This window comes from Bacillus testis, from assembly GCF_001243895.1.
Classification (GTDB): Bacteria; Bacillota; Bacilli; order Bacillales; family DSM-1321; genus Bacillus_AD; species Bacillus_AD testis.
This window is the reverse complement of sequence record NZ_LN851186.1, coordinates 3,022,953-3,138,295: the sequence shown is the minus strand read 5'-3', so window position 1 is coordinate 3,138,295 and position 115,343 is coordinate 3,022,953. Positions and strand designations below refer to the sequence as shown.

Here is a 115,343-nt window from a genome sequence, read left to right as displayed (position 1 = left end):
TCCTTTTTTTCTTCATCGGTTGAATGGTTCCAAATGACCTCAAATAATACACCAAGGCCCGGCAACATTTTTTCTTCACCGCTCTGAATGGCATCCACGATTGTATTTTCCAGTTGTTCTTGAGAATTTCCTGAAACATTATGGATTACGGCATTTCGCAAGTTTAAACTCATAAGTTATCCTCCTCGTGTTTACTTCCTTATATTCAGTCCACATATTGGTTCAATAGACTGTCCAAGGGAACAGGATTCCAATAGACAGCCCATTTCCCTTTATTTTTTCTCAAAGCTGCATTTATTATGTATAATAGTTAGGCTATACTGGTTAAATCGGACGGAAGAAAAGGAGTGAATGAAAAGATGAAGTTCATTCAATCTGTACAGAATGATAAAGTGAAATCATGGAAGAAATTATTGAGTAAAAAAGGCCGCGATAAAGCGGGGCAATTCCTTGTCGAAGGCTATCATTTGGTCGAAGAAGCATTAAAACATGCAAATGTGACCGCTCTTATCAAAGATGAGGAAGCGGAATTGCCGGCAAAATGGAATGTTGATGGAATTGAGATATATAATACGGTGCCTGCAGTTGTAAAAGAATTGGCTGAAACAGAAACATCACAAGGAATATTTGCTGTCTGTGAAACGATTAAGTATGAACATCTTACATATCAAAAAGCATTATTGCTTGATGGCATCCAGGATCCAGGCAACATCGGCACACTGATCCGGACTGCTGATGCAGCCGGCATGGATTTAGTGGTATGCGGCCATGGATGCGTTGATGTTTATAATAGCAAGTCTTTGCGTTCCACGCAGGGTTCTATTTTCCATATCCCTGTCGTCAAAGCTGATTTGGCAACCTTTATACCACAATTGCAGGAACAGGGAATGACAGTTTACGGGACCTCGCTGCAGGATGCTGTCGATTACCGGGAAGCGACTGCATCCGATTCATTCGCCGTGGTAGTCGGTAATGAGGGCAATGGTGTTAGCGCTGAGGTTCTTGGCCTATGTGACCGCAATCTGTATATTCCTATTTATGGACAAGCAGAATCACTCAATGTAACAGTGGCAGCCGGCATTTTGTTGTACAGCCTGCAGAATGGGTGACAATATCGCACGGGTTGTTGCATATTGCGCAGAAATTCACTATAATATGAAGAGAAATGAATAATTGAAAAGCGTTGACAGAGAAAAGTAGCTCTTGCCGGATGTTACAGGGAGAAAATGCCGTGATTGAAAGCATTTTTACAAGGATGGAAGAGTGAAGTTCACCTCTCGAGCTGGCATCGGGACCGCAGAATTCTGCGTAAAGATGCACCCGGTTAAAAAACCGTTATTGCAATGAAGTAGTGTACAGATTATTTGTGCATCAACAAGGGTGGTACCGCGACGATTTACCTCGTCCCTTTTATGGGACGGGGTTTTTTTATGTTTTCGGACTTGTGCTTCTAACGCAATTACTATAAAGGGCAATGCCGGCAATCAGAAAATACCAACAACCGGCGGCAGCCGGATTAAAGGAGGAAAACATGATGCAGGAAACGTTGAAAAAACTGCAGGAAGAAGCGCTGCAAAAAATTGAAGTGGCTTCTGATCTTAAAGAATTGAATGATGTACGTGTTGCTTACCTTGGAAAAAAAGGGCCGATTACAGAGGTCCTTCGCGGTATGGGTAAATTATCGGCTGAGGAACGCCCTAAAATGGGGGCATTAGCCAATGAAGTGCGCGCAGCGATCGGTGGAAGCATCGAAAAGAAACAAGCACAGCTTGAAGAAGCGGCTGTCGCAGCCAAATTGGCCAAGGAAAAAATCGATGTTACATTGCCGGGTTATACAGTCAAAGCCGGCAATCCTCATCCGCTGACTAAAATCATTGAAGAGATTGAAGACCTGTTTATTGGAATGGGATATGAAGTGGCTGAAGGACCTGAAGTGGAGCAGGACTATTATAATTTTGAAGCATTGAACCTCCCTAAAGGACATCCGGCACGCGATATGCAGGACAGCTTCTATATTACTGAAGAAACATTGATGCGGACCCATACTTCTCCTGTACAAGTGAGAACCATGCTAAATCATGATGGCAAGGGCCCTGTTAAAATTATTTGCCCGGGAAAAGTGTACCGCCGCGATAACGATGATGCGACCCACTCACACCAATTCATGCAAATTGAAGGCCTTGTAGTAGATAAAAACATCGCCATGAGCGATTTGTCTGGCACACTTGAAGTGTTTGCGAAGAAAATGTTTGGGGAGGACCGTATGATTCGCCTGCGCCCAAGTTTCTTCCCGTTCACTGAGCCATCGGTCGAAGTGGATATTTCTTGTAAGATCTGTGCCGGAAAAGGCTGTAATGTATGTAAAGGCACCGGTTATATCGAAGTTCTTGGAGCGGGAATGGTGCATCCAAATGTATTGAAAATGGCTGGCTTCGATCCAGAGGTATATTCAGGTTTTGCTTTCGGAATGGGCGTAGAGCGCATTGCTATGTTGAAATACGGAATTGATGATATCAGACATTTCTACAGCAACGATATCCGATTCCTGAAACAATTCGACCGTTACGAAGGACAATAATCAGAGGAGGGAAAAGAAGATGTTTGTTTCATATAAATGGCTTCAACAATATGTTGATCTAGAAGGTATCTCTGCAAATGAATTGGCAGAGAAAATTACAAAGAGCGGCATCGAAGTAGAAGGTGTCGACAAGAAGAGTGAAGGCGTATCAGGCGTTGTGGTCGGACACGTACTGGAAAAAGTAAAACACCCGCAAGCGGATAAACTGAATATTTGCCAAGTGGACATCGGCGCAGAAGAACCCGTCCAAATTGTCTGCGGCGCGCCAAACGTCGATAAAGGCCAAAAGGTGGCAGTCGCAACTGTCGGAGCTGTTCTTCCTGGCAATTTCAAAATTAAAAAAGCAAAATTGCGCGGCGAAGCTTCCCATGGAATGATTTGTTCCCTGCAAGAGCTGGGCATTGAAAGCAAGCTGATTGCAAAAGAATACAGCACGGGCATTTTTGTTTTCCCTAATGATGTTGAAGTGGGCACGGATGCGCTTGAACAACTCGGACTGAATGATGAGATTCTTGAGCTGGGCTTGACGCCGAACCGCTCTGATTGCCTAAGTATGCTTGGTGTTGCCTATGAAGTGGGTGCCATCCTTGGTAAAGAGGTAAAATGGCCGGAGCACTCAGTATCTGAGGGAGATGAAAAAGCCGCTGATTACATCTCGGTTAAGGTTGAGGACAAAGAAGCAAATCCTTTGTATACGGCAAAAGTGATTAAAGACGTTAAAGTCGGACCATCGCCTTTATGGTTGCAGACAACGTTGATGGCCAGCGGCATCCGCCCACACAATAATATCGTCGACATCACCAATTATATCTTGCTTGAATACGGCCAACCGTTGCATGCTTTTGATTACGACAAAATCGGCTCAAAAGAAATCGTTGTCCGCACTGCGAAAGAAAACGAGACAATGGTTACATTGGATGATGCTGAACGTAAACTGCAGCCGCATCAATTGGTCATCACAAATGGCTCAGAACCGATTGCACTTGCCGGGGTAATGGGTGGAGCAAATTCAGAAGTGAGCGATTCCACAACAACTGTGTTGCTTGAATCTGCCTATTTCTCTGCTGCTTCTGTACGCAGAACATCAAAAGACCATGCCCTTCGCAGCGAAGCAAGTGCCCGTTATGAAAAAGGTGTTGATCCAGAGCGTGTACGTGCGGCTGCTGAACGTGCAGCAGCGCTTATGGAACAATATGCAGGGGGAACAGTTCTGGAAGGAACAGTGGAAGTGGATACGCTTGTTGTGGAACCGGCTGTTGTTTCCATCACAATTGAGAAAATCAATACCTTATTAGGCACTGATTTATCAATGGAACAAGTGCAGGACATCTTCTCTGCCTTAAAATTTGAAAGCACAGTGGAAGGCAGCACTATAACAGTGACCGTTCCTACTCGCCGAGGCGATATTACAATCGAAGAGGATTTAGTGGAAGAAGTGGCCCGTCTGTATGGCTATGACAACATTCCTAAAACACTTCCTGCAGCATCAGGAACTGCTGGAAAACTGTCTCCATACCAAGCGAAACGCCGAATCGTCCGCCGCTTCCTTGAAGGAGCAGGGTTATACCAAGCAGTGTCCTATGCGTTAACATCAGCAACAAAAGCGACTGCCTTTGCCATTGAAAAAGGCGATACCGTCAAATTGGCGATGCCAATGAGTGAAGAACGCAGCGTCCTTCGCCAAAGTATCGTACCGCAATTGCTTGAAGCGTTGCAATATAATGTTGCCAGACAGAATGATTCTGTTGCTTTATACGAGACAGGAACTGTTTTCCTTCAAACAGAAGGCGAAGCATTGCCGGAAGAAAGAGAGCATGTAGCCGGTGCAATCACTGGTGTATGGCATACTCAGCTGTGGCAAGGCGAGAAGAAACAATTGGATTTCTTCGTTGCTAAAGGAATCCTTGAAGGCTTGTTCAAAAAATTGGGCGTAGCTGGCCGAATTACATTTGCTGCAACCGAAGTAGAAGGCATGCACCCGGGCCGAACAGCAGCTGTCTCCTTGGATGGCAAGTATATCGGTTATGTAGGCCAAGTTCACCCTACGGTTGAACAACAGCATGATATTAAAGAAACATATGTATTTGAATTGTCGCTTGAAGCATTGCTGAATGCGGATGTAGCGCCGATCGCATACGAAAGCATTCCTCGTTTCCCGTCTATCACACGAGATATCGCACTTGTGCTGGATAAAGAAACAATTGCCGGTGATATAAAAAATATCATCATTGAAGCGGGAGGAAAGCTTTTAAAAGATGTGGCTGTCTTCGACCTATACGAAGGGGACCGCATGGAAGAAGGCAAGAAGTCCATTGCATTCTCTTTAAAATATTTCGACCCTGCCAAAACATTGACAGATGAAGAAGTAACAAAGGCACATGAAAAAGTATTAAAAGCCGTTAAAGAAAAAGCCGGAGCAGAACTGCGCGGGTAAAAATAAAAGCGGAAAGCGCCGAACAGCCCCGACAAGCTTAAGGGGGTCATGACCAAAGGCCATTTTTTGCCTTAGGACATGACCAACTTAAGACCTCGAGGGGCTGGCGCTTGCAGCTGGATAAAATAAAAGCGGAAAGCGCCGAACAGCCCCGACAAGCTTAAGAGGCTGGCGCTCTGAATAAAACAGAAAAAGATCAGGCAGCATGTTGCGGCCTGATCTTTTTTTATCTTTTTCTATTCAGAATTTTCTTCGCTTTTTCCGTATTAGCGAAGTGCAACTTGGTGAACGAATCAAGGCTGCCCAATCCTTTACGTTCGATTAATTTAGCTGCGGCTGTATCGACAGCTGGGCCAGCCCCTTTAGGGATGGCAAAGCCCGCTCGATCGCTGAGCTCCTCAAATTTTTTGACGAAAGCAGCACGGGCAAGGATGGAAGCTGCAGCTACACTCACATGTACACTTTCGGCCCCTGTGCTTAGAAAAATATTTTTGCACTCGAACATTTCTTGGTCCTTTAAATAATTGAAGAAAACATCAGGCTGTGCAAACTGGTCAATCAGAACGGCTTCCGCTTCCTCAGGCTTTATTTTTTCGATTAATTTCTTAAGCGCCAAATTATGCAGGTAAGCTTTGATTTTCCCTTGCGACATCCCGCCAGCCTGGAGTTTATTGTATTTTTCATTATCCAGGACAAGCAGCGAAAAAGGAACCGCGTGCTTCAGTTGGGAGGCGATTTCCATTATTTGCGGGTCTTTGAGGTGCTTGGAATCCCGAACGCCCAATTCCTTCAGTAAAGGGATCTTATCGGCAGCCGCATAGACAGCCGCTACAGTAATCGGCCCGAAATAATCGCCTGTGCCGACTTCATCAGATCCTATGACACTCATATTGCCGATGGCCGGAGGAGGAGAATAGGAATGGTGCTTCACTGTATTTTTACGGGAAGGAACGGTAGAAGCGGGCTTATTTAATTGTCTGCTTTGCCATTTGTTCGCTTCTGTTTCAGCGTTGGCCCCTTGAAAAAGGACTTTGCCTGATTTATACGCTGTCACCGTGCAGCCTGGAGGCTTAGCGGAAAAGATGGCTCCTTGGGGCATCTTCGCTCCAATTGAAGATTGATAATATGTATTCATCTCTGAGATGGTGGCCGTGTTCATTTGTAAAACGACATTCGCCATTTGATCACTCCTTTTTAGGGACTTCTATCATTATAGACTAGATCATTCTATTTTAACTCATTTTTACCGAAGCTAAAACGTTTGCCTAATCCGAGGATGGCTGAAGCCCCTGCCAAAGGAAAGAGAAGGTGATTCTGATTATCTGTGCCTATATGCCTATATGCCCCTTTTGCGGGTGATCTTACCTGGGAGTTAACCTGATCCTGACAGCCAGGAGGCGGATGCAAATTTCCCATACGAACATTAGGCCCAACTTTGGCTTTAATACTTTCAAGGTCCTTCTGTTCATGTTATTATAGAGATTAGGATTCTGTGGAATAGGGGGGATATGACCTTGTCTAGTGAGAAAAAAAGTAAAATAACCGTTGATATTTATGGGCAGCAGTATACGATCGTCGGCACGGAATCTTCGAGTCATATCCGGCTGGTTGCCTCGATGGTCGATGATCGAATGCGTGAGATTAGTGCCAAGAATCCTAATCTGGACGTTAGTCGATTAGCCGTGCTGACTGCTATAAATGCCATTCATGATTATTTGAAGCTAAAAGACCGATTGGATTATCTTGAAATGGAACAATCGAAAGAAAAGGATTGAACTGAATGTTTGACATGATATTGATAGCGATGTTTTTGATCGGCGTCGCCGTAGGCTTAAGGCGCGGTCTAATACTTCAGCTTATACATATAACAGGTTTCCTCGTGGCATTCATCGCCGCTGTTAGTTTCTATGATGATTTGTCCCCTAAGTTGGAACTATGGATTCCGTTTCCATCGATGGGCGAATCGGGCAGCATGAATACGCTGTTCAACGGATTAGGCGTGGAGGCAGCCTATTATAACGCCATTGCTTTCATTGTGATCTTCTTCGCCGTCAAGATTCTGTGGCAAATATTTGGAAGTATGCTAGATTTTATTGCCCAATTCCCTATATTGAAACAACTAAACCGCTGGGGAGGAGGAATCTTCGGATTCATTGAAGTCTACCTGGTTGTATTTATTCTATTGTTCCTCGGAGCACTTCTACCGATTCCTTTTATTCAGGACCACATCCAGACATCCTTCATAGCGGAAAATATGGTAAAGCATACACCGCTGCTTTCCGAAAAGATCAAAGAACTTTGGTTCCATTATACGTCAATTTAAAGCTGATCCCAAAAAGCTGAATCGATCCGACAGCTCTTTTGGGTCAGCTTTTTATATGTCCAGGCGAAAGACACGGACAACCCGGATTGCTTCAGCTCTGTCCTTATGTTGACCGCTATGAATATGAATTTCTCTGTTCAATTCCCTTTTTAGGGACAATACTTGAGAATAAATGCATTCAAGGGTATCTTTATTTACAGGTACATAATCGGTGATCTAACTATATTATTTGGCACAAAACGGGAAATCAATATAAGAGGTGATGAACGTGAGCATTAATAAAAAGGATATCATTAAGCTATTGGAGAAAATAGCGATGTATATGGAATTGAAGGGCGAGAATCCTTTTAAAACATCCGCTTTCCGCAAAGCAGCTGCAGCGCTTGAAAATGACCAGCGCAGTCTGAAAGAAATAGATGATCTGACGGCATTGCCGGGAATCGGCAAAGGAACCGCTGCTGTCATAGAGGAATATAGAGAAACGGGGGAATCAGCGACGCTCAAAGAACTGCAGGCTGAAGTGCCTGAAGGCCTTATTCCTCTGTTGCGGATTGCCGGGCTTGGCGGAAAGAAAATCGCCAAGCTATATAAAGAGTTGCATATCACTAATAAAGACGAGCTGATGAAAGCCTGTGAAGAAAAAAAGGTGAGTGCCCTGGCTGGTTTCGGCGCCAAATCGGAAGAGAAAATCTTGAATGCGCTCAAGGAAGTGAACGACGGTCCTGACCGTTTTCCTTTATCGTTCGTCATGCCGATTGCCGATCAGATTGAGACGTATTTGGGCAAAATAGATGCCATCAAAAAATTTTCCCGGGCCGGCAGCCTGCGGCGGATGAAAGAAAGCGTCAAGGATCTTGATTTTATTATAGCGACTGATCGGCCGGAAGAAGTACGTGAACAATTGCTGCAGCTTCCCAATATTAAGGATGTAATCGGTGCGGGGGATACGAAAGTTTCTATTACACTTTCCTATGAATATGATATCAGCATTGATTTCCGCATGATTAAGCCGGAAGAATTCTATACGACCCTTCACCATTTCACAGGGTCGAAGGACCATAATGTGCGAATGCGCCAACTAGCAAAAGAACGGGGAGAAAAAATCAGTGAATATGGAGTGGAGAATGCCGAAACAGGGGAAGTATTGACTTTTCCGAGCGAAGAAGCGTTTTACCATCATTTCGATTTGCCTTTCATTCCTCCTCAATGCCGTGAAGACGGGACGGAAGTTGATTATTTCCCTGCTGATGAAATCGTCGGTCCGGACGATATAAAAGGCGATATCCATATGCACTCGACCTGGAGCGATGGAGCTTACTCAATTGAGGAAATGATAGAGGCTTGCAGGGCGAAAGGGTATTCCTATATGGCTATTACAGACCATTCGCAGTATTTAAAGGTTGCGAACGGCTTAACGCCGGAGCGGCTGAGAGAGCAGATTCAGCTTATAAAAGAGTATAATAGAAAATATGATGACATCGAAATCCTAGCAGGCATTGAAATGGATATCCTGCCCGATGGAACATTGGATTTCGATGATGAGCTGTTGAAAGAACTGGATCTTGTAATTGCCAGCATTCACTCCAGCTTTTCGCAAGACAGGGAACAAATTATGAAACGCTTGAAGACAGCCCTTGATAATCCCAATGTCGATATCATTGCACATCCAACAGGCCGTTTGATAGGCCGCCGCGATGGTTATGATGTGGATGTGGATCTTTTAATCCAATGGGCCAAGGAAACCAACACGGCGCTGGAGCTGAACGCTAACCCGAATCGGCTTGATCTGTCAGCCGAGCATCTGAAGAAAGCCCAGGCTGCCGGTGTCACAATTGCCATTAATACGGATGCCCATAGCATGGAGATGCTTGAGCATATGCCTATCGGGGTTTCCACTGCCATGAAAGCCCTGTTGAAAAAAGAGACAATATTGAATACGAAATCGGCAGATGAGCTGATTGCATTTCTGAAAAGAAATGACTAACACGAAAATGAGTACTGAGGGGGATTATTCTCCGTGAATAATAAATCATTAAAATCATTAGAATTCGACAAAATACGCGAGCAGCTATTGCACTTTGCTGCTTCATCACTAGGACAAAAGCGAGTGAAAGAACTTATGCCTTCCACTTCTTTCGCCGAGGTTGAAAGATGGCAGGCTGAGACGGATGAAGGAGCTACTGTTATCCGCCTGAAGGGCAAGGCTCCCCTTGACGGGATATTCGATATAGCGCCCCATGCTAAACGTGCAAAAATCGGCGGCATGCTCAGTCCCAACGAGTTGAAAGAAACAGCTTCGACATTGCGTGCAGGGCGCAGGCTTCAACGCTTTATCGAGGACATGGCTGATGATGATGTTTCATTGCCGCTGCTATCAGAACAGCTGCAGACGCTCTATGATCTTTTTGACATCGAAAAACTGATTACGAATGCCATTGGAGATCAAGGCGAGGTACTAGATTCTGCAAGCGAAAAGTTGCGTACCATCCGCCATCAGCTCCGGGCAAATGAAGCGCGTGTCAGAGAGAAGCTGGAGAGCATGATACGGTCTTCCAATGCCGCAACAACTCTGTCGGACAGCATTATTACGATCCGCAACGACCGTTTTGTCTTGCCTGTCAAACAGGAATACAAGGGTGTGTACGGAGGGATCATCCATGACCAGTCATCTTCCGGACAGACACTTTTCATTGAGCCGCAGGCAATTGTTGCTCTAAATAATGCTTTGCAGGAAGCGAAAGCAAGTGAGCAGCAGGAGATTGAACGGATTTTAATCCAGCTGTCCGTGACGGTGGGCGAATATGCTTCCGAACTTCTCCATAATGTTCATGTCCTTGGAGCGATGGATTTTGTTTTCGCCAAAGCGCGTTATTCGCACAGCATCAAGGCATCCAAGCCTACTCTTAATAATGAAGGTTACATGAAGCTCGTCAAAGCGAGACATCCATTGATTGACCGGAATCAGGTTGTTGCTAATGATATTATGCTCGGAAAGGATTACACGACGATTGTCATCACGGGGCCGAATACAGGCGGTAAAACCGTGGCGCTGAAGACGGTTGGGCTGAGTTGCCTGATGGCTCAGGCCGGGTTACAGATACCGGCATTGGACGGCTCGGAAATTTGCGTATTCGAGAAAATCTTTGCTGATATCGGCGATGAGCAGTCCATTGAGCAAAGCCTAAGTACATTCTCTTCCCATATGGTGAATATTGTGGAAATATTGGACGACGTTGATGAAAACACGCTCGTATTATTCGATGAGCTTGGCGCAGGGACCGATCCCCAGGAAGGAGCCGCCCTTGCTATCTCGATTCTGGATGAGGTCCACGCAAGAGGATCGCGCATCATAGCCACGACCCATTATCCAGAGTTGAAAGCTTACGGCTATAACCGGGAAGGAGTAATCAATGCGAGTGTCGAATTTAATGTCGATACATTAAGCCCGACGTATAGGCTGCTGATTGGCGTGCCGGGACGAAGCAATGCATTCGAGATTTCCAAGAAGCTCGGCTTGCAGCCATGGATCATCGAAAACGCTAAAGGCTATATAGGTGAAGATACCAATAAAGTAGAGAATATGATTGCTTCACTTGAAGAAAGCCGCCGCCAGGCTGAACAGGACAAGCATGAAGCCAGGGACTATTTGCGCACGGCGGAAAAATTGCATAACGACCTTCAGCGGGAAATGCAGCAATACTATGCTGAAAAAGATGCTGAATTGGAAGATGCCAAGCTGAAAGCGCAAAAAATCATTGAAAAGGCGAAAGAAGAAGCGGAAGAAATCATATCAGATCTCCGCAATCTCCGCCTGAATAAACAAGCGGAAGTCAAAGAGCATGAATTGATCGAAGCGCGCAAAAGACTGGAAGAAGCGGCTCCGAAGCTGAAGAAAAAGAAAAAAGTAGTTAGCAAACAAGACCACGAACTTCAGCCTGGCGATGAAGTGAAGGTACTGAGTTTGAATAGTAAAGGTGCGTTGATCGAACGAGTTTCGAATAAGGAATGGCTTGTCCAGATCGGTATTATGAAAATGAAAGTTAAGGAGCAGGACCTGCAATTTGTCAATGCTCCGAAGCCGGTGGAAACCAAGCCGCTTGCGACTGTGAAAGGGAAAGACTTCCACGTTAGCCTGGAGCTTGATCTTCGCGGAGAGCGATATGAAAATGCCCTTCTGCGGGTGGAAAAATATATTGATGATGCAGTGCTGGCAGGTTATCCGAGAGTCTCAATCATCCATGGCAAAGGAACGGGGGCACTTCGCCAAGGGGTGCAGGAGTACTTGAAAAACCATCGGTCTGTCAAAAGCATTCGCTTTGGGGAACAAGGCGAAGGCGGCAGCGGAGTGACCATCGTTGAGCTGAAATAAAGTAAACTACTTTGTGCGGTGGGGGCATTCATCACCCACTCATCTAGTTGGACTAACCTTAGTTCTTACTGAACCTTTACTTCTTCGTCTATACCCTTGGGTTGGAGGGGAGTTCTAATGCCAGTTAGAATGGGATAAATTGAGACAAAATAGGAGCAAGGAATATGGAAGCGTTTTGGTCTAATAATTATGTGTATATTGCAGCCTACTGCAGTGTGGCCCTTCTCTGTACGGTGATTTTTTTGGCAGTCTTTGAGCTTGTGACAAAATACCGCAACTGGGATGAAATCAAAAAAGGCAATGTGGCCGTCGCACTGGCGACAGGTGGGAAGATATTCGGCATCGCCAATATCTTCCGCCACTCCATTATGGAGCATGACAGCTTGATGGATATGATTTATTGGGGCATCTTTGGGTTTGTCTTGTTGGTTGCCGGATATTTTATTTTCGAATTTTTGACACCGGGCTTCAAAATAGATGAAGAAATCCAACGTGACAACCGAGCGGTAGGATTAATCGCTCTCATTATTTCTGTCGGGTTGTCCTACATTATCGGTGCAGGTATCAGCAGCATTTCGTAAGGATTGAGGGGAGATTGGGATGGAGACATTGGCAAAGGTATTGATTGCTGCTGCTGCGGCTTTCATGGTCATCGGAGTTGTCTATTTAATGATCAGCTGATCAAGTGAAACTTTAATCGGTGGAGGTTTTTGCTTATCTCCACCGATTATTAGTTGAACCAATCGACTTCTTGCTGTCGCTTGATCTCACACTTACACTTCTTTGTCTTCACTCCCCCTGTTGAAGTGGGAGTTTTAGCGACAGTTCGAATAAGATAAAACAGTAAAATCGCCAATTGATTGGCGATTTTTTTAATGCTTATCGGAAAGGTACAGGAGTCTTTGAGTAGCGGTTTGATTTTTCCTAATTGTCAGTTATCAATGGGTGCATTATGATATAATTGGATTACAAGTAAATATTTTCTAAAAGGGGGCCAAGAAATGGAAGAAAGAAATTGGCTGAATGAATATCCGAAGGAAATACCCGCTACGCTCGATTATGGAACTTTGCCGCTACAGTCCTATCTTAAGGATGCCGCTACACATTATCCATATAAATCGGCCATACACTTCATGGGCAAGGAAATAACCTTCTTGGAATTGTATGAGGATGCCCTTCGCTTCGCTAACTATCTGAAGGGGCTGGGTGTTGAAAAGGGCGATCGGATCGCCATTATGCTGCCCAATACGCCGCAATCCGTTATAGGCTATTTCGGTGCTTTATTTGCCGGCGGTGTTGTTGTCCAGACAAATCCACTGTATATGGAAAGAGAACTCGAATACCAAATGAAGGATTCGGGTACGAAAATCATCCTCACGATGGATGCTCTGTATCCAAGAGTTGCAACCATCCAAAGTAAAACAGATATTGAACATGTAATTGTAACCGCTATCAAAGATTACCTGCCATTCCCTAAGAACATCATTTACCCATATATCCAAAAGAGAGACCTGGGCATCTCTGTAAATGTCCGTCATGGAGGGCAAGTCCATTTGCTCACGGAGATCCTTAAAACAAGCAAACCCGTTGAAATACCTTTGGAAGTTGATATCGAAAAGGACCTTGCCTTGCTGCAATACACAGGAGGCACCACTGGTTTTCCTAAAGGCGTTATGCTGACACACAAAAATCTAGTGGCGAATACGAAAATGTGCAAAGCATGGATGTATAAATGCAAAAAAGGGGAAGAGTCAGTGCTGGGCATACTTCCTTTCTTCCATGTTTACGGCATGACTACCGTGCTCATTCTGGCTGTTATGGAAGCGTATAAAATGATCCTTCTTCCTAAGTTCGATATCCAGACTGTCCTCAAGACAATCGACAAACAGAAACCGACTCTTTTTCCCGGAGCGCCGACTATGTATATCGCGATCCTTAATAATAAGGATTTGCATAAATACGACCTATCCTCCATTCACTCCTGCATCAGCGGTTCCGCGCCTCTTCCTGTCGAAATCCAAGACCAATTCGAGAAAGTGACGAACGGCAAATTGGTTGAAGGGTACGGATTGACGGAAACTTCCCCAGTCGTCCATGCCAATTTCCTTTGGGACCGCCCTCGCATCAAAGGGAGCATAGGTGTTCCATGGCCGGATACGGATGCTGCCATTTTGTCCATGGATACAGGAGAACCGCTGCCTCCTAATGAAGTGGGGGAGATTGCCGTAAAAGGGCCGCAGGTGATGAAGGGATACTGGAATCGCCCGGATGAAACTGAGAATGTGTTCAAAAATGGTTGGCTGCTGACAGGGGATTTGGGCTATCAGGATGAGAAGGGCTATTTTTATATTGTAGACCGGAAAAAGGACATGATTATTGCCGGCGGTTACAATATTTACCCGCGGGAAGTGGAAGAAGTGCTATATGAACACAGGGATATTCAGGAAGCTGTCGTAGCGGGCGTTCCCGACCCATACAGGGGGGAAACAGTCAAGGCCTACATCGTTCTTAAAGAGGGCAAGGAAACCAGTGAAGAGGAACTGAATGCATTTGTCAGAAAGCATCTGGCTGCCTACAAAGTGCCGCGCTCTTATGAATTTAGAAAAGAATTGCCGAAGACAGCCGTAGGGAAAATTTTAAGAAGAAGCCTTGTAGAGGAAGAAAAAGAAAAAATCTCCCAAGATAAACGGGAAGCCTGACCGGAGAACCGATATAATGTTTAATCTGCCTGCTGGTTTGTGCTTTGGACAGCGTTTTTTAGGATGTGTATAATAGAAAGGTTCAATAGATTAGATGGAGCTTGATGACTCTCTCTTTTTTACTTGACATCCCAGAATAATCAATCTATTATAACATTATGAATGAATAGTCATTCATTTCTCTGAAAGGGGAAGAAAACGTGAAGCGTAACAAACCAAAGTACAAACAAATTATTGATGCCGCCGTTGGGGTCATAGCAGAACATGGCTATCATCAAGCGCAAGTCTCAAAGATTGCGAAACAAGCAGGTGTGGCCGATGGCACAATCTATCTCTATTTTAAAAATAAAGAAGATATCCTTATCTCACTGTTCCAGGAAAAGATGGGCGAATTCGTTGAGAGAATCAATGATGAAATCAATCTTAAGGAAACAGCGTCCGATAAGCTTTCCGTGCTCATTCAAAAGCATTTCGACATCATGTCGGAGGATCCTCATCTCGCTGTGGTGACCCAATTGGAATTGCGGCAGTCGAATAGCGAACTCCGCAGACAAATCAATGATGTGTTGAAAGGTTACTTGAACCTTGTTGACGGAATTCTGAAGGAAGGCATAGCGAATGGAGAATTCAAACAGGATTTGAATGATAAGCTTGCCCGCCAGATGATATTTGGCACTCTTGATGAGATTGTGACGAACTGGGTCATGAACGACCATAAATACAGCTTGCCGCATTTATCGGCGGATGTTCATAACTTATTTATTGCAGGTTTGGCTCACAGTGCAGCTGAATAAGGAAAAAAGGGCTTCATTACGGTGCAGCCCTTTTTTAAAAAAAATATAAGCTGTTAAATAGTTACTATTTTTAATAATATTGTATAATTAAGAAGGATATAGTAGCAAAGGGGGATTTGGATGTCATTCATTTCGTATCAAGTAGAAGAGCATATTGCTTTTGTCAAGCTTGATAAAGCTCCTGCAAACGCTTTATCATCTGCGGTTCTACAAGAGTTGTCATCTGTCCTGGATCAGCTTGAAGATAACCAGGAAACGCGCGTTATTGTGATACAAGGGGAAGGAAGATTTTTCTCAGCGGGAGCTGACATAAAAGAATTCACCACGATAGCAGATGGCCCGGAGTTTTCGAAGCTATCAGCCGCTGGACAACAATTATTTGAAAGAATTGAAACGTTTCCTAAGCCAGTTCTAGCCGCTATTCATGGGGCTGCGCTAGGCGGGGGGCTAGAGCTTGCCATGGCCTGCCATATTCGCTATGTCAGCGACACAGCCAAACTTGGATTGCCTGAATTGCAGCTTGGATTGGTTCCTGGCTTTGCCGGCACACAGCGATTGCCAAGATTAATAGGAATGGCGAAGGCAGCCGAAATGATGTTTTCCAGCGATCCCATTACAGGAAGAGAAGCGGTGTCTTGGGGACTGGCGAATGCTTCTTATCCCGAGGATGAACTGCCGGAAGCTGTTACCTCGCTGGCTCGCAAAATTGCAGCAAAAAGTCCAGTGGCCCTCAAGAAAGCAATTGAACTATTAAACTACTCCAAGCATGCACAATACCATGAGGGAGTAAAACAAGAAGCAGCTGCATTCGGAGACATATTCACTTCCCAGGATGCGAAGGAAGGGATTGCCGCTTTCATAGAGAAGCGAAAGCCCGTATTCTCAGGCAAATAAATAGAGTCAATATTCATAATCTTCATAATTAAATTGTAGCAGGAGGCTATCACATGAATATATACGTATTATTGAAAAGAACATTTGATACTGAAGAAAAAATCACTCTTTCCAACGGCAAGATCAATGAAGATGGCGCAGAGTTCATTATCAATCCTTATGATGAATACGCTGTCGAAGAGGCGATTAATGTCAGGGATGCTCATGGCGGTGAAGTCACAGTAGTGACTGTCGGCAGTGAAGAGGCTGAGAAGCAGCTGCGTACAGCCCTTGCAATGGGTGCAGATAAGGCAGTATTGATCAATATCGAAGACGATGTGGAAGACGGAGATCAATTCTCTACTTCGAAAATTCTTGGCGAATACCTGAAGGACAAAGAAGCCGATTTAATCATTGCAGGAAATGTTGCAATCGATAGCGGATCCGGCCAAGTGGGCCCTCGTGTAGCAGAGTTCCTTGATATTCCATACATCACTACAATCACTAAATTGACGATTGATGGAACAAATGTAAGCGTTATCCGCGACGTTGAAGGCGATTCAGAAGTGATTGAAACGAGCCTTCCTTTATTGGTTACGGCACAGCAAGGGTTGAACGAGCCACGCTATCCTTCTCTTCCTGGAATCATGAAAGCGAAGAAAAAGCCGCTTGAAGAACTAGAATTGGACGATCTTGATATCGATGAAGATGATGTGGAAGCAAAAACGAAGACAATTGAAATCTTTCTTCCTGCCAAGAAAGAAGCAGGAAAAGTATTGGACGGAGAATTGCAAGACCAAGTCAAAGAACTTGTCAATCTACTTCATACTGAAGCAAAAGTACTTTAATTCCAACATGATCGTAATAGGAGGCTAAATATATGTCCAGAAAAATGCTAGTATTAGGTGAAATTCGTGATGGTGCACTTCGTAATGTAACGTTTGAAGCAGTGGCTGCAGCCAAGATTGCTGCAGATGGCGGAGAGATTGTAGGCGTAGTGATCGGCGATGCTGTACAATCCCTTGGCAATGAATTCATTCATTATGGCGCAGACAAAGTGGTAGCGGTGGAAAATGCCCAATTGTCCCAGTATACGTCTGACGGTTACGCCCAGGCTTTATTGGCTGTCATCGAAGCAGAGAATCCAGAAGGAATCATCATGGGCCACACCGCATTAGGAAAAGACTTGGCGCCCCGTATCGCCGGGAAGCTAAAATCAGGTTTGGTTTCCGATGCGACTTCCGTGGAAGAAGAAGGAGGCAATACAGTCTTCACACGCCCAATTTACTCAGGGAAGGCATTCGAGAAGAAAATCATTACAGATGGAATGATCATTGCGACAATCCGTCCAAATAATATCAATCCTTTGGAAAAGGATGAATCCCGTTCAGGAGAAGTGACTTCACAAAGCGTGGAAATCAAAGACCTTCGTACGGTAATTAAAGAAGTAATCCGTAAAGCAACCGACGGTGTAGACCTTTCTGAAGCAAAAGTAGTTGTGGCCGGCGGCCGCGGCGTCAAAAGTGCCGATGGATTTGAACCGTTGAAGGAATTGGCGGATGTCCTTGGAGGGGCAGTTGGCGCTTCACGTGGAGCCTGCGATGCCGATTATTGCGATTATTCTTTGCAAATTGGACAAACAGGGAAGGTAGTAACGCCTGATCTGTATATTGCATGCGGTATCTCCGGAGCAATCCAGCATTTAGCCGGTATGTCCAATTCAAAGGTAATTGTCGCGATTAATAAAGATCCCGAAGCTAATATTTTCAAAGTGGCGGACTATGGCATTGTCGGCGATCTATTCGAAGTGGTGCCGATGCTGACTGAAGAATTCAAGAAACTTAAAGTAAACGCATAATACAAGTAAAGTGGTCCGTTGCATCAGCGGGCCGCTTTTCGCTTCGGGCTTTATAGGTCTTAACGCCTGTATACAAGAGCTGGACAACGAATGCATTGTTTACTTTTTGACCAAAAGGGTACATACTATACTACAAGCTGTTACCTACTATAACAGTTTTACCATCCTATGATTAAGAGTGTCCCACTAAGGGCATGCTATAGGTTGACGCATTAAACAAATCATTAGCTTCCCGCAGGATATCTCTGTTATACTGATAATAGGATTTTAGTAATAATTAGGAGGGCTTTCGTATGGCGATTGTCAATACTACTGATCAAACATTTTCTAGTGACACTTCTCAAGGTTTAGTACTTGTCGATTTTTGGGCTCCATGGTGCGGACCTTGTAAAATGATTGCTCCTGTTCTTCAAGAACTTGATAGCGAAATGAGCGATACAGTTAAGATTGTTAAAGTCGATGTTGATGAAAACCAAGAAACTGCCGGCAAATTTGGAGTTATGAGTATTCCAACACTTCTTGTTTTAAAAGACGGAGAAGTTGTCGATAAAGTAGTCGGTTTCCAACCAAAAGAAGCTTTAGCTGAATTGGTTAAAAAACACGCTTAACCTGATGATTAAAAAAGCCGCCCTTTGAAGGCGGCTTTTTTTTCGTGCAGCCTTTCCCAGTTGCTGTCCATTTATAGATAGGGCATAATCAGGTTAGTATGCGGAAAGATAACTCCATACTAATAATCAACCATTTCTAAGCAAGGCTAGAGATTGCCATTGCTTATAGTATATATAGAAAGCACAAAACAGAGGAGGCGAAAAGGATGAATGAAATCATTAAAGGCAAACTGGCTTTGCTCCCTGACCAGCCGGGCTGCTATTTAATGAAGGACCGTCAAGGGACGGTCATTTATGTGGGGAAAGCAAAGATCCTTAAGAACCGTGTCCGCTCTTATTTTACGGGTTCGCATGATGGGAAGACATTGCGGCTTGTTAATGAAATAGAAGATTTTGAATATATCATTACCTCTTCCAATATGGAAGCTTTGTTATTGGAACTTAATTTAATCAAGAAGTATGATCCAAAATATAATATTATGCTGAAAGATGATAAAAGTTATCCTTTTATCCATCTCACCAATGAAAAAAATCCTCGATTATTAATAACACGTAAAGTAAAGAGGGGGAAGGGAAAATATTTTGGGCCATACCCAAATGCAAGTGCCGCCAATGAGACAAAAAAGCTTTTGGACCGGATTTATCCATTACGCAAATGCACAACGCTCCCTGACAAAGTATGTCTGTATTACCATATTGGCCAGTGCCTGGCTCCATGTGTCCACCCTATAGAAGAGGAGAAATACAAAGAAATTACCACTGAAATCACTAAATTTCTTAATGGGGGCTATGAAGACATTAAGAAAGAATTGATAGAACGAATGGAAGCAGCAGCGGAAGAATTAGATTTTGAGCGGGCCAAAGAATACCGCGATAAAATTGCCCATATCGAAGCAACAATGGAGAAGCAGAAGATGATCATGAACGATTTCACTGATCGCGACATTTTCGGTTATGCAATCGACAAAGGCTGGATGTGTGTGCAGGTATTCTTTATTCGCCAAGGAAAACTGATCGAAAGGGATGTTTCCATGTTCCCTATCTACGGTGAGCCGGATGAGGAATTCCTTACTTTTTTGGGGCAGTTTTACGAAAAAGCGAATCATATCAAACCCAAAGAAGTTCTGCTGCCGGATTCAATCGACTTGGAAATGGCACAGCAGCTCCTTGAAGTTAAAACCCTTCAGCCACAGCGGGGGCAAAAGAAAGATTTGTTGAAATTGGCCAACAAAAATGCTAAAAATGCATTAAAAGAGAAATTTTTCCTAATTGAACGCGATGAAGAGCGTACAATCAAAGCTGTGGAAAACTTGGGAGAAATCCTTGGCATTTATACGCCGCACAGAATTGAAGCCTTTGATAATTCCAATATACAGGGAACCAATCCAGTATCGGCCATGGTCGTATTCATTGACGGCCGGGCTGACCGCAACCAATACCGAAAATATAAAATCAAATCCGTACAGGGCCCGGATGATTATGAATCAATGAGAGAGGTAGTACGGCGCCGTTATTCCCGGGCATTGAAAGAACAGCTGCCACTGCCGGATTTAATTATAGTGGATGGCGGCAAAGGCCATATCGAAGCGGTCAGGGATGTATTGGAGAATGAATTGGGTCTTGATATTCCGATTTCCGGTCTGGTGAAAGATGATAAACATAAGACATCCAATTTGCTGATGGGAAATCCCTTGGAGATTGTCCCTCTTGATCAGCGAAGCCAGGAATTTTATTTGTTGCAGCGAATTCAGGATGAGGTCCACCGTTTTGCCATTACGTTTCATCGGCAGGTACGGGGAAAAACGGCGTTCCAATCGATGTTGGATGAAATCCCAGGTATCGGGGCTAAAAGAAAGCAGCTGCTTCTGAAGCATTTTGGTTCTTTGAAAGCCATGAAGGGAGCAACGAAAGAAGAATTTCTGCAAATTGGTTTGCCGCATAATGTGGTGGATGAATTAATAACTAAGTTAAAAGAATAATATCAAAAAAACCAGCCCGGGAAAGGGCTGGTTTTTTGTCCATCAACATTCCTTAAATTAGGAACTATGTATTAAACTTCATCACGTATAATATCTTTTGTATCCCAGCGTACCAAGAAGTTTGCCTTGGCACCCCTTTTTTTTGTTTCAACAGCCGCTTCCGTAATCCGGCTTTTTTGCTGTTGTAATTGTTGTGCAAGAAATCCTGCTTCCAATTGGAATTCCGGCTCATCCGTTATTGCAAAACGGCGGGTGACGATTTCGCCGCTTAGGACGAATTCCGCCTGGTTCTTAGATTCCTTTTCTTTTTCCAACGTTCCCCATCCGGCGTTATCAAAGAAAGCTGCTACTTCCTCTAGGCTTTGCAATGGGAACTTTCTGGCCAGTTGCTTGCCGGACCAATAAAGGACTTGGGAATGGTCTTTTCCCAATAAGTCGGGCAACAGTATATCTCGTAATAATTCCTTACTGAATAAGGAAATAGTTGCGGTCTCGGATTGTTGCTGCTCTTCAGCAGCTTGTTCTGCTTGTTCTTTCGCCATTTATAACCCCTCTTTCCTACCTAACATTATATACAATTTTATAGCATACTAGAACAGGTATATAGAACTTTTCACAAAGAGAGATTGTTATTCTTATATAATTTTAGACAACTTTACATGGGTACTTTCCTATAAAAAGGGAGAAAAGAGAAAATGTCGATTTTTTTCTGCCTTTTGTTTACTTAAACAGGATTATGTCGTTTTTTTGCTTTTTGGAAGAGGGATCAACTTATTTTTCGCCAAATATTTTTCCTGTGTTGGAAAGTATCGTAAAAAGTGTTACTGTAAAGGGAATTGGAGAAAATGGATTACAATCCCATTTTTAAGTATGCGTTTTCTTGACGGTGCTACATTAAGAGAGTAAAATGAACTTGTCATATAATTGTTGGAAATTAAATGAATAAGAATAATTGTAATTTTCATTATATTCACTATGTTGAAAAAGGATTTCTTATGATTTTAATGTTTGACAATTATAGTTCAGGGCAAGTTTAATGGACTTTGGTAAAATTTACATCATTACCGGTAAGTGACAGCTTTACTTTTTTTATTTTCGAGGGGGGAACATGATGGCAGGAAACACAAGAGAGTTTGCAAGCCGCAAACTTCACTCGCTGTTAGGGGTAATTCCAGTGGGTTTGTTTTTGTTAGTGCATTTGACTGTAAACTATTTAGCGACCCGCGGAGCTGATTCATTCAATGCAGGCGCTGAATTTATGGAGAATCTTCCGTTTCTGATTTTCTTTGAGCTTTTATTTATCTACCTACCACTGCTGTACCACGGGATTTATGGTGTGTATATTGCATTCACAGGTACATTCAATGGCGGCAGATTCGGGTATTTTCGGAATTGGATGTACATCTTGCAGCGTGCAACTGGTATTATCACCTTTATTTTCCTGGTTTGGCATGTTTGGGAGACAAGAGTGCAGATCGCTCTTGGGAATGCCGAAGTCAATTATGATATGATGGTGGATATTTTATCCAATCCTTGGATGGTTGCGTTCTATTTTATAGGGGTAATCTCAGCTGTTTTCCATTTTTCAAACGGTCTGTGGTCATTTGCTGTAAGCTGGGGTATTACAGTAACACCGCGTTCACAACGCATTTCTTCATACGTAACCGGAGTGATTTTCATTCTGCTTACAATTGTAGCAGTAAGAGCGTTGTTGGCATTTATGTAAAATATCTAGCAATCTAGTTTAAATAGTATAGGTAATCTCGGTGATTACAAGGGAGTGAGTAAGGTTGAGTAAAGGTAAAATTATCGTAGTAGGCGGAGGCCTAGCGGGATTAATGGCTACCATCAAGGCTGCAGAGCAAGGCAAACAAGTAGAATTATTTTCGTTGGTTCCAGTTAAGCGCTCTCACTCAGTATGTGCTCAAGGTGGAATTAACGGAGCTGTTAATACAAAAGGTGAGGGAGATTCAACCTGGGAACATTTCGATGATACAGTATATGGCGGAGATTTTCTTGCCAACCAGCCACCAGTAAAGGCAATGTGTGATGCGGCTCCTTCTATTATACATATGTTCGACCGGATGGGTGTAATGTTCAACCGTACAGAAGAAGGCCTATTGGACTTCCGACGTTTTGGAGGAACACAATTCCACCGTACGGCATATGCGGGGGCCACAACGGGACAGCAACTTTTATATGCATTGGATGAGCAAGTGCGCCGTTATGAAGTGCAAGGATTTGTAAAGAAATTCGAAGGCTGGGAGCTATTGGGAATCGTTGTCGATGACGAAGGCGTTTGCCGGGGAATCACAGCGCAGAACCTGACATCAATGGAAATCCAGTCGTTTTCTTCAGACGCTGTCATTCTCGCTTCCGGTGGGCCGGGAATTATTTTCGGCAAGTCAACGAACTCCATCATCAATACAGGTTCAGCGGCATCTACCGTGTTCCAGCAAGGCGTCCATTATGCTAATGGAGAATTTATCCAAATCCATCCTACCGCTATTCCGGGAGATGATAAGCTTCGCTTGATGAGTGAATCAGCCCGTGGGGAAGGCGGAAGAATCTGGACATATAAAGATGGCAAGCCATGGTACTTCCTTGAAGAGAAGTATCCGGCATACGGAAATCTTGTTCCGCGTGATATTGCAACACGCGAAATTTTCGATGTGTGTGTAGCACAAAAATTGGGTATTAATGGCGAAAACATGGTTTACTTGGATCTATCACACAAGGATCCACATGAATTGGATGTTAAGCTTGGTGGAATCATTGAAATTTATGAGAAGTTTACTGGAGAAGACCCTCGTAAGCTTCCAATGAAAATCTTCCCTGCTGTCCATTACTCTATGGGCGGATTATGGGTTGATTTTGACCAAATGACTAATATTCCTGGTCTATTTGCTGCCGGAGAATGTGATTATTCACAGCATGGGGCAAACCGCCTTGGTGCGAACTCATTATTATCTGCTATCTACGGCGGAATGGTCGCTGGCCCGAATGCCGTCAAATATATTAATGGCTTAGAGAAGAGCAGTGATGCTATATCTTCCCAAGTGTATGACCGCGCTGTAAAAGAACAGCATGCAAAATGGGATCATATCATGAAAATGGACGGAACAGAGAATGCTTATGTCCTTCATAAAGAACTAGGTGAATGGATGACAGAACATGTTACCGTGGTCCGTTATAACGATAAATTATTAAAAACAGACGAAAAAATACAAGAATTGATTGAGCGTTATGACCGCATCAACATTAATGATACGGCAAAATGGAGCAACCAGGGGGCTGCGTTTACACGCCAGCTGCAAAACATGCTTCAGTTGGCCCGCGTCATCACACTCGGTGCCTACAATCGTAATGAAAGCCGTGGAGCGCACTATAAACCAGACTTCCCTGACCGTAATGATGAAGACTTCTTAAAAACAACGATTGCGAAATTTACAGGCCACAAATCAGCGCCGGACATTTCGTACCAAGAAGTGGACATTTCATTAATCAAACCGCGTAAACGCGATTATTCAAAACAAAAAGAGGAGAAATAAAAATGGCTGATAAAAAAACTGTACGTTTTATTGTCACTCGTCAGAATGATCCTGAGTCAGCCCCTTATGAAGAAGAATTTGTAGTTCCTTATACAACGAATATGAATGTCATTTCTGCATTGATGGAAATCAGAAGAAACCCGGTCAATGCTAAAGGGGAAAAGACAACACCGGTGACTTGGGATATGAACTGCCTAGAGGAAGTATGCGGAGCCTGTTCTATGGTAATCAACGGAAAACCGCGCCAATCCTGTACGGCTTTAGTAGATCAATTAGAGCAGCCGATCCGCTTGGCTCCGATGAAGACATTCCCGGTAATCCGCGATTTGCAGATTGATCGCAGCCGAATGTTTGATTCGTTGAAAAAAGTGAAGGCCTGGATTCCTATTGATGGCACATATGATTTGGGTCCAGGACCTCGTATGCCTGAGCAAAAACGCCAATGGGCATATGAGTTATCCAAATGTATGACATGTGGTGTCTGCCTGGAAGCCTGCCCGAATGTAAATAGCAAAACGAATTTTATCGGGCCTGCTCCGTTGTCACAAGTACGCCTTTTCAATGCTCATCCGACTGGTGAAATGCATAAGAAAGACCGTCTGGAAGCCATTATGGGAGACGGGGGGCTTTCGAATTGCAGTAACTCACAAAACTGTGTTCAATCGTGCCCGAAAGGAATACCTTTGACTACATCTATTGCGGCGCTTAACCGGGATACAACATTACAAGCATTTAAGAATTTCTTTGGAAGCGACCATATTTAATTTGAATAAACCCTCAGCCCTTGAGCTGAGGGTTTGCTTATCAGACTGTTTCTCAGGAAATAGTTGTTTTTTAATAAATAAAATGAATGATTGTTCATTCAAAGGAAGAAGGTATAATGGATGCCAAGAATTACTTATATTGAAGATATGAATAAATGGCGGGAAACGTTTCAGTTCTCCCACCCAGTTACAGTCAGATTTTCGGAAACAGATATGTTCGGCCACCTAAATAATACAGTTCCATTTACGTATTTTGAGCTGGCAAGAATCGAGTATTTCAAGGATTTGGGTTTCATGAAAAATTGGGTGGACCCAACCTTTGAGTCAATTCCGGTCGTGGCTGATCTCCAATGCGATTATATTAAACAAGTTTTCTATGATGATCATCTGCAAATCTTTGTGAAAGCCGTATCCATCGGTAATTCATCCGTTGATTTACATTATATGGCTGTAAAGAATGAAGAAGAAATCGTATTTACGGGGCGGGGGACAATCGTCCAAATTTCTAGGCATACAGGCAAGTCAATCCCATGGAATGAAGATATGAAAAAGCTTTTTAAGCAAACCAGCGGACTCACGGTGTAAAGATTTTCTACCATTCTAAATAGTGCTAATATGTCCGCTTCAACGCGGGAGATCAAGCGCCCGTAAGAATCCGATTGGTCCAACTAAGGATCGGTGGGGATGATTGCCCCCCATCGATTAAAGTATGTGTATGCCCGTGAACGACTAACCATAAAAGGGCGTTTCGCATATACTAAATAGGTAATGTTCTTGCTTTACTGGCTATTCGTTGCAGGCAGCCTTTTTAGGGCTAGATCAATTTTTTGGTAAATCGAAGGAGCTGATTTCTCCCTTTTTAAAGTGAAAAACAACTGCCTGGCAAAATGGCCAAAAACCATTTTGGATGTTTTACCCGCCTGGGCCGGTATGGGGAAATGGTTTTGCTATCGTTTTGATACTAGTACTGTAAGGTGTTGAATAGATTAATAAAAGGCTTAACATTTAGCCGTCACTTCCTTCGGCAACGCATCATATGATATGTTGACTAAATCTATACCCATTCCTAGGTTACAGCTGATCAAGGCAAGGAGGGTTACAGTACTTGAAGGAGAATGAATTCACTCATAAACCATTACTCACAAAAAGAGAAAAAGAAGTTTTTGAGTTATTAGTTCAGGATAAGACTACGAAGGAAATTGCCGGTGAATTGTTCATAAGCGAAAAAACGGTTCGGAACCATATTTCGAATGCCATGCAAAAGCTTGGCGTGAAAGGGCGTTCACAAGCGGTAGTAGAACTCCTTCGCATGGGGGAACTTCATTTATAGCATAGAATATTTGTCTGTTGTGACAGCCAGTTATGGGTTCATTCAGGGCAGGCACTCCATGGATAAAAAGCAGCCGGTATATTCTTGGTGGCATATTACTGCCAAGAAAAGCCGTGGCTGCTTTTTTTCGTGTATCCTTCTAATGGGCGTTAAAGCAGCAGATTCTATACGCAAGTAAATGGAGTAGGCAAGTAGTAATCCGATAAAATAGGCGGGGGACTAATGCCCCGCCACCTATTCGCTGTATAGATTATAGATCTATATTTTTATAGTGATTGGCAATTGCATCAGCGGCAACGATTGCGTTGTATACATCTTCAGGTGTAACAGGCAAAGGCATATTGCCCATTGTATCACCTTCAGCACAGGCATCCTTCGCCACTTGGCGCCATTCACTCTCTTTAAATTCGGTTAGGCCAAGGTCTTTAAGTGTCAAAGGAAGACCCACTTTTTTAATGAAAGAGATGACTGTTTCTAATTCTTCTTTTGGAACATCCTCTAGCACTAATTGTGCAAGCAACCCAAATACGACTTTCTCTCCATGCTGCACACCATGCAATTCAGGTACAGCAGTCATTCCGTTATGGATTGCATGGGCTGCAGCAAGCCCTCCGGCTTCCGCGCCAACTCCGCTTAAGTAAATGGTGGCCTCAATTGTTTTTTCGACTGCCGGTGTTACCATTCCTTGTTCTACAGCGAGGGCAGCTTGTTCCCCATATTGCAAGACTGTTTCGTAGCATAATTTTGCTAATCCCAGGCCTGTCCAAGATGGTTTCATCAAGACAAGGTTATCGCCGTTTGAACGGTAGCAGGCCCGTGCTTCAAAATAAGTTGCAAGGGCATCGCCGATTCCTGCCAGGAAGAAACGTTTAGGGGCTCCGGCAAGAATCGTTGTATCTGCTAATACGATATCCGGATTGGATGGCAGGAATAAATAACGGTCAAATGAACCATCTGTATTATAGATTACTGCTAAAGCCGTACACGGAGCATCCGTAGACGCAATGGTAGGAAAAATGACGACCGGCAGTTTTTCAAAGTATGCAGTAGATTTTGCTGTATCTAATGTTTTACCGCCGCCAACACCAACGATGATGTCAGCTTTCATATCAGTTGCTGCTTTTCTGTGTGTATCGATTTCTTCCTGTGTACATTCGCCTCCGAATTTAACGAATGTTGCTTCGTTTCCACCTTTATCGAAAGACGCGCCACCTTCTTCTTTAACCCGTTCCAAGATGAATTCGTCACAAATTACATAAGCTTTTTTCCCGTATACGGATGTATAGGTGTTTAAGTCGCTAAGTAGGCCTTTCCCGATAATGAATTTTCTAGGTGAAGTAACAGATTTAGCAGTATTCATATGCAAGAACCACCTTTTCTTTGGAGTTAATTTTTCACCCCTCTTAGTACCCTTAGCCGATAGGAATGAAACATTTTTTTGAACAAAAGATTAAAATCTCCCATTAAAATGATTGGTCATTCCTATGTGCTTATTTGTACAGGCTGGTTCCACTAACTTGAAATTTCTTTGCAATTGGGTGAAAATGATAGATAATAAAAGTAGAAAATATCCAGGGGTTGTGAATATGACTACAAATCAAAACTCACTAAGCGATGATTTAGTGGCTTCTATAGAAAAAGAATTAAGATTCATTTCGGCGATTGTGAAACAAAAGGGACGGGAGATGCTGAATGAATATTCCATTACACCCCCGCAGTTCATTGCTTTGCAATGGTTGAATGAAGATGGTGACATGACAATCGGCGAACTGTCGAATAAAATGTTCCTCGCCTGTAGCACAACCACTGATTTGGTGGACAGAATGGAGAAAAAGCAATTATTACAGCGCATAAAAGGAGAAAAAGACCGCCGCGTCATCCGCATTCATCTTCTTGAGGAAGGCAAACGGATTATAGATGACGTGATCGGCAAGCGCCAAGGATATCTCAAGGATATTTTTGTGGAGTACAGCGATGATGAAATTGTTTCACTCAATCGCTCTCTAATTAAATTACATCAAGAAATGAAAGAAAATTGAGGCGAGATATTGTGAAACAACCTATTGGTATAATAGATTCCGGCGTGGGCGGATTAACCGTGGCCAAGGAGATTATCCGCCAGTTGCCCAATGAGCAGATTATTTATTTGGGCGATAATGCCAGATGCCCGTACGGCCCCCGCACAAAAGAAGAAGTCCGGGCCTTTACATGGCAGCTGACTGAATTTTTACTGGCCAAAAAGATAAAAATGCTGATTATTGCCTGCAATACTGCCACAGCGGCAGCATTGGAAGATATTAAGAAGAATGTACCCATTCCTGTACTTGGTGTAATCCAACCAGGAGCAAGGGCAGCTATCAAGAACTCCAGCAATTTGAATATTGGTGTAATCGGCACAGTGGGTACCGTTAAAAGCGGTGCCTATCCGGATGCCTTAAAGTCCATCAATGACCAAGTTAGTGTCAAGAGTATCGCCTGCCCGAAATTTGTGCCGATTGTAGAGAGCGGTGAGTATTCCGGTGCTCTTGTCAAAAAAGTGGTGGCAGAGTCATTGGCTCCTTTCAAAGGTTCCGGCATCGATACGCTTATTCTTGGCTGCACCCATTACCCGCTTTTGGGCCCGCTTATTTCGTCCACTATGGGCAAAGGGGTCAAAGTCATTTCCTCCGGAGATGAAACAGCCCGTGAGACAAGTGCCATCCTTGAATATAAAGGGTTGTTGAATGACCAGAATGAGAAACCGGAACACTATTTTTATACAACCGGCTCCCGGGATATGTTCCACCGGATTGCTTCATCTTGGCTGCAAAAGGATTTGCAGCATGTATATTCTATTAAATTAAACTAGGATCCCCATTTCAGGGGGTCTTTTTTTCTTCCGCAAAGGTCTATTTATGGGGGAAGCTCGTATACATAATAGTACAAACCATGGTAGGAGGGAAAAAGATGTCTAAGAAAACGAGTGCGGCAATCGCTACAACCGTACTGGCTTCTTCAGTCATACTCGGGGGATGCGGGGTATTTAATATGAAGGACAAGGCGATCGATCCGCCCCAAAGAGAAGTAATAGTGAAGGACAGTGCAGCGCTTAATGATCATAGCACTAAACAAAAGAGTGCTGCGAAAGAGGATGCCACTAGCAAAACAGTCATGACCGAGCTCTATTTGATCGATAAGAATGGATATGTAGTACCTCAATCCATGGCTTTGCCGCACAGCCAGGGAGTTACGAAGCAGGCGTTGGAATATCTGGTGCAGGACGGTCCGGTCACTGATATGCTTCTATCCGGTTTTCGTGCGGTTCTGCCTGCCGATACCCAAGTGGACGTAGATGTGACGAAGGATGGAAAGGCAACTGTGGATTTTTCGAAGGAATTCGCAAACTATAAAAAAGAAGACGAATTAAGGATTCTTCAAGCTGTAACTTGGACAATGACCCAATTTGATTCTGTCAAAAGCGTCACGATTAAGATGAATGGCACAAAATTGAAAGAAATGCCGGTCAACCATACGCCAATCAGCAAGAATTTGACCAGGGCGAGCGGCATCAATATAGATACATCTGATATTGCAGATCTTACGCATACAAAACCACTGACTGTCTATTATTTAGGCGGAAAAGCAGATTACTATTATTACGTGCCGGTTACAAAACGGATTAGCTCCACTGAAAAAGATATGGCCGGTGCTGTCGTTGAACAACTCGCTGAAGTGCCTTCCGGGAAAAAGAATTTGGTTACGGAATTCATGCCGGAGCTGGCCTTGGTTGAAAAACCAAAGGTAAAGGATGGAGAAGTGACCCTTAATTTCACGGAAAGCATTTTTGGCAGTTTTGAAGAAAATACAGTTTCCCAGCGCCTCGTCAATGCACTTGTTCTATCATTGACTGAACAAAAAAATATCAAAAAAGTAGATATTCAGGTTAACGGGAAAGCGTCTTTGAAGACAGAGGATGGAAAAGAATTGAACGAACCTGTTTTGCGTCCGCAAAAAGTGAACAGTACTAGTTTGTAAACCGGATTTTTTTGTTATACTAAATAGGAACACATATAGAGGCAGCCTATATCTGTATAGCTGCCTCTTATTTATTGTGACGAAGGGCCGTCTGTATATAGAACGGCAAGTAATGAAGGAGGAATTAGTATGCGCCACGATGGCAGAAAAAATAACCAATTGCGGAATATACATATAGAAACAGGATATATCAAACACCCAGCCGGATCGGTTCTTATTACAGTAGGGGACACAAAAGTAATTTGTACGGCTACAATCGATGAACGTGTGCCACCTTTCATGCGCGGTGAGGGAAAAGGGTGGATCACGGCGGAATACAGCATGCTTCCGGCAGCGACTGCACAGCGTAATATCCGGGAATCGGCAAAAGGAAAAATCACAGGCCGTACCATGGAGATCCAGCGGTTGATCGGCCGCGCTTTGCGTGCGGTAGTTGATTTGGAAGCGATGGGAGAACGGACAGTTTGGGTGGACTGCGACGTCATCCAGGCCGACGGTGGAACACGCACGGCTTCCATAACAGGCGCTTTCGTTGCCATGGCATTGGCATTTGAAAAACTTGTTCAGGAAAAGAAGCTGTCTACATTCCCAATCAAAGACTATTTGGCTGCTACAAGTGTCGGTATTTCAGCTGAAGCAGGTGCTGTGTTAGACTTGGATTATGTAGAGGATTCCAGCGCCGAAGTGGATATGAATGTCGTGATGACCGGCAGCGGTGAGTTTGTTGAACTGCAAGGGACAGGCGAAGAAGCGACTTTCTCTTATGTTCAGCTGCAGCAATTGCTAGGCCTTGCCGATGAGGGAATCCGGGAATTAATCCAGATTCAGAAGGAAGCACTGGGAGAAACTGCTCAATTGATTTCCAGTAAGTGAGGGTGATAGATATGAAAAAAGTAATCATTGCCACAAAGAATAAAGGCAAAGCCAAAGAATTTAAAACATTGTTTGCCCCGCTTGGCTACGAGGTATGCACCTTGCTAGATGTTAAGGATGCGATGGATGTCGAAGAGACAGGCACAACGTTTGAGGAAAATGCTATTCTAAAGGCCGAGGCGCTCCGTGATCAATTCCAAACAATGGTCATCTCGGATGATTCCGGATTGATCATCGATGCTTTAGATGGACGCCCGGGTGTTTATTCGGCCAGATATGCCGGCGAACAAAAAGACGATGAAGCAAATATAGATAAAGTGCTTGCCGAGCTGAATGATGTTCCTGACAGGGAGCGGACGGCACGCTTTTATTGCGCATTGGCTGTTGCAATACCTGGACAGCAGACCGTTACATTCCGGGGGACGGTAGAAGGGCGCATCCTTCGTGAACGCACAGGCTCCAACGGCTTTGGATACGACCCAATCTTTTATGTAGAATCCCTCGGCAAAGCCATGGCAGAATTGTCCCCCGAAGAAAAGAACCAAATCAGCCATAGAGCCAATGCTTTACGCGAACTGCAAGCCTCCATCCAACAATTCTGACAGAAGGGAGCGGGTATGGTGAAAATCTTAATTGTAAGTGACAGTCATGGACAAACGGCCATTCTTCATAAATTGAAATCGGAATACGGAAGCGCAATGGATGCCATGATCCATTGCGGAGATTCGGAATTGGGCAGCAATGACGAGGCTATAGCCGGTTTTACATACGTGAAGGGAAATTGCGACTACGATTCGGCATTTCCTAAAGAAGTCACAAAGGACATCGCCGGCTATCGTTTCTTTGTTACACATGGACATTTGTATAACATTAAGATGACTCTTCAGCCGCTCGGGTATAAGGCGGAAGAAGAACAAGCCCAATTCGCTTGTTTCGGCCATTCCCATGTGGCCGGAAGTATGCAGGAAGAGGATGGCTTGATTTTTATCAATCCGGGCAGCATATCCCTTCCGAGAGGCAGAAAAGAAAAGACCTTCGTCATCTTGGAGCTTGAAGGAAAGCAGGCAAAAGTTAACTTTTATGATGATCATGGAAATTTTCTAAAAAATTTATCTGCTACTTACATTCTGAAATAATCTGGTGTATAATAAATAGCAGGGAAACGTTTCCCTGCTATTTATTTCTTACAAAAGAAAATAAAATATTCTATTGACTTTCTTTTGATATGGTACTATAATAATAAGTGTCCTTAAGAAATGAGATTATGTCCTGGTAGCTCAGCTGGATAGAGCAACGGCCTTCTAAGCCGTCGGTCGGGGGTTCGAATCCCTCCCAGGACGCTTGTAGAATGCGAAAACCCCTTGATTATTCAAGGGGTTTTGTTTGTCTTCCGAGAAAAAATGTCCATTTTTCCTTATCGTGATATAGGAATAGATGGCTTCACATTTCACTAAAGGACAAGAGACTGCCAATGGTTAGATGCTTCATTATCTTTGCTTAATCAAGCTAAAAAGAGATTCCAGCTTGTTCCTACAACTGTTGGTTGATCATTTCTTTCCAAGAAGTATATTTCATGTATAATTTGGTGTATGATTTTAAGGTATCACTAAACGATAGGAGTCCTAACATGAAAAAGAAAAAGATACTGGCAAGCTTCATTTTATCAGCTTTGATGGTAACAGGTGCGGCAGGCTGCAATGCACAAAAGGAGCCTGAGCAAAATCAAGGGCAGGCAGTCGACCTTTCCATTGCTGAATATAAAGAGGCGGTAACAAAATCCTATGGTCAAAACCTGTTTACTGAGAAGACAAGTGACGGGGAAAACAGCGGCGTAAAATATATGTCCTTCAAAAATGAGACTAAAAACTATTCTTTTAATTTCAATAGCAAAAAAGATCGTGTGACGTATGTCCAGTTTAATTTTGCCAAGGAAGATCAAGACAGCGATAAGGTGATGCAGATTCTTCTGCAAGAAATCGGCTATGATATTTCTGAAGCCAACCTCGCTAAGCTGAAAAAGAATTTACTTATGACCTATGATTTCAGCTGGGAAGAGGCCCTAAAAGGCAAACAGCCAGAGATAAAGGGGAAAATTAAACGGAAAGCGATCTTGGACGAGCAGTATATCCTGCAATATGCAAAATACAAAGGCGATAAAGATACCTTCGTGTTTAGCATTATTGATAAGAGCAATTTCGTGGATAAGAAAAAATAAGAAAGTGGAACATTGATCGTTGGGGGTTTTCCATGGACCATTCGTTGAACCAATCGATCCATACTGGCGCTCGAACCCTATTTTCACGCTCTCGTGGAAGCGGGAGTCTTAGCGCCAGTTAGAAGGGAATAAATGGCTGGCTGAAAGCCCTTGCGTTGCGCAAGGGCTTTGGTGTGCTTCTAACCTAACTTGGTGTTCATTGCATTTCGGATTGTTTCATATCTAGATGATAGAACATAGTCATCAAATGGGCCCTTGAAATAGGTTCTTGTGGTTTGAAAGATTCGTAGGTTGGTTCATCGCTATAGCCCTTGACGATTCCTTGGCTGAATAGCCATTTGACAGCATCTCTTTCCGATCGTTTCTTATGGGTGAATGCATCGGCTAATAGAACGGCCGCTTCCCCTCTGGTGAGAGCTGTAAACGGTTTATTTTTAACAGGGAGTTGTGCTTTAGCTGCTAAAGAATACATAGTACCCTTTGTTTGATCTTTTAAGTCGGACCCTAACGTATAGCGGAAGTAGACTTGTAGGTATTGCAATTCGGTCATTGGTTGATCGGGCTTAAGTTTCTTTTCTTCCCGATAGCCGACAATAATGCCTTTTGCTAATGCCCAGGCGAAGGCCTCTGACCAATAAAGGCCGGGTTTGTAATCACTGTATTGGTCAAGATCCACTTGAGGGGCGGCATCTATTTTTCCAGTAGTGATCCAAGTTGCTACATCTTTAATCATTTCTTCTGATACATTTCCAGGCGTCATGTACTCGGTGGCCAAATCCGGAGTTTCTGCATAGTTGCCTAATGTATGGAACATATCCTTATATGTCTTGTATTGGACGTTATTTCTTTCTTTTAAATGGTTTTTCCAGATGTCCAACTCGGTAGAAGGCACTTGGAGATCCTTGGTCCCTTGGATCAAAAGCATCGGTGTGGTTTGCTCCTTAGCAAGAGTGGAAGGGATATAGTCCCGGATATCGTACCACCAGTATGGGTCTCCAAGCATGAAGTTTTTGGGCAAATGTTCCGTCGTGTAAGATCGGTCGTTCAGCAGGTTGATTTGTTCCTTAAACTGAGTGATGGCGGTTTCCAATTGTTTCAATTGTTCAGCAGGGAGTTTATTTGCTTGGGCTCTTTTGAGTGCCTGCTCAAATTGCCATAAAAGTAAATCCTGAAATTTTTGGGCGGGTGCTGCTGCCCCGATAACCCCTTTGATATCTTTATGTTCATCGTTGGCAATAATAAGCGGAAGGGCATAGCCACCTTGGCTGTGGCCGAGGACAAAAAGCTGTTTAGCATCGATTTCAGGTTGCTCCTTCAGCAAAGCAACCGCTAGATTGGCATCAAGGACCGTCTCTTTCTGTATGCCGAAAGCAGGATCCTGTGCTGCCTTTAGATGATGGGCGTATGTCCTTTTGTCGTAACGCAGGACGGCAATTCCTCTACTTGCCAGTCCTACAGCTATATCGCGGAAAATTTTATAAGAAAACATAGATTCATCTTGATCATTAGGGCCTGATCCATGTACTAATACAACAGCTGGGAACGGTCCTTTTCCTTCAGGTATGGTCAATACAGCCGGCAATGCAAATTCTCCATCGCCGATCACCAGCGGCTTTTCTTTATACGTTTTGCTGTCATAGGTGGGCGTTTGATAGGAGTAAAGTGTACGATCGTTGGTAGTGAATAAATCATCAATCATGCCTTTGTCGTTAAATCTTATAATCAATTCGAATGGTCCGTTACCTGCAGTACATAACAGGGTAATGTTGGTATGAACGCCGTCATAATCCGTTTTGATCTTTTCGGTTTTATGTATGATTCCATAGGCGGCAGTCAATCTTTGCCACTGAACCGGCAATTGATCGACAGATACTTTTTTCTTTAAGGATTCACTAAAAAGTGCATACCCTTTTTCAAAGTTTGCTTCATGGACGGCCTGATAAAAACGGAGAGCTTTAGATTCATAATCTGGTTGTTGGGTTGCAGCCTCTGCTGCGGCTGCTTTCGTTTGAAATAAGCCCATACTTCCTGTAATAGAAGTGAATGTAAACGCTCCTGCCATGGCCCATGCTGTCATTTTTCCTTTTTTCATTAAATACCCCCTATTATTTATGTAAGGATAGTATATCATTTAAAAGGTTAATTTTTACATATGTTACAAAAAGAGTATTTACTTTTTGGTTAAAGTGGCATACATATAATCCCGCCGCCCCTTTCAAATGGATATTCTTCTATGGATTTTTCTGATAAAACATTCCCGGCTATCGCTCATATTCATTCCTAATTACACTATGTCCAGTTGATTGGAGAATAGATGATTGGTGCAATCGGTGGGCGACGAATGATCATTGCTGCTTGTTTTAATCATATTTTAAAAGGTTATAAATAAGGAGAATAGTAATTTTGGTGTTTGCTAGGAGGGAATGGGTATGCGGTACAAAAAAGGATTGTGGCTGTCGTTGGCAGTGAATATCATTTTGCTTTCAACGGCTATTTTTATATTTTTTAGGATTGGCGGCATTTCCTATGTAAAAGACCATCTGACGGCACAAAAGGAGTATCCCCCGCATGTTAAAATCAGGACAGATGCTCTTACGCTGGTTGGGAAACAACAGAAAGATATCGTCTTTTTTGGCGACAGCCATACTAATTACTTTGAGTGGGGAGAGTATATGGACTCCAATAAAGTAGCGAATCGGGGAGTAGCGAGCGATACGACAGGCAATATGCTTAAGCGGGTACATACAGTCAATCAACTCAAACCAAAGAAAGTCTTTATAATGGCAGGCATTAATGATATCCAATTGGACGTTCCGGTTGGGGATATTTTTCGTCATTACCAAGAGATCGTTAAGCGGATACGAAAGGCAAATCCTAACGTACATATCTATATCCAGAGCACGCTGCCGGTTAACCAGGCAAAATATAAAGCCCATTTCTATCATGGCAGCTATAAGCTTAATAAAGCTGTAAGATTATTAAATAATCAATTAAAAACAATGACTGGAAGCCAAGTAACATTTATTGATTTATATGCTGATTTAGCAAAGAAAGGGCAGTTGCCCCAAAAATGGACTGTCGATGGATTGCATTTGAATAAGGAAGGCTATGAAATATGGCTGGACCATTTAAAGCCATATCTGTAAAACATAAAGTGAAACTTTAATCGACGGGGGTTTTCATTCATCTCCCACCGATTTGTAGTTGAACCAATCGGATTCTCGCTGGCGTTTGATCTCACTTCTTCGTCTCACTCTTGTGTTGAATTGGGCGTCTTAGCGGCAGTTAGAATGGAAGTGAAAAAGAGGGAGCAAAGATATTAACCTAGGCAAAAAGGGTAAGAAGATGACAAACGGGTTACGATTAAAGAGAAACACAAAAAGCGATGATCAATTCATCGCTTTTTGTGTTTGCGGCTACTATAAACGGGTAGTTTATAGATAAATATGTTTAAGTGACGGCTTAGTTTAAGACTCTTGTAGCACTTGAGAATGCTGAAGGGTTATAAGAAGAAATCTTGATAACATCGCCCGTCTGAGGTGCGTGGATATATTGTCCGCCACCGATGTAAATGCCGACATGATAAGCAGGTTTGCCCATGAATACTAGGTCGCCAGGTTGTACGCTGCTAGTAGAGACTTGAGTTCCCACATTTTGTTGAGCTCTTGAAACACGTGGAAGGTTGATGCCTACCGTACGGAATACATAGCTTGTGAAACCGGAGCAGTCAAAGCCGCTTGGTGTTGTTCCGCCCCATACGTATGGGGTGCCAAGGTGCTTTTTAGCTTCCGCGATGACAGCAGCTGCACTGGCTGTGTTTACAGAGCCGACAGAGTTATTAGTCGATGGTTTTTTGCTGCTTGTATTGTTTGAATTGCTATTTTTGTCTTCATTTGAAGATTGTTGGTTTGAATGAGTATTGTTTGCAACAGGTGCAGTTGGTTCAGACACTGTTTGTGTTGTTTCCTGTGCAGTTGCTCGTGCAGCTGCGCTAGCTGCTGCTTCTTGCGCTCTGATTGCTGCTTGACGAGCCGCTTCAGCTTCTTGCTGTTTGCGCAGTTCTTCTGCACGGCGCTTCGCTTCTTCTTCAGCTTTCTTTTGGGCTTCCTGTACTTTTTTCAATTCAACTTGAATAGCTTGTTTTTGCTTTTCAATTGATTTTTTTTCTTCATTCGCTTGGATTTGCTTATTCGTGATGGAAGCCAAGTCTTTATCTAGTTCAGCTTTTTTAGCCTTTAACTCTTGATCTTTTTTCTCAAGTGTTTCTGATAATTGCTTATCGCTGTCCATAATGGTCATCACGGCATTTGTTTTTTTGAAGAAATCAGACAGGCCTTCTGAAGATAATAGAATTTCAACCACATTAGATGCAAGCGATCCGTTCGCTTGGATATTCTTAAGGCGTTCTTTAGATAATTCAAGAGTGCGTTTATATGAATCTTCTAAAACCACAATATCTTTTTTTGTTTTTTCAACGCGTGCCTGCGCTTTTTCCACTTGTTTTGTTAACTGGTCCACTTTATCGATGGATTCAATAATTTGATTGTCGTATTTTTGGATTTTTGTTTGTAACTCTTCAATTTTTTTGTTGTATGTATTTGGGTTAGCAGTTTCAATTGTAGTAGCCGGAGCTGCAAAGGTAGGAGTTACTTGAAAAAGTAGAGCAAGCGACAATCCAACTGCTGCCACTTTTTTCTTTGTCGAAGTTTGCATATCATAATTCTCCTTGTTTTTTAAAAAAGTTTTATATGTATATATACCGTTTCTTAATCCATTTACTAGTTTATTGTTATTTGATTGTAAACTCAACGAAATCTGAAGGTTGTAATGAAAACGTGTTCTATGTAACATAAATGTAATAAAACAGACTATTTTGTAATTAATTGTCTTTCCTTGTAGTTGTTTGAAAAAGGTTTTTAACGACGCTCATTAAAGAATGATGTATAGGAATATAGAAAAAGCGAGTGGGAAAATCCCGCTCGCTTTGATTACGATTGTCATAAACTTTGTTGCAGTTATTTTACATCGGCACCTAATGACGATCTAAAATGTTCTAAAGCCCATTCATGGCCAGTTGGATTAAAGCTGGCTGTTGCTTTTGAATGGATGGTTATTTTATAGCCTTTATTATAGGCGTCGACTGCGGTGTGGAGAACGCATATATCTGTGCAGACACCGACGATATGAACTTCGTTTATGGCTCTTTCCCTTAAACGGATGTCTAAGTCGGTACCCGCAAAAGCTGAATAACGGGTTTTATCCATCCAATAAATATTTTCTCCGTTTTTCAGCGCTTCCATATATATGTCATTCAACTCTCCATACAGGTCCCTTCCACGAGTTCCTTCAATATTATGTGGAGGGAATAATTTCGTTTCGGGATGGTAATGATCTGCTTTTTTATGTAGGTCGATGGCGAAAACGACATAATCTCCTTGGCTTATGAATTCCTTTGTGAGCTTGGCTATTTCAGCTTCAATCGCCTGGCCGGGCTTGCCGCAGGTCAATGCGCCGTCTTCTGCCACGAAGTCATTGGTATAATCGACGTTGATCAATGCTCTCTTCACATACTTCAACTCCCTTTATTTATTTTATAGTTCCTTCTATTATAATTCAGTATGCCGATGCTAGGGAAGTGCATTAGATGGGCTAATCATAGGATTTAAATAATATGTCCATCCTCGATGGTCCTGTAGAGTAGCAGGGAATCTTGTTTCCGGCCGTCCAGCAGCCAGAGTGTCTAGATTTTCCTTGTTTGTGGCTTCTAATAGCTTGGCGCTATAGGAACACAAATATTCCGGGTTAGTAAACAATGCTTTTCAATCGTATAAAATAAGGTTCAATAAAGTAATAATAGGAAAGAGAGAGCGTTTTTAAACCATTTTATTGTATGCGTTACCATTATTGATTTATATAGAGATGAGCGTATATTTTGCTGGTGAAAGAGAAATGGCAGTCTTGCATTTTTGGAATTTATCTGTTATTCTTAAAAAGAATTATTTTTGTTCGGTTTTAGATTGATAAGTCATAGTAGCTCGTCTATAGATTTGAGCAAGGATAGTATTAACATGTGTGGATACCACACTAGGAGGCAACAAACATGGAACAAGGTAAAGTAAAATGGTTTAATGCAGACAAAGGTTTTGGATTCATCGAACGTGAAGGCGGAGAAGATGTATTCGTACATTTCTCAGCAATCCAAAGCGAAGGCTTCAAATCTCTAGACGAAGGTCAATCAGTAACTTTCGACGTAGAAGAAGGACAACGCGGACCTCAAGCTACTAACGTAGTAAAAGCATAATTGAACGTAGGACAGATCCTTTTTAAAAGGGTCTGTTTTTTTGTGGCATGGAATTAATTGTTAAGGCACCATTCGACCGGCCGCCTGATTTGATACACATAAAGTGAAACGTTAATCGGGGGAGGTTTATTCATTCCCTATTGATTATCGGGTTCTTACTGGCGCTATCTCCCCCATATTATTTTCTTTGTCTTCACTTTCGTGTTGAAGTAGGAGCTTTAGCGCCGGTTAGAATGGGATATAAAAAAAGCTGTTCCGAGTTGGCATCTCCGGAACAGCTTTTTATATAGATTGAGTCGTTCATAGTATGCTGGATAAAAAAGTTTGTTTCCTGCTAACCGATAGCGTTGAAACAACTTTTATATACAACAAGTAAAATAAAATGGTAACGCAATTATAACATACATTCTTCACAAACTCTAATGATTTTATAGACAATGCGGAAATAGGTTCATAAAAAAAACACTTTACACCATAAAGTGAAGCTTTGGTGGGTAGGAGTTTTTAATTAACCCCCGTCTACCCATTGAACCAATTGGATTCTTATTCGAGCTGGATAGCGCATCTTGCATCCCCCTTATTATTCCAGTATCTTAAAGGTAAGAAAGAATCGCCTATAAAAAAATAAATAATTTGGAAAGTAATCATAAGTTTTTGCTTATGGAAAAGAGGGTGTATGAAACAACAGTTATATGTTTTTCAGAAAGTAGTGGAGTTGAAGAGTTTTTCAAAAGCAGCTGAAGAGCTTTTTATGTCACAGCCAGCTGTCAGCCAGTATGTACAATCTTTGGAACAAAGTTTTGGGACAAAACTGCTCGAACGGACAAATAAGGTTATTTCCCTAACAAAAGCGGGTGAAATTGTATATGCGAAAGGAAAGGAAATATTAAATTTATATAATAATATGTTTACATTGGTGGATGATCTGACAAACCAGGCCAACGGTTCTGTCACCATTGGCGCAAGCTATACATTTGGCGAATATATGTTGCCGGCTATCATTACTGAATTGAAAAAAATGTACCCGCAGATTGAACCAATTGTCCATATAGGCAATTCGAAAGACGTGATCGAGTCGGTCAAGCAGAACAGTTATGATATTGGTATTATTGAAGGCAGCCAAATAAGCCAAGGTGATTTGCATATCGAAAAGTTCGAAAAAGATACGCTTTATATAGTGGCAGCTCCGCATGTACAGCAAGAGCTTGAGGAACAGGGGCTGACTCCCTCGCTGCTCGAAAAGCAAACGTGGATTGTCCGCGAGAAAGGCTCAGGTACGAGAGAAGCGGCAGAAGCTCTGTTTCAACAGCTTCATATCCACCCCCATGATAAAATGGTATTCGGCAGTACACAGATCATTAAAGAGAGTGTCGAATCAGGGATTGGCATTGCTTTTTTATCGCAATCCTGCTTTAAAAAGGAACTTGAATTAGGTACGTTGGCAAAGATAACAGGAGAGGAATACCGCTTGGACAGGGCATTCTCCCTCGTTATTAAAGAGACGTTCCAGACAAAAGCTGTAGAAGTTATTATTGGGATGTTGAAAGAGCACGGATTAAAACAAGAGGGTTAAAAACTTCATGATAATGTTATTCGTATATAACAAAAAAGCGCAGGATTTTATCTTCTGCGCTTTTTTGCTTGCCCAAAGGAATAATCGTAAACTTGTATGGCAATTCTAAGCTGCTTGCTTGTATTTGATAGGCATCCGGGTAGAAAAATAGCTGGAGACCTGGGCGCCGATTGACAGGTTGATAATAAGGCTAAGGATAGGGGCAACGGCTCCTGCCCCGCCAAAGAATTCGAACGCCAATATGCCTGCCAATGCGGAATTGGGCAATGAAACCTGAAATAAGGCAGCTCTGGCATCCGCTTCATGCATACATGCTTTCTTGGCAATCCAATAACTGGCCGCCATCGGGATCACCGTCTGCAGTACACAGCAGAATATCAGTAAAGGGAACAACCTCATTTCCTCTGCAAAATAGCTTTGGACGCTTGCTGTCAGTGTATGGATGACCACCAATAAGGACAGCGGCGACAAAAATTTAGTCAGATATACTGTACGATGCGGCAATTGCGGAAAGAGTCTTTGCAATGCAATGCCTGCTGATAAAGGGATAATCACAATGATGGCAAACGAGCGCAACAGGCTGATGAAAGAGATGGAAATAGCTCCGGCGCCAATAGCTTTCATGGCCAAAGGAGCGATCATCGGACTGATGCCGACATCAAGCAGAGAAGAAGCGATTACCAAGGAAATATTGCCGCCTGCCAGGAATGTATAAAGAGTAGCGGCAGTTGCGCTTGGCACCGCTCCGGTCAAAATGACACCAGCAGCTATTGCAGGATAAGATTTAAAAAAGACTAGGGCAAGGATGATGCCAGTCAGCACAGGTATTGTCCATTTCGCCAATACAGTGATCAGCCATTCTTTTTTCTTGTGACGGATTTCCTTTATAGCAGAGGTATCCATGGATAACCCCGTGAAGAAAATGACGAATCCAAGAAATAGGCTGGGAACCCAGGTGCCGGTCTCCCAGACATAAGGAGAAAAATACGTTAGTACCGCAACGACGGGAATCAGGGAACTGAGATACTTGGAAAAAAAATCGGCTAATGTCCGCATGTATTCTCTCCTTTCAATTGTTTTAAGTCTTATTATTCAGAAAAAATAATGGAAATCAAGAAGAAATTGGAAAAATGATAACATTTTTTATTTTTTTCAAGAAGTTAGATGCATCAATTATGTAAGCGTATACAAAAAATCTAATTATACTGAATTATCAAATAATTATAAAAATAGCTATTGACGCCTACCTCTAAACGGCGTAATATAAGCGACAAATAAAGAACATTTTAAATTTTCAAATAAATAAACCAAAGCATTGAAGAGGACAATTAGCCTTGTGGACAGACGGAACAGAGAGCCGGCGGTGGTGGAAACCGGTACGTGCTGCACAAAAGCGAACTCACCTCTGAGCTTCAGCTTGAAACATACTGTAGTAAAGCTGAACGGGTGTCACCAGCACCCGTTACCAAAACAATTAGTGCGTACAACGTGTACGAATAAGGGTGGTACCGTGGAATGGCTTTTTAAGCCCCTTCACCCCTTAGCCTATTTAGCAGATTGGCGTATGGAGGTGTAGGGGCTTTTTATGTTTTCTAAAAAAGCTATAAAAACGAATGCGGTAAGGCAGGGCAAGCGTGGCGGGATGGCAGAAAAATAGAAAAATAGTGTGGGAGGTAAGAAGAATGACACAAGAAACAGCGATGCCTTTGGAAACCAGGGCAGCGGCGGAAAAAACGGGTGCGGGTTATCTCTTGGATGCCTTGAAAAAACAGCAGGTCGACCTGATATTCGGCTATCCGGGAGGAGCGGTTCTTCCCATTTATGATGTCCTGTATGATGCAGGCATTGTCCATATTTTGACACGCCATGAACAGGGAGCCATCCATGCAGCTGAAGGGTACGCCAGAATTACCGGTAAACCGGGCGTTGTCGTAGCCACCTCCGGCCCGGGAGCTACCAATATTGTAACAGGGCTCGCTGATGCCATGATCGATTCGCTGCCTTTAGTGGTCATCACCGGACAGGTGGCAACAGGCGTTATCGGGACGGATGCCTTTCAGGAAGCGGATGTGTTGGGCATTACGACACCGATTACCAAACATAACTATCAGATCAGACGAGTGGAAGATATACCGAGGATTCTCAAAGAAGCATTCCATATCGCTTCTACTGGCAGACCGGGGCCCGTTCTCATCGATTTTCCGAAAAATATGGCAACACTTTCCGGAGAGTGCGAAGAGGATCCCGAAATGCACTTGCCAGGCTATCAACCAACGTTCAAACCGAATGTGTTACAGATCCGGAAGTTGGTAGAAGCCGTTTCGGCAGCAAAGAAGCCTGTCATTCTCGCCGGGGCAGGCGTCCTCCATGCTAAAGCTTCCGCAGAACTTTTGGCATATGCGGAGCAGCAAGGTTTGCCGGTAATCCATACCCTTCTCGGTTTAGGAGGATTTCCTGCCAATCATCCGCAATTTGTAGGAATGGCCGGCATGCATGGCGAATATGCCGCCAATATGGCGTTATCCGAATGCGATCTATTGATTTCGATCGGAGCACGATTTGACGACAGGGTGACAGGCAATCTCAAAACCTTTGCCCCTTATGCAACGGTTGCCCATATTGACATCGATCCGGCGGAAATCGGCAAAAATGTGCCGACGGCCATCCCTGTGGTTGGGGATGCCAAGGCGGCATTGGTAAGCCTCCTTGCACAAAATGGAGAAAAAGCCAACTTAAAAGAGTGGATGTCCACCATTGCAAGCTGGAAAAATATCTATCCTCTCCACTATGAACACGGTCATAATGACAGATTGAAACCCCAGAAAGTCATTCAATTGCTTCATGAATGCACAGAAGGCGAAGCGATTGTCGTGACAGACGTTGGACAGCATCAAATGTGGGCCGCCCAATATTACAGTTTCAATGATCCTCATGCCTGGGTAACCTCCGGCGGTTTAGGGACGATGGGCTTTTGCCTGCCGGCGGCCATCGGTGCCCAGTTGGCAGCAACTGATAAACAGGTTATTGCCATTGCGGGGGATGGGGGATTTCAAATGACGTCACAAGAATTGGGTGTGATCGCGGAGATGAAATTGCCTATCAAGATCGTCATTATCAATAATCAGGCATTGGGGATGGTCCGGCAATGGCAGGAGATTTTCTACAAAGAGAGATACTCCCACAGCTTATTGACCAGCCAGCCCTCCTTCGTCAAATTAGCAGATGCCTATGGAATTAAAGGATACCAGGCATCCACAGTTGCTGAAGCAAGGGAAGTTTTAAAGGAAGCTTTCTCATCCAATGAACCGGTGCTGGTTGATATGCGCGTTGAGCCAATGGAAAATGTCTATCCGATGGTCGCCCCTGGCAAAGGGCTCCACGAAATGGAGGGATTATAGCATGAAAGGCATCATAACGCTGACGGTCATGAATAGGCCGGGCGTACTGAATAGGATTACAAATCTGTTCTCAAGCCGTAACTACAATATTGAAAGTATAACTGTCGGGCATTCGGAGCAGGAAGGGATTTCTCGTATGACCGTAGTTGTCAATGTTGAGAATGAGAGTGTCCTGGAACAAATAACAAAGCAGCTCAATAAACAAATCGATGTAATCAAGGTCACTGAAATGACGAATCAATCATTTGTAGCAAGGGAACTAGCGCTGATTAAAGTGGCGGTCACTCCACAGAGCCGAGGTGAAATTTATTCACTGGTGGAACCATTTCGGGCATCTGTCATCGACATCAGCAAAGACAGCCTGGTCATCCAAATAACAGGTGAATCCGATAAAGTAGAAGCTTTTATAGAATTATTGAAACCATATGGCATAAAAGAACTGGCAAGGACGGGAACGACCGCTTTTCCAAGAGGCATGCAAAAAAATGCGAATACTGCAACCACATTATCCATTGTCTGACACGTTGTGTTCCATAATCAATTAAAAACCAAAAAAAGGGAGTTTGATGAAAAATGGCAGCTAAAATGTACTATAACGGTGACGCGAATCAAGGGTATTTACAAGGAAAGCAAGTGGCAATCGTGGGGTATGGATCTCAGGGCCATGCGCATGCGCAAAATCTACGGGATAGCGGAGTCCGTGTAGTGATTGGGATTCGTGAGGGAAAATCATGGAATAAAGCGCAACAGGATGGCTTTGAAGTCTACACGGTGAGTGAAGCGGTCGAAAAATCGGATGTGATTATGGTTCTTCTGCCTGATGAAATGCAGCCTAAAGTGTATCAGGAAGAAATTGAGCCGGGTCTTACAACTGGCAAAGCATTAATGTTTGCCCACGGTTTTAATATTCATTTCTCTCAAATCGTTCCTCCAAGCGATGTAGATGTGCTGTTGGTAGCGCCTAAAGGACCGGGGCATCTTGTACGCAGAACCTATGAACAAGATGCAGGCGTGCCCGCTTTATTCGCCATCCACCAGGATGTAACAGGCGAAGCGCGCGAACTTGCTTTATCTTATGCATATGGCATTGGAGCGTTGCGTGCCGGTGCGTTGGAAACAACATTTAAGGAAGAAACTGAAACAGACTTATTCGGTGAACAAGCGGTGCTATGCGGCGGCTTGACCTCTCTTGTAAAAGCCGGATTCGAAACGTTGACTGAAGCTGGCTACCAGCCTGAGCTCGCCTATTTTGAATGTCTCCATGAATTGAAGCTGATTGTGGACCTTATGTATGAAGGCGGACTGGCAAACATGAGATACAGCATTTCCGATACAGCGCAGTGGGGTGACTTTGTATCAGGTCCGCGCGTGATCACGGAATCGGTAAAAGCTGAAATGAAACATGTATTGAAGGATATTCAGGAAGGACGTTTCGCAAAAGGCTGGATCCTGGAAAATCAGGCTAACCGTCCGGAATTCAATGCAATCAATCGCCGCGAGAATGAACATCCGATCGAACAAGTGGGGCGTGAATTGCGCAAAATGATGCCATTTGTCCAACAATCCCAGAAAAAGAAAGAGGTGGTCGGCGTTGCGCAAGATTAATATATTCGATACTACTTTGCGGGATGGGGAGCAATCGCCTGGCGTGAATCTTAATTTCTCCGAGAAAATAGAGATCGCCAAACAGCTCGAGAGATTAGGCGTAGATATTATTGAAGCTGGTTTCCCTGCAGCTTCTCCTGGCGATGCCGCTTCTGTAAAGGAAATAGCACGCATTGTAAAGGGAGCATCCGTGACAGGCCTGGCCCGTTGCGTCACTAAAGATATTGATGCAGCCTGGGATGCCTTGAAAGCAAGTGCGGAGCCGAGAATCCATGTTTTTCTTGCGACTTCCCCTATACATAGGGATTATAAACTGAAACTGAGCAAAGAAGAGGTGGTCGAGCAGGCCGTTCAATGTGTCAAATATGCGGCAGCGCGCTTCCCGGTTGTTCAATGGTCGGCTGAAGATGCCTGCCGAACGGAACTTGACTACCTTGCTGAAATCGTTGAAAAAGTGATTGCCGCCGGAGCGAAGATTATCAATATCCCAGATACGGTCGGTTACATTACGCCAAAGGAATATGGCGATGTCTTCCGCTATCTGCGTGAGCATGTACCTTCCATCGATCAAGTGCAGCTATCCACGCATTGCCATGATGATCTCGGAATGGCCACAGCGAATTCGCTGGCAGGAATAGATGCCGGTGCGTCCCAAGTGGAAGGGGCATTCAATGGAATCGGTGAAAGAGCCGGCAATGCCGCTCTTGAAGAGATAATCCTTGCCCTCTATACAAGAAAGGACCACTACCAAGCATATACCGATATAGCTCTTCAGGAGATTAAGCGCAGCAGTGATTTGATCAGTAAGCTGACAGGGATGTTTGTGCCTGCCAATAAAGCAGTTGTTGGCAACAACGCTTATGCGCATGAATCCGGAATCCATCAGGATGGCGTACTGAAAGAAAAGACCACATACGAAATTATCTCACCGGAATTAGTAGGCTTTACCCTGAATAATATGGTGCTCGGCAAGCATTCTGGACGCCATGCATTCAAAACGAGGCTGGAAGAGCTCGGCCTGCAGGTGGGCAATGAAGAAATGAATAAATTATTCGTCACTTTTAAAGAGTTGGCTGATAAAAAGAAAGAAATGACCGATGAAGATTTGGTTGCCCTGGTACTGGAGGAACGATCCGCGCATGACGGCACGTTTTTCGACTTGGTTTCCCTTCAAGTACAATATGGAACGAATCAGGTGCCTACGGCTACTGTTACATTATCGGGAAGCAATAACGAAATTATCCAGGAAGCGGGCACTGGTGCCGGCAGCATTGAAGCTTTATACAACACCCTCCAAAAGTCCATCGAAGGAGAGGTCAATCTCCTCGATTACCGTATCCAATCGGTGGGCGCCGGCCGTGATGCCTTGGCCCAGGTATATGTGAAAATGAACTACGGCGGCATGGAAACTAGCGGGCGCGGGTTGGCCCAGGACGTGCTGGAGGCTTCAGCAAAAGCGTATCTGAACGCGATCAACAGAGTTATTTATTTGGACAGCAAACGTACAGTCACTTCCTAAAAAATCGAAAAAAGGAGATGTTCCGTATGAAAAAAGTGATAACTGTATTGCCCGGTGACGGAATTGGTAAAGAAGTGACGAAGGGGGCTGTTGAGGTCCTCGAAGCGGTTGCGCAAAGATACGGACATTCCTTTCGGTTTGAATATGGCCTGATCGGCGGAACAGCCATCGATAAAACCGGTTCGCCGTTGCCGGAAGAAACATTGGAAATGTGCCGCAGAAACGATGCAGTTCTTCTCGGAGCGGTAGGAGGCCCTAAATGGGATAAAAATCCTTCCTATTTAAAACCGGAAACGGGGTTATTAAGAATAAGGAAAGAACTGAACCTATATGCCAATCTTCGGCCAATCTCTTTACACAGTAGTTTGGCAGAAGCATCGCCTTTAAAGCCGAATATTATTGAAGGCGTCGATTTGTTGATCGTCCGGGAATTAACTGGGGGGCTGTATTTCGGAAAACCGAGCGAGCGTGTGAGCCAAGGCGGCAAAGAAGCCGTAGTGGATACTCTTTTTTATAAGAGAGAGGAAATGAAGGCCATCTTACAACTTGCTTTTAAGCTGGCAAGAAAGCGGCGGGGCAAGGTGACTTCTGTCGACAAAGCGAATGTATTGGCATCAAGTAAGCTGTGGAGGGAAGTGGCCGTTGAGGTGAGTGGGCAATATCCGGATGTCGAATTGGAACATATGCTGGTTGATAATGCAGCCATGCAACTGGTCAGATGTCCGCGGCAATTCGATGTGCTTGTTACGGAAAATATGTTTGGCGATATTTTGAGCGATGAGGCATCTGTCCTGACGGGATCGCTTGGGATGCTGCCATCAGCAAGCTTGTCGGAGAGCAGCTTGCATCTGTACGAACCAATCCACGGGTCTGCGCCGGATATAGCAGGCAAAAACTGCGCGAATCCGTTAGCGGCTATTCTGTCTGCCGCTTCGATGCTTCGCTTATCTTTCGGTATGGATGAAGAAGCGGAGGCGGTTGAAAAAGCCGTGCAGGAAGTCTTGGACCTCGGTTACCGGACGGGTGATATTGCTACTGAAGGATCAAGGATCATGGGGACTAAAGAAATGGTACACGAAGTGAAGGCGGCTATTTTGGATAATGAAGCGATTGCCCATATCATGAGTGCGTATGCGTAAACCTAAGAATAACAAAAAGAGAAGACACGCAGGATTTAAGGGCGTGTCTTTTTATGGACGGTAATGGAAGAAAGGGGAGGAGAATGATGGGAAAATCTATTATAGAGAAGATTTGGGAAAATCATATCGTGAGCGAGGAAGAAGGAAAGCCGGATTTATTATATATCGATATGCATTATATACATGAAGTAACATCTCCGCAGGCATTTGAAGGAATACGTTTGAAGGGCCGGACGGTAAGGAGGCCTGAGCGGACTTTTGCGACAATGGACCATAATGTCCCTACTCTTAATAAGCATCAAATCCATGACGAGACCGCAAAGAAACAGCTGTCGGCCTTAGCGGAAAATTGCCGCCAATTTGGAATTTCGCTTGCCGATTTAGATAGCCCTGAACAAGGCATCGTCCACGTGATCGGACCGGAACTGGGAATTACCCAACCCGGGATGACGATCGTTTGCGGGGATAGCCATACATCAACCCACGGAGCATTCGGCGCATTGGCGTTCGGCATTGGCACCAGTGAAGTGGAACATGTCCTAGTGACACAATCGTTATGGCAGACAAGGCCGAAAACAATGAAGCTCGAAGTGAATGGAAAGTTAGGCAGAGGTGTAACGGCTAAAGATGTCATTTTATTTATTATTTCCAAATACGGGGTTAATTTCGGAACAGGCCACATCATTGAGTATTGCGGAGAAGTATTCGAGCAAATGTCGATGGAAGAGCGGATGACGGTCTGCAACATGTCGATAGAGGGCGGGGCAAGAGCAGGGCTGATTGCACCGGATGAGGTGACTTTTGCCTATTTAAAAGGGCGAAAATACGCTCCATCTGGAGAGAAATTTGATCGAGCGGCCGATGAATGGTTGCGCTTGAGAAGTGACGAAGATGCCGTTTATGATGCTTATCTTCAGATAAATGGGGAAGAAATCGCTCCGATGGTAAGCTGGGGGACGAATCCCGGCATGTGCAGCGCCGTCACAGAGCGCGTACCGATGCTTGCCGCCCAGCCATCGGAGGCAAAGCGTGCTGAGCTTGGCAGAGCACTTGCCTACATGGGCTTAGAAGAAGGAAAACCGATTACTTCCATCCCGGTCCAGCATGTTTTTATAGGTTCCTGTACCAACTCTCGCATTGAGGATTTACGGGCAGCTTCTGCAATCGTCAAGGGAAAGCGAGTGAAAGATGGTGTGCGGGCGATGGTAGTCCCGGGCTCGCAACAGGTCAAGAAACAAGCTGAAGAAGAAGGACTGGCCGCTATTTTTTTAGAAGCAGGGTTTGAATGGCGTGAAGCAGGTTGTTCAATGTGTTTAAGTATGAATCCGGATACAGTGCCGCCAGGTGAGCATTGCGCCTCGACATCCAACCGAAACTTTGAAGGGCGGCAGGGCCATGGGGCGCGCACTCATTTAGTCAGCCCCCAAATGGCAGCAGCAGCGGCTCTTCATGGATCATTTGTGGATATCCGCACAATCGGGGAAGAAGCGGAACAACTCGTATAAAATCAGAGGAGGAATCAGAATGGAGCCGATCACAACATTTGAAGGAAAAGCGGCAGTATTGGACCGTGCCAATGTAGACACTGATCAAATTATCCCAAAGCAATTTTTAAAAAGAATTGAAAGGACAGGGTTCGGCCAATTTTTATTCTATCATTGGATGTACAATGATGACGGCACAAAAAATATAGATTTCGAATTGAACCAGCCACAAGCAAAGGGAGCAAGCATTCTGATTGCAGGAGATAATTTTGGCTGCGGATCTTCGCGCGAACATGCGCCTTGGTCCTTATCCGACTATGGGTTTAAGGCCGTTATCTCATCCTCTTTTGCTGATATTTTTTATCAAAATTGCTTAAAGAATGGATTGCTACCAATAAGGATCGAGGCAGGAGAATTGGAACAGCTCAAGAATAATGCTCAATCAGCGGGTGAGTACAGGTTGTCGATTGACTTGCCTAATCAAAGGATCCAGGACGTTGCAGGGTTTCGGGCACCATTCGATATCCACCCCTATTGGAAGAGGATGCTGGAAATGGGATGGGATGAAATCTCAATTACCATGCAATATGAAGAAAAAATTACACAATATGAAACGTTTGCGCATACAGGTGTAACGGCTTGATGGCAAAGGGGCATCTTCTCATGGATGCCTCTCTTTTTGTTTCCGGGCAGAAAAAGAGACTTCAAAGAAGAGGCAATAGCCTATGGTCGGGATTTTCAACAGAAAGGTTTGAAAGGGCTGTTTTGTGTTAACAAATAGAACATGATACACTGATAGATAAATTTAGGAATGCCGAAGGTGAATGATAGATATGGATAAAAAGAAAGGTAGAGGCAAGGTCATTCCGTTCCCTGGGCTTGAGAGAAAATTGATCGATAGAGGCATGGAAGCCATTGCGGATAAGCGGTTCGAGGAAGCTTCAACTCTATTAATCCAAGCGCTTGAGATGGATGAGGAAGACTATAACGCAAGATTCGGCCTTATTTTGGCTTTTGTTGAGTTGGGACGATATAAGGAAGCCAAACAGCATTGCAAGTTTATCCTGCATAAAGGGCTGGGAGATTATCTGAAGACCATTGAGATGTATATCATGATCTTGATTCAATTGCATGAATACGACGAAATGGAATCACTCATTTCTGCTCTTCTGGATGAAAGGCAAATCCCCTTTGACAAAGAAGAGCATTTTAACAGCTTGCTTGAGTTCAGCAGAAAGATGGCCGGCCACGCGGAGTCTGGCGAATTGGAGGAAGAAGCGGAGGAAGCGGAGGAAGAATGGCTTCTGGATGTGCCGTTTCCGGAACAAATGCTTATTATTCAGCGATGGAAAGAGCAGAATATCCGCAAGCACATTCCGGCCATCAGGGCCTACTTGCAGGCGGAAGAAGGCCATCCATTTATAAAAACAGTGCTTTTATCCTTATTAAAGGAACAGGAAGTACAAGAAGAATTTGTCGTACATAAATTTTCCGAAGAAGAAACATATATCCCATCGGCCTTAGAGGATATACAGGAACGGCCTTTCTTTAAGCATGTGTCGGCCCGGATCGAAAACGTTTTGGGAAGCGAAGACCCGTCACTTGCCCAATTGGCCTGCCAACTGTTGGAGAGGCAGCAATTCATCTTATATCCAATGGAGCCTAAAGGATCTTTCGGGGATTATGCAGCCGCCTATCACATTATGGCGCGAATCTATTTCGGCAAAGAAGCGGCCACAGCCAAAATCGCTGCTCTTTATGGGTGTGGAACAGTTGAAGTGGAAAGCGCTCTGCAGTTTATCGAGAAGATAGAAGAAATTTCTTCTGTATAATATTTTAAGGTTAAGCTGTTGAAAGAAAGACAAGCTGTGATATAATGTAATGGTTGTAATAGGATAGTTACAAATAATACCACCATTCAGTTTTGAGACGGAATGGTATATTGAGATGGCTTAATAAGTTGGCAATCTCGCACGAAAATATTGTAAAATAATTATTAAATAGATGTTTTGGAGGGAAACTCATGTCTGCAAAATGGGAAAAATTAGAAGGGAACCGTGGGGTTCTAACTGTAGAAGTAGAAGCTGATGCAGTGAATAAAGGCTTAGACGCTGCTTTCAATAAGGTTGTAAAACAAATTAACGTACCTGGCTTCCGTAAAGGTAAAATGCCTCGTCAATTGTTCGAAAAACGTTTTGGCGTTGAAGCATTATATCAAGATGCTTTAGACTACATTCTTCCAGAAGCTTATGCTTCAGCTGTTGAAGAAGCTGGCATCGAACCTGTTGACCGTCCTGAAATCGATGTAGAAAACATGGAAAAAGGACAACCTCTTGTATTCAAAGCGACTGTCACTGTTAAACCTGAAGTGAAATTGGGCGAATACAAAGGCCTTGAAGTGGAAGCAGTAGATACAGAAGTGACTGAAGAAGACGTGAACAATGAATTGGCTAAAATGCAAGAGCGTTTTGCTGAGCTAGTAGTAAAAGAAGAAGGAAAAGCTGAAAATGGCGACACTGTTGTCATTGATTTCGAAGGATTCGTTGACGGCGAAGCTTTTGAAGGCGGAAAAGCTGAAAACTACTCATTAGAGCTAGGTTCTAACTCTTTCATCCCTGGTTTCGAAGACCAATTGGTTGGCCTTGAAGCAGGTCAAGAAAAAGATGTTGAGCTTTCATTCCCAGAAGAGTACCATGCTGCAGAACTTGCTGGAAAACCTGCTGTATTCAAAGTGAAAATCCATGAAATCAAAACAAAAGAACTTCCAGAACTTGATGATGAATTTGCAAAAGATGCAGATGAAGAAGTGGAAACACTTGCTGAATTGAAAGAAAAAACAAAGAAAAATCTTGAACACAGCAAAAAGCATGAAGCTGAGCACGCTGTTCGTGACACAGTTGTAGAAAAAGCTACTGAAAATGCTGAAATCGAAATTCCTGAAGTAATGATCGAAACAGAAGTAGATCGTATGGTTCAAGAATTCGAACAACGCCTGTCTATGCAAGGTATGAATTTGGATCTTTATTACCAATTCTCAGGCCAAGACGAAGCTGCACTTAAAGGGCAAATGAAAGAAGATGCTGAAAAGCGTGTTCGTGCAAACCTTGTTCTTGAAGCAATCGTTAAAGCTGAAAACATCGAAGTGACAGAAGAAGAAGTGAATGAAGAAATCCAAAAAATGGCTGACATGTATAACATGGAAGTAGAAGCTATTAAACAAGCCCTTGGCAGCCTTGAAGGCGTTAAAGGCGACTTAAGTGTCCGCAAAGCAGTTGACTTCTTAGTAGACAACAGCAAACAAGCTTAAGGTAATCTGTTCATAAAATCAGAATCAAATCAAACAAGGCACGATTTATCGTGCCTTGTTTTATCATAATCTGCACTTTTTTTAATGCAGGCTAGAATTAAGACTTTTTTGCAATGTTAATTTATTGATTTTATATTATAATAAGTGTAAGTTATTTTTAATAAGGATTTAGAGATTGTTGCACTTTCTTTCTTTAGTAAGTTTGATTGATATTTTTAGGGGCAATATACATATATAATGAGAAAGTGGAAAAAAAGCGTTTCTTTTGTCCCGGGTCCCTTTTTCCTTAAAGTGCAGGAAGGCCATTGGCTGTAAGGGCTGAAGAAATATTTGCGAATGTATCATTATGCAGCAGAACCTTTTATTTTTTATTTAATTGGTTAAAATGATACAATGCAAAGCACATAGAAAAAAAAGCAATACATACGGTATGTTCTGTAATTTTTGATTTAGCTTGTTGACACTATATTTTCCAGTATTTAAGAAGGGGTGAAGCTAATGTTTAAATTTAATGACGAAAAAGGCCATCTAAAATGTTCATTCTGCGGTAAGACGCAAGAGCAGGTTAGAAAGCTTGTTGCCGGACCGGGCGTATATATTTGTGATGAGTGTATAGAATTGTGTACTGAAATTGTAGAAGAAGAGTTGGGTACGGATGAGGAAGTAGAATTCAAAGATGTTCCTAAGCCCCATGAAATCCGCCGTATTCTTGATGAATATGTCATTGGTCAAAAACAGGCGAAGAAATCGTTGGCAGTTGCCGTATATAATCACTATAAGAGAATCAATTCCAACAGTAAAATTGATGATGTAGAAATCTCTAAGAGTAACATTGCATTAATCGGGCCTACCGGTAGCGGTAAAACATTGTTGGCGCAAACTCTTGCCCGACTATTGAATGTGCCGTTCGCGATTGCGGATGCAACCTCTTTGACTGAAGCAGGGTATGTAGGGGAAGACGTAGAGAACATCTTGCTTAAGCTGATCCAAGCTGCCGATTATGATGTGGAGAAAGCTGAAAAAGGAATCATCTATATTGATGAAATTGATAAGGTTGCCCGTAAATCTGAAAATCCATCCATTACGAGGGATGTATCAGGTGAAGGCGTTCAGCAAGCTTTGCTTAAAATTCTTGAGGGTACAGTTGCGAGCGTGCCGCCTCAAGGTGGAAGAAAGCATCCCCATCAAGAGTTTATCCAAATTGATACAACCAATATTTTGTTCATTTGCGGTGGTGCATTTGACGGAATAGAGCCGATCATCAAACGCCGTTTAGGCCAAAAAGTAATCGGTTTTGGATCAGATAATAAAAAAGCAGATATAGCAGATAAAGATTTGCTTTCAAAAGTTCTTCCTGAAGATTTGCTTCGTTTCGGTTTAATCCCTGAATTTATCGGCCGTTTGCCGGTCATTGCAAATCTGGAGCAACTGGATGAGGAAGCATTGGTTGAGATCCTGACGAAACCGAAGAATGCTCTTGTTAAGCAATTCCAGAAAATGTTGGCTTTAGACGATGTTGAATTGGAATTTGAAGACGAAGCATTGAGAGAAATTGCCAAAAAGGCAATTGAGCGCAAAACAGGTGCGCGTGGACTTCGTTCTATCATAGAAGGCATCATGCTTGATTTGATGTTCGATCTTCCATCGCGTGATGATATCCAAAAATGTATTATCACAAAAGAAACAGTAATCGAAAACAAGATCCCTAAACTGATCTTGAAAGATGGCACTGTTGAACCGGAAGAAGAGAAAAAAACATCTGCATAATGCAAATTAAAGGGGAGGGCTGATCTCAGTCCTTCTTTTTTTTTACTAAAATCCATTGAATTCCTTTCCGGGAGTTTTCCTGATTCGGCGATTATTTTTTCCATGAAAAGGCGATACTAGTGAATATTCGCATAGAGTAATGTTCAGGAGGGAAAAGGATGAGTTGGGTTACAGTAATGGTCATCATACAGATGTTTTTTGGTATTATTATCGGCATGTATTTTCTTAATTTGCTCAAGGGGCAAAGGGCTCAAAAGGTAACCATAGACCGAGAATCGAAAAAAGAGATGGAACAATTGAAGAAAATGCGGGAGATATCATTGTCGCAGCCTTTGGCGGAAAAAGTACGTCCCGCTTCGTTTAAAGAAATTATCGGACAGGAAGATGGAATCAAGGCTTTAAAAGCGGCTATTTGCGGGCCAAACCCGCAGCACGTCATTATTTATGGACCGCCTGGGGTCGGAAAAACGGCAGCTGCCCGTTTGGTTCTGGAAGAAGCCAAAAAATACATCCAATCTCCTTTCAGAAAAAGCGCTGTCTTTGTTGAACTGGATGCTACCACTGCAAGATTCGATGAAAGAGGGATAGCTGATCCGCTTATCGGTTCGGTTCATGATCCAATTTATCAGGGGGCCGGGGCGATGGGCCAAGCGGGTATTCCGCAACCGAAGCAAGGTGCGGTCTCTAATGCCCATGGTGGTATATTATTTATTGATGAAATCGGGGAATTGCATTCCATACAAATGAATAAACTGCTCAAAGTGCTTGAAGACCGGAAAGTTTTTTTTGAAAGTGCTTATTACTCAGAAGAGAATCAACAGATCCCTTTACATATCCACGATATTTTTAAAAATGGGCTGCCAGCTGATTTTCGCTTGATAGGAGCGACCACGCGAACGCCGAATGAGATCCCTCCGGCCATCAGGTCACGTTGTATGGAAGTATTTTTCCGGGAATTGGAGCATGAAGAGGTTATTTCTGTTGCTCAAAATGCGGCAGAAAAAGTCAAATTGCAAATGACCGAGAAAGGATTCAGGATTCTGGGCGATTATGCGCGCAATGGCAGGGAAGCAGTCAATATGGTGCAGATTGCTGCAGGTTTGGCAATAACCAATAAGCGCAATGAAGTGTTCGATGAAGAAATCGAATGGATTGTCCACAGCAGCCAATTGACGCCGCGAATGGATAAAAAAATCGGAGAAACGTCCAAGGTTGGATTGATCAACGGTCTTGCAGTTTATGGCCCAAACAGCGGTTCCTTATTGGAGATTGAAGTAGCAGTCATTCCATCAGAAGAGAAAGGGACGATTAATATCACTGGGATTGTGGAGGAGGAAAGCATAGGAGGCAGCGGAAAATCTATACGGCGAAAAAGCATGGCCAGGAGTTCAGTTGAAAATGTGGTCACCGTACTCCGTTCCATGGGGGTTCCCGCTGATTCGTTCGATATCCATGTGAATTTTCCGGGAGGTGTCCCGATTGATGGGCCGTCGGCAGGGATTGCTATGGCGACGTGTATCTATTCGGCAATCTATAAGATACCGATTCACAGAACGGTGGCCATGACAGGCGAAATTAGCGTTCACGGCGGGGTCAAACCGATTGGCGGGGTTTATCCGAAGGTGAAGGCAGCCCAAAAAGCGGGAGTGAAGACGGTTATCATCCCCGAGGAAAATATGCAAAGTATGTTGAAGGAATTCAGTGACTTGACGATTATCCCTGTCACTTCATTTAAAGAAGTATTGCAGCATGCCCTTAAGCGGGACACTGAGCAGGCAGGGGACCTGGATACCATCGTTAAGACATTTCCAAAAGAAAATATGCTATAAAGTGAAACTTTGATCGGTGGGAATTTTTATTCATTTCCCACCGATCATTGGTTAAACCAATCGAATTCTTACTGGCGCTTGATCGTCCACTTACCATTTCGTTTCGCGCATCAGATGAAGTGGGAGTCTTAATCGCCAGTTAGAATGGGGTAAAGTGAAAAAGGCTGATTCGATACTGAGTCAGTCTTTCTTGCAGATACACGAATTACTTCCTTTGGCCGGAATGCTTTCCATTACGGGTACAAGCTGTTCGATTGCTGTGATGAGTATGTAATAGACACTATCTGTTAAATACGTTAGAATTGTTAAAAGACTGTCTACATAAGCAATCGCAACAACTGTTTTCATACAAGCGGTTGCTAAAAGGGCTGTTACTGCAGCCGCCACAGATCGTGAAATGCTTGTTATAAAAAAAGCGATTCATTTCGCCAGAAGCGGTATTTTCCCATGAGGGGCAGTATTATTCCAACCCGATTGGTTCAACTGACCATCAGGCGGCTTGGAATAGCCGATACTGATAAGGTATAACTATACAGAAATGATTATGGAGGTGTCCAGGCATGGCAAATACAAAAGAATACATCGTTCCCCTCCTTCCATTACGCGGTTTGATCGTATATCCATCGATGGTATTGCATTTGGATGTGGGAAGGGATAAATCTGTTCAAGCTTTGGAGAAAGCGATGGTAGACGATCATCTTATTTTCCTTTCTACGCAAAAGGATACAGCGGTTTCCGAACCGACTGAAGATGATGTCTATAGAATGGGAACACTGACTAAAGTAAAGCAGATGCTGAAACTTCCAAACGGTACAATCCGTGTTTTAGTTGAAGGGATCAAGCGTGCAGAGGTTCTGTCTTTCATTGAGCACGATACGTATATGGCGGCTTCTTTGAAGACTTTCGAAGATCCGGTTGAAAAAGATGCTGAACATGAAGCGTTGATGAGAACGTTGCTTGCTTCCTTTAAGCAATACATAACGACTGCCAAGAAGAACAGCAATGAGATCTACAGTGCTACTGCCGATATAACAGAACCAGGACGATTAGCCGATATTGTTGCCTCCCATTTGCCTCTTCAGTTAAAAGGAAAACAAGAGGTGCTCGAGGCCATCGATGTCAAAGAACGTCTATCCATTGTAATTGATTATATTCATAATGAAAAAGAAATTCTTCAATTGGAAAAGAAAATCGGTGAACGCGTCAAGCGCTCCATGGAACGGACGCAAAAGGAATATTATTTGCGGGAGCAAATGAAAGCAATCCAGACGGAACTTGGCGAAAAGGAAGGGAAAACAGGCGAAGTCAGTGAACTGGCTGAGAAAATCGAACAGGCCGGAATGCCTGATCATGTAAAGCTGACAGCTCTGAAGGAGTTGGACCGCTACGAAAAGATTCCTTCAACCTCAGCGGAAAGTTCTGTTATCCGGACATATATAGATTGGCTGCTGGCACTTCCGTGGAATCACTCCACAAAGGATGACCACGATTTGCGCAAAGCAGAGCGCATCTTGGATGAAGAACATTACGGACTCGAAAAAGTGAAAGAGCGCGTATTGGAATATTTGGCTGTACAACAGTTGACGCAATCCTTGAAAGGGCCGATCCTTTGCTTGGCAGGACCGCCGGGTGTTGGGAAAACCAGTTTAGCGAGATCAATCGCCACTTCGTTGAACCGCAATTTTGTGCGTGTCTCTTTAGGCGGAGTACGCGATGAATCTGAAATTCGCGGCCATCGGCGCACGTATGTTGGCGCTATGCCCGGACGGATTATCCAGGGGATGAAGAAAGCAGGCAGCAACAATCCGGTCTTCCTTTTGGATGAAATCGATAAGATGTCGAATGATTTCCGCGGCGATCCATCCTCTGCTATGTTGGAGGTATTGGATCCCGAGCAGAATCATGCGTTCAGCGATCATTATATTGAGGAAACATATGATTTGTCGAACGTCATGTTCATCGCGACTGCCAATAACCTGGCCACTATACCGGGACCGCTGCGCGACCGCATGGAAATTATTACGATAGCGGGTTATACGGAGTATGAAAAGCTTCATATCGCCAAAGAGCATTTATTGGCTAAGCAAATCAAAGAAAATGGGTTGAAAAAATCACAGCTTCAAATGAAAGACGATGCGATCATGCATATGATCCGCTTCTATACACGCGAGGCGGGGGTCAGGGGGCTTGAGCGCCAATTGGCCAACATCTGCCGCAAAACAGCAAGGATTATTGTATCAGGCGAGAAGAAGCGTGTAATCGTTACAGTGAAAAATATCGAGGAATTTTTAGGTAAAAAGCAATATCGCTATGGACAGGCGGAAAAAGATGATACAGTAGGAGTTGCGACTGGTCTTGCCTATACGACTGTCGGCGGGGATACCCTTCAGATTGAAGTTACATTATCACCGGGAAAAGGAAAGCTTTCTTTAACAGGGAAGCTGGGTGATGTGATGAAAGAATCGGCGCAGGCCGCCTTGACTTGTGTCCGCTCCAAAACAGCTGATCTTGGCATTGAGGAGGATTTCTATGAAAAGTATGATATCCACATACACGTACCTGAAGGGGCTGTCCCTAAGGATGGTCCGTCGGCCGGCATAACGATGGCAACGGCCATTGTATCGGCATTGACAGGCAAGCCGATTCGGAAAGAAGTAGGCATGACCGGAGAAATTACATTAAGAGGCCGTGTACTTCCGATTGGAGGGTTGAAGGAAAAGACGCTCGGCGCGCACCGCGCAGGGCTGAAGACCATCATTCTTCCTAAAGACAACGAAAAAGACATAGAAGATATTCCTGAAAGTATCCGAAAAGACTTGAAGTTTTATCCTGTATCGAATGTCGACGAAGTATTAGCTTTAGCATTGGCAGGAGGAAAATAGTATGAAAGTAACTAGCGCGGATATTGTCATTAGCGCAGTTAAGCCAGAGCAATATCCGGATACGCAATTGCCGGAATTCGCATTGGCTGGAAGATCGAATGTAGGTAAATCATCATTCATTAATAAGATGATCAACCGTAAGAGCCTTGCCCGTACTTCATCTAAGCCGGGAAAGACACAAACACTGAACTTCTTCATTATTAATGAGATGCTGCATTTTGTAGATGTGCCAGGCTACGGATTCGCAAAAGTATCCAAGACGGAGCGTGCAGCATGGGGCAAGATGATCGAAACGTATTTGACTACGCGGGAACAGCTTCGTGCCGCTTTGCAAATTGTCGATTTGCGCCATCCGCCCAGCAAGGATGATATTATGATGTATGATTTTTTCAAGCATTATAATATCCCTTGCATCATCGTAGCCACGAAAGCGGATAAAATCCCAAAAGGAAAATGGCAGAAGCACTTGAAAATCGTCCGTGAAACCCTACAGGTTGAAACAGGCGACCAGTTGATTCTTTTCTCTTCTGAGACAGGACTGGGCAAAGAGGAAGCTTGGAAAGCCATCCGTGGATTTATGTAACAAACATGAAAAGAGACAGGACTCGGAGTGAGTTCTGTCTCTTTTTTGATCAGCGGAATGGAAAGCCGGAAGCGATCCATCCCGCTGATCAGTTGTTGTTTGCGCAAAGAATTAGAACTGTCCCCGATTGATTCAACAAGGGCAGGGCTGAACGCTCAAAAAATAAGCAGCAATACAATAGCTTCTAGTATGCAGGCAGTCAAGAGCCGTCCATAATATGGATAATAGGATAACTTGTCATCGATAAAGAAAAGGCTGTTAAACAGAATGAAGAATGAAATAACCAATAATGCACATATGAAGCTGGCATATTGGGGGTGGAGATGAAACAGCAGAAGCCATTCAAAAATGCCCAATAGTGTTATGGCGATGAACCATATATCCCGATACTTGCACAATGTTATATTGTCTCCTCGCTCATACCAACACCTGCATGTCCTATATGAAGGTGTTGGCGTTTATTTTCTGCTTGTTATATATATATTCGGCATAAAACGGAAAGCGAGTGCATTTATTACAATTGGGTGCCGGCAACTGCTTATTTTTTGAAGAACAAAACAAGGATCCCGAATCCAAGGAGAATTATAGGAACCAGGGAGACGGATTGATTAGCGAACATCTCGGTGGAATGAAGGGTCTCCATAAAAGCATCATTAAACAAGATAAAAACGGCAATCGCTAATATAAGAATTCCGGGGAGCATCCCTTTATTGGTTTTCTGTGCCTGCAGCATAAGGCCGAGCGAGATGATCAGTATGAAAACTCCGATATTGTCCGACCAGAAATGAAAATTCTGAATAACATGGAAGTGGATTCCGAATCCAAGCAAAATGATGCCAGGAAGAATATATTCATATTGTTTGGCTTTATAGGCCTGCGCAAGAAAAGCAAGTCCGACAATGCAAAGCAGAGTGGGCCAGCTATAGAAACCATCGAATAAAGTGACGCTGGATTGGCTTAACAGATAATAAAGGCCAAATCCGATTAATATGACTGAAGAGAAGAGGTTATGGGTTTTCATAGGATCACCTTTCTTAATGGAACAGATTACTTGAACATCTATCTGCAGTTTGATAATTTATTAGATAGTAATCATTCTAATTTAGTAATAAAGTTTTAAAGAAATACACATGTTGCCGATATAGATAGTTTATCATTGAATAGGCTTTATAGGCAGTGTGATTTTAAGATGGCAAGCAGGCTGCCCCTTTCTTAGTATGCCTTGCTGTCAATATATGTTCATAATTTTTAGAGAGTTCATGGGTCTTTAATGATATACTTATATTAGAAAACTATGTAATTTTTTGGTGGGGGTGCGAACAAAGGGATGTTTATACTTGCAGTTGGTTTAAATTATAAGACTGCCCCTGTTGAGATTCGAGAACGTTTATCATTTGATGAATCTGAGCTTGCTGATGCCATGAAGGCACTGCAGCATAAAAAAAGCATACTGGAAAACGTCATTCTTTCTACATGTAACCGTACGGAAATTTATGCAGTAGTGGATCAAATCCATACTGGGCGCTATTATATTAAGGAATTTCTATCCCAGTGGTTTGATTTGCCTATTGATGATTTTTCACCTTTTTTGTTCATCCATGAAGGCGATTCAGCGGTTGAACATCTCTTCCAAGTAAGCTGCGGGCTGGACAGTATGATCTTGGGCGAAACTCAGATTTTAGGCCAAGTCCGGTCGAGCTATACACTTGCACAGGAAGAAAAGACGATAGGAACCATCTTCAATCATTTATTTAAGGAAGCTTTAACATTGGCGAAACGAGCCCACTCTGAGACGGAAATCAATACGAATGCCGTTTCAGTCAGCTATGCGGCGGTCGAATTGGCCAAGAAGATATTCGGCAGCCTTGACAACAAGAATGTATTGGTCATTGGCGCCGGGAAAATGGGCGAATTGGCTATCCAAAATTTATACAGCGCCGGCGCCAAGAAAGTTTCTGTCATCAACCGCACCTATTCCAAAGCGATTGTTTTGGCCGAGAAATTTTCTGGAAAAGCGATGGAGCTTCGCGAATTGCAATGTGCATTGCTTGAAGCTGATATCCTGATTTCTTCGACAGGGAGCAAGGAATATGTCATCACGAAAGACTTGATGGCCGCTGCCGCCAAGCTCCGGAAAGGGCGCCCTTTATTCATGGTCGATATCGCCGTACCGCGCGACCTTGATCCGGCATTGTCTGAGATTGAAAGTGTCTTTCTTTATGATATCGATGACCTTGAAGGCATTGTTGAGGCAAACTTGCAGGAACGAAAAATTGCCGCTGAAGCGATTGCCGTGATGATTGAGAAAGAAATCGTTTTGTATAATGAATGGATGGGCATGTTGGGTGTTGTCCCTGTCATTTCAGCATTGCGCGAGAAGGCGCTCACAATTCAGGCGGATACATTGGAAAGCCTTGAGCGGAAGCTTCCTGATTTGTCGGAAAGAGAGCGGAAAATCATATCCAAGCACACGAAAAGCATTATTAATCAGATGCTGAAGGACCCTATCCTTTATGCCAAAGAAATAGCGGGACGAAACGACCGTGAAAAAGCCCTTGCCGAGTTTGCGGAAATATTCAATATTGAAGGTGCCGTAAAAACTGGCAAAGAGAAGCCTGAACGTCAATCCGCAACAGGCAGGGAGATGCCTGCTGCAGCAATACGAATATAAAGGGACGAAAAACGTATATGCTTGATATTTCGATAACCAGGTTCCAGGAAGCTGCAGTCGTTTTGTATGCCTTGAGCGTTCTTTTATATTTTATTGATTTTCTTCATACAAATCGGAAGGCAAACCATTTTGCCTTCTGGCTGCTTTCGATTGTTTGGTTACTGCAAACAATCTTTTTATTTCTATATGTGGTGAAAACAGGGCGGTTTCCTGTATTGACGATCTTTGAAGGGCTCTATTTTTATGTGTGGGTGCTGATTTCCCTGTCGTTTATCCTCAATAGGTGGCTGAGAATCGATTTTATTGTTTTTTTTACCAATGTATTGGGATTTACCATCATGGCCATCCACACTTTTGCCCCAGAGCAAATGTCATCGCAGATTATGGCTAGGCAGCTGGAATCGGAATTATTGTTCATCCATGTTACGATCGCAATCTTGGCATATGGCGCTTTCACGCTTTCGGGCGTATTTTCCCTCCTATACCTGATTCAGTATGATTTGCTTAAAAGGAAGAAATGGGGGAAACGCCTTAGACGATTAGGGGATTTATCACAGCTGGAAAAACTGTCATATATGCTGAATATGATTGGTGTTCCGTTGCTGTTCATCGCGCTGGTGTTGGGATTGATATGGGCGCATATTAAGTTGCCCAATGTCAGCTGGCTTGATGTGAAAATCGTAGGGTCATTCGTTGTGATCCTTATGTACAGCTTCTATCTATATATAAAACAAAGGGAGAAATTATATGGCAAACCTCTTGCTTATATCAATCTCCTGGCTTTTCTCATTGTGTTGGTTAATTTCTTTTTATTTGGTAGTTTATCAGGCTTTCATTTTTGGTACGCATAGGAGGATATTATGAGAAAAATTATAGTCGGTTCCAGACGAAGTAAATTGGCTCTCACCCAAACAAACTGGGTCATTCAGCAATTGAAGGATTTGGGATTGCCATTCGAGTTTGAGGTCAAGGAGATTGTGACAAAGGGAGATCGGATCCTCGATGTGACACTATCCAAAGTAGGAGGGAAAGGCCTGTTCGTCAAAGAAATTGAACACGCCATGCTGACAAAAGAAATCGATATGGCTGTACATAGCATGAAGGACATGCCAGCGATATTGCCGGAAGGATTGACGATCGGCTGTATCCCGGAAAGGGAAGACCACAGGGACGCGCTTATTTCGAAAGGGCATATTCCTTTGAAGGAGTTGAAGGAAGGCGCCGTCATCGGTACAAGCAGCCTTAGAAGAAGCGCACAAATTTTGGCGGTGCGCCCTGACTTGGAGATCAAATGGATCAGAGGGAATATTGATACTAGATTGCAGAAGCTGCAGGATGAAGACTATGACGCCATTATTCTTGCAGCAGCCGGATTGTCGCGCCTTGGCTGGAGTTCGGAGGTAGTGACGGAACACCTGGACAGCGATATCTGTGTACCGGCGGTGGGTCAAGGAGCTTTATCCATTGAGTGCCGAAGCGATGACCATGAACTGCTGAATGGGCTTAAAGCTTTTGAATCTGCAGTGACAGATCGTACAGTGCGTGCGGAACGGGCTTTCCTGGATGCCATGGAAGGAGGATGCCAAGTGCCGATTGCCGGCTTCGCTACAAGCGATGGCCAAGATCAATTGACGCTGACAGCATTGGTGGGCACCCCGGATGGGAAAACCATCCTGAAAGAACGGATCACTGGTACAGACCCTATAACAATCGGTTTGAAAGCGGCGGAAGCAATCAAAGCTCGAGGCGGGCAAAAATTGATCGATGACGTGAAGGCGGAGTCTGCGAAATTATGAGTCCGGCATCCTATTTGCGGGGGAAAACCGTGCTGATTACAAGAGGGAAAAAGGAGAGCGAGGCTTTTTCCCGCAAGATCAGCGAACAGGGAGGATTGCCCATAGCCATTCCTTTAATCGGCTTTAAGAAAGCTGAATTGGACAATACGTCGAAGTATCGGCTTGCCGAAGCAGCAGGGTATGATTGGGTTATATTCACCTCTAAAAAGGGCGTCCAATTCTTTATGGAACGGGTATCCAATCCAGCCTTGCCGCATATCGCCGTCATTGGGGAAAAAACAGAGGCTGAATTGAGAAGAAACGGCTATTCGCCAGCGTTTGTACCTTCACATTATGTGGCTGAATGTTTTGCCGAAGAGTTTACCGCCCAGCTGAAGCCAGGTTCCAGAGTGCTTGTCATCAAGGGGAATCTGGCAAGGACAGTCATTGCGGAGAAAGTGCGCCAAGCCGGGCACATCTGCGAGGAAGTCATTCTCTATGAAAATGTGCTCCCTGAAGGAAGTAAAGAGGCCTTGCGGCAAGCCCTGCTGGACGGCTCGGTGGATATTGTGACCTTCACCAGTTCCTCCACGGTCGAGCATTTTATGGAGGCTGTAGAGGAATATGGACTGCACGCACAGTTAAAGCCTTTGCTTTTCGCATGTATCGGGCCGGTTGCTGAGGCCACGGCAAAGAGCTGCGGTTTGGACGTTCAAATTGTTGGTTCTCCATATACAGTGGACGGATTATTGGAAGCGATGAACCATTACACACCAGATGTAAAAAGAAAGGATGATTGAAATGGCAGAAATGGAATTTTCACGCCATAGAAGACTGCGCCAAAACGCAGCAATGAGATCTCTAGTTAGAGAGACGTTTGTACGCAGTGAGGATCTGATATACCCCATTTTCATCGCGGCAGGAGAAAATGTCCGCAATGAAATTCATTCTATGCCCGGCATTTATCAATTATCATTGGACCATTTATTGGGGGAAGTGAAAGAGGCGGTTGAACTCGGCATTCAATCATTCATCCTGTTCGGCGTGCCTTACGAACATGACAAAGATGCCTGCGGATCTGGCGCTTTCAGCCATGATGGTTTAATTCAACAAGGAATCCGCCTGGTTAAGGAACAGTATCCCGAAGTGTTGGTTATAGCGGATACTTGCTTATGCGAATATACAGACCACGGACATTGCGGCATTGTGAAGGATGGAGAAATCTTGAATGATGAATCGTTGGAATACTTGGTGAAAACAGCTGTCAGCCAGGCAGAAGCCGGAGCAGATATTATTGCGCCTTCCAATATGATGGATGGTTTTGTTACAGCAATTCGCGCAGGGCTTAATGAAGCAGGCTATCAACATATTCCGATTATGTCATACGCGGTAAAATATGCTTCCGCCTTTTATGGACCTTTCCGTGATGCAGCTAATGGCGCTCCTCAGTTCGGAGACCGGAAAACGTATCAAATGGATCCGGCCAACCGTTTAGAGGCGATGCGGGAAGCGCAATCCGATGTGCAGGAAGGCGCCGATTTCTTGATTGTCAAACCAGCGATGGCTTACATGGATATCATCCGTGATGTGAAAAACGAATTCAACCTGCCGATTGTAGCGTATAACGTCAGCGGGGAATACAGCATGATTAAAGCGGCCGCCATTAATGGCTGGATCAATGAAAAGGAAATCGTGATGGAAAGCATGGTCGGATTGAAACGCGCCGGAGCGGATATTATCATCACCTATTTTGCCAAAGATATTGCACGCTGGCTTAAAGAGCAATAAAGTGAAACTGGGTGGAATTTCAATCATTCATTGAACCAATCTTAATTCTTATGATCGCTTAGTTTTTCGCTTATGCTTCTTCTTTACGCACTTATTGGAGAGGGAGTCTTAGCGCCAATTAGAATGGGGTAAAAGAGGAAAGAGCATGGCCGTGCTGCTTTTTTAAGGGAAGATAGCATAAGGCTTGATGCTCGGCCATAGCTGGAATGACTTTATAAGCCATTTTTCATTAAAGGAGATTACATTATGCGCAGTTACGAAAAATCAAAACAAGCCTTTCAGGAAGCATTGCATTTGATGCCGGGCGGGGTGAACAGCCCTGTACGCGCTTTCCGGTCAGTGGATATGGACCCGATTTTCATGGAGCGGGGCCAAGGGTCCAAAATCTACGATATTGATGGAAATGAATATATCGATTATGTATTATCCTGGGGGCCGCTTATTTTAGGCCATTCCCATCCAGAAGTGGTGGAAGCCCTGAAAAAAGTAGTCGAAAACGGGACAAGTTTTGGAGCACCGACTTTATTGGAAAATAAGTTGGCGAAGCTGATCATTGACCGCGTTCCGTCTCTTGAGATTGTGCGGATGGTATCTTCCGGCACTGAAGCGACAATGAGCGCCCTGCGTTTGGCAAGAGGGTATACAGGCCGCAATAAAATATTGAAATTTGAAGGATCTTATCACGGCCATGGCGATTCCTTATTGATTAAAGCCGGTTCAGGCGTGGCTACATTAGGGTTGCCGGACAGCCCTGGCGTACCGGAAGGCGTTGCCATGAATACCATTACTGTCCCATACAATGACTTGGCAGCGGTACAGGCAGCATTCCAGCAATATGGGGATGATTTGGCTTGTGTAATCGTCGAGCCGGTTGCAGGGAATATGGGGGTTGTGCCTCCTGTAGAAGGTTTCCTCCAAGGCCTGCGCGATATCACGAAACAATACGGAGCATTGCTTATCTTTGATGAAGTCATGACAGGTTTCCGTGTAGATTATCGTTGTGCGAGCGGCTATTTCGGAATCGACCCTGATTTGACTTGTCTTGGAAAAGTAGTTGGAGGCGGTCTTCCGGTAGGCGTCTTTGGCGGCAAAGAAGAAATCATGAAGCATGTAGCACCGAGCGGGACAATCTATCAAGCGGGAACGCTGTCAGGCAATCCGCTTGCCATGACAGGCGGCTATATGACGTTAAGCCTTCTTACGCCTGATACGTATAAAGAATTCAAACGTAAAGGCGACATGCTTGAAAAAGGAATCAGCGAAGCGGCTAAAAAGTATGATATCCCGCATACATTCAACCGCGCAGGCAGCATGATCGGATTGTTCTTCACCAATGAAGAGGTGATCAACTACGATCGCGCCAAAACATCTGATCTTGATTTCTTTAGCCGTTATTACCGTGAAATGGCTGATCAGGGAATCTTCCTTCCGCCTTCCCAATTTGAAGGCTTGTTCATGTCAACAGCCCATAGTGATGAAGATATAGAAAAAACAATCGCTGCGGCAGAACATGCTTTTTCTGTCCTGAAAAGATAAAGTGAACCTTTGAAAGGTAGAGGGATTCATACCTGCCGATTATGAGTGGAACGAATCTAAGTTTAACGGTCGTTTGTTCTCCTGCTTACATGCATTGTCTTTACTACCGTGTTGAAGCGGAGTTATAGCGCTAGTTAAATAAACGCAGATTAGCCGGCATCATTAGGATGCCGGCTATTTGCATGCAAGGAAAGACCCGGGATTGTTTTCCAGGGTCTTTCTTGTGGAACGGCAATGAATCAGGATTTTAGAGAAGCTGCAAGGACGAAACCGGTTTTTCCTGAAGCCGTTTTTATAAATGTCCATGTTCCCACCTGGTAGCCGATTGAAACTTTTTCGTTTTGGGCAACGGTGCCTGTCTGGCCATATTTTTCTGAAGGGCCAGTGCGGATCGGCAAGGCAGCAGTTGCTGCCATTTCTCCACTGTAAGAGATAGCCGGACTATTGATGCGAAGGGTATAATCGATGCTTCTCGCCAGGAATATTGCATAGTCGGCCCGGATTATCTTTAAGTCGGATCCGAAGGTGCCATCCGCAGTACCTTGGGCAATTCCTCTAGACAAAAGAGCATGTGCTGCGCCGGAAGCAGAGTTGCCGTAATCATAGCCAAATGCTCTGCTGATCATTAGCGCCATTTCTCCCCTTGTGATTTTATCGTAAGGCTTAAAGGTGCCATTGCTGTAACCTGAAAGGATATGGTTTTCTACGGCGCTTTGGATATAGCCTGAGGCAACCATATTAGCGCCTACATCTTTAAAGGATGTTTTTCGTTTAGCGCCATCCAGATTCAAGGTTCGGCCGATCATGGCTGCTGCATCGGCGCGTGTCACTTGTTGGCTTGGGTTGAAATAGCCTTTTTCATCTCCGTAGATGATGTTGCCTTTTGTTAAATAAGCAATTTCTTTATAAGCGCGATGTAAGGAAGAAATATCTTTGAACAATGTAATGACTTTCTCGGGAGGCTGGCCATCCGCCAAGACATAGGCATCTTTGTTTTCCACTCCAGTTGGCGAAACAGATGTAATGCCATATGTGTATGTTTTGTCTGCTTTCGCTGCCTTGTCCAAATAGGTGGTTGTGCCATTATTGTATACAACATCTACGATATTGCGAGGATCCAGGTAAGAGCCCTGGTTTAGTCCCTCAAAACGGTAAATGATATATTTTCTTGCTTCGGAGCTGCTTGGCCCGTTGATTGTCAACTTCATTCCACCTGATTCCTGTACAGCTTGGACGGAGGAAGGCTTGGCTGGCTGTGCGTTATTTTTCCATGTTACCGCTGGTGTTACCGCCGTGTAATTATACAGCTGGCTGGTCAATAGGTTCACATAACCGAGAGCATTGCCCTGGATGCTGCGCAAGGAGAAGTGCATTTGTCCCGCCACATTGGCATTTGCTCTGTTGGCCGCCACTTGGTTCGGCAATTCCATTTTATCGTTCCACGCTTTATCGGAATCATTGCCGACTTTATAATCAGCCATTCCGATATAAAGGTTCACCGGATGGACATTTGCATAAGTGGCAATCTCCTTGCTCCACCAGTCCAATAAAATGCTGTAATTGGCTGCTGCCAAGCTTCTGGACCAATAGATTTGCGGAGCGATATAATCAATGCTTCCATCTTTGATCCATTGTCTGGTATCTGCAAACAAATCATCGTAATTGTTTACGCCTGCTTTTGTATTGCTGCCTGTTGGGTCCAGAGAATTATTCCGCCAAACGCCAAACGGAGAGATGCCGAATTGGACATGGTTTTTTGTGCTCTTGATAGATGTATATAATTGTCTGACCAGGCGATTAACATTATCACGGCGCCAGTCGTCAATTTTAGTGAAAGAGCCTCCATATTTCTTGAAAGTTGCTTGATCAGGGAATATTTGTCCGGCAATTTTATACGGGTAAAAATAATCATCCATGTGGACAGCATCAATATCATAATTGGCCACTAGTTCTTTAACTGTGGACACCAAGTAATCCTGCACCTCAGGAAGGCCTGGATTCAAGTAGTATTGGCTGCCGTATTTCACTACCCATTCCGGATGTGTACGGGCCACATTTGTGGCAGCAAGGCTGGTCAATGCTTGTCCCGGCATGGTAACACGGTATGGGTTCACCCAGGCATGCAATTCCATCCCGCGTTTATGCGCTTCTTGCGTCATGATCAGCAGCGGGTCATATCCTGGATTAGTGCCTTGGGCTTGGCCGGTGATGTAACTGGACCAAGGAGCCAGTTTGGATGGATACAGAGCATCATTAGTTGGTTTTACCTGAAAGATGACAGCATTAAATTTCTGCGCTTTCAGCTTGTCCAAAGTTGTCTGTGCCCAGCTTGTGAACTGTGATTGATCCATTCCTTTCTTCATGTCGATATTGGTTACGGTAGCAATCCAAGCGGCACGCATCTCGTTTTTCGGCATAGGATTGCTTGCACCCTTGGCTTGTGAAGGAACAATGACAATAAGCAGTGCTAAAGACATGGCAAGTACGGCCGCATATCTTAGCAGTATTTTTTTATGCATATATAAACTTCTCTCCCTTTTTAAAATCAGTGGAAATTCAGGTTCTACGATCTTTGCGGTAAGTCCAATGGCTTTATGGGCGCAGAAATCTAGAAATCAACTCTAGGCTGCAAAGACGATGGTATTCTACAAGTCTATTATTCTTTCAATCACCTACTTATGGATGTAAGAAGGGAACGCCCCTTACATTTTTTTCATATATATCCTTAATTAGTATAGCAAAACAGGATGTGGGAAAAATGGCTCATTTTTATCTGTAGTTGAAAAAAAGGGAGAAAATATGCTGGTTTAGGGCAATTTGACACATGCCAATCCTTCTTCTAATCATTAGATTGATATAGTATAAATCCATTTTCATAACGATTTTTAGGGTATTTGTGCCTGGTGTTCATCGTCTTGAACGGGGATGTACTCGGCGGAATTTTGAAGAGAATAGCAAAAAGTTAGGCTGAATGTATTCCCGCCAATTTTTACAGCTGGTTACATAGACACTAATATGGATCGGTAAATGGTTTGGCCGCTTTCAGTAATAAACATTCTGTTCACTTCATATGGTTATAGGGATAGTTTCTGTTTTTGGCCAGTGAAAGAGAGGAGGAAAGGGTTTGTCGGATCTAAATCAATCATGTTTGCGATTTGCCTTGGAAGAATCCATTTGGTTCCAGAAAGGCCAAGAGGTTCAAGAATTATATTCTTTAGCGATTGAACCCGACGTTACGATTACGGAGCGGAATCAATATATAGTGATAGAAGGAAACCTACAAGTTACCGGCGAATATGGAGGAAGCGGCGAAAGCCATGTCTGGGAGCAGCTAAGGCCGGGGGAAGAGCCATTGCAGCATCATAATGTCCAAATGGTGGCCCGCCGTGAAGAAGACGGCGTATTCGTCTTTCAACATGATTTCCCGGTAGATATCTCCATCCCGTCAAACCGTGTGGATGACCGAAACGCAATTGAAGTAGATATTTCTTCATTTGATTATAATCTGCCAGAAAAGAGCTGCCTAAAACTAATGGCCGAGTTAGTGATTACGGGCATATATGACGGTGAAAGGACAGACAATGCAACGGCTGTTGAAGATATTTCAGAAGAATCGGCTTATCTATGGAATCCTGGAAGGGAGGAAGAGGTATTCCAAAGAGAAGAGGAAGAAATTCTTTTTCAGGACCAAGAAAGCCACAATGGAACGGACCATGATCAAGCTGTCATTCAACCGATTTCTGTTCAATTCGAGGAAAGCCTGGAACAAAGAGAGGAACCTGAGACAGAAGACGAGTATGAATCCTTTTCAGTAGAAGCGTATGCTGTTCCGGCCGCCCCTAAAACAGAAGGAGAGGAAGCCGTTCATCAAGAGGAAATCCCAATGCCTTCCCTGAATCGGGATGAAGAACAGACATCTGGCACAATCAGTAAACCTTCAGATGAAACAGTAGACTTGCCTGATATCCCTTTCCCGGTTTTTCAACCAACAGACCGGCAAAAGGAATCCCTGCAAGAATCTATTCAAAAAGAAAGCTTATCTTATCAGTCCTTATATGAAAGTCTATCGGTCCAGCAGAAAAGTGAGGACCGTGATTCATCCATCCACGTTGAAAGCAATGAAGAAGAAACCAGTGTCTATGAATCACCAATCGAGAGTGTCCAGCAATACCTACAGCATAAAGAAAACATGGCTAAGGAAGAAAAACGCCAACAACGCTCCGACCCATCTTCAGCTTTCCTGAAAGAAACATTATCCCAACATGAATCTTCGTCTTCACTAGCAGAGACTGAGTTAGCAGAGGAAAAACCGGTTGGACGTGAAGTGCCAACGTCTTCGTTTACAGAGGATCAACCGGTAGAGCGTGAATCACCAGAGCGTGAATCGTCTTCATCCAGCCTTCCAGAATCAATTGGCCATGAATCGCCTGTGGAGGGAAAAGAACCATCCAAAAAGAAATCTGTTTCTGTTAGTTCCAAACTTTCTAAGCGTGAGTCTTCCTCGAGTGAGGTTTCAGAACAGCCAAAATCGTCTGTAAGCCTGACTGACTTTTTTGCGAAGAAAGAAACGAATACCCATACAAAGCTGCGGGTGTGTATTGTTCAGTCGGGAGAAACGCTTGTTGACATCGCCAGCCGTTATTCAATGAATAAATACGATATCATTGCTTGCAATAATATGACGGACGATGATGAGATAGAGGTGGGGCAAGTTCTCTATATTCCTCGCAAAGTTGTCCATAAGTAACGTGATTACACGAAGGAGGTAGGAGCCAGATGGAACGGGGTGAAGGAATTCCAAAATATATAGAAAATATAATGAGTCACTATGACCTCCGTGTCCTCTACTCCGAATCAATCGGACGCGTGCACAAAATCTACAGCGACCAGGGTGCATATGCGCTTAAAAGCATTGCACCCGAGCATAGCATGGATTTTATCAAGCATGTCCAAAGACTGTATCAGCGGGGATATAACCGCGTAGTGCCCATCTATACAACTCTTGATGGACGATATGGTGTCCTCCATGAAAAAAAACTGTATTATCTGATGCCGTGGATGAACAGCGATGAGAGCGGGGAAAGAAACGAAAAACATAAGCAGATGTTTAGGGAACTTGCGCGAATGCATGCGCTGACAGCGAAAGAGATTAAAGTGGAAACGGAAGAGCGCGAAATCCACTATGAGAAAACAAAAGATCAGTGGAAGCAGCAACAAGCATTTTTAGGGGAATTTATTGAACGGGCCGAACGAAAATGGTATATGTCCCCTTTTGAATTAATGTTCTGTTCCTATTATTTTGATGTATCGCAGGCTTTAGCCTTTTCTACAAAAAAATTTGACGAATGGTATGAAAAGACAAAAGAAGAGGAGAAGGTAAGAACGGTTGTCGCCCATGGGAAATTATCCATCCAACATTTTTTATTGAATGAAAGAGGAGCCGGCTACTTCATCAATTTTGAGAATGCAAAACCGGCTCCTGCCCATTTTGACTTGCTTCCATTCTTCGTGAAGTATTGCCAAACATATCCAGTTAGATGTGATGAATGTGTGGAGTGGCTTTACCATTACTATAAATATTATCCGATGAAAGAAGAAGAAATGTTGCTCTTCACTTCATATCTGGCATTTCCAGCGTCTTTTCTGCAAACCTTGGAAACGTACCATACCAAAAAATATGAAGTGAAAAATGAACGGCAATATGTAGCCCAACTGCAGCGAAACTATTGGCAGCTAAAGAATATTGAATACATGGTCATGAAAATAGAGGAGATTGAAGCACAGAAGAAGGCCGCCAAACAAGCGGCCGAACAGAATCAGTCGTCTTAATGGGCGAAGAGAAGAGCATGGAAAACCATGTTCTTTTTATTATTTATTTATCTTGAGAGAAACACTCCAGTTTGTACGTCGCTAAACGTGCCCTTCCGCTTTTCGTTAAAATATATTAAATTTTAGGCTGAAGGTTGCTGCTATTAGGACGAGGAGGAGGAATATGTCGAATACGGTTGGGAAGAAGAAGGCGCGGACGGCTTGGAAAATACAGATGGGGACGATGAATTGGCAGCATATTGCGCGGACGTTTTGCAGCCAAGGCGGCCGATTGTAAGGGTTGTATCTTTTTTTCATCTTAACTCCACTCTTTCGATTTAATGTTTTTGGGCAAAATACTTAGGATAGAATGGCGCTTCGATCTCCTATATGCAGGATATGTCTTATAGTAGTCTATGGATAAAGAGCGGATTATGTGAAACGGAATTCACCGAACCAAAAGCGCATGAATAAATTAAGAAAAACGGGAAACAATGATTGACGACAGATGAAGTTTTTCTGTACTATAAGGATAATTAAATAAATGAAATAGCGATGAATGGGAGTAGTACGTTTGAATTCTGCTTTTAGAGAGAAAAGCCAGTAGCTGAAAGGCTTTTTAAGCAAGAGCGAACAGAAGTAGCCCAGGAGCTGCTTTTATGAACATTGGAGTAGTAAAAGCCGGTGTAGAGCCGTTAACAGATCAAGCGCTATCCATACATAGATACAGTGTGGGTGGAATAAAGGTGGTACCGCGAACTGACTCTCTTCGTCCTTTTTACAGGAAGAGAGTTTTTTTATTTGTTCAAAAGTATCTGACATATAGGAGGAAGAAACAATGGAAGACAACCACATTTCGATGCCGACCAAGTATGACCCTCAAAGCATTGAAAAAGGCCGCTATGATTGGTGGCTGCAAGGGGAATTTTTTAAAGCGCAAAGCGATGACAGCAAGGAGCCGTATACGATTGTCATTCCGCCGCCCAACGTAACAGGAAAGCTTCATTTAGGCCATGCTTGGGATACTACCTTACAGGATATCCTTACCCGTATGAAGCGCATGCAGGGCTACGATGTATTATGGCTTCCTGGAATGGACCATGCCGGCATTGCGACACAGGCAAAAGTGGAAGAAAAACTGCGCAATGAAGGCAAAAGCCGCTATGACTTAGGGCGGGAAAACTTCCTGAAGGAAACATGGAAATGGAAAGAAGAATATGCAAGCCATATCCGTGAACAATGGGCAAAACTGGGCTTAGGGCTTGATTATTCACGCGAACGTTTTACATTGGACGAAGGATTGTCCAAAGCGGTAAATGAAGTTTTTGTGACTCTTTACAACAAAGGCCTTATCTATCGCGGCGAATATATCATCAACTGGGATCCATCTACAAAAACAGCCCTATCTGATATCGAGGTTATTTATAAAGATGTGCAGGGTGCTTTCTATCATATGAAATACCCATTGGCAGACGGATCAGGCTATATTGAGATCGCAACAACTCGTCCGGAAACGATGCTGGGCGATTCAGGGGTTGCAGTCCACCCTGAAGACGAGCGCTACAAGCACTTGATCGGCAAAACAGTCATCCTGCCGATTGTTGGCCGCGAAATCCCGATTGTAGCCGATGATTATGTGGAAATGGACTTTGGATCCGGTGCGGTAAAAATGACGCCTGCCCATGACCCTAATGACTTTGAAGTCGGCAACCGCCACAACCTAGAACGCATTCTTGTTATGAATGAAGACGGCACAATGAACAAAAACGCCGGCAAATATGAAGGTATGGACCGTTTTGAATGCCGCAAGCAAATCGTTAAGGATCTTCAGGAGCTTGGCGTATTGTTCAAAATCGAAGAACATATGCACTCGGTTGGCCATTCTGAACGAAGCGGTGCAGTGGTTGAGCCATATCTCTCTACTCAATGGTTCGTTAAGATGAAGCCTCTTGCGGAGGAAGCAATTGCCCTTCAAGCTAAAGAAGATGAAAAAGTAAACTTCGTACCGGAACGTTTCGAAAATACGTATCTTCGCTGGATGGAAAATATCCGCGACTGGTGTATTTCCCGTCAACTATGGTGGGGCCACCGGATTCCGGCTTGGTACCATAAAGAAACAGGCGAAGTGTATGTTGGCACGGAAGCGCCTGCTGATGCAGAAAACTGGAAACAGGACAATGATGTATTGGATACATGGTTCTCTTCCGCACTTTGGCCGTTCTCTACCCTTGGCTGGCCGGATACAGACAGCGACGATTTCAAACGCTATTATCCAACAGCGGCGCTTGTAACTGGTTATGATATCATCTTCTTCTGGGTATCACGGATGATCTTCCAAGGACGCCAATTCACGCACCAACGCCCATTCAAAGATGTGTTGATCCACGGTTTGGTACGTGACAGCGAAGGACGCAAGATGAGTAAATCACTGGGCAACGGAATCGATCCAATGGAAGTCATTGATAAGTATGGAGCTGACTCCCTGCGGTATTTCCTATCTACAGGCAGTGCGCCAGGGCAGGATTTGCGCTTCTCCATCGAAAAGGTGGAATCAATCTGGAACTTCTCCAATAAAATCTGGAATGCGTCACGTTTTGCCTTAATGAATATGAATGGCATGACGTACGATGAAATTGATTTGAGCGGCGAAAAATCCGTTGCGGATAAATGGATTCTTACCCGTTTGAATGAAACAATTGAAACGGTGACCAGACTTGCAGATAAATATGAATTCGGTGAAGTGGGCCGCGTCCTATACAACTTCATCTGGGATGATTTCTGTGACTGGTATATCGAAATGGCGAAGCTTCCATTGTACGGCGAAGATGAAGCCGCGAAGAAAACGACGCGCAGCATCCTTGCGTATGTGCTGGATCATACAATGAGACTATTGCATCCATTCATGCCATTTATTACTGAAGAAATCTGGCAGAATCTGCCTCATAAAGGTGAATCGATCACCATCGCTGCATGGCCGACTGTCAAACCGGAGCTGTCTGATGAAAAAGCGGCTGAAGATATGAAAATGCTGGTAGAAATCATTCGTTCTGTACGTAATATCCGTTCAGAAGTGAACACGCCTCTAAGCAAAAAGATCAACTTGATCCTTAAGGCGAAGGACGAAGCGATTGAAGCGAGTCTGAAAGAAAACAGCGGCTATATCGAGCGTTTCTGTAATCCGGAACAATTAACAATCGGAACAGATGTGGAAGAGCCAAGCCAGGCAATGACAGCTGTTATTACTGGAGTTGAAGTGGTAATCCCGCTAGTTGGATTGATCAATGTCGAGGAAGAAATCAAACGCCTTGAAAAAGAAGTAGAAAAGCTCAATAAAGAAGTGGAGCGCGTTCAGAAAAAACTTAGCAATGAAGGTTTCGTCAAGAAAGCGCCTGAAAAGGTTATTGAAGAAGAACGTGCAAAAGAAAAAGATTACAGTGAGAAACGTGAAGCGGTTCTAAGAAGAATCCAAGAGTTACAACAACTGTAAGTACGATGCCTGGCCGGGGATACTTTGGCCGGGCTTTTTCATTTCGAAATGTGGGCAAAGTGGCACTGATTAAATGATTGTACAGGATGTCAGCAATGGACTATGATAGAAGGTATGGAAAAGAACAAAGAGGAGAATGTTGATGCTTACAAAAATAGAAGATATGTATACTTATTTAGCAGAAAGAGAGCAGCAGCATGGCATGAATTTCGGGCTAGAAAGAATGGATGACCTGCTGGACGGATTGCAGGTGGATCATCAATCCCTCCGATTTGTTCATCTGGCAGGAACAAATGGAAAGGGCTCAACGCTGCATGAGCTGAAAAAAATTCTGGTCCATGCCGGTTACCAAGTTGGAACCTTCACATCTCCCCATATCGAGAGCATACAGGAACGGATCATGATCAACGAGCGTTATATTGAAGAGGCGGACTTTTTGCGTTTGTTCAATAAAGTGGTTTCCTATGTAGAAGGTATGGAGCAACATAATATCTTTCCTACACAATTTGAAATATTGACAGTCATTGCTCTGATGTATTTTGTCGAGCAAAAACCGGATATTGTCTTAATGGAAACGGGATTAGGCGGCAGATTGGATTCGACGAATGTCATATCTCCCTTGATGTCCATCATTACGAATGTCTCTTATGACCATATGAATATATTGGGCGATACAATAGAAAAGATTGCTTTTGAAAAAGCGGGCATTATCAAGGCCGATCGTTATGTCATTACGGGAGCCAAGCACCCTGATGCGTTGGGAGTAATCCGGGAAAAAGCGCGGCAGCAGAACAGCCGGCTGTTCGTCCTCGGGGAAGACTTCAAAGTGGAGAGTTCAGAACCGGTGAAGGATGGCGAACTATTTTCTTATAAATGGGATTCCATACTATACGAGGATCTGAAAGTGAGCATGCTTGGCAAGCATCAGACAGAAAACGCATCTTTGGCCATTACTGCGGCATTGCTGCTGAAAAAGAAATTCAATTTTGTCCTTCAGGAACAGGACATAAGAGAAGGGCTGGCCCATGCCAATTGGAAAGGCCGGCTGGAAGTATTGTCAACTGACCCATATGTCATTGTTGACGGTTCCCACAATGAAGACGGCATGCGTACATTGGTTAATACCTTGTACAGCCGTTTTGCGGGAAAACGGTTGATTATAGTGACGGCAGCTCTTAAAGATAAAGACGTACGGATGATGACCAGCATGTTGAAGCAGGTGGCCGATTTTATTATCTTTACAGAATTTGATATGGATCGGGCGCTCGATGCGAAATCTATGGCCGAATACAGTACCGGAACCGATCATGCAACCATTGAACAATGGGAAAAAGCGTTGGACCGAGGTTTGGAAATGGCTGACGGCAATAGTGTCTTATTGATTACCGGGTCTCTTTACTTCTTATATTATGCACGTCCTTATCTCGCCAAACGCTTGGATAACGAATAGCATATTTATAGCATTAAAGGGCATTCATCTGCTTGCGGGCGGTGAATGCTTTTTTTATTCTTTTTTAGAAAATAATTTACTAAAAATTCTATAAATTGATTATAATAGATAATAAGACTTATATTAGGAATGATATTTTTACATGATAGGTAAAAGGATAGACAGAATTAAAGGTGGAAGGTTTGGCTTTTCGGGAGGATGGGTCGTTATGGAGATGGTTGCTAGAAATAAAACATTTATAGCAGTGGGTTTAGGCTGGCTTGCTATATTTCCTGCAGGAGTATGGCTGGTGCATCATTTATTTCCCCCTGCTTACCATGAGATAAATAGTGAGATTTTTGCCTTCATGCTACTAATGATTATTGTGGCGACGATCCCTATATTTATAAATGATACTCCGCTTTTTATTCTTCAGGGAATAAGCATGGCGGCGTTTCTTGTTTTTGGCTTGTTCGTTGAACTGTTGCTGACTCAGGTGGCGATTATGTTTTTGTTGATTAAAATCAGGATCGGCAAAAAAGAACTGTACCGGGTACCGATGAATTCGCTGATGTTCTTTTTTGTTTCCGTAGGGAGCGCTTTGGTTTATTATGCTTTCGGCGGTAACCATGGCCCAATCGATGTGACAAACGTGAACGATATTCTGCCGGTTTTGGCGTACAGTATTACTTATTTCATCATTAACCAGATTCTCCTTATCTTTATTCTTGTTTTTATACATAAAAAGAAAAACAACTTGTTCGGTGCCGATTTAATCTGGGAGCTGCTCTCATCCGTTGTCGTTTTTCCAATCGGCGTAATTCTTTGTTTGCTTTACCAAGAAGTGCAGGTCCTGTCGGTGCTGATTGTCGCAATCCCATTTATCAGTATCGCGGCGATCATGCAGCTGTACTCAACCTCCGTGAAATTGAATGAACAACTGCATAAAGTCAGCCAAATCGGCCAACAGCTTGGTATGCGCCAGTCGGTTGAACAAGTAATCAATCTGTTTGTCGAGCAGGTTTCCGGGTTGTTTTCCATGGACCATCTCTTCATTTTTAATAGAACAAAAGAAGATAAACTGAAACTGTTGCGCCACCATAGGAAAGAGCAGGATGAAAATGAACAGGTATGCCCCAACTTTTCCAGCATTGCGCAGATTGCTCTTGATAAGAACGAATCCATCCGTTATGGGCGAAAGAGTGAATGGTCGGAAATCGGGCAATTTGTGATCGGCGATCTGGAAAGTCTTTTGACAGTCCCGATTACCTATAATAACAAAAGCGCAGGTGTTCTGGTCCTAGCGTCCAATAAAAAACGGATTTATGAGCGTTATCACCGCAATATCCTGGATATCCTCGCCACTTATTTAGTGATCGCGGTCGATAATGCCACCCATTATGAAGAAACCAAGCATATCAGTGAACATTGTGCCCTGACAGGGGTCTATAATTACCGCTACTTAAAAAATAGATCGGAGAAAGTGTTCCAGCAGTTGCAAGCAGGCTCCATCCAGGAATTATCCATGTTGATGATTGACCTGGACCATTTTAAATCGGTGAATGATACATACGGGCATGAAAGCGGCAACCGGATTCTTTGCCAGGTTGCCGCCATCCTCCAGGAGCGGGCGGGCAGCCAGGGCATTGTCACCAGGTACGGCGGCGAGGAGTTTGCCATCCTGTTACCTGGCATGGATGAAAAGCTGGCGATTAGTTTAGGGGAAAGCATCAGGCAAAAGATTGCCGATACCCCATTTACAGTTATGCAGACGCTGCAGTTTGAACAAGAGAATTTCATTCGTGTTACTGTAAGCATCGGTGTTGCCACGGCTGACAGATGGCAAGATGATTCTTTATCGTTGCTGCGCAATGCCGACCGGGCCATGTATATAGGAGCGAAAAAAGCGGGACGTAACCGCGTTGCCGTCTACGAAAAATAATTTTTTGAAAAACGAAACAATTATAGTGCGACTTTCCGCCCTCTCTTGGTATAATAAATGGGAAAAATGTATGATTTTTCTATTTGGTCGCGGAGGTGTGTATTTATAATGGGAAATAAAAAGATAAAATGGGTATCCTTGCTTACGATATGGTTTTTGCTATTGTCGTTGCTCCCTGATCGATCTTTTCTTCATACACAAAAGGCAAAAGCAGAAGGCATCCCGAAATATCAAATATTGGAGATTGTGGACAAGACGGGGAAGAGTTCACAGTTAACATCAATAATCAATAAAGACGCAACCCTACAACGAAATGTTGAAATTAGTACAATGCCCATGAAGAAATTTGTCGCCCAACGGGATGGATTAGATGGAGAATATGATGGCATAGCCATTATGGAGGGAGAGTATACTTCTGCCGGTGTATCAGGAAAAGCCCACAATACTACCGCTGTGATGAATGATATTACGGATCTTAAAGCGAAGGAAATCATTGATGACTATATAAAAAAAGGGCAGATGTTTATAATCCATAAGGGCAGTATTGATAAGGGCGCGAAGATGAAAGCTAACTTTGCGGCATATAAGGTTAAGGAAAATAATCCGAAGAACATGCTTGTTTACAGCGACGAGGACTCATTAAAAAGGTTTATGAAAAATTTCTATAGTGATAATGCTGAAAGACCGCGGATGGACATACCGGAATCCTCTATGCCTTCACTGGAGAAAGGCTCTACATACAAAGCAGGCGACACGCTCACAATCCCCATCCATATTTTGAAACCATCTAATGCAAAAGACAGAGATATGACAGCGAAACTGTACATTGATTCGGATTTCAATGACCGATACGATGATTCGGAAGTGGTAGTTGAACAGAAAGTAGCCGGGCAGGCACTGGGGTTATCCTATAAATTTCCAAAAGGATATTCCGGGATCCGCAACTGGAAAGTAGAGTTGGTCGACAATACAACACGTTTGAAAGATTACAAGAGTGGCAGAGTCTACTTCAAGGATAAATTGGTTACTGTTAAGGTGCTGCAGGTGCATTCGAATAACGGTTCATCTTTAAGGGCAGATGCAAATATGAACCAGTCCTTCCTGAAAAGAAACGGCGAATATGATATTCAAATTACACCGGTTTCGATGGAAGATTTTAATAATCGATACGCTAAGATTATTAATGGCAATTACGATATGGTTATTTTCGGATTTTCCGATTCCTATAATGTAAATGCTCGTTTAACCCAGTCATCAGCTGATTACTTAAAGACGTTTATCGCCTCCAAACAAAGCATTATGTTCACCCATGATACGGTATTCTTAAACAATGACCAGCTTAACAAATCGCCTACCGAAAAGAAAAATGATGAAAATAATAATGTGTGGGTGAGGAATTTTAAAGAGGATACCGGGCAGGTGGACCCCCGGACAAACCTTGGATATGGAGCACCCAATACTTCTACTAATACAACAAGGGTAAATGAAGGATTAGTGACCAACTATCCATTCAAGTTAAATGAAAACCTTAAAGTAAATAACACACATAATCAATATTATACCTTGGATTTGGAAGATCCCGAGGTGATTCCTTGGTATAACATTGTGGGCAGCAACCGCGATGTAAATGATAGCTATAACCATTATTATATGTATTCAAAAGGGAATATTACCTATTCTGGGACTGGGCACACACCGAAGAATTTTCCTCAATCTGAACAGGAATTATTTGTGAACACCATGTACCGTGCTTTTTTAGGAAGCAACCATGCTCCGGAAATCACTGTATTAACACCAACAGAGGATTCGGAAATTCCCTCCAACCAACCGATCGGTCTATCATATATCATCGATGATTATGACCTAAAGGATACAAAACTGAAAACAAACGTTTATTTTAATGGAAAAGAAGTCTATAGCAACAATGACGTAACAAGCGGAGCAACGATTTCACAATCATTGGAGCACAATCTTCCACAGGGTGGAGCACTTGAAATCAAAATTGTAGCCACTGACAGCAGCGGAGCTGAAACAATTAAAATAGTGAACGTCAAGGTGAAAAAGTTGGATGTAAGCCTTGAAGTGAAGCGTACAACCGATGCGAAAAATCCAACGGAAGCCGGCAAACCGGTAATGATCAACTACATGATCACTCCAAAGGACATTACTGGCGCTGCAGTCAGTAACGTGAAGGGCGATACGTTAATAATCAGCAGAGCAGTATTCGAAGAGCAGCTTCCGGCCAATCTGAATGTCAATCTTGCACAGTCTTCAGATGGAATGGCTATACACGGAGATAGTAAATCAGGGATAACCGTTACGAATAGCATTGGTACCATCACTTACAAACGAAGTGGCAACCGCTTTGTGGCTAGTCCGATTACGTTCAGCTTAGCTGTAACGCCCGAAAAGAAAGGCTCTTTTGTATTAGATCATTCGGAAATAAGATACCAGGATTTCAATGCGATAGAAGGAAGATTGACTAGAAGTCCATTTAACGCGCTGACGATTGTGGCTGATTATGCTTTAAAAGGGATTGAGCTTCCGAATCAATATGTTATTAGCAGAGACTCGACAAAAAACTTTTCTCTCGATTTGAAATGTCTTCCTGCCGATGCAGGGATCAAAGAGATCAAATGGAAGGAAATGAGTGCCGGCACTGTTTTACAGCTAGCCCCGGCAACAGGCACCGGGAGAGCATTGAAAGCGGGGGAAACGGTCATTGAGGTGCAGGTAACCGATCATTTTGGAAATATCTTTACCAAGAAAGCAACAGTCAGGGTGCGCATCCCGATTAATAAGATCAGTGCGGAAGATCTGACCATCCATGTCGGTGAAGAAAAGGAATTAAAGGTTTCGACCGATCCTACTGATGGGAAGCCAACTTTGGAATACACGCTTGTCCATGAAGAGATTGCTTCTTTTGATAAAGGCACGTTCACATTGACAGGCAAGAAGCAAGGCGAAACACTCCTTACATTATTCGGTTATAATAGCGAAGGAACAATTATCGAAAAAACGGTAAAAATTACTGTGGTTCCAGTTTTGATTTCCAACATCATTATTTCTCCTAATGAGATCAAGATTAAAAAAGGGGATTCGTATTCAGATTTCAATATTACAATCCAACCGGCGAATGCCACAGATAAAAACCTGATTTGGGAATCCACAAATAATACGATTGTCCAAGTGACAAAGCCGGGAGTGATAAAAGGGGTCGGAACAGGAACTGCAGAAGTAATGGTTTATTCGCCTGACCGTACTATCAAGGAAACGATCAAAGTCATGGTGGGTTCGAAACTGGAAGGCATTAAAGTACCTGAGAGCATTACGATCGAAAAAGGCGAAAAGATAAAAATGCCGATTGAACTTGTGCCGGCAGATGCCTCAGATATCATTTCTGTAAAAGTGAAAGAGGATAATGGATTCTTTATTTCCGTCTTAGATAACGGCGTATTAGAAGGATTGAAACTAGGAGAAACATTTGTTATAACGACTGTCATTTCCGAAGAAAAGACCTTCACTGCGCGAACAAGAGTTATAGTGGTCGGCAAAGGGGAAAAAGATGACAATCCAGGCGGCGGCAACGGAAAGGAAACGGATTTATATTAAATCGAAGCGTGCTGAATCGACTTTCATGTTGATTCAGCCTATTTTCTTTCCAGAATCAGAGGGAGAGGGAAAGGCATGGCAAAGAGATTAAAACAAGGATTGGCGCTCATCATCGGCATTGCGGCGGTTCTCGCGTTGTTTTTTTGGGCCACACGCGGGCCAAGCCAAGAAGAATTAGCATCGCAGCAAAAGAAATTGTTCAATGCCATTCAAAATGGGGATCGCCATACAGTGAAAACAGTACTTGCAGACAATGAAGGATTGGCCAATGAAAAGAGAGACGGAATTGATCCTCTAGAAGAAGCTTTGGCCGACCAGCAATATCAGATCGCGTCGATTTTATTGGACTACGGTGCGAAGGTGGGAGATAAGGCAATATTGAATGCCGCTGCCCTCATGGTCGACCATATCCACGTAACGGTGTGGAGCGACAAAAAAGTCAAGGGACGTTTAGGCGTCTTTGACCGGCTTATGGAAGAAAATAAAGGAGGCTTGAAAGAAACAGACGAACAGGGAAATACGGCGCTTCACCATGCAGTGCTGCATGGTGACAAAGACATGGCTGCCCTAATGATCAAGCATCATGCAAATATCCGTGCGGTTAACAAACAGCGCGAAACCATTCTGCACGCTGCTGCCATAAGAGGGGACCGGGAGACAGTCTCGTTCATTTTACAAAAGGCGCCTTCGCTCATCCATAAGGTCGATAAGGAAGGGAACACATCGTTTGTTAAGGCTATTAAAAATCAGCGTACAGATATTTATGATCTCTTGTTGCAGGCAGACAGTAGCCAGTTGACCAAAGCAAACAATCAGAACGAGACGCCATATGATGTGGCAACGATTCTCGAAGATACCAGTACGATTGATTATCTTAAAAGAAAGAAAGCGATGGAATAAACAAAAAGGACGCAGAAACCAAACATCTGCGTCCTTTCATCTTGGCTAATTATTTTTGATGATATTGTCCGTAATCACATCGAACTTGGTTACTTTCGGCAATGCGTTTGATTTGCCGATGAACAGCCGTTTATTATTTTTTACTTTCAAGCGGGAAGCAGTCTCCAATGAACTTGGTGTGAAGGAAATCCGTTCCTTCTCTCCACTCGCTTCGCCTTGATAAGCATTAATGCTCAAATTTTGTTTGGCAAAAATGCTGCCGTTCACACGGACAAGGGAACCAACGCCATAAATATCGGCCGAACTGTCCGTATAAAGAAAACCATTGATTGTATTATTCTTGCTGGAAGAGGCAAATTTATCATAGATGGCCAGCTGTAGGCCTTCCATAGCCATCATAATGAAACCTGTTGGCTGTGAAGGATCAACCGTGGCTGGATTTCGAATATCTGTATCGGTAAAGGTTGCCTTGCCGAGTGCATACATGACAGAGTCGATTGTATGAGAACCTTCGAAATAAATGTCGCCAGTGACTAAAACATTGCCGTTTATCGTTATATCGTTTGAAAACTTGGCATTACCGTTAATGATGAGCCAATGGTCCCTGCCGATGTTCAATGAATCAGTGTCGATGAAAGCATCCGGTCCATTTTCGCTGGTATATCCTTCATAAAAATAATTGCCTGGCCCTTTTTTCTCTATTTCGGTAAAGCTCGTTATCTTGTTATTATCAGGATAATTGGAAATCTCCTCACTTAATCTTCTGCTAATCTCTTCTTTGCTGCTGTCTTCCGATAGCCCAGAAAGATCAACGCCCGCCAACGATAGTTTATCGAGAAACGATTGCTTCAGTTTTAAATCAACGAATGGATCTTTATTGATGACCGGTGTTTTATCAGGAGAAAATGCTCTGATCGCTTTGCTTTTGTCCTGCCAATGGCTGGTTTGCAGTTGGAAAGGAAGATCCGTTTTTTCATTCACTTGATAGCAGCTGGATGCGCAGAACCGGTAACGTGACGAAGCATTATCCTCTAGAAAGATGGTGCTTGCTGCGCTAAGCGAAGGAAGCCCTGTAGCCACGCTCAGCTTTTCCGAATTGTACACATAATTGGCCTCTTGGCTGACAAATAATTTGTTTTTGGCATAGATGTCGCCGTCTATCGAAGCGGCTCCATTGATGAAAAGATTGCTTTGTGATCCGACAGCGTATTTCATGAAGCTTGGCATTGCTGTGATATAGACAAGCTGCTCAAACGCATCCTTTTTACTTTTGGCCAGCAGCACTCTTGTCTGGCTTTCACCAACATTATATTGCGGTTGTTTGGAAACGTCGGTAATGGTATAGGAATCGCTATGTGCATCATTCATTTGTTTCAGAAAATCGCCTAAGACAGCGTCCTCGGTCGTTTTTGAGCTTAGCTGATCATTATGTTCATCCACAAAGTTCTTGATTTGGGCAACTGCTTCTTTCAGGGAAGTCATATGCTCAATCTCTTCCTTCACTTCTGTCTCCCGATATTCCGTGCGTTTGCTGCCCTGGATCGTAACGGATAATAAGACCAATCCAAGTACTGTAAAAATAAGAAGCATCAATAAAACCGTTAATAAAGAAGATCCATTTTCATTATTTTTCATGGGCTTCCTCCATTGTTAAAATCCGAACGAGCTCTTGAATGTGATAGGTTTTCTTTTGATGAATGAACCCGCAATCCCTTTTTTATTCGATTGAAGGACCAGCGTCATTTCAATTGTTCCAGATGAGCATTTACCTTCCAAGCATCTTCCAGAGGTGCCGACTGAGATGATGGACTTTGAGAGGTTATCCTTTGGATCTTCATCCAATATGGAAGAATGCGGTGTATCAATCTCCACTGTATGGTCGGTGTTGCTATTTTTTCTTCTGATATGCAATGTGTTTTTATTTTGCTGTTCTTTTGTAAAGTAGACATCAATCAACAAGTCTTTTTGTGGCTGGTCTTCGACAATATATTCTTCTACGTATTTTTCACCGGCCCTGACAAGTTGGATTCCAAGGCTCTTTCCGTCTTGAGATTGCCAGTTTTCAATGGTTCGCGGTGAGTTTTCATAGAATTCATTCATGACCATTGTGGCTATATAATCAGCATCGTCCCGCAGTTCCGCTTCGACTTTCACCTTTTGGTACAGCTCAAAGCCGGTTGCGAACAAGGAATACACAACTGCAAGGACAATGGAAGAAAGAACGATGGACAGCAGCAATTCAATTAGGGTCATCCCTCTTTGGGAAAGCAGCAGTTTATTCATTTTTAATGACTCCCTTGACCGTAATGTCTTGTTTATTCCATTTTATTTCGACTTTTGCATCCAAAAGGTACTTATATAGAGAAGCATCTGTACGGTTATTCGTAGGTTGTCGGCTGGCAATCGTGATCGTGCCTATGTATATGACATCATTGATCTTCGAATCGATCCTCTTTTGGCAATTTACTCCGCTCAATCCGAGCATTTGGCAATTGTCCGCGGTTATTTGAATTGTTTTTTCGCCATTTTTGCCAATGGTGCCATTTGCGGACAGTAAATTATTCATGCTTTCAAAGTCCTGGCTTTCGGCATAATTCAGTACACTCCTCGCTACATTGACGGCAACTGTCCGGTTTTCATTTTGTTTGGCGAAATGGAATGTCTGTGAAAAAAAGCCCATGACCGTAATCGTTATAACACCGAGCAACGCCACTGCCAGAAGGACTTCAAGCAGTGTAAATCCCTTTTTGTTGGTAAAAAATAAAAGAAATTTCATTAAAGTCACTTCTTTCCAATCTTGTTAATTTATTATACAATAAAATCAGCGCAAAATATGACAAAAGTCTTATTAATTGGAATGTTTTCCGGAATCTGAGGTGAGGGAAATCGAAATTGTGATATTTACAGTCATTGCGGCAGTCATTTTAGTGCCTTTTCTTTATTTTTTACCGGCAGGGCTATCCTTGAAAGGAAAGTTTTTTCTGTTGGGTTTCTCAATTGTATTTTCGCTGCTGGGAGTATGGGCGTCTGAAATTATGCCTATGTGGAAAACAATCTCTTTGCTGATCCTGCTTTTGTTGTTGTTGGCATATGTATTAGCCAATAGGCTGCAAACGGCATTATTCGCAGGGGTCAATACGGAAGAAGAACTAGACTTCTTTTCTCCTTCACAGGAGCCGCCCAGTGTGAAATCGGCACGGAACGTTTTCCTTAAAAAGCAAATCGATTCTGCAGATCAGGAACTTCCTTCAGATTTTGCTGGAATATCCGAACAAATGATTAGCGGACAGCACGAAATGGTTTTTGTGGAAGATAAAGATAGCGGCATCGTTCAGGAGGAGAATATATTGCCTGTTAACAATCTAGCAGAAGAGAATCAAAACATAGATTTGGTTGCAGAGGAAATCCATACGGAAGAGCAGGTGGAAAACAGCAGTGATGTATTCATTGTCAGTGAAGGGCCTCTAGAAGAGGAAGTGATTCCCATGTTGGAAAATCTAGAGGACATTCAAATAGTGGAAGAGGAATCTTTGCTTGCTGCAGAGACGGATGAAGCCGCTGCCTCGTTGGAGCTGCCGTCTGATGATCTGGTGTCCGATCTAGTTTTCATAGAAAAAGAGGGCGGCCAGGAAGCGTTCATATCGCCTTTAGAAGAGATATTGGCAGAGATGGATGAAGAGGATTCTTTATATAGCGAGGAATTGTTTCTTATGGCAGACGAAGAAAAGCATGATGATAGGCAAAACTTAAAGACAATGGAGATAAAAGAGACGGATATTGCTGAGGTTCTACCAACAAATGGGTATTCTCTTCCTATAGAAGAATCAGCGCCTATAGAGAAAGAAGAGAATAGGGATGAAGAAGAATGGCTGATAGAACCAACTGAGAACGTAGTGGAAGAAAGCGAAGTCCCTGCTTTCCCAATTCCTGTACAAGCCGTGATTGAAGAAATGGAATGGATGGAGTTGGCCGAATTGGAAGGCAGCGCGGAAAGTGAAGCGATTCCTTCAGAACCCAATGATGAAACACAGTGGCAAAAGCAATTAGTGAATACATTTTTGGAACATATCCGTTTGACGGTTGCCACCAAGAGCCAATGGGATGCGGAAGCGGTTATTAAAAGCTACTTGAACAACGATCTGTCCGCAAAAGCGTATTATGTATTCAGCATCGAATTGATTCAATTATATATCCGCTCCAAGCAATTCGATAAATTGGAAGAATTGCTTGTTGAACTCCAAAGTAGATTCGATAGGTATCCTATGCTTTTAGTCCAATTGAATTATATAACAGAACAATTCTTGCAAAATAGTAAAAAATAGTATAAATAGTAGAAAATAATGGTACTATTGGTTGATAGCGAAAATATAAGGGTGTGGAAAAAATGAAAAATAGTGCACAGATTATCGAATTGCCTATTATCAGCATTAATGACGGAACAGAAGTAGGGAAAGTAAAATCACTGGTAATCAATCCAGAAAAGGGAACCGTCGATTTTTTGACGGTTGACCATGAAGACTGGCAGGTAAGTGTCAGGGCCATTCCTTTTAGGAAAATAATCGGGATCGGTGAATATGCCGTCACAGTGGCCAATGAAAATGCCGTTATAGATTTGAATGAAATTCCAATTGCAAACCAGCTGGTCAATAAAAAAATCAAGATCTTAAATACAAAAGTCATTACCCGTAAAGGCCAATTGCTGGGTGAAATTATCGAATATTTTGTAGATGAAGAGAATGGCAGCATTATTGGAGCGACAATGAAACTGGCAGACCATGAAGTCGTTATTTCATCGGAAGCTGTTTTAACCTATGGCCGCGATATCATCATCGTAAACGATGATGCTGAAAACCATTATTATACGGATGCGAAATCTCTGTTGGCAGGTTCCCAGGAGGAACAGCAGGCTGAAGGGGTTGTTGCTGAAAATGAAGCTGGCTTGCTTGATGTGGAGGCGGCTTTAAGAGAGAAACAAATCTCGCTGTTGGAAGGAAAGCGCGTCAAAAAAGACATCAAGAATCAAGATGGGGATTTACTGTTCACCGAGGGGACAATCTTGGCAGTGGAGGATATTAAGAAAGCGCAAAACGGCGATCCAAGTGTCATTGTGGACTTGTCGATGCATGTTGAAGCGTAACCAGTTAAAGGGGCGTTATAGTTGAAGATCACACATGTTGTGAAAGTGTTTTTACTATTATTTGTCTCGACGGCATTTATATTTAGTTTTACGTATTTCGGCGTAAAAGCATATGATGATTTCTTTAAAGAAGAGGGCCTGTTTGCTGAGAATACAAAAGTAGGAACCTATGACATCGCTGGAAAGACAAGGCAGCAGGCCGAGAGAATGCTGCAGGGTGCTGCTGAGCAATGGAAGAAAGGCACAGCCATCACGTTCGTGTTCAAGGAGCGATCCTATCAAATAGATAATTCAATATTTCAATTTAATATATCGGAGACGCTGACATCCGCCACTGCCGGCAAAGCGAATGGAATGGTTGTCATCGTTGACCGGCAAGCCCTGGCCGAACAGATGAAGGATACATCTTATAGCCTCAATCCGGATGCTTACAATGTTACGCGCCTACAGCAGGAATTAACGTCCAAAGCAAGCCAGCTTGACGGCGGAAAACAAACGTATCAATTGGAAGATTTCTTATTGGATCAGAGCGGACAGGATAAAGCGCTGTCAAAGGCGGATATCCATTCGCCATCCGACAATAAAGAGTTGGCCAGCTTCGTCAAGGCTGTGCCTGCTCTGACAATCAAAGGAAAAAGCACATTCTCACTTGAGAAAGCCCTTAAAGACAGCGGTACGGACGCCTATAGCCCCAAAACGCTCAATATGATCGCTTCAGCTGTTTATGGAGCGATTCTACCGACGAATTTTACGATCCTTGAACGCAATATTAGCGCTTCTTTGCCTTCTTATGCAAAATTGGGCTATGAAGCGAAAGTGTCGCCGAAAGATAGATTGGATTTGGTTTTTGCCAATAAAAATGCTTCTTCGTATACGCTCGCTTTCAGCTACAGGCAGGGATTCCTTAGCGTCATGTTGAAAGGAAGCCCTCTGCTGTACCGATATTCAGTCATCGGGAAAGAGCAGCAATTTTTTGAGCCGAAGACGATTGTTCAATACGATTCTTCGTTGCCGGCCGGATTGACAAAAGTGAAGAAGCCAGGGCAAAAGGGGCAGATGATCAAGATTTTCAGGGAAATTTATGATGAATCCGGCTCTGCCATAAAGAAAGAGCTGATTTCTGAAGATTTCTATCCGCCAGTTCCGGCGATTGAGTTGCGCAGTCTGTCTGTGCCCGCAGTCAAAGCCGACGAAACAGCTGGCCAAAATGAAGCTGAAGAAAACGATGAAGAGTCCGATCCAGCTGTGGATGAAAAACAAGCAGATGATGATCGCTTAAAAGAAACGGAACAAGAAGAGAAAACAACAGCGGACAGCAAAGAAGACAATGGGCAAAAGCCTGATGATTCGAAAGATGCCAAAAAATAATCTTTGCCCTGCGGAAATTTGAAAAATGTGGGTGATAGTATGCCACAACTAAGGAAGCGCCTCGGCGATCTATTGGTGGAATCCGGTTTAATCACAAATGAACAGCTGCAAAAGGCATTAGAAGAGAAAACGCCCAAACAAAAGCTAGGGGATGCCTTGCTGCAAAAAGGGTTTATTACAGAGCAGCAATTGATCGAAGTGCTCGAGTTCCAATTGGGCGTTCCTCATGTCAGCCTGTATCGATATCCCTTCGATACGTCATTGTTCAGTGTGGTGCCAAAGCAAATTGCTAAAAGAAATTTGATTGTGCCGCTTAAGAAAGAGGCAGATAAATTATACGTGGCGATGGCAGATCCGATGGATTTCTATGCGATTGATGATCTGCGCTTATCCACCGGCTTTGAAATCGAAACGGCCATTGCCACAAAAGATGATATTTTAAGGACAATCACTAAATATTACGATGATGATGAAGGGTTGGAAGAGATTCTATCGAGTGCTCCAGTCAATCAGGATAGCCAGGAAGAAGAGAGTGTCGAACAGAATTCGCCTGTTGTCCGCTTGGTCAATTCGATTATTTTAAATGCCATTACCCAAAAGGCCAGTGACATCCATATCGATTCCCAGGAAACCAAGCTTGTCATCCGTTACCGGATTGATGGTGTCCTCAGAACTGAGCGTGTGCTGCCGCGCCATATGCAAAATGTGTTGATTGCCCGGATAAAGATCATGGCCAAATTGGATATTACGGAACACCGGATTCCACAGGATGGGCGCATCAAAATGATGCTTGAATTCCGGCCCGTGGATATCCGTGTATCGACGCTGCCGACCATCTATGGCGAAAAAATTGTCTTGCGGATATTGGATATGAGCGCATCGCTCAATGATCTCGACCGCCTGGGATTTAATAAGCTCAATCTGCAGCGGTTCCATTCCATGATCGAGCAGCCGACCGGTATTGTCTTGATCACAGGTCCGACAGGGTCGGGGAAATCTTCGACACTATACGCGGCCCTTAATAAGCTGAACAACGAAGAAGTCAATATTATAACAGTTGAGGACCCCGTTGAATACCAGCTGGAAGGCATCAACCAAATTCAGGTTAACAGTCAGACCGGCATGACATTTGCAACCGGCCTGCGCTCTATCCTTCGCCAGGATCCCAATATCATCATGGTCGGAGAGATCCGTGACCGCGAAACGGTTGAAGTGGCGATACGCGCTTCACTTACGGGCCATCTGGTTTTAAGCACCATCCACACAAATGATTCTCTGTCTACGGTTACTAGATTGATGGATATGGGGGTTGAGCCGTTTTTAGTGGCATCGGCCTTGAGCGGTGTGGTGGCCCAACGTCTTGTCCGCAAAGTTTGCCGGGATTGCGCAGAAATACATGAGCCCATGAAACGTGAGGTTGAGATTTTTGCCAAACGGGGAATGAAAATCGATAAAATCACGCGCGGCCGAGGATGCGCATCCTGCAATATGACCGGCTATAAAGGAAGGATCGCTATCCACGAAATCCTGGTGATCAATGATGAAATGAAGCGGACCATCATCAATGGCGAAGCATTCACGAAACTTAAGGAACTGGCAATAAAAAATAAGACGGTTTTCCTTATTGATGACGGATTATTAAAAGTAAAGCAAGGATTGACGACGACAGAAGAAATTTTACGGGCTGCGATTTTGGAATAGAGGGGTACGTATGAAACAAACAGTCGATTTAATTTTAAGAGCCGCCTATGAACTAAAAGCCTCGGATGTCCATCTGACCGTAGGTGTGCCCCCGATCATGCGGCTGAATGGGGAATTGAAAAAATACGGAAAGCATGTGCTGATGCCGGCAGAAACAGAGCAAATGGCAAAGACGATGGTGCCTGAGGGAATGTGGGAGGTTTTCAAGGAACGGGGCGAGCTTGATTTTTCCTATGCCGTACAAGGCATTTCCCGATTCCGGGTTAATGCTTATAAGCAGCGGTCCAGCATTGCGTTGGCCGTCCGGATTGTCCCCACCCAAATACCGACACTTGAAGAATTGGATTTGCCGCTCATCCTAAAGAGGGTGGCGGATAAGCCGCAGGGCCTCTTTTTGGTTACGGGGCCGACCGGGAGCGGCAAAAGTACGACGCTCGCAGCTATCATCCAATATATGAATACGGTGATGCGCAAGCATATCATTACATTGGAAGATCCGATTGAATATTTGCACAAACATAATACCTGCATCATTGATCAGCGTGAGGTAGGATTCGACACAGGCAATTTTGCAAACGGCTTGCGCGCTTCTTTGCGCCAAGATCCAGACATCATTCTTGTCGGCGAAATGCGCGACCTGGAAACAATCCATACGGCCATTACGGCTGCCGAAACCGGCCATCTGGTATTAGGTACGCTTCATACCTCGAGTGCCCCGTCGACGATCGACCGGATTATTGATGTCTTTCCGCCGGCACAGCAACCGCAGATCCGCATCCAGTTGGCATCTGTATTGGTCGCCATCATGTCGCAGCGGCTTTTCCCTACAGCCGACAAAAAGGGCCGTACAGCAGCTACGGAAATCCTAATTAATAATGCTGCTGTCTCCAATTTGATCCGCAATGAAAAAATCCATCAGATTGTGAACATTATGCAGACATCAAGGGCGCAGGGAATGCATACATTGGATAGCAGTATTAAAGAACTTGTCCAAAAAGGAATCATTACCAAAGAAGCGGCAGATCCATTCATCGGGAAAAAGGTGGAATAAATGGCCAAATTCCAATATACAGGGCGGGACCGCAAAGGGAAAACCCAAGGGAACCTTGTTGCCAGTTCGAAGCGCGAAGCAGTGGTGAAATTAAGCCAGTCCGGCATTAAAGTCACAAGCATAGAAGAAGTCCAGCAATCAGTTCTATCCAAGAATATTACGATCGGCAATCCGGTCAAACTTCACCAGTTCGTCATTTTCCTGCGGCAATTCTCAACATTGCTCAAGGCCGGCGTGACGATGGTCGATACAACCCGCATCCTGGCTGAGCAAACCGAAAATAAACATCTGCGTTCTGCGCTTCTGGATATCGAACAAGATTTGCGGGAAGGGAACCCCTTTTCAGCCGCCAGTTCCAAACACACACGCATATTCGCTCCTATGTTCATCAATATGATCCGTGCCGGAGAAGCCGGAGGGAATATGGATGAATCACTGGACAGGTTGGCTGGCCATTATGAAAAACAGCATGCGACCCAGCAGAAAATTAGGTCGGCGCTTGCTTATCCCGTCGTAGTGGGCATCATGGCCATTGCTGTTCTGATTTTCTTGTTGGTGGCCATTGTGCCGACATTTGTCGATATGTACGCCGATTTTGGCGGCGATTTGCCCGCCATCACTGTGTTCGTCCTGAAAGCCAGCCATTTCATGCAGTCGGCTTGGTATGTCCTTGTAATTATATTGATTGCACTGATTGCTTTTATTTCTTTTTTCAGCAAGAACAGCAGGACGAAATATTATTTTGATTTGTTCATACTCCGGCTGCCGGTCTTCGGCAAAATGATGCAAAAAGCAGTGTTGGCACGGATGACAAGAACATTAAGTTCCTTGTTTTCCTCATCGGTGCCGATTTTGCAGGCCATGAATATCGTGGAGGAAGTTGTCGGCAATGAAGTGATCGGAAACGTGGTGAAAGAATCGCGCGACGCCTTGGAGAAAGGGCAATCGATCACGCTGCCGATGAAAGCGCACTGGGCCTTTCCGCCGCTTGTCACGCAAATGATTGCCATCGGCGAACAGACCGGGGCGCTCGACACGATGCTCAATAAAGTGGCCGACTTCTATGAGCGTGAAGTGGAGGTAGTCACCGACCAATTGAAATCGCTCATCGAGCCATTAATGATCGTCATCCTGGCAGCGCTCGTCGGGACCATCGTCATCTCCATCATGGTGCCTATGTTCGATATATTCAACCAGGTGAACAAACAGTAATTTTACAATAGATGAAAAAGAAAAATATGTTAATTAATGTATTTTATTGTATAATTAATAAGGTAATAGTAGTAAGTAAAATGAACTAGAGGGAAGGGAAGTAAATGAAAAAATTAATGAAGAAACTAAGGGATACTCTGAATAACGAACGGGGCTTGACGCTGATCGAACTATTGGCTGTCGTCGTTATTCTTGCCATCATCGCGGCAATTGCCATCCCAAGCATCGGCGGGCTTTTGGATAATACCAAGAAAGATGCACATATTGCCAATGCTGAGCAGATGATCAGTTCGGCACGTTTAGCGGTTACCGCAGATAAAACATTAACCACGGATCAATATTATTTGTCGTTGCAATATTTATATGATGAAAACTATATTGAAAAGATTAAAGACCCTGATGGCGGTGAATATGAGGCAGGAGTAAATGATACAACGAAACCTATTCCAAGTGCTGCTCCAAGCGGTTCTTATGTTGAAGTAACAGACGGTAAGATCACTGCAGTAAAGCTTATAAATAATGGGGAAGGAAAGAAAGATAGGGGTATACAAACTTCAGGTGGCGCTGCATTTGCTTTATTTAGTGAAAACTCTACTACTCATAAAATTGAATCAAACGAGTTGACAAGAAAAAGTATAGCCGATAATACAAAACCTCCAAAACCAGAAGGTAAATAAGTATATTTTATGATTCTTTTAATCAGTCTATATCTCTTCACCCTAGGCCTAGTACTCGGCTCATTCTATAACGTAGTAGGGTTGCGCGTTCCTATGAAACAATCAATAGTGAAGCCGCGCTCTTCCTGCCCGAAGTGCAAGCATGTATTAAGTGCCGGTGAATTGGTCCCGGTTGGTTCATATATCATACAGAAGGGGAAATGTCGGAGCTGCAAGGCTCCGATTTCTCCGCTTTATCCGTTGATGGAATTATTAACGGGTGTGTTGTTTGCTATTTCCCCTTTGTTGATTGGATGGAGTAGTGAACTTCTTTTTGCTTATGCGCTGATATCGTTATTGGTCATTGTGACGGTTTCGGATCTGGCGTATATGCTTATTCCTGACAAAATTTTAATCGTGTTTGCCGGCATTTTTCTCGTCCTCATGCTCTTTTTAGATTCATTGAATCCGATTGACTCGCTGTTGGGGGCAATTGTCGGTTTTGCCTTGCTGCTGTTGATTGCGCTTGTCAGCAAAGGAGGCATGGGCGGCGGGGATATCAAGCTGTTTGCTGTATTGGGGCTGGCACTTGGCGTGAAGCTGACGCTTTTGGCTCTGTTTTTCTCCGTTTTTTATGGAGCGGTGATTGGCATCATCTTAATGGCAGCGGGCGTAGTGAAGAAAAAGCAGCCCGTTCCTTTTGGCCCTTTTATCGCCCTTGGTGCACTGACCTCTTATTATTTCGGCGCCAGCATTGTCCAGTGGTATTTTGGCGTGCTGCTATAGCAATACATATGTAAGGAGACTTATTATGGCTTTCTCTCTCTTCAACAGAAGCAATAAAACAATCAATCTTGAAATCACTGACCATAGCATCCGATATGCCGAAATGAAGCCGGGCAAACTGCCGAGCATCCACAAATCTGGTGAGTTTTTATTGCCAGCGGGAATTGTCAGGGGTGGCCGAATCATCGACATTGAGACATTGAAAGCAATCCTTGACCAATGCGTAGCCGATTGGCGGATCAATAGAAGGCAGGTCCGTTTTATGGTGCCGGATCAATTTGTTGTGATGAAAAAGATTATGATTGACCAGGAAGTGAATGAAGATGAAATAGAAGGGTATTTGTATCTGCAATTGGGGACTTCCATTCATTTGCCTTTTGAGGAACCTGTGTTTGATACGTATATTCTGGGGGAAGCCGACGGACAAAAAGAGGTTCTGTTGTTTGCTGCTGCAGAAGAGGTGATTCTTCAATACCAGCAGTTGCTGGCCCAATGCAAATTAACGCCAGTGGTGGCAGATATATCTTCGTTGGCGGCTTACCGGTTGTACCATCAGTTAGATTTGCCGCAGCGTGGGGAACATCTTCTTATTTTGCAGTTTGGCTTGTATGGCGTCATGATTTCCATCTTTTCCGACGATACTCCGCTCTATTTACGCCATATCCTCATTCCGGCTGACCAGGAAATATGGGAAAGGGAACCGCTTGATGAAGGGAACTATCGTTGGGTGATGAACGGGGACGAAGAGGATTATTTTCAATTGATGGAAGATGTCTATAAAGAAATCGAAAGAGTGGTTTCTTTCTATAAATATAATATGAATAATAGCCTGAACGAAGTGACCAGAGTGGTTTTGTTCGGCGACCATCCTTTTATGCCTCGAATCGAGAAGAATTTAAAAGAACGTTTCCCTATGGAACTGAATTGGTTGGGTGACGAAAGACTGCAAGCGCTTGGCGATATTGAGCAAGTTTCTTCTTATTATTCTGTAGCAGGCCTCGGCTTGAGAGGGGGGCTATAGATGCTGATTGAAATTAACCTTCTTCCCAAAAAACAGCCGAAACACTATTTATTCGCTATTTTGTTAGGTGTTGTACTGGTTGTCTTAATCGGTGCATCCGTTTACTTGTTTGGGATGTTCAATCGTGACAAGCAGCATGTTGCTCATCTTGAGCGGCAAATTCAATCCGCTCAGCAGTTGGCGATCATTGAACAACAAAAACAGGATAGCAATGAGAAGGCTGATTCCTTTGTGCAGCTGCAGAAGCTGGTTGATTGGTCTGAAAAGTATCCGATCAAGACGGTTCCTTTATTGAAAGTGCTGGTGTCATTGTTGCCTGAAAGGGGATTTTTTATGGACTTTTCCTATGTTTCTGAGGGAGATGTCCAGTTAACTGTTCAATTCGATTCAGCTAGACAGTCTGCACAATATCTAGATGATCTTGTACATTCGAAATGGATCCGTGATGCCAAACTTTCCTCTTTGTCAACGAAACCAGCCATAAAAGCTGAAACACAGACTGAAGATGATGTCCAACAAGAGAACGAAGAGAGCAAAAAAGATAACGGCCCTGTTCCTGGAGATCCAGAACAAGAAAGCGAGAAGAAGCAATCCGTCCATGGCACAGGAACAACTGATCAATTGGAAAACGGCCAATACTTACCTCGTTATACCGCCCAATATGAGGTGAAGTTGAATAAAGAGTTTATCCAGAAGCAAGCGCAGCCCTCTGAACAAGGAAGTTCACCCGGCGAATCGAAAGGAGATGGTGAATGATGAATGCCTCTCTATCGAAGAAGCAGATGCTGATCGTGGTGGGTGCGTCCCTTTTGGCAGCTATCGTCATCGCAGTCCTGTTCTTCTGGAAAGTATACCCTATGCAGAATTCAATCGTTCTGAAAGAGCAGGAGCTTCGCAATCAGGAAAATGTCGTGGCTGCATTGCAATCAAAAGCAAAGCCGGTTCAGGAAGTATCCTTTGAGAAAAGTACCCAGCTGCAGAAGAAACTGCCGGTAAAGCCTCTTGTCCAACAAATTGTAATGAATATTGAAAAAGCCGAAACGATTTCCAACAGTTTCGTTCAAAATATGTCGTTCTCCGAAGACGGAACAGGTGGGGAAGGAGAAAGTAATACCGTCTCTGCTGCCCAACCAGGAGTAGAAGGGTTGCAAAAGATGACGGTGACGTTGAATGTCCAATCGCCCACTTATAAAGAATTGAATGCCTTTTTGTCGACGATTGAAGGCATGCAACGGATATTGACCATTGATAATCTTACGTTTACGGGGGAAGAAGAAGTAACGTCGATCGAGCAGTCGGCAGCTCCTTTGGATTACAGCCTAACTGTTTCTGCTTACTATGCGCCTGCCCTCCAAGATTTAGAGAAGGATCTGCCGGCAATGGACAAGCCACAACCGGGACGAAAGGCAAATCCCTTCAATAATCACGAAGACAGCGATCAATAACAAAGAAATATTTCCTAAGCAATCAGAGAGAAAAAGGAGCTGGGGAACGTGGCGGCTGCGAAAAATGAGAGAGGATTGACTTTAATAGAGGTTTTGGCTGTGATGGCCGTCCTGAGTATACTGGCTGCCATCGCTGTCCCGACTTTCCTGAAAACCATCGATGGGATGAGGAAGCAGGCTTATGTGGCGAATGCACTGGCTCTTAAGGATGCTGCTGCCTTTTATATAAAGGACTTGATTGTCCATGAAGAAGAGGTTCCTGCTGAAATTACGTATAACTTGCTGGTCGAGCAAAAATATATCGAAGGTATTAAAGATCCTGATACTAAGGCGATGTGGGATCGCTACAATACTAGTTATCTAACGACAGAAGGCGAAACGGTATCCAAAGTGTGCATGCACGGCGACAAACGGAATTTATGCGGAGATGATGGACGTACGGCTGTCAGTGTTCATAAGCTGGCTAAAGAGGATGTCATCGATAAATGAGAGAATTTGGCGAAAGCTATTAGGGATGAGACGACAAAAGTCTTGTTCTTTTTTTTATTCTCTGTGATACGATGGGCAAAAGCCGGGAGAAGGGGGGATTCTCATGGACAAGCTAGAGCGGAGAAATACCATTACCATCACATTAAATGAGGACATTAAACCGAAAAAACAGGGGAAATCAGCGAAAGCGCCGGACAGGCAGGAGGCCGCTGAACAAAAGCCAGTCCAGCCGGTGGAAGAAATGCAAGAAACTCCGGCGGATGCCGGCGAGATAGAGTTTGACTGGAAGCTGCCGGCGGAGGAACCGGCGCTAAACAAGCAGCAAAACTCCATTTTTTCAGAGAACGTTAAGCAAAAAAAAGTATTCCGTAAAGGCAGGGGCATTCAACACTTATTCGTTATTGTGACAATCGCTGTGTTGATCGGTTCAGGGTTTACATATATAGCATTGAAGACGATAACCAGCAAAGACCCTTCCAGCAAAGAAGCGTCTGCCTTGTTGGAAAACCAGGCTGAAACGGTGCCTGCTCCGGCTGCGGGCGAAACGGTTGCTGTCTCGCCATTGAAGATATCCATGGTGCAGGGAGGAGTGTTCAGCAATAAAGAAGCAGCCGAAAAAGGAAAGCAGCTATTCCATTCCAAAGGCATGCCAGCCATTGTTTTTGTACAGCAGGAAAAGTATTACGTGCTGCTTTTTGCCGGCGATAATCTGGCCCGAACGAAACGGATCGCCCAGGAGTACCGCAATAAAGGCATCGATTCCTACTGGAAGGAGTTTTCCTTAGAGACAGCTAAAGGCCGGAAGGTTACGCCAGCAGAAGCAAAAGAGCTGGAGGCTGTACGCACTCTTTACCGGGAACTGGCCACTTCTTCTTCTGCACATATGCTGGCTGCCAAGGAGAATCATGATGCCAGTATCCAACATGCAGTAAAGCAATTGAAGCAAGCGACTGGCGACGATAAAGGCATACAAAAAGTCGCCGGACCTCTGCTGAAAGCCGCCGAAGTGAACGGCTCAGGGGAATCCGTGAAAACCGCGCTTGAAACCCAGGAGCAGCTGCTTAATTTTCTCCTTGCCTACCAAGACTATATTAAATAGTGATCATGCATGATCGGTCGAATGCAGCCCTTTTAGAGAGATGAATCTAAAGGGTTTTTTTATATTTGTGCTTTTGGAGGCTTATAGAAATATTTGTCGAAAGCCGTATTGTGAACTAAGATAAACTTTGGTACGATGGATTTGTATCTCTCTTTTTAAATTTGGTAAAGGTTTAGGTGGCTCACATGAAATCATTGTTATTAGCTTCTTCATCACCTCGTAGGCAAGAACTCCTCAAACTGTTGGACATACCCTTCCACACATTTTCCTCAGATATTGATGAAACAATCCCACCGGGCATTTCCCCTGCAGAGGCAGTGAAACAGCTTGCTTACAAGAAGGCAGAGGCAGCCATAAAAAGTCATCAGGAGTCTATAGTGATCGGCTGTGATACAATAGTGGTGCATAATGGCCGCATTCTTGGCAAGCCAGAGAGCAGGGAAGATGCCTTCAGAACTTTATCGCAGCTTTCAAATCAAACCCATAGTGTGTTTACAGGGGTATGCATGATGACGAATGAATCGTATAGATGTTTTTATGAAGAAACAATCGTTACGTTCTGGGAGCTGGATTCCCAAGATATTCATGCTTATATTGACAGCGGCGAGCCTTTTGATAAAGCGGGATCCTATGGAATTCAGGGGAAAGCGGCATTATTCGTCAAAGAGATCCAAGGCGATTATTATAATGTCGTAGGTCTTCCTGTATCCCGCCTTGCTCGAGAATTATCCTCATTTCGCTGAAATATCGCGGCTTATGCAGCCTTCCTCCGTATTCGGTTGACAAAAATAGGAAGGAAGATGCTTTTTGAGCGGTACGATGATGATAAGAGATTTTCCCAACAGCGAACGCCCGCGTGAACGCTTTTTGCGTGATGGCCCGGCAAGCCTTTCCAACCAGGAATTGCTTGCGCTGTTGGTCAGGACGGGTACGCGGAATGAATCCGTTCTGCAACTGTCGGAAAGATTGATCAGTACATTCGATGGCCTCAGGATGCTGAAAGATGCATCCATCGAGGAGTTGACCAGTATTAAAGGGATGGGCGAAGCAAAGGCAATCCAAATATTGGCAGCAGTAGAAATAGGGAATAGGATCAACAATCTCTGTTATACTGAAAGATATGTCATCCGTTCACCGGAAGATTGTGCGAACTATTGCATGAATGACATGAGATTTCTATCTCAGGAACATTTTGTCTGCCTGTATCTGAATACAAAGAATCAGGTATTGCACAAGCAAGCCGTTTTCATCGGCAGCCTGAACGCTTCCATTGTCCATCCAAGGGAAGTCTTTAAAGAAGCATTCAGAAGATCGGCGGCTTCCATTATCTGTGTCCACAACCATCCTTCCGGAGACCCTACTCCAAGCAAGGAAGACATCGATGTGACCAAGAGATTGATAGAATGCGGCAAATTAATTGGCATAGACATATTGGACCATTTAATCATTGGCGAGAAAAAATATGTTAGTTTGAAAGAAAAAGGATATTTATGACACTACCATAATATTTGACGATGTAATATAATATTATTTATGATTTTTTAGTATAGTGTCAAAAATAATGAAAAAAATACAGTGGTTTATACTATGATTGTGAATCACTTTAACTTGATCGAAGTTGAGAAAGGGAGATACATTCATGTTTGGTATTGGAACAAAAGATCTTGGTATAGATTTGGGCACAGCTAATACGCTGGTATATGTGAAGGGCAAGGGGATTGTTGTCAGAGAGCCTTCCGTAGTGGCATTTGAAACAGATTCTAAACAAATTAAAGCTGTCGGTAATGATGCCCGCAATATGATCGGGCGTACGCCTGGGAATGTGGTTGCAATGCGCCCTATGAAAGATGGCGTCATCGCTGACTATGAAACAACAGCTACAATGATGAAATATTATATGAACCAAGCCCAGAAGAAAGGCGTTTTTGCGCGTAATCCATATGTTATGGTTTGTGTGCCTTCAGGCATTACTGCTGTTGAGAAAAGAGCGGTAATTGATGCGACTAGACAAGCTGGCGCACGTGATGCTTACACAATCGAAGAACCGTTCGCGGCTGCCATCGGAGCTGATCTGCCAGTTTGGGAACCAACAGGAAGCATGGTTGTCGATATTGGCGGCGGTACAACAGAAGTGGCCATCATTTCATTAGGAGGCATCGTGACAAGCCAATCTGTCCGCGTAGCCGGAGATGAAATGGATGAAGCGATCGTAAACTATATCCGCAAAACATATAACTTGATGATCGGTGAACGTACAGCGGAAGCAGTTAAGGTGGAAATCGGTTCTGCCGGCGATGCGGAAGGAATCGAGAATATGGAAATCCGCGGACGCGACCTGCTGACAGGACTTCCAAAGACAATTGAAATCACGGCTGAAGAAATCTGTGAAGCTTTGCATGATACTGTTTATGCGATTGTTGATTCCGTGAAAAATACATTGGAAAAAACACCGCCTGAACTAGCAGCGGATATCATGGACCGCGGCATTGTCTTGACTGGTGGCGGCGCATTGCTTCGCAACTTGGATAAAGTCATCAGCGATGAAACAAAAATGCCTGTCATTATCGCTGAAGATCCATTGGATTGCGTTGCAATCGGCACTGGTAAAGCATTGGATCATATCCATGAATTCAGAAGTCGTGCAAAATTATAATAAATAAGTCTTAAATCTCTTGGCATTCTCCTGTATACTGGAGAATGTGAAGAGATTTATTATTCTTGTCGAATAATTCAATCCATTAACTCACAACTACTTATTATGTATATAGAGGTGTAATCATGCCACAGTTTTTTCTAAACAAAAAACTTATCGTGCTTCTCATAAGTATCATCATTCTCGTGGCATTGATTGGCTTTTCATTAAAGGAAAAAGAAAATGTGAGCTGGCCTGAGCAATTTGTGAAAGATACCGCCGGTTTCTTCCAACAAATATTTCATGCGCCTGCACAATTCATAGCCGGGTCTTTTGAGGATTTACGCAATCTGCAAAAAACATATGAAGAGAATGAAAAGCTTAAGGCACGACTGGATGAATATGTCCAATTGAAGGGACAAGTCCAGGAGCTTAAGAATGATAATGAAGAATTACGTGCAATTTTGGACAAAAAGGACGATTTAAGCAAGTATTCGCCGATCCATGCTACTGTCATCGGCCGTAACCCGGACAGATGGCAGGAAAACATCCAAATCAATAAAGGGACTCATCATGGGGTCGAGAAGAATATGGCTGTCATTACATCCAAGGGATTGATCGGTAAAGTGAAGTCGACGACTTCTTTACATTCGACCGTCCAATTAGTTACTTCAATGGATCCTAAACACCGGATTTCCGCACAAGTTCAGATTGGCAAGAACAAGGCCTTCGGTTTTATCGAAGGATATGATACGAAGAAGAAGCGTTTGCTGCTGAAGAAAATCGATACAGATGTGAAGGTCAAAAAAGGCTCAGTTGTAACCACTTCAGGATTGGGGCTTGTTTTCCCTAAAGGATTGCAGATCGGTACAGTCGAAAGTGTGAAGGTCGACCAATATGGATTGACCCAGACTGCTTACGTGAAGCCGTTTGCCGATTTGGGCGATATTGAAAATGTAATGGTCGTGAATCCGGCATTAGATAAGAACCCTGATAAATCTGAAGTTAATGTTGAGGAGGGCGGACTGTGAGAAAGTTTGCTATTCCATTAGCCGCCGCTCTCATCTTCATTGTTGAAAGTGTGTTTGTCAGCATTTTTTCGGGAAATCTGTTCAATAGCGATTGGATAGTTGTACCGCGCTTTATTATGATCTTCCTAGTGTTTTTCGCGGTATACGGAAAGTATTGGCCTGCCCTTTGGTATGGCATGGTTTTAGGTTTGGTCTATGATATAACGTATACGGAAATTTTGGGGATCTATCTGTTTATGTATCCGATTGTCACGTATATGATTTCCAAGACCATGAAGATTTTGCAGAATAATCTATTGATTGTCTCCATTATGTCTTTGTTTTCCATTGTCATGCTGGAATTCATCGTTTACGGCTTTAACCTGATTTTAGGTTTCACGGATTTTACCGTTCAAGAATTCCTGGCGATTCGATTGCTGCCAACGTTGCTGTTAAATGCGATCGTGCTATTGGTGGCTGCGTATCCGCTTAAACAATTGTTTCTTAAGAATGCGACTGAGGACAGCGGTGGAGATACATTATTCATGAAGTAAAGGTATGCGTTCGTATCAGGTATTAACAGGATAATACTATGATTGGATAGAATATAGAATTGTTGAGGTGGATGTGCGTGATTAATAATAGAAACATGCAGAGTGTTACGATAAAAGGCACAAAAGATGGACTAACGCTTCATCTTGATAATTCTAGTTCTTTTGAGGATATTGTCGCAGAACTGAAAATAAAGCTTGCCACTTCTTATAAAGCGCAAAAAGATGAACCGCAATTAAGCGTAAATGTACATACGGGCAACAGACAGTTTTCTCAGGAAGAACAAGAAAAACTGGTTTCTGTCATTGAAGGGAACCATAAGCTGGTGGTTGAAAAGATCAGTTCGAATGTCATTACGCTTGAGGAAGCGGACCAATTATTGGGCAAAAGCGAAATCAAATCACTGGCAGGCATCGTCCGTTCAGGCCAAGTGCTCCGGGTGCCCGGCGATTTATTATTGATCGGTGATGTGAATCCGGGCGGCGTCATCCGGGCCGGAGGCAATGTTTTTGTGATAGGAACAATCAGGGGTTCTGTCCAGGCCGGCTGCAACGGGAACGAACAAGCAGTCGTGGCTGGCGGAGCCATTACGTCTGCACAGATCAGCATCGCTGATGTACATATTACGACGGTTACAGCTGTGCCGGAAGATCAATTGAATCTTCACTGCGCCTACCTGGACGAAGATCATCATATGCAATTTGACCGAGTCCAAGTTTTAAAAGATATTAGACCGAATTTAACTAGATTAGAAGGGGGAATCTAATCGTGGGTGAAGCTATTGTGATTACTTCTGGCAAGGGTGGAGTCGGAAAGACAACAACCACCGCAAATATAGGAACAGCACTCGCCATTTTAGGGAAAAGAGTGTGCTTGGTGGATACAGATATCGGTCTACGCAATCTGGATGTAATCATGGGACTGGAAAACCGGATTATTTATGACCTTGTTGACGTGATTGAAGAGAGATGTAAGATTCATCAGGCGCTGGTAAAGGACAAGCGTTTTGACGATCTGCTTTATCTTCTTCCGGCTGCTCAGACAAGCGATAAAAACGCGGTGAGCCCTGAGCAAATGCATAAGCTTATTACTGAGCTGAAGCAGGATTATGATTACATTATTATTGATTGCCCGGCAGGCATTGAGCAAGGATATAAGAATGCCGTTGCCGGAGCTGACCGCGCCATCGTCGTTACTACGCCAGAGAAAGCTGCAGTAAGAGATGCGGACCGTGTAATCGGTTTGCTTGAGAAGGAAGAAAACGTTAAGGAATTGAAGCTGGTGATCAACCGTATCCGTGCCCATATGGTCAGCAATGGGGATGTAATGGATATAGATGAAGTGGTTGAACACTTGCGAATCGACCTTATTGGCATTGTCGTTGACGATGATGATGTCATTAAGGCATCCCATAAAGGTGAGCCGATCGCGCTTGATCCGAAAAACTCGGCATCTATCGCCTACCGCAATATAGCGCGCCGGATACTGGGTGAATCCATTCCTTTGAAGCCGATGGAGCAGACGCAACTCGGCATGTTTGCCAGATTGAAAAGAATATTCAGTGGGCGTTAAATGATAAAAAAGCATTCAGTATACAAGCTGAATGCTTTTTTTATGCCCTTCGTTATCCGCGCTTTTTATCTTCTTTCCTGTGTTCTGTTGCCTTGTGCTTTTGAGGGTATAGTTTGGACAAGGGGTTCATATAGTGGTAGTACGAATCTGTATGGAAAAGGAGCCTATGCATATGATGACTGATCAAAGAAGGAGAGAGATCCACAACCGGATTAGGAAGATGAAAAAAGCGCAGGAACAGCAGGGCGATCATGGAGAATCCCAGCCTTACACGTCTTCTTATCCTCCCTCGTACGCAGGAAGCGAAGACGTGAAATATCCTTTGTTCCGGAAGGATTTATTTCTGCTGAAGGTGCTTGGCGCTGTCCTCCTGTTCGTTGGTGTGGCGCTCATGTACAAATATCCGACTGCCCGTCTCGAACCGGCAAGGAAGGCAGTCGCTTCTTCATTTGAAAAAGAATTGCAGTTTGCGTATATCACAGATTGGTATGAAGATACATTCGGCAAACCGATTGCATTTCTGCCTTCTGACCGTGAGGAGAGGAAAGAGACGGTTCAACCTGTTAATTCGACGTATGCCGTTCCCATCGCAGGAAGTATAACGGAAGATTTTAAAAGCAACGGGGAAGGCGTCTTGCTTAAGAGCGGCCAAAATGTCAAAGTCGGCGCCATCGACAATGGCACTGTGATCTTTGCCGGAAAAAAAGAAAAATGGGGCAATACAGTGGTCCTGCAGCATGCCGATCAGAGTGAATCATGGTATGGAAACTTGAAGTCATTATCTGTCGGTTTATATGAAGACATACAAAAAGGACAAAAACTCGGCGTTGTTTCAGATGCCGGGTCGGGAAACGGGAAAATGTTTTTTGCCGTAAAGAAGAATGAGGCATTTATCGATCCAAGCCAGGTGATTACCTTTGAATAAATATTTGAAAGTGATGGCGAAGGTAAGGGTCCATCCTATTACATGGCTGGTGATGGGGATAGCCGTATTGACCGCTCATTTTCAGCAGTTGATCATGCTTTTGATTGTCGTTTTCTTTCATGAAATGGGCCACGCCTGGATGGCAACGCGTTATAAATGGCGCATTAAGTCGATCACCCTGCTGCCGTTTGGGGGCGTAATGGAAACAGAGGAATATGGAAACCGCTCCATTAAAGAAGAAGTAAACGTCATTGTTTTCGGCCCCCTGCAACATTTATGGCTGTTTGCTTTGGCATATGGCTTATTTGCGGGCGGTTTTCTATCAGAGGTTTCCTTTTTGACTTTTGCTTATATGAATGCGTCTATATGCCTGTTCAATTTGCTGCCATTATGGCCTTTGGATGGCGGCAAACTATTGTTTTTATTCCTTTCCATCCGCTTGTCGTTTTTGAAAAGCCATAAGTGGATGCTCCAATTCTCTTTATTGTTCATCATGCTTTTGGTGCCGCTCAGCATCTGGCTGCAGCAGTTCTCATTGAATATGTGTATTATTATGGCTTTTTTGCTGTTTTCAATCGCAATGGAATGGAAGCAGCGCCATTATATTTTCATGAGGTTCCTGTTGGAAAGGCATTACGGAAAGAACAAGGAAGTTCTCCAGCTGAAGCCGATCAGAGTGGATGAGAATGAAAAGCTATACAGTCTCTTGCAATATTTCCAAAGGGGATGCAAACACCCTGTCATCGTGACCAATCAAGGCAAAGAAAAAGGCGCTTTGGATGAAACGGAAGTATTGCATGCTTATTTCACAGAAAAAAGAACAGGAGATAAAGTTGGCGACCTGTTATATTCCTACTGAATATGGTATCCTTGCAGATATCGCGTGGCTAATCCCAGGGGACTCTTTAATGGGAACAGAAGATGAATTGAAAACACAGGAGCTCCATGGCGGAAAAATGGAAGTATGGTTGGATCCCATACCTTCGTTTTCTGAATGCATGGAGCTTTTTTACGGATAGCCAAGCACAATGAAAGAAAGGGTCAGATATGAAAACAATCTTAGTGAATGCGATTGGCAGGGAAAACAGAATAGGCGTCCTGGATGCTGGGGAGCTGCAAACATTGCATATTTGGAATCATCAACAGCGGAGCCTTGTCGGCAATATCTACGTGGGGCAAGTAGAAAAAATAGTGCCCGGAATGGATGCCGCGTTTGTGCGTTTCGGCCCGCATAAAAATGGTTTCCTCCATCGTGCAGATATTGCAAAGCCATCAACGAAGACAGAAAAGGACATCAGCAAAATCATTACCCAAGGCGAAAAAATTATGGTTCAGGTTGTCCGTGATGAGAATGAACACAAGGGAGCCCGCCTGAGCGGCTATGTTGAGGTGTCTACTCCCTTTATGGTTTATACGCCAGGGCAGGGTTATGTGGCTGTCTCAAAAAAATTAGACCATCACATGCGTGAACGGTGGAAAGATATCGGTGAAAAACATCAGGAGAATGGGGAGGGCATGCTGATCCGCACAGAAATGGCCGAAAAAGACGAGTCCTTCTTTGAGCATGAATTGAAGAAGTGCCGAGGAAAATACCGCCAATTGCAATCGCTGGCAGCCGGCCAAAAAGCGCCCGGTCTTCTGTTTGAGAAAAACCAATTGATCGGCCTGATTCAGCAGGAGATGAAAAAGAATGAGACGGGCATTTGTGTAGTGGATGATTTTAACCTTTATCAACAATTGCAATCGTTAGCCGGCGAGGAATGGGAACTTCGCTATCATCGAGACCCGGAAGATCTATTTTTGGCCATGCATGCAGAGCAACAATTGAAACGGTTATACAAAAACATCGTCTGGCTTGATAATGGAGGGTTCCTTGTGATCGAGGAAGGGGAAGCCATGACCACCATCGATGTGAATACAGGAAAATTCACGGGAAAAAAAGATAAATCCGAGACTATACAGAGCACCAATCTGAAGGCGGTGCGCCTAGCGTTTTCCCAAATCAGGCTAAGGAATATAAGCGGCATGATTTTAATCGATTTCATCAATGGCGGCGACCGTGCTGAACTCTTGCGCGCCGTCAACAGAGAGGCCAAGAAGGATTCGATGACAGTGAAAATCGCCGGGTTTTCAGACCTGGGCATACTGGAGCTTACCAGAAAGGTCACTTCTCCCTCCCTAAGGCAGCAAACGACGGAACCATGCCCAGTCTGCCAGGGGAGCGGCCGTGTGGAAAGCAGCCAGTCCGCCGCCTTCAGACTGGAGAGGGAGCTCTATCAGGAACGGAAAAAGAATCTCAGCTTAATCGAGGTGGAAGTTTCTGCGGATGTTCTTCAGTGGTTTTCCGGAGAAAATACTGTCTTTAAAGACCGGCTGCAATCTGAAATGGGATGCGAGCTTTGTTTTACAGTCAAAGATTCCCTGTATCCGTATTTCCGGATTAGACGGCTTTCATAACCAGCAGAACAAATACTCGGCGAAACAAGTTGACATATTCCTGTAAAACATGATAATATTCTTTTGTTATGTTTGTAGCGCACCATGCTACAACCGCACGGAGCAGGTTTTTAAAAGCAGTTGCCGCTGGCAATTCACCTGTGATAGGCGAGTCTTAGTCATTATGAGGAGGTGCAAGTATGTACGCAATTATCGAAACTGGTGGTAAACAAATCAAAGTAGCTGCAGGCGATGTAGTTTATGTTGAAAAACTAAACGCTGCTGAAGGCGAAGCTGTTACTTTTGATAAAGTTTTATTCGTAGGTGGAGACAACGTGAAAGTGGGCAGCCCGCTAGTTGAAGGCGTTACTGTAACAGGTAAAGTTGAAAAACAAGGCCGTCAAAAGAAAATCACTGTTTTCAAATACAAAGCGAAGAAAAACTACCATAAGAAACAAGGTCACCGTCAACCATACACAAAAGTTGTTATTGAAGCAATCAATGCGTAAGGTTTGTCTATGATTACCGTAAAAATCGACTATAACCATGATGAACAGATTCAATCTTTCACCATGAGTGGTCATGCTGATTTTGCGAAACGTGGTCAGGATATTGTTTGTGCCGGAGCATCGGCAGTTTCTTTCGGAACTGTCAATAGTATCCTAAGCTTGACCGATGTCAAGCCGATACTTGATACGAAGGGCAACGGAGGTTACCTCTATTGTGAGATTCCTTCCGATCTATCGGACGAGTCTCGGGAAAAGGTGCAGCTTCTTTTGGAAGCGATGCGTGTTTCCTTGCAAACAATCCAAAGAGATTATGGAAAATATATAAAAGTAATCCTTAATAAATAGGAGGTGGACTCGATGTTAAGATTAGATCTTCAGTTCTTCGCTTCTAAAAAGGGAGTAGGTTCTACAAAGAACGGACGTGACTCTCAAGCAAAACGCCTTGGCGCTAAAGCTGGCGACGGTGAAACAGTTACTGGCGGTTCAATCCTTTACCGTCAACGCGGTACAAAGATTTACCCAGGTGAAAACGTAGGCCGTGGCGGAGACGATACTTTATTCGCGAAAGTGGACGGAGTTGTTCGTTTCGAACGTTTCGGACGTGACCGTAAAAAAGTAAGCGTATATCCAGTAGCTCAAGAAGCTTAATGTTTATTCAAGAAAGCTCTAACCTATTAGGTTAGAGCTTTCTTGTTTTTCGGGGCTTAGCCGCGAAAAAAGGTTGCTTGTGTACTAAATAAATCGTTGCTCACTATGAATTATATTCCGCAAAGAATAGCCCTCCTAACAATTATCGTTAACATTCATTTCTTTTCTGCTATACTAAACAATAGATGCGTACAAAGATAAAATGATGTATTGGACCGGTGAAGTCTGTTTGGCTCCATGCTTACAAATGGGGGAATATGTCTGGCCCATAGCCAGTGCCTTGTCCATAATAGGCATAGGAAACATTAGATTGTCTGCCGGACTCGATAGAGATACTTTACTGTTAGTTCGCTAAAAAGTGAAGGATAGTAGGAGATTATTTAATTATGGATAAAAACTGGGGTATCGTCGATCTATTAAGTTGTTCGCGCCATGATTGGCTCAATAAAATCCAGCTTATCAAAGGAAATATTGAATTAGGGAAAATGGACCGTGTAAAAGCGGTTATTGATCAGATTATCATGGAATCAAAGAATGAAACGAAACTGTCCAATTGCCGTATGCCCAAGCTGGCAGCATTGCTCCTCACAAGCAATTGGAGGGGGTTTCCATTCGCGGTTGAATATGAAGTCCTTGCCGCCATCGCATGCACAGAGCTCATTGACAAGCATATGTGCGCATGGATGGAAGCGTTTATGATGGAACTTAGTTCATCGTTGAATGTCTTTGATGAAAATGAGCTGAAGATCTTGATAGATGAAACAGGGCAATCCATCCGATTTACCTTTGAATTGCAGGGCAAGATAAAAGTACAAGAAAAGCTGGCCTCCTATCTGGATAAAAGTCCAGAGTTGGCCGCGTTAAGCGTAGATACATTTACAGAAGAAATGCTCGTGTTCCATTTGGATTGGCTCAAATGAGAGAGTCCTGTATAATGGCAACAACACGATGTAAACAAAAGAGGAAGTGATTAGATGTTCGTCGATCAAACGAAAATTTATGTAAAAGGCGGAGACGGCGGTAATGGGATGGTTGCATTCCGCCGTGAGAAATATGTGCCGAATGGCGGGCCGGCTGGCGGAGACGGAGGCAAGGGAGCCAATGTTGTCTTTCAAGTGGAAGAAGGGTTGCGTACACTCGTTGATTTCCGTTATAAAAAACATTTCAAAGCACCCCGTGGTGAACATGGCATGTCCAAAAGCATGCACGGCAAGAATGCGTCTGACTTAATCGTTAAAGTCCCGCCGGGAACAGTCGTTAAAGACGAAAAAACCGGCCAAATCATAGCCGATCTAGTTGAACATGGACAGCAGGCCATCATCGCCCGTGGAGGCCGTGGCGGCCGTGGAAACATCCGTTTTGCCACACCTGCCAACCCTGCGCCTGAAATTGCAGAAAACGGCGAACCAGGACAGGAAAGAAATGTTATTTTAGAACTGAAAGTGTTGGCTGATGTAGGGTTAGTCGGTTTCCCGAGCGTTGGGAAGTCAACGCTGCTTTCAGTGGTCAGTGCAGCGAAGCCTAAAATAGCTGAATACCACTTTACGACGATTACCCCTAATCTTGGTGTAGTAGAAACAGAAGATAACCGCAGCTTTGTCATGGCTGATCTTCCAGGGTTGATCGAAGGGGCTTCGGAAGGTGTCGGACTCGGGCACCAGTTCCTTCGCCATATCGAACGCACACGTGTCATTGTCCACGTCATTGACATGTCTGGGCTTGAAGGCCGCGACCCATATGAAGATTATTTGACAATCAACAATGAATTAAAGGAATATAATCTGCGCTTGACGGAACGCCCGCAAATCATCGCAGCCAATAAAATGGACATGCCTGATTCAGAGGAGAACCTAAAGGCCTTTAAGGAAAAAATCGGCGACGAGCATCCAATATTCCCGATTTCTACACTTACGCGGACAGGAATTCGCGACCTGCTGTTCAAAGTGGCTGATACATTGGAAGAAACGCCGGAATTCCCTCTTGACCATGAGCTGGAAGAAGAGAATGGAATCCATCGCGTCATGTACAAATTCGAGAAGGATACAGAAGAGTTTGAGATCACGCGTGAACCGGATGGACGTTTTGTGGTAACCGGCGATAAGATTGAGCGTTTATTCGTAATGACCGACTTCAATCGGGACGCATCCGTTGCCCGTTTCGCAAGACAATTGCGTTCGTACGGTGTGGATGACGCTTTAAGGCAGCGTGGAGCGAAAGACGGCGATATCGTTAAGATATTGGAATTCGAATTTGAATTTGTCGAGTAATTTCTTGGGGTGAAAGCTGTGAAAAAGAATGACCATAAATTCTATTTGGTCCGTGAGGATGTGCTTCCGGAAGCGATGCAGAAAACGCTGGATGCCAAAGAGCTGATTCAGCGCGGAAAGGCGGAATCGGTCTGGGAAGCTGTACAGAAAGTCGATTTAAGCCGGAGCGCTTTCTATAAATACCGCGATACGGTTTTCCCGTTCCATACCATTGTGAAAGAAAAAATCATCACTTTATTCTTCCATTTGGAGGACCGCTCCGGAACTCTGTCAAAATTGCTGCAGATCGTAGCTGATTCAGGCTGCAATGTCCTGACGATCCATCAGACAATCCCTATTCAAGGACGCGCGAATGTGACGTTGTCCTTGAATGTCAGCTCCATGAAAATCGATATCGAAGGCTTGCTTTCCAACCTAAAGAAGCTGGAGTTCGTTGATAAAGTGGAAGTGCTTGGGTCAGGCGCCTGACCAATAGGAAATGAAAGAGTAAAGAAGCGAATGGTCCCGGATCATTCGCTTCTTTACATTTTTGGTGTCGTTCGAAAATTAGCTCTTCATAAAATAAGCGCCAGTAAGGCATCCGATTAAAGTTTCACTTTATGATTGTAAAAATTTTCGAAATAATCTAACATAGAGCAATATACATACACATAAGGGAGCAGTGATGACAGTGAAGATTGTTTATTTAGGCCCGAAAGCCACTTTCAGCCATTATACAGTAACAAAAGCATTTCCTAATGGGGACATAGAACCGAGAATGACAATTCCGGAATGTCTGGATGCTGTTCTTGACGGGACGGCTGATGTTGCAGTGGTTCCCTTGGAGAATGCGTTGGAAGGGTCTGTAACAATCACGATAGATTATCTGGTCCATGAAGCAAAGTTGCCCATACAGGGCGAAATCAATACGCCGATTCAGCAGCATTTAATGGTCCATCCACAGTGGGAAAATGATTGGAAAGAGATCCAAATGGTTTATTCACATTCACATGCAATCGCACAATGCCACAAATTTCTCCATAAAGAGCTAAAAGGTGTGCCGAGCGAAAATAGCTCATCCACGGCTGGAGCCGCGCAATATGTGCTTCACAATAAGGATGTAAAGATTGCGGCGATAGCAAGTGAGATGGCAGCTAGGGAATATGGCCTGTCAATCGTGCGACCAAATATCCAGGATTATTCGCACAATATGACGCGCTTTATAGCTGTCTCCCGCGAGGCAGTCGATTT

101 protein-coding genes, 1 tRNA gene and 4 other annotated features (2 of these 106 cut by a window edge) are annotated in these 115,343 nt (G+C 43.7%); of the genes, 88 read left to right on the top strand and 14 right to left on the bottom strand.

What is annotated here, in order from left to right:
• A protein-coding gene (gene sspI, locus BN1765_RS15565; RefSeq protein WP_050616002.1) for a small acid-soluble spore protein SspI crosses the window boundary here: on the bottom strand, positions 1–173 show its 5' portion. The gene continues 37 nt to the left of window position 1, outside the view; only the first 173 of its 210 coding nucleotides appear in the window; it begins with the start codon at positions 171–173; the stop codon falls past the left edge of the window.
• Positions 174–359: 186 nt separating this feature from the next.
• Here sspI and BN1765_RS15560 point away from each other — a divergent pair, with 186 nt between their 5' ends.
• From BN1765_RS15560 to pheT, 3 genes are all read left to right on the top strand, one after another.
• Positions 360–1,109 (top strand): TrmH family RNA methyltransferase, encoded by a 750-nt coding sequence (locus tag BN1765_RS15560; RefSeq protein ID WP_050616001.1) that lies wholly within the window; start codon positions 360–362, stop codon positions 1,107–1,109.
• Between the two features lie 65 nt (positions 1,110–1,174).
• Positions 1,175–1,412: a binding site (T-box leader), on the top strand.
• A 122-nt stretch (positions 1,413–1,534) separates the two neighbouring features.
• Positions 1,535–2,578, top strand: a complete 1,044-nt coding sequence (pheS, locus tag BN1765_RS15555) for a phenylalanine--tRNA ligase subunit alpha (RefSeq protein ID WP_050616000.1) — start codon at positions 1,535–1,537, stop codon at positions 2,576–2,578.
• A 19-nt stretch (positions 2,579–2,597) separates the two neighbouring features.
• Entirely contained in the window at positions 2,598–5,012 is a 2,415-nt protein-coding gene (pheT, locus tag BN1765_RS15550; RefSeq protein ID WP_050615999.1) for a phenylalanine--tRNA ligase subunit beta, read from the top strand.
• Positions 5,013–5,238: 226 nt separating this feature from the next.
• On the opposite strand, the gene rnhC is transcribed toward pheT, so the two are convergent.
• Positions 5,239–6,192: a ribonuclease HIII gene (gene rnhC / locus BN1765_RS15545; protein ID WP_050615998.1), complete on the bottom strand. Its 954-nt coding sequence runs from the start codon at positions 6,190–6,192 to the stop codon at positions 5,239–5,241.
• 334 nt (positions 6,193–6,526) lie between these two features.
• On the opposite strand from rnhC, the gene zapA reads away from it, so the two are divergent.
• The 12 genes from zapA (at position 6,527) to uvrC (ending at position 20,515) form a co-directional block, all read left to right on the top strand.
• Entirely contained in the window at positions 6,527–6,787 is a 261-nt protein-coding gene (gene zapA / locus BN1765_RS15540) for a cell division protein ZapA (RefSeq protein WP_050615997.1), read from the top strand.
• A gap of 5 nt (positions 6,788–6,792) precedes the next feature.
• Positions 6,793–7,335 carry a CvpA family protein gene (locus BN1765_RS15535; protein ID WP_050615996.1) on the top strand — a complete coding sequence of 181 codons (543 nt, stop codon included), beginning with the start codon at positions 6,793–6,795 and terminating at the stop codon, positions 7,333–7,335.
• 262 nt (positions 7,336–7,597) lie between these two features.
• On the top strand, positions 7,598–9,319 hold the full coding sequence (polX, locus tag BN1765_RS15530) for a DNA polymerase/3'-5' exonuclease PolX (protein WP_187119458.1): 1,722 nt from the start codon (positions 7,598–7,600) through the stop codon (positions 9,317–9,319).
• 33 nt (positions 9,320–9,352) lie between these two features.
• Positions 9,353–11,704, top strand: a complete 2,352-nt coding sequence (locus BN1765_RS15525; protein ID WP_050615994.1) for an endonuclease MutS2 — start codon at positions 9,353–9,355, stop codon at positions 11,702–11,704.
• Positions 11,705–11,868: 164 nt separating this feature from the next.
• Positions 11,869–12,285 (top strand): DUF350 domain-containing protein, encoded by a 417-nt coding sequence (locus BN1765_RS15520; RefSeq protein ID WP_050615993.1) that lies wholly within the window; start codon positions 11,869–11,871, stop codon positions 12,283–12,285.
• A 420-nt stretch (positions 12,286–12,705) separates the two neighbouring features.
• Positions 12,706–14,403 carry a long-chain-fatty-acid--CoA ligase gene (locus BN1765_RS15515; RefSeq protein WP_050615992.1) on the top strand — a complete coding sequence of 566 codons (1,698 nt, stop codon included), beginning with the start codon at positions 12,706–12,708 and terminating at the stop codon, positions 14,401–14,403.
• Positions 14,404–14,603: 200 nt separating this feature from the next.
• Positions 14,604–15,197: a TetR/AcrR family transcriptional regulator gene (locus tag BN1765_RS15510; RefSeq protein ID WP_050615991.1), complete on the top strand. Its 594-nt coding sequence runs from the start codon at positions 14,604–14,606 to the stop codon at positions 15,195–15,197.
• A 120-nt stretch (positions 15,198–15,317) separates the two neighbouring features.
• A complete protein-coding gene (locus BN1765_RS15505; RefSeq protein ID WP_050615990.1) occupies positions 15,318–16,091 on the top strand; it encodes an enoyl-CoA hydratase in 774 nt (257 codons plus the stop codon).
• 53 nt (positions 16,092–16,144) lie between these two features.
• The gene (locus BN1765_RS15500; protein WP_050615989.1) at positions 16,145–16,918 is read left to right on the top strand and encodes an electron transfer flavoprotein subunit beta/FixA family protein; all 774 of its coding nucleotides are present in this window, start codon (positions 16,145–16,147) and stop codon (positions 16,916–16,918) included.
• Positions 16,919–16,950: 32 nt separating this feature from the next.
• Complete coding sequence (locus tag BN1765_RS15495) at positions 16,951–17,928, top strand: electron transfer flavoprotein subunit alpha/FixB family protein (protein ID WP_050615988.1); 978 nt, start codon at positions 16,951–16,953, stop codon at positions 17,926–17,928.
• Positions 17,929–18,221: 293 nt separating this feature from the next.
• A complete protein-coding gene (gene trxA, locus BN1765_RS15490; RefSeq protein ID WP_050615987.1) occupies positions 18,222–18,536 on the top strand; it encodes a thioredoxin in 315 nt (104 codons plus the stop codon).
• Between the two features lie 206 nt (positions 18,537–18,742).
• Entirely contained in the window at positions 18,743–20,515 is a 1,773-nt protein-coding gene (uvrC, locus tag BN1765_RS15485; RefSeq protein ID WP_050615986.1) for an excinuclease ABC subunit UvrC, read from the top strand.
• Between the two features lie 71 nt (positions 20,516–20,586).
• On the opposite strand, the gene BN1765_RS15480 is transcribed toward uvrC, so the two are convergent.
• Positions 20,587–21,057: a YslB family protein gene (locus BN1765_RS15480; protein WP_050615985.1), complete on the bottom strand. Its 471-nt coding sequence runs from the start codon at positions 21,055–21,057 to the stop codon at positions 20,587–20,589.
• Positions 21,058–21,626: 569 nt separating this feature from the next.
• On the opposite strand from BN1765_RS15480, the gene BN1765_RS15475 reads away from it, so the two are divergent.
• The 5 genes from BN1765_RS15475 (at position 21,627) to BN1765_RS15455 (ending at position 26,160) form a co-directional block, all read left to right on the top strand.
• Positions 21,627–22,241, top strand: a complete 615-nt coding sequence (locus tag BN1765_RS15475) for a succinate dehydrogenase cytochrome b558 subunit (protein WP_050615984.1) — start codon at positions 21,627–21,629, stop codon at positions 22,239–22,241.
• Positions 22,242–22,305: 64 nt separating this feature from the next.
• Positions 22,306–24,066, top strand: coding sequence for a succinate dehydrogenase flavoprotein subunit (gene sdhA, locus BN1765_RS15470; protein WP_050615983.1), 1,761 nt, complete (start codon positions 22,306–22,308; stop codon positions 24,064–24,066).
• A 2-nt stretch (positions 24,067–24,068) separates the two neighbouring features.
• Positions 24,069–24,830 carry a succinate dehydrogenase iron-sulfur subunit gene (sdhB, locus tag BN1765_RS15465; protein ID WP_050615982.1) on the top strand — a complete coding sequence of 254 codons (762 nt, stop codon included), beginning with the start codon at positions 24,069–24,071 and terminating at the stop codon, positions 24,828–24,830.
• Between the two features lie 120 nt (positions 24,831–24,950).
• On the top strand, positions 24,951–25,415 hold the full coding sequence (locus BN1765_RS15460) for an acyl-CoA thioesterase (RefSeq protein WP_050615981.1): 465 nt from the start codon (positions 24,951–24,953) through the stop codon (positions 25,413–25,415).
• Positions 25,416–25,935: 520 nt separating this feature from the next.
• Complete coding sequence (locus BN1765_RS15455; protein WP_042345475.1) at positions 25,936–26,160, top strand: helix-turn-helix domain-containing protein; 225 nt, start codon at positions 25,936–25,938, stop codon at positions 26,158–26,160.
• A gap of 250 nt (positions 26,161–26,410) precedes the next feature.
• On the opposite strand, the gene BN1765_RS15450 is transcribed toward BN1765_RS15455, so the two are convergent.
• Positions 26,411–27,520, bottom strand: coding sequence for a glycerol dehydrogenase (locus BN1765_RS15450; protein ID WP_050615980.1), 1,110 nt, complete (start codon positions 27,518–27,520; stop codon positions 26,411–26,413).
• 226 nt (positions 27,521–27,746) lie between these two features.
• Here BN1765_RS15450 and BN1765_RS15445 point away from each other — a divergent pair, with 226 nt between their 5' ends.
• The 8 genes from BN1765_RS15445 (at position 27,747) to BN1765_RS15410 (ending at position 33,262) form a co-directional block, all read left to right on the top strand.
• Complete coding sequence (locus BN1765_RS15445) at positions 27,747–28,199, top strand: MarR family winged helix-turn-helix transcriptional regulator (protein WP_050615979.1); 453 nt, start codon at positions 27,747–27,749, stop codon at positions 28,197–28,199.
• Between the two features lie 11 nt (positions 28,200–28,210).
• Positions 28,211–29,008 (top strand): glutamate racemase, encoded by a 798-nt coding sequence (gene racE, locus BN1765_RS15440; protein ID WP_050615978.1) that lies wholly within the window; start codon positions 28,211–28,213, stop codon positions 29,006–29,008.
• 98 nt (positions 29,009–29,106) lie between these two features.
• A complete protein-coding gene (locus tag BN1765_RS15435; RefSeq protein ID WP_050615977.1) occupies positions 29,107–30,174 on the top strand; it encodes a GerMN domain-containing protein in 1,068 nt (355 codons plus the stop codon).
• Positions 30,175–30,303: 129 nt separating this feature from the next.
• Positions 30,304–31,047 carry a ribonuclease PH gene (gene rph, locus BN1765_RS15430; protein ID WP_050615976.1) on the top strand — a complete coding sequence of 248 codons (744 nt, stop codon included), beginning with the start codon at positions 30,304–30,306 and terminating at the stop codon, positions 31,045–31,047.
• Positions 31,048–31,058: 11 nt separating this feature from the next.
• Positions 31,059–31,649 (top strand): XTP/dITP diphosphatase, encoded by a 591-nt coding sequence (locus tag BN1765_RS15425; RefSeq protein WP_050615975.1) that lies wholly within the window; start codon positions 31,059–31,061, stop codon positions 31,647–31,649.
• Between the two features lie 18 nt (positions 31,650–31,667).
• Positions 31,668–32,183, top strand: a complete 516-nt coding sequence (locus tag BN1765_RS15420) for a metallophosphoesterase (protein WP_050616803.1) — start codon at positions 31,668–31,670, stop codon at positions 32,181–32,183.
• A gap of 130 nt (positions 32,184–32,313) precedes the next feature.
• A tRNA-Arg gene (locus BN1765_RS15415) sits at positions 32,314–32,387 on the top strand.
• A gap of 287 nt (positions 32,388–32,674) precedes the next feature.
• Positions 32,675–33,262, top strand: a complete 588-nt coding sequence (locus BN1765_RS15410; protein WP_050615974.1) for a hypothetical protein — start codon at positions 32,675–32,677, stop codon at positions 33,260–33,262.
• Positions 33,263–33,458: 196 nt separating this feature from the next.
• On the opposite strand, the gene BN1765_RS15405 is transcribed toward BN1765_RS15410, so the two are convergent.
• Positions 33,459–35,354 (bottom strand): alpha/beta fold hydrolase, encoded by a 1,896-nt coding sequence (locus tag BN1765_RS15405; RefSeq protein ID WP_050615973.1) that lies wholly within the window; start codon positions 35,352–35,354, stop codon positions 33,459–33,461.
• Between the two features lie 337 nt (positions 35,355–35,691).
• Here BN1765_RS15405 and BN1765_RS15400 point away from each other — a divergent pair, with 337 nt between their 5' ends.
• Positions 35,692–36,408 carry a GDSL-type esterase/lipase family protein gene (locus tag BN1765_RS15400; protein WP_050615972.1) on the top strand — a complete coding sequence of 239 codons (717 nt, stop codon included), beginning with the start codon at positions 35,692–35,694 and terminating at the stop codon, positions 36,406–36,408.
• A gap of 316 nt (positions 36,409–36,724) precedes the next feature.
• Here the strand turns inward: BN1765_RS15400 and BN1765_RS15395 are convergent, their stop codons facing one another.
• A complete protein-coding gene (locus BN1765_RS15395) occupies positions 36,725–37,975 on the bottom strand; it encodes a C40 family peptidase (protein ID WP_050615971.1) in 1,251 nt (416 codons plus the stop codon).
• 302 nt (positions 37,976–38,277) lie between these two features.
• On the bottom strand, positions 38,278–38,829 hold the full coding sequence (locus BN1765_RS15390) for a cysteine hydrolase family protein (protein ID WP_050615970.1): 552 nt from the start codon (positions 38,827–38,829) through the stop codon (positions 38,278–38,280).
• A gap of 533 nt (positions 38,830–39,362) precedes the next feature.
• On the opposite strand from BN1765_RS15390, the gene BN1765_RS15385 reads away from it, so the two are divergent.
• Both BN1765_RS15385 and BN1765_RS15380 read left to right on the top strand, forming a co-directional pair.
• Positions 39,363–39,563, top strand: coding sequence for a cold-shock protein (locus BN1765_RS15385; protein WP_050615969.1), 201 nt, complete (start codon positions 39,363–39,365; stop codon positions 39,561–39,563).
• A 676-nt stretch (positions 39,564–40,239) separates the two neighbouring features.
• Entirely contained in the window at positions 40,240–41,136 is an 897-nt protein-coding gene (locus BN1765_RS15380) for a LysR family transcriptional regulator (protein WP_050615968.1), read from the top strand.
• A 105-nt stretch (positions 41,137–41,241) separates the two neighbouring features.
• On the opposite strand, the gene BN1765_RS15375 is transcribed toward BN1765_RS15380, so the two are convergent.
• Positions 41,242–42,192, bottom strand: coding sequence for a bile acid:sodium symporter family protein (locus BN1765_RS15375; RefSeq protein ID WP_050615967.1), 951 nt, complete (start codon positions 42,190–42,192; stop codon positions 41,242–41,244).
• Positions 42,193–42,442: 250 nt separating this feature from the next.
• Positions 42,443–42,680 (top strand) — a binding site (T-box leader).
• A gap of 138 nt (positions 42,681–42,818) precedes the next feature.
• On the opposite strand from BN1765_RS15375, the gene ilvB reads away from it, so the two are divergent.
• From ilvB to lonB, 11 genes are all read left to right on the top strand, one after another.
• The gene (ilvB, locus tag BN1765_RS15370; RefSeq protein ID WP_050615966.1) at positions 42,819–44,534 is read left to right on the top strand and encodes an acetolactate synthase large subunit; all 1,716 of its coding nucleotides are present in this window, start codon (positions 42,819–42,821) and stop codon (positions 44,532–44,534) included.
• A gap of 1 nt (position 44,535) precedes the next feature.
• Positions 44,536–45,054 carry an acetolactate synthase small subunit gene (gene ilvN / locus BN1765_RS15365; RefSeq protein WP_050615965.1) on the top strand — a complete coding sequence of 173 codons (519 nt, stop codon included), beginning with the start codon at positions 44,536–44,538 and terminating at the stop codon, positions 45,052–45,054.
• Between the two features lie 53 nt (positions 45,055–45,107).
• On the top strand, positions 45,108–46,139 hold the full coding sequence (gene ilvC, locus BN1765_RS15360; RefSeq protein ID WP_050615964.1) for a ketol-acid reductoisomerase: 1,032 nt from the start codon (positions 45,108–45,110) through the stop codon (positions 46,137–46,139).
• Positions 46,126–47,658 (top strand): 2-isopropylmalate synthase, encoded by a 1,533-nt coding sequence (locus BN1765_RS15355; RefSeq protein ID WP_050615963.1) that lies wholly within the window; start codon positions 46,126–46,128, stop codon positions 47,656–47,658. Before ilvC ends, BN1765_RS15355 begins: the two co-directional genes overlap by 14 nt.
• A gap of 26 nt (positions 47,659–47,684) precedes the next feature.
• Positions 47,685–48,797 carry a 3-isopropylmalate dehydrogenase gene (gene leuB, locus BN1765_RS15350; protein ID WP_050615962.1) on the top strand — a complete coding sequence of 371 codons (1,113 nt, stop codon included), beginning with the start codon at positions 47,685–47,687 and terminating at the stop codon, positions 48,795–48,797.
• Positions 48,798–48,880: 83 nt separating this feature from the next.
• A complete protein-coding gene (leuC, locus tag BN1765_RS15345) occupies positions 48,881–50,302 on the top strand; it encodes a 3-isopropylmalate dehydratase large subunit (RefSeq protein WP_050615961.1) in 1,422 nt (473 codons plus the stop codon).
• 19 nt (positions 50,303–50,321) lie between these two features.
• Positions 50,322–50,924, top strand: coding sequence for a 3-isopropylmalate dehydratase small subunit (gene leuD / locus BN1765_RS15340; protein WP_050615960.1), 603 nt, complete (start codon positions 50,322–50,324; stop codon positions 50,922–50,924).
• A gap of 190 nt (positions 50,925–51,114) precedes the next feature.
• Positions 51,115–52,113 carry a tetratricopeptide repeat protein gene (locus BN1765_RS15335; protein WP_050615959.1) on the top strand — a complete coding sequence of 333 codons (999 nt, stop codon included), beginning with the start codon at positions 51,115–51,117 and terminating at the stop codon, positions 52,111–52,113.
• A 191-nt stretch (positions 52,114–52,304) separates the two neighbouring features.
• Positions 52,305–53,588 (top strand): trigger factor, encoded by a 1,284-nt coding sequence (gene tig, locus BN1765_RS15330; protein WP_050615958.1) that lies wholly within the window; start codon positions 52,305–52,307, stop codon positions 53,586–53,588.
• A 498-nt stretch (positions 53,589–54,086) separates the two neighbouring features.
• Complete coding sequence (gene clpX, locus BN1765_RS15325) at positions 54,087–55,355, top strand: ATP-dependent protease ATP-binding subunit ClpX (RefSeq protein ID WP_050615957.1); 1,269 nt, start codon at positions 54,087–54,089, stop codon at positions 55,353–55,355.
• 158 nt (positions 55,356–55,513) lie between these two features.
• Complete coding sequence (gene lonB, locus BN1765_RS15320; RefSeq protein ID WP_050615956.1) at positions 55,514–57,184, top strand: ATP-dependent protease LonB; 1,671 nt, start codon at positions 55,514–55,516, stop codon at positions 57,182–57,184.
• Between the two features lie 180 nt (positions 57,185–57,364).
• On the opposite strand, the gene BN1765_RS20145 is transcribed toward lonB, so the two are convergent.
• Complete coding sequence (locus BN1765_RS20145) at positions 57,365–57,571, bottom strand: hypothetical protein (protein WP_147554214.1); 207 nt, start codon at positions 57,569–57,571, stop codon at positions 57,365–57,367.
• A 173-nt stretch (positions 57,572–57,744) separates the two neighbouring features.
• Here BN1765_RS20145 and lon point away from each other — a divergent pair, with 173 nt between their 5' ends.
• The 3 genes from lon to BN1765_RS20140 are packed head-to-tail and all read left to right on the top strand — an operon-like array spanning position 57,745 to position 60,865.
• On the top strand, positions 57,745–60,066 hold the full coding sequence (gene lon / locus BN1765_RS15315; protein WP_050615955.1) for an endopeptidase La: 2,322 nt from the start codon (positions 57,745–57,747) through the stop codon (positions 60,064–60,066).
• A gap of 1 nt (position 60,067) precedes the next feature.
• Positions 60,068–60,649, top strand: coding sequence for a ribosome biogenesis GTP-binding protein YihA/YsxC (yihA, locus tag BN1765_RS15310; RefSeq protein ID WP_050615954.1), 582 nt, complete (start codon positions 60,068–60,070; stop codon positions 60,647–60,649).
• A 27-nt stretch (positions 60,650–60,676) separates the two neighbouring features.
• Entirely contained in the window at positions 60,677–60,865 is a 189-nt protein-coding gene (locus BN1765_RS20140; RefSeq protein ID WP_147554213.1) for a hypothetical protein, read from the top strand.
• Positions 60,866–61,187: 322 nt separating this feature from the next.
• Here BN1765_RS20140 and BN1765_RS15300 read toward each other — a convergent pair whose 3' ends face one another.
• Positions 61,188–61,670: a LiaI-LiaF-like domain-containing protein gene (locus BN1765_RS15300; protein WP_050615952.1), complete on the bottom strand. Its 483-nt coding sequence runs from the start codon at positions 61,668–61,670 to the stop codon at positions 61,188–61,190.
• A gap of 306 nt (positions 61,671–61,976) precedes the next feature.
• Here BN1765_RS15300 and hemA point away from each other — a divergent pair, with 306 nt between their 5' ends.
• From hemA to hemL, 6 genes are all read left to right on the top strand, one after another.
• Positions 61,977–63,320 (top strand): glutamyl-tRNA reductase, encoded by a 1,344-nt coding sequence (hemA, locus tag BN1765_RS15295; protein ID WP_050615951.1) that lies wholly within the window; start codon positions 61,977–61,979, stop codon positions 63,318–63,320.
• A 17-nt stretch (positions 63,321–63,337) separates the two neighbouring features.
• On the top strand, positions 63,338–64,171 hold the full coding sequence (locus tag BN1765_RS15290; protein WP_050615950.1) for a cytochrome C assembly family protein: 834 nt from the start codon (positions 63,338–63,340) through the stop codon (positions 64,169–64,171).
• Between the two features lie 9 nt (positions 64,172–64,180).
• Positions 64,181–65,116, top strand: a complete 936-nt coding sequence (hemC, locus tag BN1765_RS15285) for a hydroxymethylbilane synthase (protein ID WP_050615949.1) — start codon at positions 64,181–64,183, stop codon at positions 65,114–65,116.
• Positions 65,113–65,895, top strand: coding sequence for a uroporphyrinogen-III synthase (locus tag BN1765_RS15280; RefSeq protein WP_050615948.1), 783 nt, complete (start codon positions 65,113–65,115; stop codon positions 65,893–65,895). The genes hemC and BN1765_RS15280 overlap by 4 nt, the downstream gene beginning before the upstream one ends.
• A gap of 1 nt (position 65,896) precedes the next feature.
• Positions 65,897–66,883 (top strand): porphobilinogen synthase, encoded by a 987-nt coding sequence (hemB, locus tag BN1765_RS15275; protein WP_050615947.1) that lies wholly within the window; start codon positions 65,897–65,899, stop codon positions 66,881–66,883.
• A 246-nt stretch (positions 66,884–67,129) separates the two neighbouring features.
• Entirely contained in the window at positions 67,130–68,419 is a 1,290-nt protein-coding gene (gene hemL, locus BN1765_RS15270; protein WP_050615946.1) for a glutamate-1-semialdehyde 2,1-aminomutase, read from the top strand.
• Between the two features lie 239 nt (positions 68,420–68,658).
• Here the strand turns inward: hemL and BN1765_RS15265 are convergent, their stop codons facing one another.
• Positions 68,659–70,938: a family 10 glycosylhydrolase gene (locus BN1765_RS15265; protein WP_050615945.1), complete on the bottom strand. Its 2,280-nt coding sequence runs from the start codon at positions 70,936–70,938 to the stop codon at positions 68,659–68,661.
• Positions 70,939–71,543: 605 nt separating this feature from the next.
• Between BN1765_RS15265 and BN1765_RS15260 the strand changes: the two genes are divergently transcribed.
• From BN1765_RS15260 to BN1765_RS15230, 7 genes are all read left to right on the top strand, one after another.
• Positions 71,544–73,166: a LysM peptidoglycan-binding domain-containing protein gene (locus BN1765_RS15260; RefSeq protein WP_050615944.1), complete on the top strand. Its 1,623-nt coding sequence runs from the start codon at positions 71,544–71,546 to the stop codon at positions 73,164–73,166.
• Between the two features lie 29 nt (positions 73,167–73,195).
• Complete coding sequence (gene ysxE, locus BN1765_RS15255; protein WP_050615943.1) at positions 73,196–74,248, top strand: spore coat protein YsxE; 1,053 nt, start codon at positions 73,196–73,198, stop codon at positions 74,246–74,248.
• Between the two features lie 525 nt (positions 74,249–74,773).
• Positions 74,774–75,007, top strand: a binding site (T-box leader).
• A gap of 58 nt (positions 75,008–75,065) precedes the next feature.
• Entirely contained in the window at positions 75,066–77,714 is a 2,649-nt protein-coding gene (locus BN1765_RS15250; protein WP_050615942.1) for a valine--tRNA ligase, read from the top strand.
• A gap of 142 nt (positions 77,715–77,856) precedes the next feature.
• Complete coding sequence (locus BN1765_RS15245) at positions 77,857–79,164, top strand: bifunctional folylpolyglutamate synthase/dihydrofolate synthase (RefSeq protein ID WP_050615941.1); 1,308 nt, start codon at positions 77,857–77,859, stop codon at positions 79,162–79,164.
• Positions 79,165–79,372: 208 nt separating this feature from the next.
• A complete protein-coding gene (locus BN1765_RS15240) occupies positions 79,373–81,085 on the top strand; it encodes a sensor domain-containing diguanylate cyclase (protein WP_050615940.1) in 1,713 nt (570 codons plus the stop codon).
• Between the two features lie 108 nt (positions 81,086–81,193).
• Positions 81,194–84,697: an Ig-like domain-containing protein gene (locus BN1765_RS15235; RefSeq protein WP_050615939.1), complete on the top strand. Its 3,504-nt coding sequence runs from the start codon at positions 81,194–81,196 to the stop codon at positions 84,695–84,697.
• A 75-nt stretch (positions 84,698–84,772) separates the two neighbouring features.
• The gene (locus BN1765_RS15230) at positions 84,773–85,597 is read left to right on the top strand and encodes an ankyrin repeat domain-containing protein (RefSeq protein ID WP_050615938.1); all 825 of its coding nucleotides are present in this window, start codon (positions 84,773–84,775) and stop codon (positions 85,595–85,597) included.
• Positions 85,598–85,642: 45 nt separating this feature from the next.
• Here the strand turns inward: BN1765_RS15230 and BN1765_RS15225 are convergent, their stop codons facing one another.
• From BN1765_RS15225 to BN1765_RS15215, 3 genes are read right to left on the bottom strand one after another with little or no spacing between them, the layout of a single operon-like run.
• Entirely contained in the window at positions 85,643–87,232 is a 1,590-nt protein-coding gene (locus tag BN1765_RS15225; RefSeq protein WP_050615937.1) for a hypothetical protein, read from the bottom strand.
• Between the two features lie 15 nt (positions 87,233–87,247).
• Positions 87,248–87,880, bottom strand: a complete 633-nt coding sequence (locus BN1765_RS15220; RefSeq protein WP_050615936.1) for a PilW family protein — start codon at positions 87,878–87,880, stop codon at positions 87,248–87,250.
• Positions 87,873–88,373, bottom strand: coding sequence for a prepilin-type N-terminal cleavage/methylation domain-containing protein (locus tag BN1765_RS15215; protein ID WP_050615935.1), 501 nt, complete (start codon positions 88,371–88,373; stop codon positions 87,873–87,875). The genes BN1765_RS15220 and BN1765_RS15215 overlap by 8 nt, the downstream gene beginning before the upstream one ends.
• A 118-nt stretch (positions 88,374–88,491) precedes the next feature.
• Between BN1765_RS15215 and BN1765_RS15210 the strand changes: the two genes are divergently transcribed.
• From BN1765_RS15210 to pheA, 30 genes are all read left to right on the top strand, one after another.
• Entirely contained in the window at positions 88,492–89,919 is a 1,428-nt protein-coding gene (locus BN1765_RS15210; protein ID WP_147554212.1) for a hypothetical protein, read from the top strand.
• Between the two features lie 62 nt (positions 89,920–89,981).
• Complete coding sequence (locus tag BN1765_RS15205) at positions 89,982–90,734, top strand: PRC-barrel domain-containing protein (protein WP_050615933.1); 753 nt, start codon at positions 89,982–89,984, stop codon at positions 90,732–90,734.
• A gap of 21 nt (positions 90,735–90,755) precedes the next feature.
• Complete coding sequence (locus tag BN1765_RS15200) at positions 90,756–92,102, top strand: G5 domain-containing protein (RefSeq protein WP_050615932.1); 1,347 nt, start codon at positions 90,756–90,758, stop codon at positions 92,100–92,102.
• 39 nt (positions 92,103–92,141) lie between these two features.
• A complete protein-coding gene (locus BN1765_RS15195) occupies positions 92,142–93,803 on the top strand; it encodes a GspE/PulE family protein (RefSeq protein ID WP_050615931.1) in 1,662 nt (553 codons plus the stop codon).
• A gap of 10 nt (positions 93,804–93,813) precedes the next feature.
• Positions 93,814–94,854 carry a type IV pilus twitching motility protein PilT gene (locus BN1765_RS15190; protein WP_050615930.1) on the top strand — a complete coding sequence of 347 codons (1,041 nt, stop codon included), beginning with the start codon at positions 93,814–93,816 and terminating at the stop codon, positions 94,852–94,854.
• Positions 94,855–96,066 (top strand): type II secretion system F family protein, encoded by a 1,212-nt coding sequence (locus BN1765_RS15185; RefSeq protein WP_050615929.1) that lies wholly within the window; start codon positions 94,855–94,857, stop codon positions 96,064–96,066. It abuts the gene before it with no gap.
• A gap of 104 nt (positions 96,067–96,170) precedes the next feature.
• Positions 96,171–96,743, top strand: coding sequence for a prepilin-type N-terminal cleavage/methylation domain-containing protein (locus BN1765_RS15180; protein ID WP_069203041.1), 573 nt, complete (start codon positions 96,171–96,173; stop codon positions 96,741–96,743).
• 9 nt (positions 96,744–96,752) lie between these two features.
• The gene (locus BN1765_RS15175) at positions 96,753–97,508 is read left to right on the top strand and encodes a prepilin peptidase (RefSeq protein WP_050615928.1); all 756 of its coding nucleotides are present in this window, start codon (positions 96,753–96,755) and stop codon (positions 97,506–97,508) included.
• Positions 97,509–97,533: 25 nt separating this feature from the next.
• Positions 97,534–98,529: a type IV pilus biogenesis protein PilM gene (pilM, locus tag BN1765_RS15170; RefSeq protein ID WP_050615927.1), complete on the top strand. Its 996-nt coding sequence runs from the start codon at positions 97,534–97,536 to the stop codon at positions 98,527–98,529.
• Positions 98,530–99,285 (top strand): hypothetical protein, encoded by a 756-nt coding sequence (locus tag BN1765_RS15165; RefSeq protein ID WP_050615926.1) that lies wholly within the window; start codon positions 98,530–98,532, stop codon positions 99,283–99,285.
• Positions 99,282–99,974 (top strand): GspMb/PilO family protein, encoded by a 693-nt coding sequence (locus BN1765_RS15160; protein ID WP_050615925.1) that lies wholly within the window; start codon positions 99,282–99,284, stop codon positions 99,972–99,974. The genes BN1765_RS15165 and BN1765_RS15160 overlap by 4 nt, the downstream gene beginning before the upstream one ends.
• A gap of 48 nt (positions 99,975–100,022) precedes the next feature.
• Entirely contained in the window at positions 100,023–100,463 is a 441-nt protein-coding gene (locus BN1765_RS15155) for a type II secretion system protein (RefSeq protein ID WP_050615924.1), read from the top strand.
• Between the two features lie 103 nt (positions 100,464–100,566).
• Entirely contained in the window at positions 100,567–101,562 is a 996-nt protein-coding gene (locus BN1765_RS15150) for a hypothetical protein (RefSeq protein ID WP_050615923.1), read from the top strand.
• A 185-nt stretch (positions 101,563–101,747) separates the two neighbouring features.
• Positions 101,748–102,305, top strand: a complete 558-nt coding sequence (locus tag BN1765_RS15145) for a Maf family protein (protein WP_050615922.1) — start codon at positions 101,748–101,750, stop codon at positions 102,303–102,305.
• A 76-nt stretch (positions 102,306–102,381) separates the two neighbouring features.
• Positions 102,382–103,056, top strand: coding sequence for a RadC family protein (radC, locus tag BN1765_RS15140; RefSeq protein ID WP_050616802.1), 675 nt, complete (start codon positions 102,382–102,384; stop codon positions 103,054–103,056).
• Between the two features lie 145 nt (positions 103,057–103,201).
• A complete protein-coding gene (locus tag BN1765_RS15135) occupies positions 103,202–104,215 on the top strand; it encodes a rod shape-determining protein (protein WP_050615921.1) in 1,014 nt (337 codons plus the stop codon).
• Between the two features lie 125 nt (positions 104,216–104,340).
• Positions 104,341–105,225 carry a rod shape-determining protein MreC gene (mreC, locus tag BN1765_RS15130; protein ID WP_050615920.1) on the top strand — a complete coding sequence of 295 codons (885 nt, stop codon included), beginning with the start codon at positions 104,341–104,343 and terminating at the stop codon, positions 105,223–105,225.
• Positions 105,222–105,758 (top strand): rod shape-determining protein MreD, encoded by a 537-nt coding sequence (gene mreD, locus BN1765_RS15125; protein ID WP_050615919.1) that lies wholly within the window; start codon positions 105,222–105,224, stop codon positions 105,756–105,758. Before mreC ends, mreD begins: the two co-directional genes overlap by 4 nt.
• A gap of 77 nt (positions 105,759–105,835) precedes the next feature.
• Positions 105,836–106,522, top strand: coding sequence for a septum site-determining protein MinC (locus tag BN1765_RS15120; RefSeq protein ID WP_082195496.1), 687 nt, complete (start codon positions 105,836–105,838; stop codon positions 106,520–106,522).
• A gap of 2 nt (positions 106,523–106,524) precedes the next feature.
• Positions 106,525–107,328 carry a septum site-determining protein MinD gene (minD, locus tag BN1765_RS15115; RefSeq protein WP_050615917.1) on the top strand — a complete coding sequence of 268 codons (804 nt, stop codon included), beginning with the start codon at positions 106,525–106,527 and terminating at the stop codon, positions 107,326–107,328.
• Positions 107,329–107,500: 172 nt separating this feature from the next.
• Positions 107,501–108,253, top strand: coding sequence for a M23 family metallopeptidase (locus BN1765_RS15110; RefSeq protein WP_187119456.1), 753 nt, complete (start codon positions 107,501–107,503; stop codon positions 108,251–108,253).
• Positions 108,246–109,112, top strand: a complete 867-nt coding sequence (locus tag BN1765_RS15105; protein WP_050615915.1) for a M50 family metallopeptidase — start codon at positions 108,246–108,248, stop codon at positions 109,110–109,112. Before BN1765_RS15110 ends, BN1765_RS15105 begins: the two co-directional genes overlap by 8 nt.
• 188 nt (positions 109,113–109,300) lie before the next feature.
• Positions 109,301–110,710: a ribonuclease E/G gene (locus BN1765_RS15100; protein WP_050615914.1), complete on the top strand. Its 1,410-nt coding sequence runs from the start codon at positions 109,301–109,303 to the stop codon at positions 110,708–110,710.
• 81 nt (positions 110,711–110,791) lie between these two features.
• Positions 110,792–110,875, top strand: a sequence feature (ribosomal protein L21 leader region).
• 14 nt (positions 110,876–110,889) lie between these two features.
• Complete coding sequence (rplU, locus tag BN1765_RS15095; protein ID WP_050615913.1) at positions 110,890–111,198, top strand: 50S ribosomal protein L21; 309 nt, start codon at positions 110,890–110,892, stop codon at positions 111,196–111,198.
• A 9-nt stretch (positions 111,199–111,207) separates the two neighbouring features.
• Positions 111,208–111,543 carry a ribosomal-processing cysteine protease Prp gene (locus BN1765_RS15090; RefSeq protein WP_050615912.1) on the top strand — a complete coding sequence of 112 codons (336 nt, stop codon included), beginning with the start codon at positions 111,208–111,210 and terminating at the stop codon, positions 111,541–111,543.
• 12 nt (positions 111,544–111,555) lie between these two features.
• Complete coding sequence (rpmA, locus tag BN1765_RS15085; protein ID WP_050615911.1) at positions 111,556–111,846, top strand: 50S ribosomal protein L27; 291 nt, start codon at positions 111,556–111,558, stop codon at positions 111,844–111,846.
• 386 nt (positions 111,847–112,232) lie between these two features.
• On the top strand, positions 112,233–112,766 hold the full coding sequence (locus BN1765_RS15080; protein WP_050615910.1) for a Spo0B C-terminal domain-containing protein: 534 nt from the start codon (positions 112,233–112,235) through the stop codon (positions 112,764–112,766).
• 54 nt (positions 112,767–112,820) lie between these two features.
• Positions 112,821–114,113 carry a GTPase ObgE gene (gene obgE, locus BN1765_RS15075; RefSeq protein ID WP_050615909.1) on the top strand — a complete coding sequence of 431 codons (1,293 nt, stop codon included), beginning with the start codon at positions 112,821–112,823 and terminating at the stop codon, positions 114,111–114,113.
• An 18-nt stretch (positions 114,114–114,131) separates the two neighbouring features.
• Positions 114,132–114,581 (top strand): ACT domain-containing protein, encoded by a 450-nt coding sequence (locus BN1765_RS15070; RefSeq protein WP_050615908.1) that lies wholly within the window; start codon positions 114,132–114,134, stop codon positions 114,579–114,581.
• Between the two features lie 202 nt (positions 114,582–114,783).
• Positions 114,784–115,343, top strand: the 5' portion of a protein-coding gene (gene pheA, locus BN1765_RS15065; protein ID WP_050616801.1) for a prephenate dehydratase. Its footprint extends 304 nt past the window's final position; only the first 560 of its 864 coding nucleotides appear in the window; it begins with the start codon at positions 114,784–114,786; the stop codon falls past the right edge of the window.

Bases quoted from the DNA above. Each gene is read 5' to 3' on its own strand.
- BN1765_RS15560 (WP_050616001.1), top strand. From the start codon at position 360: ATGAAGTTCATTCAATCTGTACAGAATGATAAAGTGAAATCATGGAAG.
- pheS (WP_050616000.1), top strand. From the start codon at position 1,535: ATGCAGGAAACGTTGAAAAAACTGCAGGAAGAAGCGCTGCAAAAAATT.
- pheT (WP_050615999.1), top strand. From the start codon at position 2,598: ATGTTTGTTTCATATAAATGGCTTCAACAATATGTTGATCTAGAAGGT.
- rnhC (WP_050615998.1), bottom strand. From the start codon at position 6,192: ATGGCGAATGTCGTTTTACAAATGAACACGGCCACCATCTCAGAGATG.
- BN1765_RS15535 (WP_050615996.1), top strand. From the start codon at position 6,793: ATGTTTGACATGATATTGATAGCGATGTTTTTGATCGGCGTCGCCGTA.
- polX (WP_187119458.1), top strand. From the start codon at position 7,598: ATGAACGTGAGCATTAATAAAAAGGATATCATTAAGCTATTGGAGAAA.
- BN1765_RS15520 (WP_050615993.1), top strand. From the start codon at position 11,869: ATGGAAGCGTTTTGGTCTAATAATTATGTGTATATTGCAGCCTACTGC.
- BN1765_RS15515 (WP_050615992.1), top strand. From the start codon at position 12,706: ATGGAAGAAAGAAATTGGCTGAATGAATATCCGAAGGAAATACCCGCT.
- BN1765_RS15505 (WP_050615990.1), top strand. From the start codon at position 15,318: ATGTCATTCATTTCGTATCAAGTAGAAGAGCATATTGCTTTTGTCAAG.
- BN1765_RS15500 (WP_050615989.1), top strand. From the start codon at position 16,145: ATGAATATATACGTATTATTGAAAAGAACATTTGATACTGAAGAAAAA.
- BN1765_RS15495 (WP_050615988.1), top strand. From the start codon at position 16,951: ATGTCCAGAAAAATGCTAGTATTAGGTGAAATTCGTGATGGTGCACTT.
- trxA (WP_050615987.1), top strand. From the start codon at position 18,222: ATGGCGATTGTCAATACTACTGATCAAACATTTTCTAGTGACACTTCT.
- uvrC (WP_050615986.1), top strand. From the start codon at position 18,743: ATGAATGAAATCATTAAAGGCAAACTGGCTTTGCTCCCTGACCAGCCG.
- BN1765_RS15480 (WP_050615985.1), bottom strand. From the start codon at position 21,057: ATGGCGAAAGAACAAGCAGAACAAGCTGCTGAAGAGCAGCAACAATCC.
- BN1765_RS15475 (WP_050615984.1), top strand. From the start codon at position 21,627: ATGGCAGGAAACACAAGAGAGTTTGCAAGCCGCAAACTTCACTCGCTG.
- sdhB (WP_050615982.1), top strand. From the start codon at position 24,069: ATGGCTGATAAAAAAACTGTACGTTTTATTGTCACTCGTCAGAATGAT.
- BN1765_RS15460 (WP_050615981.1), top strand. From the start codon at position 24,951: ATGCCAAGAATTACTTATATTGAAGATATGAATAAATGGCGGGAAACG.
- BN1765_RS15450 (WP_050615980.1), bottom strand. From the start codon at position 27,520: ATGAATACTGCTAAATCTGTTACTTCACCTAGAAAATTCATTATCGGG.
- BN1765_RS15445 (WP_050615979.1), top strand. From the start codon at position 27,747: ATGACTACAAATCAAAACTCACTAAGCGATGATTTAGTGGCTTCTATA.
- BN1765_RS15435 (WP_050615977.1), top strand. From the start codon at position 29,107: ATGTCTAAGAAAACGAGTGCGGCAATCGCTACAACCGTACTGGCTTCT.
- rph (WP_050615976.1), top strand. From the start codon at position 30,304: ATGCGCCACGATGGCAGAAAAAATAACCAATTGCGGAATATACATATA.
- BN1765_RS15425 (WP_050615975.1), top strand. From the start codon at position 31,059: ATGAAAAAAGTAATCATTGCCACAAAGAATAAAGGCAAAGCCAAAGAA.
- BN1765_RS15410 (WP_050615974.1), top strand. From the start codon at position 32,675: ATGAAAAAGAAAAAGATACTGGCAAGCTTCATTTTATCAGCTTTGATG.
- BN1765_RS15405 (WP_050615973.1), bottom strand. From the start codon at position 35,354: ATGAAAAAAGGAAAAATGACAGCATGGGCCATGGCAGGAGCGTTTACA.
- BN1765_RS15400 (WP_050615972.1), top strand. From the start codon at position 35,692: ATGCGGTACAAAAAAGGATTGTGGCTGTCGTTGGCAGTGAATATCATT.
- BN1765_RS15395 (WP_050615971.1), bottom strand. From the start codon at position 37,975: ATGCAAACTTCGACAAAGAAAAAAGTGGCAGCAGTTGGATTGTCGCTT.
- BN1765_RS15385 (WP_050615969.1), top strand. From the start codon at position 39,363: ATGGAACAAGGTAAAGTAAAATGGTTTAATGCAGACAAAGGTTTTGGA.
- BN1765_RS15380 (WP_050615968.1), top strand. From the start codon at position 40,240: ATGAAACAACAGTTATATGTTTTTCAGAAAGTAGTGGAGTTGAAGAGT.
- BN1765_RS15375 (WP_050615967.1), bottom strand. From the start codon at position 42,192: ATGCGGACATTAGCCGATTTTTTTTCCAAGTATCTCAGTTCCCTGATT.
- ilvB (WP_050615966.1), top strand. From the start codon at position 42,819: ATGACACAAGAAACAGCGATGCCTTTGGAAACCAGGGCAGCGGCGGAA.
- ilvN (WP_050615965.1), top strand. From the start codon at position 44,536: ATGAAAGGCATCATAACGCTGACGGTCATGAATAGGCCGGGCGTACTG.
- ilvC (WP_050615964.1), top strand. From the start codon at position 45,108: ATGGCAGCTAAAATGTACTATAACGGTGACGCGAATCAAGGGTATTTA.
- leuB (WP_050615962.1), top strand. From the start codon at position 47,685: ATGAAAAAAGTGATAACTGTATTGCCCGGTGACGGAATTGGTAAAGAA.
- leuC (WP_050615961.1), top strand. From the start codon at position 48,881: ATGATGGGAAAATCTATTATAGAGAAGATTTGGGAAAATCATATCGTG.
- leuD (WP_050615960.1), top strand. From the start codon at position 50,322: ATGGAGCCGATCACAACATTTGAAGGAAAAGCGGCAGTATTGGACCGT.
- BN1765_RS15335 (WP_050615959.1), top strand. From the start codon at position 51,115: ATGGATAAAAAGAAAGGTAGAGGCAAGGTCATTCCGTTCCCTGGGCTT.
- tig (WP_050615958.1), top strand. From the start codon at position 52,305: ATGTCTGCAAAATGGGAAAAATTAGAAGGGAACCGTGGGGTTCTAACT.
- clpX (WP_050615957.1), top strand. From the start codon at position 54,087: ATGTTTAAATTTAATGACGAAAAAGGCCATCTAAAATGTTCATTCTGC.
- lonB (WP_050615956.1), top strand. From the start codon at position 55,514: ATGAGTTGGGTTACAGTAATGGTCATCATACAGATGTTTTTTGGTATT.
- lon (WP_050615955.1), top strand. From the start codon at position 57,745: ATGGCAAATACAAAAGAATACATCGTTCCCCTCCTTCCATTACGCGGT.
- yihA (WP_050615954.1), top strand. From the start codon at position 60,068: ATGAAAGTAACTAGCGCGGATATTGTCATTAGCGCAGTTAAGCCAGAG.
- BN1765_RS15300 (WP_050615952.1), bottom strand. From the start codon at position 61,670: ATGAAAACCCATAACCTCTTCTCTTCAGTCATATTAATCGGATTTGGC.
- hemA (WP_050615951.1), top strand. From the start codon at position 61,977: ATGTTTATACTTGCAGTTGGTTTAAATTATAAGACTGCCCCTGTTGAG.
- BN1765_RS15290 (WP_050615950.1), top strand. From the start codon at position 63,338: ATGCTTGATATTTCGATAACCAGGTTCCAGGAAGCTGCAGTCGTTTTG.
- hemC (WP_050615949.1), top strand. From the start codon at position 64,181: ATGAGAAAAATTATAGTCGGTTCCAGACGAAGTAAATTGGCTCTCACC.
- BN1765_RS15280 (WP_050615948.1), top strand. From the start codon at position 65,113: ATGAGTCCGGCATCCTATTTGCGGGGGAAAACCGTGCTGATTACAAGA.
- hemB (WP_050615947.1), top strand. From the start codon at position 65,897: ATGGCAGAAATGGAATTTTCACGCCATAGAAGACTGCGCCAAAACGCA.
- hemL (WP_050615946.1), top strand. From the start codon at position 67,130: ATGCGCAGTTACGAAAAATCAAAACAAGCCTTTCAGGAAGCATTGCAT.
- BN1765_RS15265 (WP_050615945.1), bottom strand. From the start codon at position 70,938: ATGCATAAAAAAATACTGCTAAGATATGCGGCCGTACTTGCCATGTCT.
- ysxE (WP_050615943.1), top strand. From the start codon at position 73,196: ATGGAACGGGGTGAAGGAATTCCAAAATATATAGAAAATATAATGAGT.
- BN1765_RS15250 (WP_050615942.1), top strand. From the start codon at position 75,066: ATGGAAGACAACCACATTTCGATGCCGACCAAGTATGACCCTCAAAGC.
- BN1765_RS15245 (WP_050615941.1), top strand. From the start codon at position 77,857: ATGCTTACAAAAATAGAAGATATGTATACTTATTTAGCAGAAAGAGAG.
- BN1765_RS15240 (WP_050615940.1), top strand. From the start codon at position 79,373: ATGGAGATGGTTGCTAGAAATAAAACATTTATAGCAGTGGGTTTAGGC.
- BN1765_RS15235 (WP_050615939.1), top strand. From the start codon at position 81,194: ATGGGAAATAAAAAGATAAAATGGGTATCCTTGCTTACGATATGGTTT.
- BN1765_RS15230 (WP_050615938.1), top strand. From the start codon at position 84,773: ATGGCAAAGAGATTAAAACAAGGATTGGCGCTCATCATCGGCATTGCG.
- BN1765_RS15225 (WP_050615937.1), bottom strand. From the start codon at position 87,232: ATGAAAAATAATGAAAATGGATCTTCTTTATTAACGGTTTTATTGATG.
- BN1765_RS15220 (WP_050615936.1), bottom strand. From the start codon at position 87,880: ATGAATAAACTGCTGCTTTCCCAAAGAGGGATGACCCTAATTGAATTG.
- BN1765_RS15215 (WP_050615935.1), bottom strand. From the start codon at position 88,373: ATGAAATTTCTTTTATTTTTTACCAACAAAAAGGGATTTACACTGCTT.
- BN1765_RS15205 (WP_050615933.1), top strand. From the start codon at position 89,982: ATGAAAAATAGTGCACAGATTATCGAATTGCCTATTATCAGCATTAAT.
- BN1765_RS15195 (WP_050615931.1), top strand. From the start codon at position 92,142: ATGCCACAACTAAGGAAGCGCCTCGGCGATCTATTGGTGGAATCCGGT.
- BN1765_RS15190 (WP_050615930.1), top strand. From the start codon at position 93,814: ATGAAACAAACAGTCGATTTAATTTTAAGAGCCGCCTATGAACTAAAA.
- BN1765_RS15185 (WP_050615929.1), top strand. From the start codon at position 94,855: ATGGCCAAATTCCAATATACAGGGCGGGACCGCAAAGGGAAAACCCAA.
- BN1765_RS15180 (WP_069203041.1), top strand. From the start codon at position 96,171: ATGAAAAAATTAATGAAGAAACTAAGGGATACTCTGAATAACGAACGG.
- BN1765_RS15175 (WP_050615928.1), top strand. From the start codon at position 96,753: ATGATTCTTTTAATCAGTCTATATCTCTTCACCCTAGGCCTAGTACTC.
- pilM (WP_050615927.1), top strand. From the start codon at position 97,534: ATGGCTTTCTCTCTCTTCAACAGAAGCAATAAAACAATCAATCTTGAA.
- BN1765_RS15165 (WP_050615926.1), top strand. From the start codon at position 98,530: ATGCTGATTGAAATTAACCTTCTTCCCAAAAAACAGCCGAAACACTAT.
- BN1765_RS15160 (WP_050615925.1), top strand. From the start codon at position 99,282: ATGATGAATGCCTCTCTATCGAAGAAGCAGATGCTGATCGTGGTGGGT.
- BN1765_RS15150 (WP_050615923.1), top strand. From the start codon at position 100,567: ATGGACAAGCTAGAGCGGAGAAATACCATTACCATCACATTAAATGAG.
- BN1765_RS15145 (WP_050615922.1), top strand. From the start codon at position 101,748: ATGAAATCATTGTTATTAGCTTCTTCATCACCTCGTAGGCAAGAACTC.
- radC (WP_050616802.1), top strand. From the start codon at position 102,382: ATGATGATAAGAGATTTTCCCAACAGCGAACGCCCGCGTGAACGCTTT.
- BN1765_RS15135 (WP_050615921.1), top strand. From the start codon at position 103,202: ATGTTTGGTATTGGAACAAAAGATCTTGGTATAGATTTGGGCACAGCT.
- mreC (WP_050615920.1), top strand. From the start codon at position 104,341: ATGCCACAGTTTTTTCTAAACAAAAAACTTATCGTGCTTCTCATAAGT.
- BN1765_RS15110 (WP_187119456.1), top strand. From the start codon at position 107,501: ATGATGACTGATCAAAGAAGGAGAGAGATCCACAACCGGATTAGGAAG.
- BN1765_RS15100 (WP_050615914.1), top strand. From the start codon at position 109,301: ATGAAAACAATCTTAGTGAATGCGATTGGCAGGGAAAACAGAATAGGC.
- rplU (WP_050615913.1), top strand. From the start codon at position 110,890: ATGTACGCAATTATCGAAACTGGTGGTAAACAAATCAAAGTAGCTGCA.
- BN1765_RS15090 (WP_050615912.1), top strand. From the start codon at position 111,208: ATGATTACCGTAAAAATCGACTATAACCATGATGAACAGATTCAATCT.
- rpmA (WP_050615911.1), top strand. From the start codon at position 111,556: ATGTTAAGATTAGATCTTCAGTTCTTCGCTTCTAAAAAGGGAGTAGGT.
- BN1765_RS15080 (WP_050615910.1), top strand. From the start codon at position 112,233: ATGGATAAAAACTGGGGTATCGTCGATCTATTAAGTTGTTCGCGCCAT.
- obgE (WP_050615909.1), top strand. From the start codon at position 112,821: ATGTTCGTCGATCAAACGAAAATTTATGTAAAAGGCGGAGACGGCGGT.